This is a genomic window from Flavobacterium crassostreae, from assembly GCF_001831475.1.
Taxonomy (GTDB): Bacteria; Bacteroidota; Bacteroidia; order Flavobacteriales; family Flavobacteriaceae; genus Flavobacterium; species Flavobacterium crassostreae.
Map to the genome: position 1 here is coordinate 2,537,541 of NZ_CP017688.1, position 115,343 is coordinate 2,652,883.

Genomic DNA, 115,343 nt, shown 5'->3' on the forward strand with positions numbered 1-115,343 from the left:
TTCAATTGATAATGCCATGTCTTGGTGGTGGTGGTGGCTGTTTTAGCAAGAGTAGCTACTTCTTCTGGAGTACGTATTACTACTGTTGCATCACTTTGTTTGGCTTTGGCTAGTCTACTTTGTTCAAGGGTGCTATATACTGTCTTTGGGTTCAATAGTTCTCCAGCACAGACTACCATGTGGTTTGCTGGGGCCGTAATCTGGATGTCAAAATCACCATATTCTAAATAAAACTCTCCCGCTCCTAAATAAGGATTTGTATTCCATCCGCGCACATCATCATACACACACATGCGTGGATACCATTGTGCTATGGTAAAAATTTTTCCGTTTTGTGTCTCTAACACTCCCGTACGGTCGGAACCTTCTTGGGGTGAAAGGTACGAAAAGTCTATTTTAAGCTTCACAACGCCTCCTTTTGCCTTTAATTCTTCGGGCAGAAAAACCTGCATTCTGGTATCGGTTATTACAAATTTTGCTTCTTTTTCAATTGTTTTTCCTTGGATTGTTTTAAGCACTTTTACCGATTTGATTTTGTGACCTCCGTCAAAAACTTCGCCTTGAGCGCCATTACGGCTCCCGGTCAAGGGCACTACTGCAGCACCCCTAGAATCTGGTTTAAACAAATTTTGATCCAAATGCATCCAAACAAAACCCATGGCATCGGGACTATTGTTGGTATAAGTAATGAGATCGGTCCCAATTATTTCGTTATTAGATTCTTTTAAGGTAGCGGTAAGCGTATAATCTGCTCTATTTTGCCAATATTCTGCTCCTGGTTGCCCACTTGCAGAACGTGTGCTACTGCCATTTTTGGTATAAAAAAAGGGGCCAAAAGCATCTTGGTAGTTGTATTTTGAAACCGTTACTTCGGCTTTTTTTTCTGTGACTTGTTGTGCCCAGAGTGACGAAAATCCGAATACTAAAGCCAATTGTAATACGGCTTTAAACCTAATATTTTTCATGTTTTCTTATTTTTACAACCAAATTAATAAAAAAAAACTTAGTGTTAACAAATTGATACGTTTTAACTATAATTTTAGCATAAATTTATTACATTGATTTTTAAAAGTCTTTTTTTAAGCTAGAAATTGAATATATTTACCTCTAGTAATTCTTTACTTAAATTTTTTTTATTTTGAAAACCACCATATCAAACGCCTTTTTATCCGCTGAGATAAAGCATGCTGGAGCAGAAGTATTCTCCCTAAAAAATGTCCACACCAACCAAGAATATCTCTGGGATGCAAACCCAGAATTTTGGGGCAAGCATGCTCCAGTATTGTTCCCTATTGTGGGCACTCTAAAAAACAACCAATACCGCTATAAGCAACAAAACTATAGTTTGTCCAGACACGGATTTGCTAGAGATATGGTTTTTGAATTAATAGAAAAAAAAGACGATCGCGCTACCTTTGTTCTAAAAAATTCTGCCGATACGCTCCAAGTATATCCTTTTGAGTTTGAGTTGCAAATCTGCTACACTTTAGTACAAAATAGTCTTGTTGTTGGCTATAAAGTACAAAATTTAAACTCCACCGAAATGCCTTTTTGTATTGGTGCTCACCCTGCTTTTGCGTTAGCGGGACAATTTGAGGACTACGCCCTTGAATTTAAAAATAAGGTACCACTAAGGTATACTCTACTGGAAAACAATTTAATTTCCAATCAAAAAGCCACACTAAGTACTACCGATACTACGCTATCCTTAGAGTATGCATTATTTAAAAACAATGCTTTAATTTTTAGATCCATACCCTCTAAAACAGTAACTATTTTAGCTCAAAAAAAACCTTTACTACAGATCGAATTCGAAGATTTTCCGGATTTAGGTCTTTGGACGTTGCCAAATGCTCCTTTTATTTGTATTGAGCCTTGGTTTGGTTATTCGGATACGGTAACTAGTTCTGGAAATATTATGGAAAAAGAAGGAATTGAAATCTTGCAACCTAAGGCTACTTTTAGATCCCAATATACCATTACTGTATTTTAATTAAAAACGATCCAAAATGCTACAAATTAACTTTGCTCCTTTTCCAGATTTAGAAACCCAACGTTTGTCATTGCGCAGAATTACTCCAGAAGACGCCAACGAAGTATTTGCCTTACGCTCTAACAAAGATACCATGAAATACATCCCTAGACCCATTGCCAAAACCCTTGCAGATGCTTTAGAGCATATTGCTACAATGGATGCTACAATAGACAAAAACGAAGGTATTAATTGGGCAATAACCTTAAAAGACAGTACTACTTTGATTGGAATGATAGGGCATTACCGAATACAACCACAGAACTACCGTGCCGAGGTAGGATATATCTTGCACCCTGACCACCATAACAGAGGGTACATCTCCGAGGCTTTAAAAAAAGTAATTGCCTATGGTTTTGGCCCAATGAAACTGCATTCTATTGAAGCCGTGATTGATCCCAACAACACCATTTCTGAAAAAGTATTGCTAAAAAATGGTTTTATAAAAGAGGCTCATTTTATAGAAAATCATTTTTATAACGACCATTTTTTGGACACCGCAATTTACTCTTTGTTAAATAAATCGTAACAAAAAAGAGTCTGGGTTGTGCCAGTAATAAAATCTTTACCTTTGCGTTACCTATTTTGTAACTAAATGACACTTAAAAACCAATATCCGTAACTGCATTTGGTTGCCCCTTTCTGATTATGAAAAAAAAATTTTTTTGGATACTACTCCTTTTTGTAACTACATCCCAAAGTCAAACGTATCTAAAAGTAAATGCTTTTACGACTTTACTTACAGTACCTAATATAGCCATGGAAACCAGTATTGGCAATAAAACAACTTTCAATTTGGATATAATGGCTTCTTTCTGGAAGTCGGTTAATAACAAACCCAGAGAGTTTTATAGCCTTACACCCGAGTTTCGATACCATTTTAAGGCTAAAGATAATGGATTTTATCTAGGCGCCCATTTTGGGGGGAGCATATATAATTTTCAAAAATGGAATTATCTAAACACAGATTATTACGAAAAAGGTGTTGGTTATTTTGCAGGAGCTACAATAGGCTATAAAGCAAAAATTAACGAGCGCTTTTTATTGGACTGTTTTTTGGGTGGTGGTTGGCACCATGGTTTTTATAAAGGATACCGTATAAGTGATGGTAGCCGCTATGAACACGTTAAAAACTACAACAAAAGCGGCGAATGGCTGCCCTACCGAGGCGGCGTAATGGTATCGTATCGGTTACATTAAGATGGTGTACTAAAATTTTTGTAATTTTTTACATATAAGGCTTCTACTTTTTTTCTGGCCCAATCTGTTTTTCTTAAAAACGTAAGACTAGATGGTATGCTTGGATTTTCATTAAAACATTTGATTGGAATACGCTCCCCAAGAGCCGCAAAACCATAGTGCGCAACCAATTGTTCTAAAACTGCCTTGAGTGTGATCCCGTGTAAGGGATCTTTTGATTGTTGTTTTTCCATATTGCAAATTTATGCCAATTTTATAAAAAAAATTGCTGATTGATACATTTGTTGTTACATTTGTCCTACTATGCTAAAAACAGTCAACATACTTAATAAAAGAGCTCGCTTTGATTATGAAATAATTGAAAAATTTACTGCTGGAATTGTTTTGGCAGGAACCGAGATCAAATCCATTCGTTTAGGCAAGGCCAATATTACCGAAAGCTTTTGCGAGTTTAGTAACAACGAGCTATTTGCCATCAATACCTATATTGAAGAATATACCTTTGGAAACCAATTTAACCATAAAGCACGTAGCGAAAGAAAACTCCTTTTAAACAAAAGAGAATTAAAAAGTTTAGAACGTAGCGTGCAAGCCAAAGGACTTACCATTGTTCCGCTAAAGCTTTTTACCAACGAAAAAGGAATGGCTAAACTCGAAATCGGACTATGTAGAGGTAAAAAAACCTACGATAAGAGAGAGTCTTTAAAAGAACAAGACACCAAACGAGATTTAGACCGGATCAAAAAAATTTATAATTAATTATATAAACCTAAGAAAACGACAGCTGTTCTTCTTAGGTTTTTTTTGTAGTAAGGTTTGAAGTTTACATAGTATTATAAAATCAGTCAATATATTACATACCTGGCGTTAGTTTTTATCCTCTAACAAGGGCACAAATCGAAACTCTCCTAATTCATGTTTTTCAAATTGGGTTTCGTTTTTTCGAATAAGTAAAGTCATTACCTGTACCGTATCGCCTAACGGAATAACCAACCTACCTCCTATTTTGAGCTGTGCCATCAAGGCTTGCGGAATAAAAGGCGCACCTGCAGTGACAATAATACTATCAAAGGGAGCAAAACCAGGTAGCCCTTTGTAGCCATCTCCAAAGGTAAGATGCTTGGGGCGGATACCCAATTTAGGCAATAATACAGAGGTGCGTTTAAACAATTCATTTTGCCTTTCAATACTATATACCTTAGCGCCTAACAGACACAACACAGCGGTTTGGTAACCCGATCCGGTACCAATTTCTAATACTTTATGGTCTTTTTTAATTTCTAATAATTGAGACTGAAAGGCTACAGTGTAGGGTTGGGATATGGTTTGCCCGGCATCAATAGGAAAAGCCTTGTCTTGATAAGCATAATTCTCAAAGCTAGAATCCAAAAACAAATGCCTCGGAATCTTTTTGATTGCATCCAAAACATTTTTGTCGGTAATTCCTTTTTCTATCAAAACGCTTACTAATTGATTTCTAAGCCCTTGGTGTTTTCCAGTATCTTTCAATGGTGGTAAATTATTTTTATGCAAAATTAGTCAAAGAATCGTCATTTGCAACTTAAACTACCAAGGCAATTGAGAAACTTTATAGGCCGTCCTAAACTAAAATAACCCAAAATAACATTACAAATACTAGTTTACAAAATCACTAAAAGTGGGTATTGCAAATACCGTTTTAATGTAGTCTCTTTGGCCTACATTAAATTTAAGACATTTTTTGCAGAAAGGCTTATTCTTACAACCACTAACATACATTAAAACTAAGATTGTCTAATTGCTGTTAACAAACAACACAATTTTGCAATCAAAAAACCCCTATTTACCAGAAAAATAGGGGTTTTATAGTGTAATAACCTTAGTAACTAATACGGTTTTCTGAGGCAATTACTTTAAAATTTTAAAATTTCGATTTTATGCTTCTTCTTCCTCTGTTAAATGGGATTTAGAATAGCCTCTCCATTTTTCGATACAATCCTGAAAATCTTGTGGCAGATCGGTATCAAAACGCATCATTTCGGACGTGGTTGGATGTACAAAACCTAATGTTTTGGCATGTAAGGCTTGTCTTGGCAATACTTTAAAACAATTGTCTATAAATTGCTTGTATTTTGTAAAGGTAGTCCCTTTTAGGATCAAATGTCCTCCGTAGCGTTCGTCATTAAATAAAGGATGCCCAATATGTTTTAAATGTGCTCGTATTTGGTGTGTTCTACCGGTTTCTAATTGGCAGGAGATTAAAGTTACGTAACCAAAACGTTCTAAAACTTTGTAATGGGTAATGGCGGGTTTGCCAATTTCGGGGTCTGCAAAAACAGCCATCTGCATCCGATCCTTTAGATGGCGTGCTAAATTGCCCTCAATGGTTCCTGCATCTTGTGCTACATTTCCCCACACCAAGGCGACATACTCTCTCTCGGATGTTTTGGCTTCAAACTGTTTGGCCAAATGCGTCATGGCAGCCTCTGTTTTGGCAATTACTAACAATCCAGAGGTGTCTTTATCAATTCGGTGTACCAAACCTGGGCGCTCGCTACTGTTCATTGGCAAATTATCAAAATGATACGCCAAGGCATGGACCAAGGTTCCGGTATAATTTCCGTGTCCGGGATGAACCACCATACCAGGCTCTTTATTAATCAATAGCAAAGTATCGTCTTCATAAACAATATTCAATGCTATATTTTCGGCAACAATATGATTTTCATATGGCGGATGGGTTAACATAACCTGAACCACATCTAGAGCCTTTACTTTATAATTTGATTTTACGGCAACTTCATTTACAAAAACGGCGCCCTCACTAGCAGCGGTTTGTATTTTATTACGGGTGGCATTTTGGATCAAGCCCATTAAGTATTTATCAATTCTTAAGGGCGCTTGTCCTTTGGGAACTTCAAATTTAAAATGCTCATACAACTCTTGATCTAGATCTTCTGTAACTATATTATTGTTCATTGGGTGCTTCTTCAATTGGTTCTGTAACAGAATCCGTTATTACCTCTTCTTCATAACTCGCTTTTCCATCTCCCAGAACCAAATCAATTTTAGACGATTTTAAAACCTTATCTCCTGGCTGGATACTTCTTCCTTTGTAGCGCATCTCTAACACCATGTCTTTTCCTAGATTAGGAATATACGTAATGGTTCCTTCCTCTAATCCCAAGGCTTTTAAGGTAGGCACGGCTTCTCGGTAGGTTTTTTCAATTAAATCCGGAATTTTGACCGACGAAAAACCCGAGGAGTTAATTTTAATGTATATTTTTCTTCCTTCTTTTACCTTAGCTCCCGGCAAAGGATTTTGTTGTACCACACCATATTTTGGGTAGTCACTCCTATAATCCATACTGTCTAGCAATACATAAGCAAGATCAAGGCCATCTAATTTTTCTTCCACTTGCTCCTCAGTAAGCCTACTTAAATTGGGCACTACAATCTCATTACCATGATTTGTGGTAAAAGTTAACCAATGTATAAACAAATAGCCCAAAACAGCAATAACCAAAACTGCTAGAAATAATTGCAAAACAAATACTCGGCTAGTAAGATAGTTACGTAAACTCATAAATTTATTTTTATTTCTCGCAAAGATAAAGCTATTTCGTTCCAAAAAAAATGATAATTTTGTTTAATGGTAGTTCCTGCTTTTTTATTATTGCTATAAAAGCTAGATTTCTATAGGGTATACCCCTACAAAAAATGAAAAAAACCTACTATTTGAGCCCACAAGTTTCTAAATAATATACCAAAAAGAGTTCTAGTAATTAGTCTAGAACTTCTATTTTAAAACCTTAAACAAAAGCAACCAATGAAAAATATTGCCATAATTATGGGCGGTTATTCTAGTGAATACCAAATTTCACTAATAAGCGGAAAAGTAGTTCACCGCTATCTAGACCAATCCAAATACACCGGTTTTTGTATTCATATTTTTAAAGAAAAATGGGTTTATGTAGATGCGGATCAAAAAGAATTTCCGATCGATAAAAACGATTTTTCGGTTACTGTAAACCAAACCAAAATAACGTTTGATTGCGTATTTAATGCCATACACGGCACCCCGGGCGAAGATGGTTTGATGCAGGCTTATTTTGAATTATTGCAAATCCCACAAACCTCGTGTGATTATTACCAGGCCGCACTTACTTTTAACAAAAGAGATTTTTTATCGGTTTTAAAACCCTACGGAATAAAAAGTGCTACATCCTACTATTTAAATAAAGGAGACACCATCCAAACCAATCAAATAGTTACCAAAGTAGGCTTACCGTGTTTTGTAAAACCAAACAAAGCTGGTTCTAGTTTTGGAATTTCGAAAGTCAAAACCGAAGCAGAACTCCCAATTGCCATTGAAGTTGCCTACCAAGAAGATGACGAAATTATTATTGAAAGTTTCTTGGACGGCACCGAGGTAAGCGTTGGAGTTATCAATTATAAAGGCGAAATTATTGTATTGCCAATCACCGAAATTGTTTCGGAAAATGATTTTTTTGATTATGAAGCCAAATACCAAGGAAAATCACAAGAAATAACGCCGGCTAGAATTTCGGACGAAATGACCCAAAAGGTAGGTGCCATTGCAAAACGTGCCTATGAATTATTAAAAATGAGCGGTTTCTCTAGAACCGAATTTATAATTGTCAATGAAGAACCCTTCATGCTGGAGATGAACACCATTCCGGGATTGACTCCAGAGAGTTTAATTCCGCAACAAGCAACAGCAGCCGGTATTTCGTTGACGGATTTATTTACCAACGCTATTGAATTGGCTTTATAAAAAACCCTTTGTTGTTGTAACTTAAGACCTAAAAAATGAAAAAAGCCATATTTCCTGGATCCTTTGACCCAATTACCTTAGGTCACGAAGATATTATTAAAAGAGCCCTGCCTTTATTTGATGCCATTGTGATTGCAATAGGAATAAATGCAGACAAAAAATACATGTTTACCATCGAAGAAAGAAAACGGTTTATTGAAGAAACTTTCCGGAACGAACCTAAAATTTCAGTAATAACCTACCAAGGGCTAACTATCGATTTGTGCCATAAACTTCAAGCCGATTTTATACTGCGTGGTTTGCGCAATCCCGCTGATTTTGAATTTGAAAAAGCCATTGCGCATACCAACCGCTACCTCTCCAAAATAGAAACCGTATTTTTGCTTACTGCCGCCAAAACATCGTATATAAGCTCCAGTATTGTTAGAGATGTACTTAGAAATGGAGGCGAATATCAAAAACTGGTTCCCAAAGCCGTTCGAGTAAAATAGCAGACCAAAGCATTTTAATTAAATCCATGTAGGACCAACACAAAGCCAATAATTAGGTCTCAAAGGCAATAAACCGTACTTTCGTAAAAAAAAACAACCACCCAAATAATGAGTATAGAAAGAGAATTAAACAAGCGCAGCGCAGCCAAATGCGAACTTTGTGGCAACACCGAAAATTTAAAAGTGTATACGGTATTACCAACCATAAAAGGCGGCCTAGACGAAGCCTTAATGGCTTGTGCAACTTGTATTGACCAGATAGAAACCCCCGGAAATGAAGATCTAAACCACTGGAGGTGTTTAAACGACAGCATGTGGAGTGAGCACCTTGCTGTTCAGGTAGTTTCTTGGAGAATGCTAAGCCGTTTGCGCGCAGCAGGATGGCCGCAAGAACTAATAGATCAAATGTATTTTGACCAAGACACCCTGGCATGGGCACAAGCTACTGGTGAGGGTGAAGAAGACGAAAACAAAATTATCCATAGAGATAGTAACGGAGTAATACTAGAAACCGGAGATTCTGTAGTACTTATAAAAGATCTAAAAGTTAAAGGATCTAGCATGGTAGCCAAACAAGGAACCGCAGTGCGAAACATCCGGTTGGATCACGAAAACGCCGAATATATTGAAGGCAAAGTAGACGGGCAAACAATTGTGATAATTACACAATATGTCAAGAAAACGTAATCCTGCCACACGTTTGGTTTTAGCAACATCAACAAAAAAAACAAGTCCAGATTATATAATCTGGACTCGTTTTTTTTTTAAATATTCCGAGGTATAAAAATTGCAAATTTAGATCCTATGTTTGGCTCTGAATTTACTTGTATAAAACCGTCGTGATTCTCTACAATCCTTTTGCATATTGCCAGTCCCAAACCAGTTCCAGAATATTTTACGTCTTTGTCCAATCTATAAAATAAATGAAATATTTTATTGGCATATTCTTGCGGAAAACCAATCCCGTTATCCGAAACTACAATTTTACAATATTCTTCATTGGTAATAATTTTGTTTTCGTAGATTTCGTTAGCAAAAATCTCTTCCTCAAAAATACTAATTTCCGGAACAATGTTCTCTTTACTATATTTTAGAGCATTTGAAATCAAATTAATGAACAATTGTTCTACCTGAAAAGGAATTACTTTTATAGCAGGTAAATTCTCTAGGGTAACTACGGCTTCTTTGTCGGCTATATTTAAAGATAAGTCCTCTAGAACTTGGCTTAAAAGTATATTCAAATCTGTTTTTACAAAAACTTTATCTCCCTTTAGAGCACGAGAATAATTTACTAAATCAATTAGTAAGGTTTGCATTTTATTGGCCGAAAATTTAATTTTTGAAAAATACACTTTCCCTTGATCGGATATCAAATCCATCTCTTTGGCTTCTATCCTAGAGATAAACATCTGTATTTTGTGCAAGGGTTCTTGCAAATCATGGCTTACGATGTTGTTGAACGATTCTAACTCTTGATTGATACTCTGTAATTTTTTATTATTCTCTTCTAACTCCAGTGTTTTTTTGTATAAATTACTAACATCATAGTTTACACCTGTTTTGATCAAGTCGCCGCTAGTGTTTTGTGTAAAACTTCCAACAGACCAAATGTATCGGATGCTACCATCTGGTAGTATGTACCGAAACATAACCGAGGTATCGTTGTGGTTCTTTAAAGAATCTCTATGAGCTTTTATAACAAAGTCGACGTCTTCGGGATGAATAAATTTTGAGAAGTTCTCAATATTGGGTTCAAAATCATTGGGTTGCACCCCTAAAAGGCGAAAAAAATTATCGGAAAAAAAATACTTTTTGGTTTTTAAATTAATTTTCCAATGCCCAAATCCTGCAATTTTTTCGGCATTATTAAAGGAGTGGTTTAAATATTGGAGTTCATCATTTGCTTTCTGTAGTGCTGAAATATCTACATTCATTTTATTGAAAGAAAGCAACAAAATAAGTAACGAGAGCAGTACCAACAAAAACGCACTAATTATAGAATCCTGAAGTTCAAATTGATGGTTATCATTATGTGTTTTTATTTTATCTGACTCGGTATCAATAGTTTGGTACACATAGTTTTTCATCCCTTCGGTAAAGTCACTACTTTCTTTGAGCTTAGCGATCAACGGACTCTTGTCTGGGTTTTTACTTTTGGCCAAGAGTAGCGTTTCTTTAAAGAGAGCAAACCGAAAATCAATCATTTTTTTTAGCTGGTCTACATCCTTGGTTCTGGAGGGATTATGGACTACTAATTTTTTAATACGGTCAAAATTAAGCTCTATTTCGCCTTTTCTTAAAAAACGGTGTTCTAGATACGTGCTGTCATTTGTGATTATAAAACTCCTGAGATTGGTTTCGTAAATACTTATTGTAGAGAGTACGCGCTCTAACTCAAGCTGTGTTTCGGTGGCGTTGGCTATTACATTAACCGAGGATTCTAAATTTTGCATCTGTTTGTAAAAAACAGATGCAAAATATACAATTACTAAAATTGCTATACCTAGAGCAATTTTAAATATTTGAGAATTTCCGTATAAAATTTTTAACTTCATTTATAAGAAAATTTAGATGCTAAAGAAAAAAGTTTCTTTATTTAACCCTGAAGAATGAAATTGCCAATTCATATTAAGCACTTCTTTTATTACTTTTTTAAGTTTATTAAAATCATTTGGCTTTTTTATATAAATATTTGCTCCTTCAATAAAGGTTTCCTCAATATCCTTCTCCGATGAAGAGGTGGAATAAATAGCAATCGATACTTCTTTAAAACGGGCATCCAATCGTATCTCTTTTAAACATTCAAACCCAGATTTGTACGGCATATTTAAATCCAAAAACAAGATATGTGGCATCACAATATCAGTCCGTGATAGGTATTTCATCAAATCTTTACCATCATTAAAGAGAGTTAGCTTATTATTCATTTTAAGCTCCATCATGGCATCACTAAAAAATGCGCGATCATCTTCGTCATCATCTGCAATCAAAATATGTATGGAATCCTTGTGTGTAATCATAACAGTATGTGTTTAATTTGATAAACTCCTCCTTTTATCTACTATTCGTTTAAAAGCAGAAGGAGTTAATCCTGTAACTTTTTTAAATTGACTAGACAAGTAAGCTACACTACTGTAGTTTAATTTATAAGAAACCTCGGTCAAAGTCAATTCATCTTCAATAATTAATTTTTTGGCCCTTTCTATTTTTTGGATTATTATAAAATTTTCAATGGATGTATAGGTGTACTCCGAAAAAATATTTGTAATATACCCATAACTAAAATTTAATTTATCAGATAAATATTGCGAAATAGTAACCGATGGTAGTTTATCTTTCTCGTAGACCATCTCTACAATAGCATCTTTTATTTTTTGGATTAGTTGGCTTTTTTCGTTACTAACTATAAATATTGCATATTTATTTAATGCTTCTTGGAGTTGGGCTAAACGCTCTTTGGTGACCGAGTTGGATATTTCAATCTCTCCCAATTCTAAAAGTTTATAATCTATCTCTAGTAGCTCCAATTGTTCTTGCAAAATAACTCTACAGGCTACAATTCCATCATATTTTATATACAATCTCATTTAATACTACGGTATTTATTAGACGCATTTTTTTGCTTTGATACTCCAAAATCACTACACAAAAAAAGCTTTTTAAATTTACAAAAGAGCCTCTTTTTTAAAATTTATAATTCTGTTAACGTTTGCCGCTATCCATGTATGGTTTGTTGGTTGCCATAGTTTGCAATTATAGATGCTTCGTAGGCTAGCCATTCTCTCCAGCGCTGCTCTACATCAATTCCTGTACCATATTTGCGTGCATAGGTAATAAAAGTGGTGTAATGTCCGGCCTCACTTTCCATTAATTCTCTATAAAAAACAGCAAGCTCCTCATCTTTAATGTTTTCGGACAAAATTTTAAATCGCTCGCAACTTCTTGCTTCAATCATTGCCGAAAATAACAATCGTTCTACCAAACTAGACACCCTACTGCCGTTGCTGCTTTTTTTCATATACAAATACAAATCATTCACATAGGGATCTTTGCGCTCTCTGCCTAGTTTTAGCCCTCGTTTTATAATTATAGCATGTACTTGTTCAAAATGCTCTATCTCCTCTTTGGCCAAGGCTAATAAATCTTGAACCAAGTCTTGATGTTCGGAGTTATTAGTAATTATGGTTATGGCGTTGGTTGCGGCTTTTTGTTCGCACCAAGCGTGATCGGTCAGGATTTCTTCAATATTTTTTTCGACAATAGTAACCCATCTTGGATCGGTCGGTAGTTCTAATCGTAATACTCCCATTTGTTTTGGTATAAAGAGTTAGCAAATTGTTCTATTATTAAAAATCGAAAGCCAAAAACCCAATAGACATGCCATTGCAAGGATTTTGACTTTCGATTTCAAAATAGTAGTATAAAAACTAAATTAGTTGTTCTTTTAGAATACAAAAATAGCTCTTTCGCTCATCATTTCATTTACTTCGGTAGCTACCTCTTCGAGGATATCTTCATTGGTGTGGTTGGTCAATACTTTATCTATCATAGCAACAATAGTTTCCATATCTTCCTCTACCAATCCACGGGTAGTGATTGCTGGAGTACCAATACGAATTCCAGAGGTAACAAACGGCGATTTATCATCAAAGGGAACCATGTTTTTGTTTACCGTAATTTCGGCTTTTACCAAAGCATTTTCTGCCTCTTTACCCGAAATTCCTTTGTTTCTTAAATCAATTAACATCATGTGGTTATCCGTACCACCAGAGATAATGTGGTATCCTCTTTTTACAAAAGCATCTGCCATAGCATTTGCGTTTTTTTGCAATTGTACTGCATAGGTAAAAAACTCGTCTTTTAAAGCCTCTCCAAATGCTACTGCTTTTGCAGCAATAATATGCATTAACGGTCCTCCTTGGTTACCCGGAAAAACAGCTAAATCCAATAACGAAGACATCATTCTAATATCTCCTTTTGGTGTTTTTAAACCCATTGGATTTTCAAAATCTTTACCCATCAGGATCAGTCCTCCTCTAGGACCACGTAAGGTTTTGTGAGTAGTTGTAGCTACAATATGACAATGAGGCACAGGGTCGTTCATCAATCCTTTAGCAATAAGACCTGCTGGGTGAGAAATATCTGCAAACAAAATAGCACCTACGCTATCTGCAATTACTCTAAAACGCTCAAAATCCATATCTCTAGAATATGCCGAAGCGCCAGCTATGATTAATTTGGGTTGTTCTTTTAGAGCTATTTCTTGAATTTTATCATAATCCAAACGTCCGGTTTCAGGATCCACACCATAAAAAACAGGAGTGTATAAACGTCCCGAAAAATTCACTGGAGACCCATGTGTTAAATGTCCTCCATGAGACAAATCAAAACCTAATATTTTGTCTCCTGGTTTCAAACAAGCATGGTATACTGCTGTATTTGCTTGCGATCCAGAATGTGGTTGTACGTTGGCATAAGCTGCCCCAAATAATTCTTTGGCTCTATCAATAGCAATTTGTTCTATAACATCTACTACTTCACAACCACCATAATATCTTTTTCCAGGATATCCCTCGGCATATTTATTGGTTAAAACAGAACCAGCAGCTTCCATAACTTGGTCACTTACAAAGTTTTCCGAAGCAATTAATTCTAATCCGTGTATTTGTCTATCTTGTTCTTCTAGAATAAGGTCAAAAATTTGTTCGTCGCGTTGCATTTTTTTGATTTTAGTTAATTTGTAGCAAAAATACAAAAAAACGCTTGCAAAACTCACAGATTATAATATATTTGAACTATAATTTTCAACAAAAAAATTAACCTATTATGCCAATATCCGCCAACGATACTAACCGAAAATCATGGTTAGAAGTGTCCGAAAATAGCGACTTTCCAATTCAGAACATTCCTTTTGGAGTTTTTCTTACCAAAGAAAACATAGTAACAGTAGGAACCCGAATTGGGGATTATGCAATTGATCTAGGTGCTTTGCAACAATTAAATTATTTTGAAGGTATTGAACTAACCGATGACATGTTCATGCAAGATACCTTAAATGACTTCATCTCGGATGGCAAAAAAACATGGCGATTGGTCCGTAATCGTATTGCAGATATTTTTGACAAAAACAATCCCCAATTACAAAACCAACCTAAACATCGGGACATTGTTATATTTAACATCCAAGATGTAGAGATGCAATTGCCTGTGCTCATAGGCGATTATACCGATTTTTATTCTAGCAAAGAGCACGCTACCAATGTAGGCAAAATGTTTCGTGATCCCGAAAACGCCTTACTACCCAATTGGCTCCACCTTCCTGTAGGCTACCATGGCCGAAGCTCCACCATTATTCCTTCCGGAATTCCGGTACATAGACCCATAGGGCAAACCTTACCTTCAGGCGAAAATACACCCGTTTTTGGTGCCTCTCGCTCCATAGACTTTGAGCTCGAAACAGCTTTTATTACCACCGATGCCAATGTTATGGGCGAAATGATCCCTATCAACGAAGCCGAAGATTATATCTTTGGAATGGTTTTACTAAATGATTGGAGTGCGCGCGACATCCAAAAATGGGAATACGTACCCTTAGGACCATTTTTAGCCAAAAGCTTTGCAACATCCATTTCGCCTTGGATCGTCACCATGGATGCCCTGGAACCCTTTAGAGTGCCCGGCCCAAAACAAAACCCAAGCCCACTACCCTACTTGCAACAAAAAGGCAAACACTCCTTTGATATCCATTTAGAAGTAGCCATACAGCCCGAAAACGCGAGCCCAACAATAGTGAGCACCTCCAATTTTAAATACATGTACTGGACCATGAACCAGCAACTAACCCACCACACCTCCAACGGTTGCCGAGTTAATTCTGGTGACATGATGGGATCCGGAACCATATCCGGCCCAACACCAAGCAGCTACGGCTCCATGATGGAACTTACCTGGGGTGGCAAAAACCCAATAGTATTAAACGATGGTAGCCAACGTAAATTTATCAATGATAACGATACCGTAATCCTAAAAGGCTTTTGCAAAAACGGACAAGTACGCATTGGTTTTGGAGAAGTATCCTCCAAACTACTACCGCCATTTGTGCGCAAATAAAAACCCATTAACCACAAAAAAAAGTGCCATTTTGTATCAAAATGGCACTTTTAGTATCGTATAATTAGGCTCAAAAACCCCACAATAACTTCATATTTTTATTTATTACCTTTTTCAAAATCTGCCACAAACTGTGCCAAACCAATATCCGTCAAAGGGTGTTTCAATAAACCATAAATTGCCGAAAGAGGCCCAGTCATAACATCTGCACCAATTTTTGCACAATTAACAATATGCATCGTGTGGCGAACAGATGCTGCCAAAATTTGCGTTTCGTAACCATAATTATCATAAATATCTCTAATCTCCTCAATCAAGGCCAATCCATCGGTAGATACATCATCCAAACGACCAATAAACGGAGATACATACGTCGCCCCTGCTTTGGCAGCCAACAAAGCCTGTCCAGCCGAGAACACCAAAGTTACATTGGTTTTAACCCCTCTGTCCGAAAAATACTTAGCAGCCATAATCCCCTCCTTGGTCATTGGCAACTTCACCACAATTTGCTCGTGCAGTTCCGCCAATTCTTCTCCCTCTTTAACCATACCTTCAAAATCCAACGCATTCACCTCAGCACTTACATCACCCTCTACCAGGTTGCAAATAGCCACATAATGCTTCAATATATTGTTTTTTCCGGTAATACCTTCTTTAGCCATCAAAGACGGATTTGTAGTAACGCCATCCAAAACTCCTAAGGCCTGTGCTTCTTTAATTTGAGCTAAATTAGCCGTGTCAATAAAAAATTTCATAATATTTCTGATTAAAATTGTGTGTTCTATTTTTGGGCGTGCCCACAAGGGTCAGGCTCTACGCTGCAATCTCCCGAAAAAAACGGGAGGATTTCCGCTGCGATCCTTCACGCAAACCCGTACAAATTTAAAGTTTATAATGCTTCATTAGCATTTTTTCATAGACTTTATCCGGAAGAATTCTTTTTAAAACAATCGAAAACTTTTGCATAAAAGCCCCCACTTTATAATGCACCCTAGGCTCCTTAGTTTGTATAATTTTATAAACAGCCAAAGCCATCTCATTGGGATCACTACCACCATCCACATGCGCATCCATAGTTCGCAAAGACTCCCCATAAGAAACCTCATAAGCAGACCCCTCAATAACCGGTGCATGATAACGGCCAGAGGCAATATTGGTAGCAAAATCTCCAGGAGCCACATTAGTAATAGCCACACCAAAAGATTTTACCTCCATACGCAAAGCCTCCGTAACCAATTCCAAAGCCCCCTTGGAGGCAGAATACATAGACCGGTACGGCAAACCCATATACCCCGCAATAGACGTAATATTAATAACCAAACCCGATTGTTGGCTCCGCATTTGTGGCAACACCGCTTGGATAACCGCAATGGGACCAAAAAAATTAGTATCAAAATGTTTTTTCATCTCCAAAACAGGAATTTCTTCCAACGGCCCCGTAATACCCACACCCGCATTATTGATTACAATATCCAGCCTACCACAAGCAGCCACCACCTCGGCAACAGCCCGAGCAACCGAATCTGCATCCCGAACATCTAAAGCCACCAGCGGAAAAACCGAATCTAAAACCCGTTCTGGATTTCTACTAGTTCCATATACCACAAAACCTTTTTGATGCAAAAATTCTCCAATAGACTTTCCAATCCCCGAAGAACCTCCCGTAATCAATACTACTTTACTCATTAATTTCTTTTTTTAAAAATGTAAAAAAACGCCATTTGTAAACTACAAACCAACAAACGTTTTGAAACCCCTTTTTTTGTACCGTCCAAAAATAAAAAAATCCTCCATAAGGAAGACCAGTATTGTTTTTATTTTATGAAATTTTAAAATTTAGGCAAAAAAAAACCTGAAACAAGTTCAGATTAAAAAATGGCAAGCGACCTACATCGCACCGCTCAACCACGTACCCTTGCTATGTTCCCATCCTGGGGGAGTCTGCAGGAGCTGGTCGTGTAGGACTTGCCGGTGCAAATATACAACCTTTTTATATTTTTGCAAGCCCTTTGTGCTCTTAAAATAACATTGTATATTGTGGTATCTAAAAAAATACGCCATGAAAAAACATAATGCCCTATATATCATTTTATTAAGCAGCATCCTTAGTAGTTGCGGCGACACAAAAAAAACAGAAAATTCTTTATTTAGCTTTGATACTTCCCAATTTAAGACACACTACCTCTCTCAAGATACGCTTAATTTGAGTATTTTGAACCCCAGTTCCAAACCCATTGATAGCGTGTGTTACTACATCAATGATCAAAGAGCAGGAACCAATAAAACAACCGCTCCATTTACGTTTTCTCTAAAAGATCAAAAATTAGGATACCAAAACCTAAAAGCATTGGTTTATTACGGAGGTAAAAATGCCCAGGCAACTGCAAGAGTTGAGTTGGTCTCTGCGGTGCAGACTAGTTTATTACAATACAAAATTGTTGCTACCCATCCGCATGACAGCCTATCCTTTACGGAAGGATTGGAGTTTTACAAAGATACCCTGTATGAAAGCACTGGACAAAAAGGCAACTCTTACTTCCGTAAATACGATTACAAAACGGGCAGGATTTTTAAACAAGTAGATCTGGAATCCAACTATTTTGGAGAAGGAATTACCTTTATAAACAATAAATTATACCAATTGACTTGGCAAGAAAAAACAGGATTTATATACCATGCAAATACCCTAAAACTAGAAAAAACTTTTGCCTACACCAAAGAAATTGAAGGATGGGGAATGACCAATGACGGCAAAAACATCTACCAATCGGATGGCACCGAAAAAATATGGACCGTAAACCCCGATAACCAACAAATGTTAGACTATATTAATGTTTATTCTGGAAACACCAAAATAAAAGCAATTAATGAGTTAGAATACATTGATGGCAAAATTTACGCCAATGTTTGGCAAAAAGACGCCATTGCGGTTATCAATCCCAAAAACGGAACCGTTGAAAGCATTATTGACTTATCTGGCTTACGGAAATTAGTCACCAACAGTGCTGCCGAGGTTCTAAACGGAATTGCCTACAATCCAAAAACAAAAACCATTTTTGTAACCGGCAAAAATTGGAATAAAATGTTTGAAATAACCGTTTCAGAAAAATAAAATGACAAAATGACAACCCTAATTATAAACATCAAAGAATTATTGCAAGTACGCGAATCCAACATTTTAAAGGTGTCTGGTCCCGAAATGGCACTACTTCCAACCATCAAAAATGCCTATTTAGTAATCAAAGACACTTTGATTGCTGAATTTGGACCAATGAAAAATGTGCCTCAAAAAACTTTTGACAAAACTATTGATGCAACAGGAAAAATAATTTTACCTACTTGGTGCGATAGCCATACACATATAGTCTACGCTGGCAATAGAGAGCAAGAATTTGTAGACAGAATAAACGGATTGAGTTATGAAGAAATTGCCAACCGTGGAGGAGGAATATTAAATTCCGCCCAAAAATTAAACCAAACTACCGAAGACGAACTTTATGACCAATCTAAAGAACGCTTAGAAGAAGTGATGCGTTTAGGAACTGGAGCAGTCGAAATTAAATCTGGTTACGGGCTAACCCTTGATGGCGAGCTGAAAATGCTTCGTGTTATAAAAAAATTAGCACAGCAATATCCCATTGCCATTAAAGCAACCTTTTTAGGAGCTCACGCTTTCCCTTTGGCCTATAAGGAGAATCGCCAAGGATACCTTGCGCTTTTAATCCACGATATACTACCCCAAATTGCCAAAGAAGATTTAGCACAATACGTTGATGTGTTTTGTGAGACTGGATATTTTACTGTAGCCGAAACAGAACAAATTATGGAAGCAGGTATTCGTTTTGGCCTAAAGCCAAAGATACATGTGAACCAATTTAATTCTATTGGCGGAATCCAATCTGGTATAAAATACGATGCCTTATCTGTGGACCATCTTGAAGTAATGACCACCGAAGATATTGAAGCCTTAAAAAACACCAATACAATGCCCGTAGCTCTACCCTCTTGTTCGTATTTTTTGAGCATTCCGTATACTCCTGCCCGCCAAATGATTGCTGCAGGATTGCCATTGGCTTTAGCAACCGATTTTAATCCTGGATCCACACCATCTGGAAACATGAATTTTGTTGTTGCAACTGCCTGCATAAAAATGAAAATGACTCCAGAGGAAGCTATAAATGCTGCTACTATTAATGGCGCTTATGCCATGAACTTATCTGATTCGCACGGGAGTATTACGATTGGCAAAAAGGCCAACCTAATACTTACTAAGCCTTTAAGCTCCTATTACCAAATACCATACGCTTTTGGCAGTAATTTAATTGATTGCGTTTTTATAGAAGGCAAAAAAATACCTATTCAAAAAGAGGCGCTAAATTAGCGCCTCTTTTTGAATAGGTAGTACTACTATTTTTATCTTATTTTAAAGTAAAACTTGTTTTTGAAACTAATTCACTTTTGTCAAAAACATTTACAAAATAACTTCCTTTAGCAAATTCTTTACCCGGTAAATCTTCGCTAACCTGTACGGTTTTGTTTTCGTATTTCACATTAGTAGTAAAACTATATACTAACGAAGTGTCTCCAAAATCTTCTGTTTTTTTGTTTCCTAAAACATTATTTTTAGCATCAATAACCTGTATGTAGTAGGTTTTATCTCCTGATCTTGCAACTTGATTCTCGGCTATTGTAAAACTTATTTTTAAAACATCGGCTCTACTTGCTTTGTCGGTTTCAATTTGTTTTCCAGAGCTTCTCATTTTATAAGCTGCCGTTTTCATGTTTAGAATGGTCAATTTAGAAGCTTTTTCAACAGTTCTAGATAACTCTTCGTTTTGTCCTACTAATACTTCATTGTATTTTTTAGACTCTCCCAAAACAACTACGGTACTATCGCGTTGCGAGGTTACAAGGGCATTTTCTTTTTTCAAGCCTTCATTTTCGACCATTAAAACTTTCATTTTGTTTTGTAAGGCAAAAAATTGCTTTTTGTATTTAGATAGTGAGGCAACATCTCCTTTAGATTTGTTTAAATCCGCAATCAAATTAACTACTTTGTCTCTTTCTTTAATTAACTCTTCAGACATAGAGGTGTTTTCAGTAATTGCAGCATCATAAGTTGCTTTCAATTCCTGCAAATCTTTCATTACCGTTTCTTTTTCGGTCAATGTAGTGGTTAGTTCTGTTTTAACAGAATCCGCATCGGAGGTAATTTTAAAGATATAAACTAAGCTACCTACTAATAAAACTGCCAATACAGCAATAACTGCTTTTAGACTTGAATTGTTTTGTTGATTTTCCATTTTTTTAAATTATTTTTTTTTTCAAATTTAATACTATATATTCAATTTATAACGTAACATACTACAATTATATTACTTTTTAAACAAAAAGGAAGTAAATAAAACATCTTATTGGATTAAAAACTACCTTCTTAAATAAAAGTTACCTTAAAATAAAGCTAGAGTCTAAAACCAGTTCTCTAGCGTCAAAAACAGCTATTTTATAATCTCCTTTTATAAAATGCATACTTGGCAACTCTTCGTGCACCTGAATGGTTTGGTTAGCATATCTCACTTTAGTAACTAAACTATACTCTAAACTAGCGGTACCAAAATTGGCTGTTTTTTTGTTTCCAACTATGTTGTTCTCGCTGTCTACCACTTGTATATAATAGGTTTTCTCTGTCGCTTTTGCTATTTGATTCTCCGCAATTGTAAAACTAATTTTCAAAATATCGGTTCTATTTGCCTTATCCGTTGGGATTTGTTTGCCGGAACTCTTTACTTTAAATGCCGCTACTTTTAGATTCAAAAGCAGTATTTTAGATCCTTTTTCAACGGTGTTAATAAGGGCTTTATTATGAGAGCTTAGTAGCTTGTTGGTTATTTTAGATTCTTCTAAGACCACCGTAGTACTATCGCGTTGTGATGTCACAAGAGCATTTTCATTTTTTAGTCGTTCTTTTTCGGCTATCAAAACCTTCATTTTATTTTGCAAAACATAGAATTGCTTTTTGTATTTTAACATCGAGCCAACATCGCCACCTTCACACGTACTCAAGGCTGCTAGCAAGCTAACCACTTTATCTCGCTCCTGCATTAACTCTTCAGACAATGATGTATTTTCGGCAATTGCAACATCATAAGTAGCCTTTAATTCTAACAATTCTTTCAGAGCCAATTCTTTTTTTGTAGCTTCGGCTTTTAAGGCTGTTTTTACAACATTCAGGTCTGCATTCGCTTTATAGGCATAAGCCAAACCTGCTACAAACAAAATAGCAATAACTGCTTTTAAAATGGAGTTGTTTTGTAAATTTTTCATTTCTTAAAATTCTTTTTTTTTTAAAAGTTTACTATTTATTTTGACTTACTACGTAAGTTGATACAATTATATTATTTTTGAACATTATATATATGTTATGGAAAAATTAGTCCTTTTTACACCCAATGATCTTGCAAAGATAACAAATCATAGAAGCGGAGAAATAAAATTTGGTGAGAAAATGCTTACGGTACAAAAAGGAATTGACCCTATTTCTTTTCTAACTAACTGTGCAGCACAATATGTTTTGTTCGGAATCCCAGAAGACATTGGGGTTCGGGCCAATTTTGGCAGACCCGGAACAGCATCTGCCTGGCAAAATGCCATAAAAAATATTGCCAACATACAACACAATCGTTTCAATAAAGGTAACGATATCTTAATATTGGGACATTTAGATGTTCTGGAACAAATGAAAGAAGTAGCCTCTCTTGATTTTAACGATATTGATGATCGATCTAAATTAAGTCAATTAGTACAACAAATAGATAAAGAGGTTGCGCATATTGTATTTCATATTGTCAAATCTGGCAAAACACCGATTATTATTGGTGGGGGGCACAATAATTCTTACGGAAATATTAAAGGGACTGCCTTAGCCAAAGGCAAACCAATTAATGCCATTAACTTTGATGCTCATTCGGATTTTAGAATTCTAGAAGGCCGCCACAGTGGCAATGGATTCTCTTATGCCTACGAAGAGGGGTTTTTAAACCACTATTTTATTTTTGGGCTACACGAAAACTACACCTCCAAGAGCGTTTTGGATCTTATCAAAAAAACCGAAAACCGAGTACGATACACCACCTATGACAGCATCAATGTAAGAAAAGAAAAAGCCTTTGTACCCGAGATGGAAAATGCTCTAGATTTTATACAAACTGCTTTTTTTGGCCTCGAAATTGACTTAGATGCAATACCAAATATTGCTAGTAGCGCCATGACTCCAAGCGGTTTTTCAGTAGAAGAACTTCGCCAATTTGTTTCTTTTTTTGGAAAAAATAAAAACGCCTCCTATTTGCATATCTGTGAAGGAGCCCCAGATTTAGGAGAAGAAAAAAACAACCATTTAATAGGCAAACTCATTGCATATTTGGTTACTGATTTTATAAAATCCAACCAATAAACACTCCTTAATGGAGCCAAAAATTAACAAATGGATAAATAACACTACCTTTGTATCCTATCCTTGTACTTATTACAGGATATTTAATTATTATAAATATGTTATTCGAAGATTTATCCCTTTCAAAAAGTATTCAAAAAGCCGTATACGAACTAGGCTATACTAACCCTACTCCTATTCAAGAACAAGCAATCCCTTTAGTATTGGCAGGAAAAGATGTAATAGGTTGTGCACAAACAGGTACCGGAAAAACAGCTGCATTTGCTATACCAATTTTACACCAATTACACCGAATTGTAGGCTCTTCAAAAAAAGCCAAACAAATCCGAGCGCTAGTAGTGACTCCAACTAGAGAGTTGGCAGTACAAATTGGCCAGAGTTTTGATACGTATGCAAAATATACCAACTTAACGCAACTAACCATTTTTGGTGGTGTATCCCAAAATCCACAAGTAGATACTCTAAAAAAAGGAGTCGATATTCTAATTGCTACCCCAGGAAGACTACTAGATTTACACAAACAAGGTTTTATTGATTTTGACCATTTGCATACCTTAGTATTGGATGAGGCAGACCAAATGCTGGATATGGGCTTTGTTAATGATGTCAAAAAAATTGTTAAACTTACGCCTCAGAATAGACAAACTTTATTCTTCTCTGCAACCATGCCTATAGCAATTAGAGAACTTGCAGAGATGTTTTTGACCAAGCCCGAAACAGTAACAGTTTCTCCAGTATCCTCTACGGCGGAGAATGTCGAACAACGGGTATATTTTGTAGAAAAAACCGAAAAAAGAAATCTGTTATATCATTTGATCCAAAATGACAATTTATCCAACGTGTTGATTTTTTCTAGAACCAAACACGGTGCAGATAATGTAGTAAAAGCGTTGCGCAAAAACAACATTGCTGCTGAGGCAATTCATGGAGACAAATCACAAAATGCCAGACAAAGAGTCTTAGAGGCTTTTAAAAATAAAGAAGTAGGAGTGCTTGTAGCAACAGATATAGCTGCACGAGGGATTGATATTGATCAACTACCGTTTGTTATTAATTTTGACTTACCAAATATTCCCGAAACGTATGTGCATCGGATTGGAAGAACTGGGCGGGCTGGTAACGGCGGTATTGCTATTTCCTTTTGCAGCAAAGACGAACATGGCTACTGGAAAGATATTCAAAAATTAATAAAAGTAGATGTAGATATTGTTAAAGAACATCCTTATCCTTGGCAATCCGGAAGTCCCGAAACTGCTCCTGGAACTGCTACAAAACCAAAGAACTCTAACCGAAGTGGTGCTGCGCATAAATCAAGAAAATCTACTACATCTAAACAAAACAAAAAAAGATGGTATTAAATTTTAGTAGGTTTTATTACAAAGAGCCTAGTGGGTTTTAACACCATTGCAAACATAAAAGCCTTAAACAAATATATTGTTTAAGGCTTTTTTTACATCTAATTTGTACTGTTTAGTCTTTAGAAAAATGTAATTTATCCACCGATTTCGCTACAATAGTTGCAATAGTAGCGTCACTGGTTACATTTACCACCGTTCTACACATATCCAAAGGCCTATCAATGGCAAAAATAAGCGCTAGTCCTGCCTCTGGAATTCCGGCTTGTCCTAAAACAATTACCAACATAACGATACCTGCACTAGGCACTGCAGCAGAACCTATAGAAGCCAAAGTTGCCGTAACTACAATCATTAATTGTGTATGAAAATCTAAAGGATACGGAAGCATTGCTTGAGCAATAAAGAGCGCTGCAACTGCTTGGTACAAACTGGTACCATCCATATTAACGGTAGCGCCTAAAGGCAACACAAAACTGGACACCTCATCATCCACACCTAAATCCGTAACACACTCCATAGTAACAGGCAGTGTAGCGGCACTAGAGCTAGTAGAAAAGGCTAGCAACTGTGCTGGAGCAATTGCTTTAAAAAATTTTAAAGGACTCACTCTTGCAAAAACCATCAATAATAGAGGGTAAAAAATAAAAGTCATAAACGCCAAGCCTAATAATACGGTTAATCCATAAATACCTAACGCACCCAAGGTACTAAAATCAGGAATTTCGACCATGAGAGCAGCCATGAGAGCAAATACGCCATACGGTGAAAAAAGCATGATGAGATCAATTATTTTCATAATAACCGCATTTAGTCCTTTAAAAAAATCAATCACTGGTTTTGCTTTTTCTTCTTCAATTAAAATAAGTCCTATTCCAATTAAAATAACAAACAAAATGACTTTAAGCATGCTTCCGTTATCTGATAATGCTGCAAAAAAATTATCCGGCACACTGTCTATTAAAGGTTGTAATGGCCCATTTGTTTTTGCAGAACTTGCCATGGCTATTTTTTGGTTTGCATCTGTAGAATAATGTGCCAACAAAGAAAGTCGGGACTCGTTATTAATATAGCTTCCGGGTTGAATACTATTTGCCAGCCCTAAACCTATTATTACCGCCACCATAGTAGAACACAAATAAAACAACACGGTTCTTCCTCCAAGCTTAGAAATTTTAGAAATATCTTTTAAATCAGACAACCCAACAATCAAAGAGACTACAATTAAAGGGACTGCGATCATTTTTAATAAGTTGATAAAAATAGTACCAAATGGCTTGATCCAATCTATAACAACCGCAGTAAGGCTTAGGTTTTTCATTAGTATTCCAAAGGCCAATCCTAAGGCCATGGCAATAAGGATCTTCCAGTGCAAAGCTATTTTTTTCATAGTAGTATTTTAATTAAATAATCCGTTATATTCAGACCTAAAAAACCCAAGGACAGAATATAACGGATTACAATCTAATAATAAAAAAAAAGAAACTATATACTAATGTGTTTTTTAACAGAAATAGGCACGGTATACTGCCTAAAATTCTTAAAAAAGGAGTTATTTTAAATGAAAAAATCCTCTATTTATCCCAAAATACTTTCTTCCTCATGCTTGCCTTCTTCCCATTTACCTACTACCGAAGTAGCTAAGGCATTTCCTAAAACATTGGTAGCACTTCTAAACATATCACAAAAATGATCAATAGGCAGTATCAAAGCAATCCCTTCTACCGGAATATCAAACATACCACATGTAGCAGCAACTACAACTAGACTGGCTCTAGGCACACCGGCAATTCCTTTGCTGGTTAGCATCAGTACCAAAAGCATGGTCATTTGAGTTCCTAAATCCAAGTCTATACCATAGGCTTGGGCAATAAAAATACTTGCAAAGGTCATGTACATCATGCTTCCATCAAGGTTAAAAGAGTACCCTAAAGGCAGCATAAAAGAGACAATTTTGTCTTTGATCCCAAAACGCTCTAACTCTTCGGTCAGTTTTGGAAAAACAGCTTCGCTGCTAGTGGTACCAAAAGCAATAATTAGAGGACTTACAATTCGTTTTAAAAGAATGGTCATCCTGCTTTTTAAAAACAAATATCCTACTGCTATTAATAAAACCCAAAGAGAAGATATCCCAATTAAAAAAGAGCCAAAAAATTTAAAATACGTAAGTGCCAGTTCTTGAAAATCTCGCACCGCAAAAACGCCTGCAATGGCACCAAAAACACCTATAGGGGCAAAGTTCATCACATAGTTAACCATCTTTAAGATGATGTGCGAAGTCTTGTCTAGTGCCGAAACTACTGGTTTTGCGTAATCTCCTATGGAAGCCGCTGCTAATCCAAAGAATATAGAAAACACCACAATTTGCAAAATTTCATTGGTTGCCATTGCTTCAAAAATACTTTTAGGAACAATGTGTTCTATAAAATTTTCAAAAGAAATACTCTTGGTTTTATCGGCAACCTCAGATGCAGTACTCAAGTCTATGTGAGCCAAGTGTAAACCGGTTCCGGGTTTCAAAATATTGACAAAAAACATTCCTAATAACAACGAAATAAACGAAGCGGTAAAAAACCATCCTAAGGCCTTACCTCCTATTCTACCTACAGCACTAACGTTTCCTAATTTTGCAATACCTACCACTAGTGTGGTAAATACTAAAGGTGAAATTATCATTTGTACCAATCGGATAAAAACAGTGGCTAGTATTTTTATTCGGTTGCTAAAAACTAGCGCGTCGGCATCCGAGATGGTATTGTGAATAATAATTCCTAAAACGCCTCCTAATAGCATTGCAATTAGAATTTGTGTTGTTAGGTTGGATAAAAAAGACGGCTTTTTGGGTGGTGTGTTATGCATTGGATGTTTAGAGTGTTGCTTATTTAGAAGTACACCCTGTTTTAGACTTTTATTTTAAGTAAATAAAAGTACAAAACAGGGTGTTGTTTTTTTTAAAGATTAGAAGTCGTGCTGTAGGTTTTATTTATTAGATAAAAATCTGCCAAAACAATGGCAGCCATAGCCTCTACTATTGGCACTGCACGAGGCACTACACATGGGTCATGACGGCCTTTTCCTGTCATGTCGGTAATAGTTCCTTTAGTATCTAATGATGCTTGTTTTTGCATAATGGTGGCTACAGGCTTAAAGGCAACTCTAAAATAGATATCCATACCGTTGCTAATACCGCCTTGAATACCACCAGAGAGATTGGTTTGCGTAGTACCATCAGTGTTGTATAAATCATTATGTTCGCTCCCTTTCATCTTAGCACCACAAAAACCGCTACCATACTCAAAGCCTTTTACCGCATTAATGGATAGCATTGCTTTGCCTAATTCTGCATGGAGTTTGTCAAAAACAGGCTCTCCAAGACCTATAGGCACGTTTTGAATTACACAAGTTACGGTTCCTCCTACGGTATCTCCTTGTTTTCTAATATCTCGTATATAGTCTTCCATAACTACTGCTGCCTCTTCGTCAGGACAACGCACGGGGTTGTTTTCGATTTTAGAAAAATCCAATTCTTGGTATGGTTTTTCTAAAAAAATAGGCCCTACAGAAGACACATAGGCATGAATTTTTATACCCGACAACATTTGTTTTGCAACTGCACCAGCTACCACTCTACTAGCGGTTTCGCGAGCAGAACTTCTACCGCCACCGCGATAATCTCTTACGCCATATTTTTTGTCATAGACATAATCGGCATGACTGGGTCTATAATTATCTTTTATGTGAGAATAATCATCCGATTTTTGATTGGTATTTGGTATAACAAAACCAATAGGTGTACCGGTTGTTTTGCCTTCAAAAATTCCGGATAAAAACTGCACGTCATCTGGCTCTTTGCGCTGTGTAACAATTGCAGATTGTCCGGGTTTTCTTCTAGACATATCTAACTGAATTGCCTGCAAGTCTAATGTAATTCCTGGTGGGCAACCATCTATAATTCCTCCTAGAGCCTCACCGTGTGATTCACCAAAAGTGGTGATTTTAAATAGTGTTCCGTAGCTATTTCCTGCCATTCTTTTTAGTTTTGAACAAATGTAATATTTTAGTTCAAAGTTAGAAAGCTTAAACTTTAAACTTTTTTGTTAAAAACGGTATTATTTAGCATTTTCTTAATATTAATAGCAAAACAATAACCTTAAGCTTAAGTTAATCTGTTTCAAATTGGATTAATTTGCTAAAATCAAATTAAAATCCATTGAAAAAAAGAAAAGTTGAATTGGTTGTAATTTCTGACTTACACTTAGGTACTTATGGTTGCCATGCATTAGAACTTAACAAATACCTATCCTCCATTAGACCTAAAACTTTAGTGCTAAATGGAGACATTATTGACATCTGGCAATTCAGAAAGTCTTATTTTCCAAAAACGCATTTAAAAGTTATTCAAAAAATAATAAGTTTTGCCTCCAAAGGGACCAAAGTATATTATATAACCGGAAACCACGATGAAATGCTCCGGAAGTTTAGTGATATGAATATGGGTAATATATCCTTAGTAGATAAATTAGTCCTAGAATTGGATGGAAAGAAAGCATGGATTTTTCATGGCGATATTTTTGATGCTTCTGTAAATCATGCCAAATGGATTGCCAAACTAGGCGGTATTGGATACGATTATCTTATTTTGTCCAACCGATTTATCAACTGGTGCTTACAAAAGATAGGAAAAGAACCCTACTCTTTTTCTAAAAAAATAAAAGCTAGCGTTAAGAAAGCAGTAAAGCATATTTCGGATTTTGAAGAAACAGCAACCGAATTAGCCATTGAGAATGCCTACGATTATGTTTTGTGTGGTCATATACACGAACCTAAAATTTTAAAGAAAGAAAATAAAAACGGCAGTACTTTGTACTTAAATTCTGGGGATTGGGTCGAAAACTTAACTGCTTTAGAATACAACAATAAACGCTGGAAAATGTACCGTTATGAAGCTTCTAATTTTACAGAGGAAGAAGACGAAGAAAATTTGCTAGAAATGGAAGATCTATTAAGTGGTCAGGCATTAAGTTCTTTTATTTTAGAAAACAAAAAAAAACATTTGCCCTTGCTATAAACTACGTGTGGTATAGTTACAAATTTTATAACTTTTTATAATTAAAACATAATCCTAAAGCACAACTTTATAGTACTTTTGGAAACAAACAAAAGTATATTATGAAAAAACGTATTATATCAGCATGTATGCTCGGATTTGCGGTATTCTCTGTTCAGGCGCAAGATATTTCTAAAAACGCATTAGGTCTTCGTTTAGGAAGTAATGACGGTTTTGGCGGTGAAGTTTCTTACCAAAGAGGCTTGTCTGGCAACAACAGATTAGAATTGGATTTGGGTTGGCGAAACAGCGAGCATACAGATGCCATAAAATTGGCCGGAATTTACCAATGGGTTTGGAATATTGATCAAGGCTTTAATTGGTATGCAGGTGTAGGAGGTGGATTAGCCAATGCTAGTAACCAATACAGATATAAAAACAAAGAAAATTTTGGCAAAACATACAAAGAGAGCTATACGTATTTATTTGCAGCGGGAGATATCGGGATTGAATACAACTTTGATATTCCGCTATTGCTTTCTTTAGATTTTAGACCCGAGATTTATTTTAATGACAAAGTGGCTAATAGTTTTGGTCCGGATATCGCTCTTGGTGTACGGTACCAATTTTAAAACTACTTTGTTATCTAACAAAATGTAGACTATAAATGCCTCAAATAGATGCGATCTATCTGAGGCATTTTTTATTTAATAATAATTTCTTTCTTTGAATTTATTTTCACCACACAAAAAGGATACACCCTGCTTTGCATAAGCTGTGCTGCCGATTCTGGTATGGTTTCTTTAACTGTTACAATAATATTTTTATCGGTTTGGGTTACATTTTCTACTCCAATTGCATATCCTGAGGTATTTTTTTCTCCCATATTTAGAATCAAAAAATTAGAAACAATAAGATCCGATGCTTTTATTTTGTTTTTTAAGAGAGGATCCTTTTGCAACATTTTAATTTCATTTGGTTCTGAAAGGATTTCATAAAACCGAATACTAGCGCCTCCATTTTCTTGTTGGGTCAAAACTTGGTACAAACCCAAAGAATGGTCTGTAGGTTTTGGAACTCCCGTACAAGAAAACTGTAGACAGAATAAAAAGAATAGTAGAAATTTTTTCATGGTTGTGTTTAAAAAATAATACCTCTTCCAAATTAATAGCACGTGCTGTGTGGTTATTTTAAGAGTGTTTTTTTATTGCTTTTTGGTATAAAGCGACATATAGAGGCAAAATGTTTTTAATATCAAATCTTTTGGCTACTTGGAGTGCATTTTTTTTAAATTCAGAAAGTATGGTTTCGTCTTTTAAAATTTTTATAGCATTTTGAGCCATTTCATCTACCGCTCCTACTGCGCTCAAATAGCCCGAAAGGCCTTCAAAATTAACTTCAGGCAAACCACCCGAATTGCTAGAAATAACCGGAACTCCCCAAGCCATTGCTTCTAAGGCTGCCAAACCAAAGCTCTCTGTTTCTGATGGCAATAAAAACAAATCGGTATAACTGAGTATTTTATCTATTTCGTTACTGTTTCCAAAAAAGATAACTTTGTCTTGAATACCAAGTTCTTGACATAAATTTTCGGCTTTCTCTTTCTCAGGACCATCGCCAACCATCATTAATTTAGAGGGTATTTCTTGCTGGATTTTATAAAAAATCCTGATAATATCCGGGATGCGCTTTACTTTTCTAAAATTACTAATATGCGTAATTATGCGCTCTTCGGACTTAGCCATTGCAGATCGGTGGCAGGGAATGTTGGGGTCGTTGGTGTTTTTGTCTAATTCTATAAAATTAGGAATAACATGGATTTCTTTTTTTATATTAAAAAGTTTGTAGGTATCGTCTTTCAAGCTTTGGGACACAGAGGTAACCACATCGGATTTATTGATACTAAAACTTACTGCAGGTTTGTAATGCGGATGGTTTCCTACTAGGGTTATATCGGTTCCGTGTAGTGTGGTCACCATTGGAATGCGTATGCCTTCACTTTTTAGCATTTGCTTGGCCATGTATCCTGCATAGGCATGCGGAATGGCATAATGCACATGCATGATTTCTATTTTGTGTAACTTAACCATATCTACTAGTTTACTCGAAAGAGCAAGTTCATAAGGCTGGTAATGAAACAACGGATATTCTGGCACATTTACCTCATGGTAGTGCACATTTGCATTTAATAAGGCTAAACGCACGGGTTGTCTATAGGTAATAAAATGAATTTCGTGCCCTTGGCGTGCTAATTCAAGCCCTAATTCTGTGGCAACTACGCCACTCCCACCAAAGGTTGGGTAACAAACTATTGCAATTTTCATGTATGTATTTTAGTAAAACGAAATTAAGAAAAACCAAGCGGTCTACCTCTTGTTTTTTATTATTTATATTTATAACTCCAAAATAACAAAGAGTCTAGCATCATGGCAATTAAATAAAAGGGTGTTAGTAGCCTACATTACACCCATAAAAACCAAAAAGAATGCTCCAAAAAAAAAAGACATCTAGAAATAACTCTCTAATGTCTTTTGGTATACAGGGATTGGATCTTCTAAAAAAAACGGCTATGCCAACTATCCATAGCTGGAACCTCCCATGATTCCTTAAATTCTTGTACGTTATTTATTAAATTATTAAAAACAATCGTATTTGCAGTCACGGCTTTGTCTTTGACCATTTTTTTAAAATCAATCAAGGTTTTGTGAGCAATGTGTTCTCCTAATTTAAATGTAACGTTCATTTTGTCTAACAGGTCCACATTATATTTCTTTTCGAGTGTCTGAATAAACTCTACAGAGGCATCTATAGAACAACCTGTTGCAGCTTGTACATCTTGATTAACGGCAATAATTAGAAACCGGTTGTATTTTAGCTGGAAAGAAGATTCTAAACTAGTACCATGGGCAGCCCATTGTTCTAAAAATGTTTTTAGATCTAGTTCTATTTCCGAAAATTCAGCATCCGAAAATTTTCTGTTGGATTGGTAGATCCAAATTCTGGACTCTTCTGGCAAATCTTCAAATGGTACGTACATAGTGTTTTATTTTATTTTGGTTTCCTGACTAGGAATTGCCTTTTTATTAGGACTATTTGTTATAAATCTTGTGCGTTTGCAATTAGTTCTGCAATATCCATTACTTTCACACTTGCTTCTTTTTCTTTATTTTTAACGCCATCTGTCATCATGGTATTGCAAAATGGACATCCGGCAGCAATGATATCGGGTTGTACTTCAAGAGCATCTTCTGTGCGCAACACATTGACTTCTTTATTACCAGGCTCTGCATCTTTAAACATTTGCGCTCCTCCAGCTCCACAACAAAGGCCATTGGCTTTAGAGCGTTTCATTTCTACCAATTCTACCTCTAACTTTTGAATTAAATCTCTTGGGGCTTCGTATATTTTGTTGGCCCGACCCAAATAGCAAGGATCATGAAACGTAATTCGTTTTCCCTTAAATTGTCCCCCTTCAATGGTTAATCTTCCGGCATCTAACAGCGATTTTAAAAAGGCTGTATGGTGGACTACTTCGTAGTGGCCTCCCAGTTCTGGGTATTCGTTTTTTAAGGTATTAAAACAATGAGGGCATGCGGTAACAATTTTTTTGGCCTCATAAGCATTCAGAACTTCAATGTTCATCATGGCTTGCATCTGAAATAAAAATTCATTTCCTGCTCTTTTGGCTGGATCTCCAGTACAACTTTCTTCGGTACCTAAAACCGCAAAAGAAACGTTTGCTCTGTTTAATATACGAACAAATGCTTTTGTAATTTTTTTGGCTCTATCGTCAAAACTTCCTGCACACCCAACCCAAAATAAAACCTCTGGTTGTTTTCCTTGGGCTAGCATTTCTGCCATTGTTGGTACTATTAAATTTTCTGACATTTGGTTGTTTTTTATTTGGTTGTTTTTCTAACCGTTATAATAAATAGTAAAGAAACGTGTTTTTGGAATTAGTTCTCGTTTTTCCAATTCAAACGATCTTGTTGGTTGTACTGCCATGGTGCACCGTTATTTTCAATATTGGTCATCATGGCGTTCAAAGGTTGTGGCGCAGCACTTTGCTCCATCACTAAGTAACGACGCATATCCATGATTATAGACAATGGACTAATATTCACTGGACACTCTTCTACACATGCATTGCAGGAGGTACAGGCCCACAATTCTTCTGCGGTAATATAATCATTCAACAATGTTTTGTTGTCTGGCACAAAAATCCCTTTATTGGCATCTATATTTTTACCCACTTCTTCTAATCGGTCACGGGTATCCATCATTATTTTGCGGGGAGATAATTTTTTTCCGGTTTGATTTGCCGGACACGAAGACGTGCAACGTCCGCATTCTGTACACGTATAGGCATTTAATAATTGTACCCAATTTAAATCCTGAACATCACTTGCTCCAAACTTACTTGGCACATCTGCCGGTGCTGGCGCTGCTGCAAAAGGATCTACGTTAGGATCCATCATCATTTTTACTTCTTTAGTCACTGCTTCGAGGTTATCCAATTGCCCCAAAGGATTTAAATCTGCAAAATAGGTATTCGGAAAAGCCAATAGTATGTGTAAGTGTTTTGAAAAATAAAGGTAATTCATAAATACCAGAATTCCTGTTATGTGCAGCCACCAGAATGTTTCGGTTAAAATAAGTACGGTTTGGTTAGGCATTCCGTTAAATAAGGGCTCTATAAACTGACTCACCGGAAACCAACCTGCTTTTATAAAATGAGAAAAGCCATTGGGTACATTTTGCAAATGCAAATCCGATGCGTTCATTAATAAAAACAAAGACATTAGTACCACTTCAAAATACAGAATGTAATTAGCATCCTTTTTGGGATATCCTTTCATTTCTGGGTTCCAGAATCTTTTAAGACGAATCCCATTTCTTCTAATCCAAAAAATAACCACTGCAAGTATTACTAGTACGGCTAAAATTTCAAAGGATGCAATCAATACGTTGTAGGTAGTGCCCAAAAATGCAAAAATCCTATGGGTGCCAAACAAACCATCAATTATGATTTCTAGCAATTCTATATTGATAATTACAAATCCTAAATACACTATAATATGTAGGATTCCGGCAACGGGTCTACGAACCATTTTAGACTGTCCTAGAGCAATTTTGGCCATGTTTTTCCAGCGGGCGCTGGGGTTATCTTTTCTGTCTACATCAATCCCCAGATGGATATTCCGATAGATTTTTTGGATGTTGTTAAAAAAATAACCAAAACCAATTACCAATAAAATAGCAAATAATATATTGTCTAAATAGCTCATAAATAGTGTTTTATTTAATTATATTGTCCGCTGGAACACCTTTGTAGGGTTTGTTCTTTTTTCCAAAAACAGAAACATTAATGTATCTTGTAGGGTGTAGTCTTACATCTTGTAGCAGCAGCTCTAACTCTTTTGTAGATTTAGATAAATTAGTATAAAGTGCCTCATCTTTTAGTAATTTGCCCATAGTGCCGTTACCAGATTCTAAGTTTTTCATTATTGCGTCTACTTTAACCAACGTTTGGTTTAAATTTTTGACGGTTTTGCCTAGATCTGCTTTATTTAAGGAGTCTGAAATACTTGCAAAATCCTGGCTTATTTTGCCAAAATTAGAAACAACATCTTTTACTTGGGTTTTGTTTTCGTCCAGAATACTGTTCATACTAAGGGTAGCCTTATGAAACTGCACCATGGTCAAACTTAATTCGGCTAGACTTTTTCTTAAATCTTCTTGTGCCTTTTGGTCTAAAACATTATTAACATTAGTGAACAATTGATCGGCATTGCGCATCAGTTTTTCTAATTTTTGCTGGATTGGCACCAACTTTTCGCCAACTAAATCGGTCACTCCTTTTTTTACTTCGCCAGATAAATAACTCCCATCCACAGCAATGGTCTTGTCTTTTAGGTTGGGGTTTATTGCTATTTGTTTGCCGCCTATAAAGCTTGGTTCATAAATAGTGGCTGTGCTCGAGGGCGAAATAGGAAAATCAGACTTAATTTGTAATTCTACTACTAATTTTCCGGTATTTTCGTTTATAGTAATTGCGTTTATTTTTCCAATTATCAAACCATTGATGGTAACCGGAGCTGAGCTCGTTAAGCCTTCTACAGAATCGTATTGTACGTATAGTTTTTTATAACTACTAAAAAGGTCCCGTCCTTTTAAAAAGCTATATCCCCAAATAAATAATACTATAGATGCAATTACTAATATTGCAGTCTTAATCTCTCTTGTTAGTTTCAAAATCTAAGTGTTTTTTCACAAATTTAATACAAAATATTGAACTTGCTAGTAATTAATTGCTTCTTGAATGCTGATTTTTTTGCCGTCTTTAAAGGCTATTAAAAAAGCCGATGTGTAGCCTTTGGTTTTGGCTTGTTCCAAAAGTGCTCTAGATTGGTTATAATCGGTAGTTTCGCCATACATATATTTATAGATCGTTCCGGATTTTTCCATTGTAATAGGGCTTAATCCTTTAAAATTTTTGGCCTCTAGAGCTACTTTTTTACCGGTTGCGGCTATTTGTATTTTAAATACAACAGCATTAGTGGTTGCTTCTGGGCTGGGTTTAGCAACTGTTGTTACTGGATTATTTTTAGTAATTACAGGTTCTACATTAGGTTTTTCTGGAGTTTGGACTCTTGTTCTTGTTTCGTAAGTCTCTATGGTGCCGTCTCCATAATATTCGTTTTTGTAACTGATTATAGCGGCATGTATAGCATTGGCAATTTCGTTTTGTCCTTCTTCTGTATCTAACAAATTACCTTCGGTGTAGTTGGATATAAATCCCATCTCGATCAACACACGTGGCATATAGGCTTTATGTAAAACCATAAATGGCGCTTGTTTTACGCCTCCACCGCGTATTTTTTTGCCTAATTTTTCAAATTCATTTTCTACTTTGCTTGCCAAAGAAATACTGTTTCCTAAGTATTCTTCTTGCATTAAAGTCATTCCGATCATGGTTTCTGGAGAGTCTGGATCAAATCCTTCGTATTTGCGTTTGTAATCTTTCTCTAGGGTAATAACGGAATTCTCTTTTTTGGCAGCTTCGAGATTGGAAGCAATTTTATTCATACCCATTACATAGGTTTCGGTCCCATACGCTGCAGTGTTTTTGCTAGCGTTACAATGTATAGAAACAAAAATATTGGCGTTGGCTTTGTTGGCAATATTGGCTCTTTCTACTAAATCAATAAAAACATCTGTTTTTCTGGTATAGGTGACATCTACTTTTGGGTTTTCCTCTAACATCTTGCCGACTTTTAAGACAACTGCTAAGGCAATGTTTTTTTCGACATGGCCATTATAAGTAGCTCCAAAATCATGAGCACCATGGCCTGCATCCAAAGTAACTTTGAAATTTTTAATTTGACTATGGGAGCAAAAAGACGTTATCATTAGCCCCAAAAAGAGTGCAATTTTTATTTTATGAAATACAGGCATAAATCTTATATTAATTTTATTGAAACAGTACGGGTTAATTTTTTTATTTGATTATTTTTGACAAAAAATAATCTGTAAGTTTGACACTTCAAAAAACAAGCCATAATTTTACAAAAATAGCATTTATACCTTTGCAGACAAACTTATTTAATATCGTTTTAATATCCTTTTTTCTGACTTTTGGATTTAGCAATCTATATGGTCAAGAAATTTTACAAAAAAGAACACCCTTAGCTGTTCTAAAACAAACAGATACCACTACCAAACCTCCAACAAGTAAAGCAAAACCATTAGTAGCTGCACCCTTACAGGATAGTGCAACAATTAAAGTTGATACCGTTGTATCTAAAAAAGCTTTTTTGGACGGCATTCTGAAATACAAAGCCAAGCAATATGCACGTATTGACCAAAAGAAAAAGCAAATTACGCTATACGATACTGCCGAGCTCTATTATCAAGATATTGAGCTAACATCAGGAATTATTATTTTGGATTACCAAAAAAACGAAGTCTATGCCGGACGCATCAAAGATTCTACCGGAAAGATGACTCAATATCCTAATTTTAAACAAGGCAGCAATGCGGTGCAACCAGACTCTATCCGTTTTAATTTTAAAACTAAAAAAGCACTCATCTGGAATTCTAGGTCGGATCAGGGTGAGTTTAGGATTAAAGCCGATGTAACTAAAAAAGAAAATGATTCGGTTTATTTTTTGAAAGGGGCACGTTTTACTACTTCTAAAAACATAGACCATCCAGAATATTATTTTAAAACCAATAAGGTTAAATTTGTACCCGGAAAAAAAGTAGTCACTGGCTTAACCAATATGGTAATTGCAGATGTACCGACCCCAATTGCACTTCCGTTTGCTTATTTTCCTATGAGTAAAGAAACAAGTATCTCTGGGGTGATTCTTCCTAGTTATAATGATTCTAATAGCCGGGGCTTTTCGTTACAAAACGGAGGCTATTATTTTGCGTTAAGCGATAACTACAACCTTACTGTTTTGGGAGATTATTATACCAATGGGAGTTATGGTTTGAGCATGGAGTCTTCGTATGCCAAAAGGTACCGATACAGAGGGAATGTAAATTTTAGGTACGAAAACTTAATCACTAGCGAGAGAGGGTATCCGGACTATTCTAAACAAAAAATCTATAATTTGCAATGGTCTCACTCCAGAGATGCTAAATCCAACCCCAACTCTAGCTTTACGGCTTCGGTAAATCTTGGAAGTAGTAAATATTTTCAGCAATCGATCAATCAGGCCAATGTTGGTTCTAATTTAAATAATACCTTAAATTCATCGGTTTCGTATTCTAAAACATTTAATTCAGTACCGCAAGTGCGACTGTCTGTATCTGCTACGCATGCCCAGAATACCCAAACGCAAATCATCAACATGACCTTGCCAACTTTGCAGTTGAGCGTAGATCGCATCTATCCATTTGTAGGCGAAAATGGTGTCAAAAAAGGTTTCTTAAAGAATATAAACCTACAATACAACCTCAGCGGTCGTAACAATATTGTGACTACGGACTCTTTGTTTTTTAAACCCCAAATGTTTAGAGACGCCAAAATAGGCATGCAACACAGCATCCCTTTAAGTACTAATTTTAAACTATTTAAATACTTTAGTGCCTCTACTAGTTTAAATTATGAAGAGGTTTGGTATGCCAAAACCATTAACAGGAGTTTTGACCCAAACCAAAGCGCCGTAGTAGATAAGGTAGTAAATGGTTTTGATGCCTTTAGAACTTACTCTTTTTCTTCTAGTTTAGGGACCACTATTTACGGAACTTTTAATTTCGGCCAAGACAAAAAAATACAATCCATTAGACATGTACTCCGTCCGGCTGTATCTTATGGATACACACCTAGTTTTGAAAAATATTATGACACCTATGCCACAGACGCTAGTGGCACCATGAACAAACAATATAGCCGTTTTGAAGGTGGTATTTTTGGTGCACCCGGATTAAATAACTCCAATATAATGAACTTTAATTTGAGTAATACCTTTGAGGCCAAAGTAACCGATAGAGATAGCACCAAAGTTGCCGCCAAAAAAATCATGCTCTTAAACAACTTTAACCTTTCTACCAGTTACAACCTAGATGCAAACGGAACCACAGCTCTAAAATGGTCTCCGGTGAGAGTCAGTGGAGGCACACAATTATTTAAAGATAAAATGAATGTGAATTTTGGAGCCACCTTAGATCCGTATGCATTAAATAATTCTGGACAAAGAATCAATACCTATAATGTAGACAATGGTGGTAGTCTTTTTAGAATGACAAGTGCCAACATGACCTTAAACTACTCCATTTCGAGCACTCAGAAAGACAACTCGAAAAAGAAAGACCAAGTAGAAAGAAATGGTGGCCGTGAAGACGATCTTTTTGGAAGAAACACCGTTCAAAATAACCGCAACATTAGTCAATTTGATACAGAAGATACCGAAAAAGAAGATAGCGTTTCTGATTTCTTTACTGCCAAGTTACCTTGGAACATGACTTTTGCCTATTCCTTAACATACAGCAACAACAACCGCGAAAAGAAAATTACCAGTAACTCCATTATGATATCTGCAAATACCGATTTAACGCCAAAATGGAAAGCAGGAATATCCACTGGTTATGATCTAGTTCAAAACGGAGTTACCTATACCCAGTTGCGTTTTGAGAGAGACTTACTGAGTTGGAGAATGGATTTTAACTGGATGCCCTTGGGAACTAATGCAAATTGGGGCTTTTTTATAGGAATAAAATCTGGTGTATTGAGCGATATAAAATGGGATAAAAGAAGCACTCCAAACCGCTAAATTATAGCAAACCTTATAACATAAATAAATATTTAATACGCCTAGATTATGAAAAAAATTATTTTTACAGACAAAGCACCTGCTCCAATAGGGCCGTATAGTCAAGCTGTTTTAAAAGGAAACACCCTATATACTTCGGGGCAAATAGCGCTAATTCCCGAAACAGGATTGTTAGAAACCAGCTCTATTGAAGCTGAGACAAAACAAGTGATGGAAAACATGAAGGCCGTTTTGGAAGCAGCCGGAATGACATTTGAAAATGTCGTAAAAACTACTATTTATATCATGGACATGAATGATTTTGCCAAAATAAACACAATTTACGGCGCTTATTTTGACGAAAAAACCGCTCCAGCTCGCGAAACAGTTCAAGTGGCTTGTTTGCCAAAAAATGTAAATGTTGAAATTTCAGTAATAGCTATATTGTAGTTGTAAAAACATCCTGAAAATTGCTTTGTTTATTAGTTGCTTTACTCCTTTGGGAGTTTAAAACCAATTAAAAAACAAAGCATTTTTTTATTCCATGGTAATGTGATAGGCTATTAAGCCGTCAATGGGTCTTCGTAGTACGTTGCCTAACTGCAATTGGTAGCTGTCAAAAATTTCTTGTAATTCTTCTTTTAAATAATAAGCAATAGAACCCACAAAGTGTATCGGAACTTCTTTATAATTCTCGTATTGTTGGATATAGTTATTTATAAAGGATTTCATTCCTTTTTGGATAATTTTTCTGCAAAACTCATGGTCTTTGTTCTGGATCAAAAATTTTGCAAAAGTGGCTAAATAAGCATTGGGATTGGCTTCTTTATACAACTTCGTTTTAATAAAATCGGGGTCTAAATTGTATTGTTTTTCAAAAATTAGAGCCAATTCTTTGGGCATTTTATTGAAGTAGTATTTCCGTATTAATTCTTTTCCAAAAACATTTCCACTTCCGTCATCCATTAGTATATATCCTAAAGATTGTACTTTTTGATGCAATTCTTTTCCGTCAAAATAAGAGCAATTAGAGCCGGTTCCCAAAATAGAAACAATGGCTTTTTGGGCTGGAGCAACTGTTGCATAAACTGCAGCATAAGTATCTTCTTTTACGGATATAATTGCTTTTGTAAAATATTCCTGAAAGGCTTCTGAAAGGGCTTCTTTCATCTTTGTGGTTCCACAACCGGCACCGTAAAAAAACAAATGGCTAACGTTGTCTTTGTTTTGTAAAATATCAAAACGGTCGTTTAGTCTGCCTATAATTTCGGTAGTTTCTAGAATCTCGGGATTTAAACCAAGAGTTTGGGTAGTAAAGAGTATTTTTCCGTGGTCATCTATTGCAATCCAATCTGCTTTTGTAGATCCGCTATCAACTATTAATTTCATTTGTATTGGTTTAAATTTGGGGTTGCTTCTTTGTTTTTTTTTATATAATAAAATTGCTTTTGGTGCTTTTAAAATAAATACAAAATCCCGTTAGTGGTTCTCTAACGAGATTATAAAATAGCAGGCTGCTATTGTAATTGCGATATATATAAGGCTAGATCAATGAGTTTGCTAGAATACCCATATTCATTATCATACCAAGATACTAATTTATAAAAAGTACTGTTTAAGCCCATTCCGGCATTGGCATCTACAATAGAAGTTCTTGGATCCGAAACAAAATCTTGGGATACGACTAAGTCTTCTGTATATCCCAAAATGCCTTTCATTGTAGTTTGGGATGCCGTTTTTAAAACAGCCATTATTTCTGCATAAGAGGTTTCTTTGGCTAATTTTACCGTCAAATCTACTACAGATACATCTACGGTAGGAACCCGGATAGCCATACCGGTGAGTTTTCCTTCTAACTCTGGGATTACTTTTCCTACTGCCTTGGCGGCACCAGTACTTGCCGGAATCATGTTGACTAATGCGGATCTACCAGCACGGAAATCTTTTTTAGAAGGGCCGTCATTAGTCATCTGGCTGGATGTAGTGGCGTGTATGGTGGTCATTAACCCTTCTACAATTCCAAAATTGTCTTGCAAAACTTTGGCCAAAGGAGCCAAACAATTTGTAGTGCAAGAGGCATTAGAAACAATGGTATCTGAGGCTAAGGCTTTTTCATGATTTACTCCCATTACAAACATAGGTACATCAGAGGACGGGGCAGAAATTACTACTTTTTTGGCTCCTGCCTTTAGGTGTTCTGCTGCTGTTGCGCGGGTTTTAAATAATCCGGTACATTCTGCCACTACATCTACCCCTAGCTCTCCCCACTTTAATTTTGCTGGCTCTCTCTCTGCAGTGGTAGGAATATACCTATCGTTTACAAAAAGTTTTCCGTCTTGAACCCTAACATCTGCTTTAATTTTTCCGTGAACGGAGTCGTATTGTAATAAATAGGCTAAATGATCTACATCCAACAAATCATTGATTGCAACTACCTCTACGTTATCTCTGTTTAAGGCTTCTCTAAATACAATTCTTCCTATTCTTCCAAAACCATTTATTCCTAATTTTACTTTTGACATTTGCTTTTGTTTTTATTTGTTTTAGTTCTTAATTAATTTTGGTAGCGCTGTTTTTTTTCTTGTATTTATAACAACTGCAACTACTTTTAGGTAGACATAATATCCGACACACGTAATAACTCACTATCGATTTCGGATTTGCCCTTAATTGCTTGTTCTAATGGAGTTAGGTTTACTTTATCATTTTGTAGGCCTACCATATAGTTTGTTTTTCCTTCCAATAAAGATTCTACCGCTTTTACGCCTAATCTGCTAGCCAAAACTCGGTCAAAACATGATGGAGCACCGCCTCGTTGCATGTGACCTAAAACAGATACTCTTACGTCATATTCTGGCATATTGGCCTCTACGTAGTCTTTTAATTCAAATACGTTTTTGCCAATTTTATCTCCTTCGGCAATAACTACAATACTGGATGATTTTCCGGATGCTTTGCTTTTTTGTAAGGATTCTAATAAACGGTCTAATCCTAAGTTTTCTTCGGGTATTAAGATTTCTTCGGCTCCTGCTCCAATCCCGGCATTTAATGCAATATGCCCTGCATCTCTACCCATTACTTCCACAAAAAACAATCGGTTGTGCGAACTTGCTGTATCTCTAATTTTATCGATTACTTCCACAACAGTATTTAATGCGGTGTCATATCCTATGGTGTGGCTGGTTCCAAAAATATCGTTGTCTATGGTTCCAGGTATGCCAATAATTGGAAAATTAAACTCGGTGTTAAACAACAAACCTCCTGTAAAGGTACCATCGCCACCAATTACAACTAATGCATCTACCTCAGATTGAACCAAATTAGTGTGCGCTTTTTGACGTCCTTCTGTTGTTTTAAATTCTAAAGAACGTGCCGATTTTAATATGGTTCCTCCTTTGTTTATAATATTGTTTACCCCACGTGGGCCCATTTCTTTAAAATCTGCTTCGATTAAGCCTTGATAGCCTCTATAGACTCCCAGACATTCTATTTTATAATATGCACAAGTCCTAACTACAGACCGAATGGCTGCGTTCATTCCTGGAGAATCTCCCCCAGAGGTTAGTACGGCTATTTTTTTTATGGTGGTTGGCATCGTTCTCTTGTTTTAATTGTAAATTTAACAAACATAATGCAGTAACTACGTTATGGATTTAATAATATTTGTGTCTTTTTTTAATTCAAACGTTTTCGTTAATAAGTTGCTTTATACTACCTAAAAAACATTGGTTTTAGCAATACGTTGTTTTTTTAAACTAAAGTATTATCAAGGTAATCCCTTTTTAGCTGGACTAAATTTGTGCCAAATGCCCAAAACAGATTAATTTAAAGTTAAGCACTCTTCACAAAAAAACCATCTATTTCAGAAATGAAAGGAGATGGTTTTTAAAATTAGTATAACTCTTTGGTTAGTATTCTTCCGGCAGAAGTGCTTCTTTGTTTTTTTGGGGCACGTCTTTTTTGGGTTGTTTGGGTTTCGTAAAATTAATATACTCCGGAGATAAAGCCGAATCTTGGTAGAAATCGGTATTAGAGGGTTGGCTGCCTAGTACTTTGTTTTTAAATATTTTGTTTACCAGTTCTTTAAAAGTATCAAAGTCTACTTCATAGGATATTCCCATTCCTTGTGTGTAACCAATTCCTTCTCCTATATAATTGATATCATTTTCTCTGTTAAATAAACGAAGGTTGAGGGTTCCATCTTCGTTAACTCGATATTGTATTTCGAGATCGCCCACTATTGCAGACTCATTGACTCCTCCAAGAGGCACCCCTACTTTACCATTAATGGTAGTTCTTTCGTTTACCTTAGACGAAATGGTGGCAATAACTCTCCCATCGGTTTCTTTGCCTAACCTTCTGTCTGCTGGTGTATAATTTAAACCTACTTTGAATTTTTCGGTATCGGACTGAATAATTCCTCCCAATAATCCCGAGGCAGTTTCGAACAAACTTCCTGAAAAATCGGACTGACTAACCCCTTCAGTGCTTAAAAACCCTCCCGATGAGAGCAAGTATAAGGCTTGTGTTTGTCGGACGTCTTTATCGTTTAATTTGTATTGAATCTCGGATTTTAACACATTGCTAACCGTTGGAAATTCAATATTAAAGTCTGGATCTGGACTTGCTAAATCGCCTCTAATACCGATAATTACTTCAACGGGAACCTTGCGATTAAAGGAGGCGTTTTCTAACAAAACAGCTGGACTAGCAATGGTTTTATAAACTGCTTCTAAATTTAATTGGGCTCGCATGGGGTTGCCTTCCCACGAAATGGAACCGCCTTTTTTGACATTAAACTTTTTATCTATTAGGCCTCCGTATTTAAAATTATAAGAACCTTCATAGGGCTGAAAATCTCCCCACATATTGAATTTTCCGAGGGTATTTATTTTAAACAATAAGGTTCCGTAGCCTTTTCCTTTCATACCGTGACCAGAGTTTCTGTCCAAGATAACTTCTACCTCTGCATTTGGTGTAATGTCTAAATCAAATTCTAGTTCTAGTCCTCCATATTTTTTGGTGTTTTCAGTAATACCCAATTTAATATTGCGCTTTTCGTTTGGGGTCAAAAAGTGTATAAAAGCATTATCACTAACACTCTCGGCATCATTTATAGGGATTTTGACGGTAGTTCCTTTTTCGGATCGTGCGGCTACTTTTATAAATAAATTATCTGTAGGGCCCTTTATGGTGGCTGTTCCATCAATAAAGGCTGTTCCATAATAGGCAGCATCGTCTTTATCTTTGGTATCTAAAACTAGCAACCTGTTGGTGTTGATGGCTAAATCCAATTTCCAATCTGCAAAGTTATTGTGTTCTATACTTCCATTTAAGAGCCCATTGGTAGCAAATTTAGTATCGGTAAGAGTGTTGTTTCTGAGCAAAAACTTTTCATCGGCTAAATCCACTATAGATCTATCGCTGAGTTGGTAGTCTATGTTTAAATACGGTATGGTTAATCCTGCTTTGTCTACATAAAGACGGCCGTTTATTTTAGGCTTATTGGTGTTTCCTGCAATACTAGCATTACCAGTTACTAGCCCTCTAATGTTAGAAAGCACCTCACCTCCTAAAGAACTTAAAACCCCTAAATTAAAATTTGCAAGCTGCACTTTTAGATCCAGAAGGGTTTCTTTGCCTATAATTTCAAAATTCCCGTTGGCACTTAAGGATTCTAAATTTTCATTTTTGACATACGAATTGATTGTAAATTTTTGAAGATTTTTATCTCCTTCAATATTAAAATGCAAATCTCCTAAATCCGTTTGGTTAATATTTAAATGATCCAAAACCAAGGAAGCTGTAGGTTTATAAATGGCATCATTTTGTTTAAAACTTATGTCTCCATTAATGGTACCATTAAAAATAAATTTTTTGTTTGCCGGTGTAATTTTAAATAAATCCACATCCTTAAAACTAAGATTTAAATCCTTATTTACCGCATCTTTTATCTTCCCTTTTAGGGTAATTTCTTGATTTTGATGGGACAGTACTATTGCATCAAAATTGAAATTTCGAAAAGATTTATCAAAAATAATTTGATTGTTTGGATTATCTTGCTCATTAAGATACCATAAATAGTCCTTAAACTTCAATTCTGACTTGCTTATTCCAACTACATTATTGTTGTCTTTGGTAATTGTGTGGTATAAATTTAGATTGAAATAATCTTCGCCCTTACTGCCTCCTTTAAATTCGGATCTAAAGAACAAGGTGTCTTTCATGGTCACATTAATCAGATTAAAATCTCTAACTTTGTAGTACTTTGTTTTAATACTATCCAACTCCACATACGCATTATATAATGGATTTTTGTTGTCTATAGTAATGCGGATGTTATCAAAGGTGTTGTCTGCAACTACTATTTGTGGCGAATTAAAATTTAATTTAAACTCTTGGCTATCTGATTTTATGTTACCTCTAACCTTTGTATTGGCAGCAATTGCCATTTGTGGATAAAAAATCTCCATGATTTTATTATAAATAGTAAAATCAAATTTCAAAAATTGTCCTTTGCTTACTCTATTGGGTTTAAAGTTGGTATACAGACTCCCTAAAGAATTTTTAATTAAATTGCCCAATTGATCAAACCGAAATTTTCCTACAATTTCGCCTTGCACCATATCCGAAGAATTTACCGTTATGGTACGTACCTTGTCTTTATCAAAGTTTGAAAAAACGGTAACGTCATCAAAAAAATAGGTATCCTTAGGGTTTTGATACACGGTTTTTTGGATATAAACCGCTCCTTGCAAATTTTCAATAGTATTGCCCGACACTTGAACCACAACATCGCCTTTAAAGAGTGCAGTGGGGTCTTTGACTAATTTTAATTTATGCAAATCGGAATTGGCAACCGTTATATGAAAATCGTATTTATTTTCTTTATTGCTTAAATCCAATAAGCCATCAAAATGCATGTTTAAATTAGGATCCTTTATTGTAATTTGTCCCGTGTAATTCGGTATTTTAAAATTTCCGTTGACCGTAACATTGGTATAGGTATAGTCTTTAAAATCTATCTTAGTTATTACTCCGTTTAAAGCAGTATTAAGGTATTTTTCTGTAAATCCAATACCATCTACCGCTATATTCATACTGGTTTTGCCTAAATCTTTTTGATCCAGCAAGCTGCCTAAATCAAAATTATCTAAAGTAACAGTACCAACATACGATGCTTTGTCTATAAAATCGATATTTTTTAATGCCAATACAGACTGTACTTTTCCTAATTGGCTAGTGATATCCACATCAGCATTTAAAAAGGTTTTGCTCACTTGAGTGCTACCTACTATCGTGAAATAATCTAGTTTTTGTAGTTCTGTGGGTAGTTTTTTGCCCAAAATAGTAGGCAAAATTGCTACCAAATTAGCATAACTACTATAAAACTTTTTTAAATCCGCCTCCATATAAAAGGGTTGGTTTTGTTTACCAAAAATATTCTGGAACCTAAACTTTCCTTGTATGCTAGTGTTTCTAGAATCTAACAATTTTAAATTAGTTAGATTTAAATCATTTAACGATCCTTTGATTCTGGTGCTTAGATCAAAAAATTGATTTTTACCTATTTCTTTATAAAAATTCCGAAGATCATTAGAGGCCAAACGTGCCGATTTAATTTTAAAATCAAATTGAACTCGGTTATTAAAATCTGCAAAATCTGTGATTTTATAACGCAAAATCAATTCTCCTTTCAGGCTTGACTCTTTAGTCAATAAAACTAAATTTTGCAATTTAATATTTGATTTGGTATACCTAAAATCCGTATGTAAATCGGCCACATATATGCCGCTGTGGTCTAAAAACGACATCTTGGCAATGGTGGTGCTTACATTGGGTCCGTAAATCTGGAAATTTTTTAATTGTATATTTAACCGTTTAAATTCGGCCTCCTTGGACCTTGGTTTGTTAGCGTCTTGTAACACAAAATAACCATCTGATATTGTAGCCGTTTTGGCCTGTAATATAAATTTTTTGGTTGCTGGTTTGCCGCTATCAAAGGCTTTTATAAATACATCTAGATTGCTCTCTTTTTCGTTTTTATAGGTTTTTAGATTAAAAATTAATCCATCTAGGTGTATGTCTCCAAATAACAAGTCTCCATCCAATAATTTTTTGCCATCTAAAATATTGGTATGGATAATTTTGGTAAAAATTAACGTATCCTGATGGTGGTCTTTAATCAGTACATTTTTTAATTTTACGCCTCCAAAAACAGACAATCGCACCCCATCCATACTTATATTTGTTCCAAAGTCTTTGTTAATGGTTTGGGTAAAATATTGTGCTATTTTGGTTTGAACATACGGCACTGATAATGCTATTGCAGACAAAAGCAACAGCAAGAGTAGCCCTAGCAAAAAGCGAAAAACTATTTTAATAGATTTTTTGATACGTAATATGGTTTAAAATATTCTAAAAAATTGGTACATTGCCTCTATAAAGAGTGTCTGTTTTGATAAAAATTCTTTAATTTTGGCTGCACCCTAAAACCGAGTTTTGGGTTCCTCAAATATAAATCAAAATTTGTGCCTTTTTATGCAAAATCCTAAGGTTTTTATCCTAGCTATTGAAAGTTCGTGTGATGACACCGCAGCTGCTGTTTTATGCAATGACCAAGTGCTATCCAATGTGGTTGCAAATCAACTAGTTCATACACAATACGGAGGCGTAGTTCCCGAATTAGCCTCACGTGCTCACCAACTAAATATTGTGCCAGTGGTAGATGCCGCTCTCCAAAAAGCAGGTATACATAAAGAGCAACTCTCCGCAATAGCCTTTACGCAAGGCCCTGGTTTGATGGGATCGTTATTAGTTGGCAGTTCTTTTGCTAAATCTTTGGCTCTAGCCTTACAAATTCCGTTGCTAGCCGTCAACCACATGCATGCACATATTTTGGCTCATTTTATTGCCGAAGAAGGTTTTAAAAAACCCACTTTTCCGTTCTTGGCACTTACCATCAGCGGAGGGCATACACAAATAGTTCGTGTAGATTCGTATTTTGACCTGACCATACTGGGGCAAACTACAGATGATGCCGTAGGAGAAGCTTTTGACAAAAGTGCAAAAATACTAGGGCTGCCCTATCCTGGAGGTCCATTGGTGGATAAATATGCCCAGTTAGGCAACCCGAAGGCGTATAAATTTACAAAACCCAAAGTTCCTGGATTGGATTTTAGTTTTTCTGGCTTAAAAACCGCTATATTGTATTTTATACAAAAACAAAAACTACTAGACCCCAATTTTGTTACCGAAAACCGAAACGACATATGTGCCTCCATACAGCACACCATTATTGCAATTTTGATGGACAAATTAAAATTAGCCGTTACAGAAACTGGTATAAAACAAATAGCCATTGGTGGTGGCGTATCTGCAAACTCTGGAATTAGAAAAGCCGTCAAAGAGGCCGAAATTAAATACGGATGGCAGACCTTTGTACCCAAATTTGAATACACCACAGATAATGCTGCAATGATAGGAATTGTAGGTTATCAAAAGTACTTATTAGAAAAATTTGAAACTGCATCGGTAGTTTCAAAAGCACGCATACAATTTTAAAAAACAATGCAACTATTTTACAATCAGGATATTGACTCTCAAACCAGCGAATTTACCTTTCCTAAAGAAGAAAGCAAACACATTATAAAAGTTTTACGAAAAAAAGACGGAGACATCCTCTTTGTGACTAATGGATTGGGGTATATATTTGAATCCCAAATTACCTTAGCCTCAGATAGTAAATGTACTGTAGCGGTTCTTTCTGTAGAAAAAAAACCTGCTTCGGAGTTTCAGCTACATCTTGCCGTTTCTCCAACCAAAATGAACGACCGTTTTGAATGGTTTTTAGAAAAAGCGACCGAAATTGGTATCCAAGAAATCACACCAATTATTTGTGATCATTCGGAGAGAAAAGTTATCAATAAAGAACGTTTTGATAAGATTATCTTAACCGCTTTAAAACAAGCAAACGAAGTGTATTTGCCTAAATTAAATCCTGCAATTACATTAAAAGAATTCTTAAAGAAAGAATATTCTGGCCAACTTTTTATTGCACATTGCGAACAAACAGACAAAAAAACACTCCAATCAGTGGCGCAGCCTAAACAAGACACTACCATATTGATAGGCCCCGAAGGCGATTTTTCTAAAAAGGAGATAGATCTAGCTATAGCAGCTAATTTTAAGGCTGTATCTCTAGGAAACACGCGTTTAAGAACCGAAACAGCAGCTCTTGTTGCTTGCCATAGTATGGTATTTCTTAACGAAATGTAGCGTTATTATTTAAATATCTTCTCTATGAAAAAACTGTGTTTTATTACTTTATTTTTTTCAATCTACAGCTTCTCCCAACAGATTGCGCTACTGAAATATAACGGTGGTGGCGATTGGTATGCGAACCCCACCTCCTTACCTAATTTAATAAAATATTGCAATGCTACCATAAACACCCATTTGGATCCAAAACCGGCTACCGTAACCCCTTCTAGCTCGGATTTATTCTCCTACCCATTGGTACACCTAACTGGGCATGGAAATATTGTATTTGACCCCGAAGAGACTACCAACCTCCAAAAATATTTAGAAGCAGGTGGTTTTTTGCATATCGATGATAATTATGGCCTAAACCAATATGTCTTGAAAGAGATTAAAAAACTATTTCCAAATGTTCCTTTGACAGAATTACCAGCCAATCATGTTCTTTTTCAAAAACCCTTTCTGTTCTCTAATGGATTGCCTAAAATTCATGAACATGACGGAAAAAGACCACAAGCATTTGGTGTTTTTGTAAAAAACAGACTGGTATTGCTCTACACCTACGAGTGTGATTTAGGAGATGGCTGGGAAGATCCTGAAGTAAACAACGATCCTCCAGAAATACGAGAAAAGGCATTAAAAATGGGAGCAAATATTATTTACTACGTCTTTAGTAACTAATCCAACCCAATATTGGCTATATTAGGGATAAACACAAATGCATTACTTATACTATACGCTAATTTTGCTTTTGCAAAAAAAAAGTTAAACACAAAAGGAGCTACTTTAATAGCGGTATATTTACTTTTTCAAAAAAATATTTTTATGATCTCTTCCAAAATTATATCCAATGGAATATTGCGAGCGCTATTTACACTAGTGAGTATAGCATTGCTACTATTTTTTTTATACCAAATAAAAGCCGTACTAATTTATCTAGTAGTATCGCTTTTGCTCACCTTAATAGGATATCCTATCGTTGCTTTTTTTACAAAACGTCTAAAATGCAATAACACTGTAGCAACCATAGCTACTATGGCTCTATTTTTAATAATAATTGGTGGATTTATAATGATGTTTATTCCCTTAATATTAGACCAAGGAGAAAACCTATCGTTGTTAAACACTAATGAAATAGAGCAAAACACACTAGAACTTATCAATCAAATTAGTGCCTTTTTAGAAAGCTACCATATTGATGCCTCAAAAATGTTTCAAGAAGCAGACCTTAGTTCTAAAATTAATTTCAATATTCTACCCGATTTTTTAAACACTATTTTGGCAACATTGAGTAGCATTGGGATGGGGTTGGCCTCAGTCCTATTTATCACCTTTTTTTTATTAAAAGATCGCAAATCTTTTTTAATAACTGCCAGAAAATTAATTCCAGACAGTCATGAAGACCAAATTTTAAATTCTATAGCAAAAATAAACCCCTTACTATCTCGTTATTTTATCGGGTTACTCTTACAGCTATTTATCGTATTTATACTCTATTTGATTGTATTACTTATATTTGGCATCCCAAACCCTATTGTTATTGCTTTTTTGTGTGCCGTATTAAATATCATTCCGTACATAGGGCCTCTAATCGCTTCTATATTAGCAGCCGCATTGACCATGTTGGCCAATTTAGGAACCGATTTTCAATCCGAAATTTTACCCACAACCATTTATGTATTACTTGGTTTTTGGATTATACAAATTATTGACAACAATCTATCACAACCTTTAATTTTTTCAAAAAGTGTAAGTTCACACCCATTAGAAATATTTTTAGTAATTCTTATGGCTGGATTTTTATTTGGTGTTTTAGGGATGATCCTAGCAGTTCCACTATTTACGATGCTAAAAGTTGTGGCCAAAGAATTTTTTCCTGAAAATAAAGTAATTCAGTTATTAACCAAAAACATGTAATTTTGGAATCTAAGTTATTAAGCAATGAAGTACAAAATTTCATTACCGAAAATATACCAACCTCAGTAGCAAAACTAGCCTTGCAAAAAAATCCATTCCCAGATATAGAATGGAGCACTATTCTAAAACAAATAGAAGCTAAAGCAAAAGCAAAACAAAAGTTGCCTAGCTGGTTTGCTACAGACAAAATTATATATCCCAGTAAAATATCTATAGAACAAACCTCCTCCGAATCTACTGCTAAATACAAAAGCAGCCTTATTTCGGGCAAAAATTTAATTGACCTAACGGGTGGTTTTGGAGTTGATGATTACTATTTTTCTAAAAAAATGAACACAATAGCACATTGTGAAATTAATCCAGAATTAGCCGCTATCGTAAAACACAATTTTACCAAACTCCAAGCCAATAACATTATTTGTTATACCGGAGATAGCGCAACAACACTTAGTAGCTTAAATACCAAATGGGACTGGATATATATTGATCCTTCTAGACGTAATGATGCCAAGGGAAAAGTCTTTATGCTGCAAGACTGTTTACCAAACGTTCCTGAAAACCTAAATTTCTACTTTAAATACAGCACCTCAATATTAGTCAAAACAGCACCACTTCTGGATATAACAGCTGGATTAACAGAGCTAAATAATGTAAAAACAATACACATTATTGCTTTAGATAACGAAGTAAAAGAACTGCTGTGGGAGCTGCATAAAGATTATTCTGGAAATACCACCATTGCAACAGTAAATTTGACTAAAGATAAATTAGAACACTTTAGTTTTATAATGCAAGCTCCAATTGGAAATGCAAAATACAGTTTACCTCAAAAATACCTTTATGAGCCCAACAGTGCAATTATGAAATCGGGAGGTTTTGATGCCGTAAGTCAATTTTATAACATCAAAAAACTACATAAACACTCCCATTTATATACTTCCGACAGCATACTAGACTTCCCTGGTAGGGTTTTTGATATACAAACTACATTTACTTATAGCAAAGCACCGATGCAAACGTATTTAAAAAATACCAAGTCTAACGTTACTACCAGAAATTTTCCAGAAACTGTAGAGAAAATTCGTAAAAAATGGGATATAAAAGATGGTGGTACACTTTATACTTTTTTTACCACCGATATAAACAACAATAAAATAGTATTAATTTGTAATAAAATAAAATGAAAATCCTGCATCTGCTGCTAATTCTTAGCCTCCATACTATATTTGCTCAAAAACCCTGTGCATACGTCCAAAATGGTACCGATTCTATAGGAACCTACAAAATGACTAAAGAATATCTAATTTCAGAAAAACATTTTGCAGATAACTCCAGCTATGTGTTCCTAAACTTAGCCATTACGGATAACATCCCTACCTTAAATATGCAAACAATTCAAAAAAGCAAGCATTTTATACCAGCCAATTGTTTAGACAAAAATTCAAAAGTATATCTACAACTACAAAATGGTGGAATAATTACATTACAACATCTCAATCAAGAAAACTGTAGCACGTTGATTCAAGATGATAAAGGGTATAACAACCGTGTTTTGAATGGAGTTTTTTTATTTACAAAAGAGAATATTCAAGATCTATTGGCCTCACCAGTGTCTTTCATTAGAATCCGATTTTTGACCGAAAGTAAGGACTACGTTATTCCAAAACAATTAACATCAGAACTAGACAATACCCTATATACACCCGAAACTTATTTTATAGACCATCTACATTGCATCAAATAAACTAATCGCAAGACCACTTGGCATTAGAAATTGGATCAGCTATTGCAGTTTTCAAGTCATAATGCCACCATTCTGAATTCAGTGACTTAAACCCATTAGCTACCATTATCCGCTTCAATAACCTTCTATTAAGAAGAATATTTTTTGGTAAATTTAAATATTTATGACTGGCTTCTTTCCCAAAAAAGTCAAAAACAGTACCCATATCTAATTCTTTACCATATTTATCTACTAAGGTTACATCCACAGCTCCACCTCTATTGTGTATCGATCCTTTATTGGGATCGGCAACATACCGAGGATCCGGAACAATTTTCCACATTTTTATTTGGACATCTAAGGGCCTATAACAATCCCATATTTTTATTTTAAACCCTCTTTTTTCAAAATCCTTATTGGCTTTAATTAGTGCTTTAACCGTTTTTAAACGCATATAACATGCAGGACAATCATACACTTTTGCATTTAAAAAAGTAGCATCTGTTGCATATTTGATGTCATAAACAAAATCTGAACTGTACTCTTTCAAATTAACAAAAACAGTATCTTGACCCTGGCTAATTTGTTGCTGAATAACCAATTTTGTATTAGATGACTGAGGTTTGCAAGAATAGAATCTAAGAACAAAAATTACTAAAAATATTATTTTGTAAAACCGCATATTTTTTTTAATAAAAATACAATATTAAATATATTATAGACAAAAACTTTATGCAAATGATGCAATAAAAGCATTTATTACGAATACTTCGAAAGAAACGAAATTCATAAGCTTCTTTAAAATTCATAATTAAAATAGGAATAATCTTTTAATACTAAAATTAAAGCGTTCAGAAGTCGGTTTGAAGGCGTTCTGAAAATTGATTTTTTCTTGTTTAGATTATCAAACCTTTTTGGATAACCCACAACATTTGCGCATGATTCAATATTTATGCCTAATTCTTGTCGCTCCACAGGTTTTGGGATTGATCCTTTTGGGATTGATCCAATGATCCATACAGTTGACCGAGAATTTAAATATAAGTAATAAAAAAAACTGTGAAAAATTAAAAAATAATTTTTCACAGTTTTAAAGTGTACTCAGAGCGGGACTTGAACCCGCACGAACATTGCTGTTCACTGGATTTTAAGTCCAGCGTGTCTACCAATTTCACCATCCGAGCAAAATAAGTGGTACCTCCAGGGATCGAACCAGGGACACATGGATTTTCAGTCCATTGCTCTACCATCTGAGCTAAGGTACCTAAAAGATAATTAAAACCCTTATCCGATTAGGATAAGGGTTTTTTAAAAAGAAAGGCGACGACATACTCTCCCACATAACTGCAGTACCATCTGCGCAGGCGGGCTTAACTTCTCTGTTCGGGATGGGAAGAGGTGAGCCCCGCCGCAATAACCACCTTAAGGTCGTTTTGCAATGGGTAAATTAGCATGGTGCTAATAAACATTACAGAATATCGTAACATACTGAGATAAAGAAAAAAATATAATTAGAAAGTTTCCCCAGCCTCTTACGAGGCTGGAAAGGGTGTACATAAGCTTACGGATTATTAGTACTACTCGACTATGACATTACTGCCTTTACATCTATAGCCTATCAACGTGGTCATCTCCCACGATCCTTAAAAGAAATCTCATCTTGTGGTGGGTTTCGCGCTTATATGCTTTCAGCGCTTATCCCTTCCAAACGTAGCTACTCTGCCATGCCACTGGCGTGACAACAGATACACTAGAGGTTTGTCCAATTCGGTCCTCTCGTACTAGAATCAGATCCACTCAAATTTCTTGCGCCCACAGTAGATAGAGACCGAACTGTCTCACGACGTTCTGAACCCAGCTCGCGTGCCACTTTAATGGGCGAACAGCCCAACCCTTGGGACCTTCTCCAGCCCCAGGATGTGACGAGCCGACATCGAGGTGCCAAACCCCCCCGTCGATATGAGCTCTTGGGGGAGATCAGCCTGTTATCCCCGGCGTACCTTTTATCCTTTGAGCGATGGCCCTTCCATGCGGAACCACCGGATCACTATGCTCTACTTTCGTACCTGATCGACCTGTATGTCTCTCAGTCAAGCTCCCTTATGCCATTGCACTCTACGCACGGTTACCAAGCGTACTGAGGGAACCTTTAGAAGCCTCCGTTACTCTTTTGGAGGCGACCACCCCAGTCAAACTACCCACCAAGCAATGTCCCCCGCAATGCGGGGTTAGGCCTCAGACAAACAAAGGGTTGTATTTCAACAATGACTCCACAACGCCTAGCGACGCCACTTCATAGTCTCCAACCTATCCTACACATCATTTGTCCAAGGTCAATACTAAGCTATAGTAAAGGTGCACAGGGTCTTTTCGTCCCACTGCGGGTAAGCGGCATCTTCACCGCTACTACAATTTCACCGAGCTCATGGCTGAGACAGTGTCCAGATCGTTACACCATTCGTGCAGGTCGGAACTTACCCGACAAGGAATTTCGCTACCTTAGGACCGTTATAGTTACGGCCGCCGTTTACTGGGGCTTCAATTCAATGCTTCTCCGAAGATAACATCTCCTCTTAACCTTCCAGCACCGGGCAGGTGTCAGGCCCTATACTTCATCTTACGATTTTGCAGAGCCCTGTGTTTTTGATAAACAGTCGCCTGGACCTCTTCACTGCGGCCAGCATTGCTGCTGGCGACCCTTCTCCCGAAGTTACGGGTCTATTTTGCCTAATTCCTTAGCCATGAATCTCTCGAGCACCTTAGAATTCTCATCTCGACTACCTGTGTCGGTTTGCGGTACGGGTACTATTAACCTGAAGTTTAGAGGTTTTTCTTGGAAGCGCTTAGGTGTACTATCTCTTTGTCCGAAGACGCCGAGTACTATCGTATTTCCCCAAGCCGCGTGGATTTGCCTGCGCAGCCTATAGGTACGTACTTCAACGAACTATTCCGTCAGTTCGCGACACTTTCATTACTCCGTCACCCCATCACAGTTAAAACTAGTACGGGAATATTAACCCGTTGTCCATCGACTGTCCCTTTCGGGTTCGCCTTAGGTCCCGACTAACCCACAGCTGATTAGCATAGCTGTGGAAACCTTAGTCTTTCGGTGTGCGGGTTTCTCGCCCGCATTATCGTTACTTATGCCTACATTTTCTTTTCTAATTAGTCCAGCAACCCTTACGAATCACCTTCAACCCCATTAGAATGCTCCCCTACCACTTACGTATTATCGTAAATCCATAGCTTCGGTAATATACTTATGCCCGATTATTATCCATGCTCGTCCGCTCGACTAGTGAGCTGTTACGCACTCTTTAAATGAATGGCTGCTTCCAAGCCAACATCCTAGCTGTCTAGGCAGACAAACCGCGTTCTTTCAACTTAGTATATATTTGGGGACCTTAGCTGATGGTCTGGGTTCTTTCCCTCTCGGACTTGGACCTTAGCACCCAAGCCCTCACTGTTATGAAACATTATATAGCATTCGGAGTTTGTCAGGAATTGGTAGGCGGTGAAGCCCCCGCATCCAATCAGTAGCTCTACCTCTATATAACTTATACATAACGCTGCACCTAAATGCATTTCGGGGAGTACGAGCTATTTCCGAGTTTGATTGGCCTTTCACCCCTACCCACAGATCATCCCAAGACTTTTCAACGTCAACGGGTTCGGTCCTCCACTTTGGGTTAACAAAGCTTCAACCTGTCCATGGGTAGATCACACGGTTTCGCGTCTAACACTACTGACTAAAGCGCCCTATTCAGACTCGCTTTCGCTACGGATCCGTGGCTTAACCACTTATCCTTGCCAGCAACGTTAACTCGTAGGCTCATTATGCAAAAGGCACGCCGTCACCCCACGAAAGGGCTCCGACCGCTTGTAAGCGTATGGTTTCAGGATCTATTTCACTCCGTTATTCACGGTTCTTTTCACCTTTCCCTCACGGTACTGGTTCACTATCGGTCTCTCAGGAGTATTTAGCCTTAGCGGATGGTCCCGCCAAATTCAGACAGGATTTCTCGTGTCCCGCCCTACTCAGGATACCACTATCCATTATAGCACTTACCTATACAGGACTATCACCCTCTTTGGTTCTACTTTCCAGTAGATTCTAGTTCGTTTTACATGGAATATCGTGGTCCTACAACCCCAAAATTGCCGTAACAACTTTGGTTTGGGCTAATCCGCGTTCGCTCGCCACTACTTACGGAATCACTTTTGTTTTCTTCTCCTCCGCCTACTTAGATGTTTCAGTTCAGCGGGTTTGCCCACCCGTAGGTGTACTATGTCTTCAACATAGTGGGTTGCCCCATTCGGGTATTTACGGATCAATCGATGTGTGCTCGTCCCCGTAACTTTTCGCAGCTTATCACGCCCTTCATCGCCTCTGAGAGCCAAGGCATCCCCCATACGCCCTTATTTTGCTTATTGTACCAATCTTAAAATTAATTAAGACCGTTTTTTTTGTCTTTTACTACTAATAGTAAAAAACGCTTTCTACTTGTAATATTTTCTTATCTCAATATGTCAATGAACTTTTTTCCTTTCGGAATTGTGGAGAATAACGGAGTCGAACCGTTGACCTCCTGCGTGCAAGGCAGGCGCTCTAGCCAGCTGAGCTAATCCCCCATTTCTAATCTTAAATTATGAATGTTGAATTTTGAATTAAGGTATTCATACTCATACTTCTAAAATTTCCTTATATATAACTAATCCTAAATTGTTGTCTCGGACAGACTCGAACTGTCGACCCCTACATTATCAGTGTAGTACTCTAACCAGCTGAGCTACGAGACACTCTTCATTCTTAAATTATTTGTTCTTTTTTTTAAATTAACAGCAAGAGTAATAAAACTTTAAGCATAATGACCAACTTCTCTTTTCGTCTCTTTCCCTAGCGTGCTTGCGCTAACACTAAGGCTCTAGAAAGGAGGTGTTCCAGCCGCACCTTCCGGTACGGCTACCTTGTTACGACTTAGCCCTAGTTACCAGTTTTACCCTAGGCAGCTCCTTGCGGTCACCGACTTCAGGCACCCCCAGCTTCCATGGCTTGACGGGCGGTGTGTACAAGGCCCGGGAACGTATTCACCGGATCATGGCTGATATCCGATTACTAGCGATTCCAGCTTCACGGAGTCGAGTTGCAGACTCCGATCCGAACTGAGAACGGTTTTGTAGATTCGCTCCTATTTGCATAGTGGCTGCTCTCTGTACCGTCCATTGTAGCACGTGTGTAGCCCAAGGCGTAAGGGCCGTGATGATTTGACGTCATCCCCACCTTCCTCACAGTTTACACTGGCAGTCTTGTTAGAGTTCCCGACTTGACTCGATGGCAACTAACAACAGGGGTTGCGCTCGTTATAGGACTTAACCTGACACCTCACGGCACGAGCTGACGACAACCATGCAGCACCTTGTAAATTGTCTTGCGAAAGGTCTGTTTCCAAACCGGTCAATCTACATTTAAGCCTTGGTAAGGTTCCTCGCGTATCATCGAATTAAACCACATGCTCCACCGCTTGTGCGGGCCCCCGTCAATTCCTTTGAGTTTCAAACTTGCGTTCGTACTCCCCAGGTGGGATACTTATCACTTTCGCTTAGCCACTGAACTTGCGCCCAACAGCTAGTATCCATCGTTTACGGCGTGGACTACCAGGGTATCTAATCCTGTTCGCTACCCACGCTTTCGTCCATCAGCGTCAATCAATTAGTAGTAACCTGCCTTCGCAATTGGTATTCCATGTAATCTCTAAGCATTTCACCGCTACACTACATATTCTAGTTACTTCCTAATAATTCAAGTCAGACAGTATCAATGGCCGTTCCACCGTTGAGCGATGGGCTTTCACCACTGACTTATCTGACCGCCTACGGACCCTTTAAACCCAATGATTCCGGATAACGCTTGGATCCTCCGTATTACCGCGGCTGCTGGCACGGAGTTAGCCGATCCTTATTCTTACAGTACCGTCAAGCTGGTTCTCGAACCAGGGTTTCTTCCTGTATAAAAGCAGTTTACAATCCATAGGACCGTCATCCTGCACGCGGCATGGCTGGATCAGGCTTGCGCCCATTGTCCAATATTCCTCACTGCTGCCTCCCGTAGGAGTCTGGTCCGTGTCTCAGTACCAGTGTGGGGGATCTCCCTCTCAGGACCCCTACCCATCGTAGCCTTGGTATGCCGTTACCATACCAACTAGCTAATGGGACGCATGCTCATCTTTCACCGATAAATCTTTAATAGTGGTCTCATGCGAGACTGCTATACTATGAGGTATTAATCCAAATTTCTCTGGGCTATCCCTCTGTGAAAGGTAGATTGCATACGCGTTACGCACCCGTGCGCCGGTCTCTAGTTCCGAAGAACTATACCCCTCGACTTGCATGTGTTAAGCCTGCCGCTAGCGTTCATCCTGAGCCAGGATCAAACTCTTCATCGTATATTGTTTGCTTATCTCTAAGCTATTTATTTTTGACTGAAGATCTATTGGTTCTTTTTTATTCTTGCATTTCTATTACTCTTATTCTTTGTCTTAAGATCTCTCTTAAAACGGCTGTCAATTCAATATGTCTAGGAACGTGTCTTATCTTGTTTCTCGTTTCGTCGGTCAATTTTCGTGACTCTCGAAGCGGGTGCAAAACTACGACTTGTTTTGGTAACTGGCAAGAAAATTTTGAGGTTTTTTTAAAAAATAATTTTTTAATTTTTTCTCTATTTCTCTTAGCAGTATGTCAAATAACGTCGCTTGTTTAGCGGGGTGCAAATGTAAACTTTTCCTTTAATTCTCACAAGCTTTTGAACTCTTTTTTGAAAAATAAATTTTCACCTTGATTTCGTCTGCTTGCCAGTATTTGAAAGAACTTGTTTCTTATTGCGGGTGCAAAACTACCGCCTTTTTTCGGTTAATCAATACTTTTTTTACCTTTTATTTACCTTTTCTTAATAAGAATCGCTAACTGCTTTGTTTTTAATTCTATACAAATGCTTCTTTTGTTGCTTTTATAGGTCTTTGCTGCTGTTTTTGTGGTTATACTGCCGGTTTTAGGGGTTTGGTGGTTGTTTTTTGCAGGTGTATCTGTTGTCTTTATATAATAGGTAGGCTTAACTTTGGAATGAGATTAGCTTTGGAACGCCTCGCTCCTAGCCCTGATAGTAGCGGAAATCCTGCCGAGACGGGGTTCGGCGAGGTAGATTGTAGCGGATAGCAGGAAATAGCTCCTTTGTTTTTTTATGGTAAGGACTTCTTTTTGCGTTTTATTTACTTTTTCTTAATAGATTGAATTGTCTATGTGAATGCGTTTTAAACAATTCTGCTTTATTTGTAATTCTGGAAATAAACCTTTTGGGTAACTAATGCGTTAACAAAGGATCCTATTTTTGCGGATTTGGTTATTTTGGTGCAAAAAAAAAGGAACAATTAAGTTCCTTTTTTTTTAATTACATAATACTAATATTACATTTTTGCTTCTAAAGCTTTTTTCTCAGCAGTCATCTCTAGCCCTGAGTACACTCCAAGGAGTGTTTTAGCTACATCGGTATTTTTTGGATCTAATTCTAAGGCTTTGGTTAAATAAGGTATTGCTGCTCGGAATAGATCTTGTCGTTGTCTTTTTAGAACTTCGTAACGCTTCATCTCTTTGTCTGAAGTGCCTAATTTATTCATTTCTTCAATTATAACACCTTCTTTTTCTAGTTTTAAAGCTGCCATGTTGATATATGCATTAAGATAGCTAGGGTTTATCTTGATTGCTTGGTTGTAATATTTTTCTGCATCTGCTAGATTTTTAGCATTGGCACTTATTACTCCTAAGTTGAATATTAAATCTGCATCATTAGGATTTTTTTCTAAAACTTGATTGACTAATTTTTTGTATGTTTCAAAATCCTTGGATTCTAGGTATAGATTTGCTTCGGTTAAGATCAAAGAGGTGTCTTCTGGATTGGTTCTTTTTGCATCTGCTATGGCCGCTTTAGCTTCGTCAATTTTTCCGTTTTCTACCAAGATCAAAACAATGTTTTTATTGATTTCTCCTCTTTTGGACGGAATTTCCTCTGTTGTTGGCTGTTGGTGGGTTCCCAACTTAACCATTCTATCTCTTTCTTGAGCATTTTTGAAAAGATCGTTTTGTTGTGTCAATTTATTAACAGCCAAATAGTTGGTTTCTTTTCCGGAATAGTTTATTTTTTTTAGGTCTTTATATAATTTTAATGCCTTGTCATACTCTTTTGCATTTATGTAGGTGGAAGCGGCGTAATAAAGATTTAACGTGTCTTTTTGATCTAATAAGTAAGCTTCGTGCAGTTTTTTTGCACTTATAGCAAATTTATCTTCTTTAGAGTCTGCAATTGCTCCATCAATCAATTTATTTTTGATTGTAAGTATCGATTGGGTTGCTTGTGTGGAATATTTTGATTTTCCGGAAGCGTTTTCGGCTTGTATTAGATCCAAATAAGCTGCTGCTGCTAAGGATCTGTTTTTGTCTTCCTCGACTTTTTTGTCTGCTAGTTCCAATAAGGCGTTTCCTTTTACAAAGAAAAACTGTGCTTTTTCAGATTCTGAAGCGTTGCCCATTAAAGGTTCTGCTCCTTTTAATAATTCTAGAGCCTCTTGCGCTTGTCCTTTTTTAAATGCTTTTTCAGCAGCTTTAAGTTCATCTTTTTGAGCAAAAGTGGCCATTGATACTAGTAAAGCAGAGGTAAGTAGTACATATTTACTTTTCATAACGTTCTTTTAATTTATTTTTTATTTGCTTTAATTATTCTTCTGTGTCGTCTGAATCATTTGAATCGTCTTCTGGATCGTCTTCTAAGTCGTCGTCGTCATCCTCGTTATCGTCTTCTAAAACATCTTCTTCAAGAACTTCCAAAACAGGTTTTACTCTTTCAATTGTTGTTCCTTCAATGATATTTCCTTCCTCGTCAACTACTACTTCTTCCGCATCATCTTTCATGACCTTGGTCACTGCAGCAATAGAGTCTTTTCCTTTAAGGTTGATTAATTTTACTCCTTGGGTGGCACGTCCCATTACGCGTAAATCTTCAATTGCCATTCTAATGGTTAAACCAGATTTATTGATTATCATTAAATCATCGGCATCTGTCACGGCATTGATTGAGATTAATTGGCCTGTTTTTTCTGTGATGTTAAGTGTTTTAACGCCTTTTCCGCCTCGGTTAGTTATACGGTAAACGTCTTCTCCGTCTTCGTCAACTAATTTGGTTCGTTTTCCGTATCCTTTTTCGGTAACTACTAAAACCTGAGAGTCATTGACAGCATCTTTATCTACAGTAACCATACCAATTACTTCGTCTTGGTCGTCTTTAAGGGATATACCACGCACCCCAGAAGCTGTTCTTCCCATTGGTCGTGTTTTTGTTTCTTCAAAACGGACTAATTTTCCGGACTTAACCGCTAGGATAATTTGACTTTCTCCATTGGTTAATTTGGCTTCTAACAACTCATCTCCTTCTTTGATGGTGATTGCAGCAACCCCATTAACTCTTGGTTTTGAATATTTCTCTAAAGAGGTCTTTTTGACTTGTCCTTTTTTGGTTACCATAACTAAATTATGGCTCTTAATATAGTCTTGGTCTTTTAGATCTTGGGTGCAAATAAAGGCTTTTACTTTATCATCACTTTCAATATTTATAAGGTTCTGAATTGCTCTTCCTTTGGCTGTTTTGTTTCCTTCTGGAATTTCGTAAACGCGCATCCAGAAGCACTTTCCTTTTTGCGTAAAAAACATCATGTATTGGTGGTTGGTAGCTACAAACATGTGCTCTAAGAAATCTTGATCTCTTGTTCCGGCACTTTTTTGACCTACTCCACCTCTGTTTTGAGTTTTGTATTCGGAGAGATTGGTACGTTTGATATACCCTGCGTGCGATATGGTTATTACTACCTTTTCATCTGCAATTAAATCTTCGATGCTAACGTCTCCGCCTGAATATTCAATTACAGAACGGCGTTCGTCTCCGTATTTATCTCTAATTTCTACTAATTCTTCTTTAATCAAAGCAATTCTTAAGTTAACATCTGCCAATAAAGCTCTTAAATGCTCTATTAATTTCATTATCTCTTCGTATTCTGCTCTTAATTTGTCTTGTTCTAGCCCTGTTAACTGACGCAAACGCATCTCTACAATTGCTCTAGCTTGTATATCCGATAATTGAAACCTTTCAATTAACTTTTCTCTTGCTTGTTCGGTGTTTTTGGATGCTTTTATTAGCGCAATTACTTCGTCAATATTATCCGAGGCTATTATTAAACCTTCTAATATATGTGCTCTTTCTTCGGCTTTGCGTAACTCAAACTGGGTTCTTCGTACTACTACATCATGGCGATGCTCTACAAAATAATGAATCATCTCTTTTAGATTCAGCATCTGAGGGCGTCCGTTCACCAATGCAATGTTGTTGACACTGAAAGAAGATTGTAATTGGGTATATTTATATAAGGTATTTAAAACCACATTAGGTGTTGCATCTCGTTTTAAAATATAAACAATACGCATCCCATTTCTGTCTGATTCATCACGGATGTTGGCTATACCGTCTATCTTTTTGTCATTAACTAAATCTGCAGTACGTTTGATCATATCTGCTTTGTTGACTTGATATGGTATTTCGGTAACAATAATACACTCTCTACCGTCTACCTCTTCAAAACCAACTTTGGCACGCATAACTACTCTACCTCTACCGGTTTTAAAAGCTTCGCGAACTCCTTCGTACCCATAAATAACTCCTCCTGTAGGAAAATCAGGGGCTTTAATATGTGTCATGAGCTCATCAATCTCAATAGCATTATTATCCATAAAGGCTAAGGTCCCGTTGATAACCTCTGTAAGATTATGCGGAGGCATATTGGTTGCCATACCTACTGCAATACCGGTTGCTCCATTGATTAGTAAGGTAGGAACACGTGTAGGCATTACTTTAGGCTCATATAACGTATCGTCAAAGTTTAACTGAAAATCTACCGTTTCTTTTTCGATATCTGCCATTATTTCTTCCGAAATTTTACGCATTCTAGCCTCCGTATAACGCATTGCTGCAGGACTATCTCCATCTACAGACCCAAAGTTACCTTGACCATCCACTAATAAATAACGTAAACTCCACTCCTGAGCCATACGAACCATAGCATCATACACCGATGTATCTCCGTGTGGGTGGTACTTTCCTAAAACTTCCCCGACAATTCTTGCCGATTTTTTATGGGCTTTATTTGAAAAAACTCCTAAATCATACATCCCATAAAGAACTCTTCGGTGTACCGGTTTTAAACCATCTCTAACATCCGGAAGCGCTCTAGACACAATTACTGACATGGAATAATCAATGTAAGCAGATTTCATTTCGTCTTCTATGTTAATAGGAATTATCTTTTCTCCTTCAGACATAAGTTGTTATATTAAAAAATTATATTAGTTTCAAAACGTGCCAATATACGCTTTTTTGAAATTTTTAAAAGCTTTTTTTGAGACTAATTTCAAGGATTTATTAACAATAAAAATCCCCGTATTGTTGGCTATTTTTTTTGTGTATTGAATGCCATTACATTTGTTTTATTGGTTAATTAGCTGCCAAACGATCTTAAGGAATGATTTTTGTTTTTAAAATACTAATTCACTAAATTTACATTTACTAAACATATATTATGGACGATAATTTTTCACCAAGAGTAAAAGACGTGATAACTTACAGTAAAGAAGAAGCTTTACGATTAGGGCATGATTTTATTGGTACCGAACATTTAATGCTAGGCATTCTAAGAGATGGCAATGGCAAGGCAATACAGATACTTAACAACCTAGATGTTAATCTAGAACACTTACGTAAAAAGGTAGAAATTCTGAGTCCAGCAATACCTGGTATCGAAATAAATGCAGAGAAAAAAAACCTCCATTTGACCCGTCAAGCAGAGCGTGCGCTCAAAACCACTTTTTTAGAAGCCAAAGTTTTTCAGAGCCCTTCTGTGAGTACTGCGCATTTGTTACTATGCATTTTAAGAAATGAAAACGACCCCACAACCAAGCTACTAAATAAACTTAAAATTGATTATGATGCAGCTAAAGAACAATATATAAATATGACACCAAACGAAGAAGAGTTTTTAGAAAACTTGCCAAGAGCAACCGAGTCCTTTAATGACGAACCAGGACAAGATGACAGCCTTAAAGAAGCTAGTTTTAACAATCCCGCTAATAAGTCACTCAAAAAATCCAAAACACCCGTATTGGATAACTTTGGTCGTGATTTAACCGAAATGGCCGAAGAAGGAAAACTAGACCCTGTAGTGGGCCGTGAGAAAGAAATTGAGCGTGTATCGCAAATTTTGAGCCGTCGCAAAAAAAACAACCCACTGCTTATAGGAGAGCCTGGTGTAGGTAAATCTGCCATAGCCGAAGGTTTGGCTTTGCGAATTATACAAAAAAAAGTTTCTAGAATACTATTTAACAAACGAGTAGTAACCCTAGATCTGGCCAGCCTTGTTGCAGGAACCAAATACCGAGGGCAGTTTGAAGAACGCATGAAGGCTGTAATGAATGAATTAGAAAAAAATGATGACATTATTCTTTTCATTGATGAAATCCACACCATTGTTGGTGCTGGTGGTGCCACAGGATCTTTGGATGCCTCCAACATGTTCAAACCTGCTTTAGCAAGAGGAGAAATTCAATGTATTGGAGCAACTACCCTGGATGAATACAGACAATATATTGAGAAAGATGGTGCTTTAGAGCGTCGTTTTCAAAAAATAATTGTGGAACCAACCTCTGTGGAAGAAACCATCACTATTTTAAACAACATAAAAAACAAATACGAAGACCACCATAATGTTTTTTACTCCAGCGAAGCAATCGAAGCCTGCGTAAAATTGACCGATAGATATATGTCTGAACGATTTTTGCCAGACAAAGCTATTGATGCCTTAGACGAAGCTGGTTCTAGAGTACATATCACCAATATTGAAGTTCCAAAAAAAATACTAGACCTAGAGCGCCAATTAGAGGAAGTACGGGAACTTAAAAATGCCGTAGTCAAAAAACAAAAATACGAAGAAGCCGCAAAACTTAGAGACGACGAAAAACGCATCGAAAAAGATTTAGCACTGGCACAAGAACAATGGGAAGAAGACGCCAAAAAGAACCGTATAGAAGTAACCGAAGACAATGTTGCTGATGTAGTCTCTATGATGACCGGAATTCCGGTTAACCGCATTGCGCAAACAGAAAGCAATAAATTAGCAAAATTACCGGAACTTATCGAAAGCAAAGTAATTGGTCAAAACGAAGCGGTAATTAAAATTGCACGTTCTATACAAAGAAATCGTGCTGGACTAAAAGATCCAAATCGCCCGATAGGCTCGTTTATATTTCTTGGTCAAACAGGTGTAGGAAAAACCCAATTAGCGAAGGTTTTGGCCAAAGAATTATTTGATTCTGAAGATGCCTTAATTAGAATTGATATGAGTGAATACATGGAAAAATTTGCTATCTCTAGATTAATCGGAGCGCCTCCAGGATATGTTGGCTATGAAGAAGGAGGGCAATTGACTGAAAAAGTAAGACGCAAACCCTACGCAGTGGTACTTCTAGACGAAATTGAAAAAGCACATCCAGATGTATTCAATATGTTATTACAAGTACTTGACGATGGCTATTTGACCGATAGTTTAGGTCGGAAAATTGACTTCAAAAATACCATAATCATTATGACTTCTAATGTTGGAGCCAGACAACTAAAAGATTTTGGACAAGGAGTTGGATTTGGAACTGCTGCCAAAGTAGCACAAGCAGATGATAATTCTAAAAGCATTATTGAAAATGCATTAAAGAAAACCTTTGCTCCAGAATTTTTAAACCGTATTGATGATGTAATTGTGTTCAATGCACTAGAAAAAGAACACATAGACTTAATTATTGAAATTGAGCTAAAAAAACTATATGCGCGTATCGTTGAATTAGGATACAACCTAAAACTATCCGATAAAGCAAAAGCGTTTATCGCCGAGAAAGGTTTTGACAAACAATTTGGAGCTAGACCTCTAAAAAGAGCCATCCAAAAATATGTTGAAGATGCTTTGGCAGAAGAAATTATCACCTCAAAAATAACCTCTGGTGACAAAATTTACATGGATATTGAAGAAGGAGCTCAAGAGCTTACGGTACGGGTTGAAAAAACAGAAGATACTACTAATGGGTAAACACTCTGTGGATATGGAGTAGCAATTCTTAATAAACCCGTTACGTTTTTATAAACTAACGGGTTTATTCTTTAAGTAAATTAGCACCATTTTTAAAAACAAATATATACATTTGATTTTTTATAAAACAGTCTTAATAAATAGCAGCATATGTCTGAAAATAAAGTTATTCTTGGTAGTGAAGAATGGTGTTCCTTCCCAGAATTAAATATTCCTACCATAAAAGCACGTGTAGATTCCGGCGCAAAAACCTCTGCGCTACACGCCATAAACATTGCACCTTTTATCAAAAACGAAACCAATTGGGTTCGTTTTGACATCAACCCAATCCAAAACAATCTAAAAACGGTGATCCACTGTGAAGCGCCTTTAGTAGACAAACGAATTGTTAAAAGCTCTAGTGGTTTTAGAGAACACCGTTATGTTATTCGAACCAATTTACAAATAGGAGACTCCAATTGGCCCATAGAAATGACGCTAACCAACAGAGACTCCATGGGGTACCGAATGCTTTTGGGCCGAGAAGCAATGAGCGGAAGAGTGCTTGTAGATCCTGAAAAACAATTCTTGTTAGGACAACCAACCACCGATAGCTTAAAAGAACTTTATAAAAATGCTGAAAAAGCCAGTACTGGACTGCGTATTGGTGTACTAGCAAGCAACCCCGAATTGTATAGCAACAAACGCATCATGGAAGCTGGAGAAATGCGTGGCCATGAAATGCATTTTTTAAATATTAAAGAATGTTACATGCGTCTAGACGCACAAACTCCGGAGATCCACTACAGAGGCGGAATAATTCTGGATCAGTTTGATGCCATAATTCCTAGAATTCGGCCTAGTATTACCTTTTATGGTTGCGCCTTGACACGACAGTTTGAAGCACTAAAAGTATTTAGTTTAAACTCTGCCAATGCAATTACCCAATCCAGAGATAAATTATTTTCGTTGCAATTATTATTAAATAGTGGTATTGGTATTCCGACTACCGGATTTGCAAACTCTCCGTTAGATACCAATGATCTAATCAAAATGGTAGGCGGTTGCCCTTTAATTGTAAAATTATTAGAAGGAACTCAAGGAAAGGGCGTTGTGCTTGCAGAAACCAAAAAAGCTGCCGAGAGTGTTATTAATGCCTTTAAAAGTGTTAATGCAAACATACTAGTGCAAGAATTTATTAAAGAAGCCAACGGTAAAGACATTCGTTGTTTTGTTATTGACGGAAAAGTAGTAGCCTCAATCCAAAGAGAAGCAATGCCTGGAGAATTTAGAGCCAACATCCATCTTGGTGGAACCGCGTCTATAATAAAAGTAACCCCCGAAGAGAAAAAAATTGCTATCAAAGCTGCCAAAGCAATGGATCTAAAAGTAGCTGGTGTAGATATAATACGATCCTCAAAAGGCCCCTTATTATTAGAGGTTAACTCCTCACCAGGATTAGAAGGAATTGAGGGTGCAACCAACAAAGATATTGCTGGAGAGATGATAAAAGCAATTGAAAAAAACTTTAAAATAAAATAATACAAATTATAAAGAAAAGCTACTGCAAACAGCAGCTATCTGTATCTTATGGATAGCATGCTATAAAATGTATCCCTATTAAATTGAGTAAAAAAAGTATTCGAGTTTGTGTTATAACTCGAATACTTTTTTTTTATAACAAACTCCATGGAACAACCCCTTTTTATTGTATAAAAAAAAACTTACCCAAAAAAAAAACAGTAGCAAGACAAGCTTACTACTGTTTTTAATTTATTATGTCTTGGATACTACTTTTTTATTTTCCAGAATCCTACAACAACAACTTATTTCTTCTTTTGTTGCGCTTTCATGGCTTCTTGTTGTTCCATTACTTCTTGTAATTTTCTCTGGAACTTGCCTTGTTTTTTGGGTTCTTTTAATTTATTTTCTTGAATTTGAGCATGAATTTTATCACTATCAATTATATAATTTTTGATAACCAACATGATACCAATTGTAATGGTATTGGATATAAAGTAATACAAACTCAGACCTGAAGCATAGCTATTAAAGAAAAACAACATCATTAATGGCGATACATAAATCATAATTTTCATCATTTTTGCCATATCTGGCATCCCTTCTTGCTGCGGTGCTGCCATTTGCTGATCTCCAGTTGTCATTTTCATATAAAAGAAAATAGCTATTGAGGCCAAAATAGGAAACAAACTAATGTGGTCTCCATAGGCAGGTATACTAAATGGCAACTTATATATGGAATCAAAGGAAGACAAATCATCTGCCCACAAGAATCCTTGTTGTCTTAAGCCTATTGCTGAAGGAAAAAACTGAAACAAGGCATAAAATACTGGCATTTGCAATAATCCAGGTACACAACCTGCCATGGGATTGACTCCAGCTTTATTATACAGCTTCATGGTTTCTTGCTGTTTTTTCATGGGATCTTTTTTGAATTTATCTCCCAATTCTGCAATTTCAGGTCGCAATACTTTCATTTTTGCTTGAGACAAAAAGGATTTGTACGTTATTGGAGACATCACTAATTTAACCAATATGGTAAATAAAACAATTGCCCAACCATGTGAAATAAACAAACTTAAAAATCCATACATAGGTATAAAAGCATGGCGGTTGATCCAACCAAAAATACCCCAACCTAAAGCCACAATGTCTTCTAGGTTTCTATCATACGATTTTAATAATTTATAATCTGTTGGCCCATAATACCAATTCATTTTTTGGTCAATCTCACCATTTTTAAATGCCAAAGGCACCATGGCTTTAAATTGTTTCGTAAAGGTAGTATCTACTTTATCGTCTTGGACTAAATTGGTGGAGTGTAATTCTGCTGTTTCAAATGGAGTGCTGGACAATAATATAGAAGAAAAAAAGTGCTGTTTGTAGGCAATATAAGATACGTCTTGCACCACATCATCTTCTTGGCTACCCAATCCTAAATAGTCACTTTTACCTTCTTTGTGTTCAAAATATAGTTCTGAATAACGGTTTTCATAACTTATACTTTTTTCATTGGTATAGGTTTTTAAGTCCCATTCTAGGTTTAAAGGCTTGGAAGTATTCAATATTTTATGCAATCCTTGGGATTGTATATCAAAATCCAACATATAATCGTCTGCCTTAAGTACGTATTTGTACTCTAAAAATTCATTTGCTCCAGCTTTTAATCGCATGGATAAAATTTGATCCGAACCATTCTGGGTTACAGTAGGCTCAAAATAAAGGTCTTTGGTATTTAAAGTATGGTTGTCACTGGTAAATAACTGGATGTTCAAATTGGCGTTATTATCCTTTATTAGTTTTACTAATTCTCCGGATCCTTTTTTAAATCTTTCAAAGTTTTTTAAAGTAGCCTCAACAATGTACCCACCTTTATTTGCAATTTTCAACTTTACCAACTTGTTTTCGAGAGTAGTAAAACTTTCTTTGGCAGATGGTAATGCTGCTGAATAAGCAAAACTACCTAAGGATTTTTGCAACTGAGCCAATTGTAAAGTATCGCTGCTAGTAGCAGAGATAGTATTTTGAACCGTTTTGGCATTATTGGATTTGGCTTGTGGCGTAACTACCAACTCTTTTTTGGCTTTTTCTGTTGCAAGTTCTGCATCAGTTGGTTGGTTTTTGTACATTATCCAAATTAATATACCAAAAATTAATACAAAACCAATTAAGGAATTAGGGTCAAACTTTTTTTGTTCCATTATATACAATTATTATTATTTGCCTGGCTTACAATAAGCGCAACTAGGCATTATTACATGCATGCGTATTTTTAAAAATCTTACTTTGCTTTTTTAGCTTTTACTGCTGCTGCTACAAGGCTTACAAAAATAGGATGTGGGTTTGCCACGGTACTTTTGTATTCTGGGTGGTATTGTACTCCTATAAAAAACGGATGCTCTTTAATTTCAACAATTTCAACTAAGCCTGTATCTGGATTAACTCCAGAGGGTATTAGTCCTGCTTTTTGTAATTCATTGGTGTAGGCGCTATTAAATTCATAACGATGGCGGTGACGCTCTGATATTGCTGTTTGTCCGTATATTTTGTAAGCAAGGGTGTCTGGCTCAATAGTGCACTTCCAAGCTCCTAAGCGCATGGTTCCTCCTTTGTGGGTTACATTTTTTTGTTCTTCCATTAAATTTACCACCGGATGCGTCGTGTTTTCGTTCATCTCCGTAGAGTTAGCATCTGCATAGCCTAATATGTTTCTTGCATATTCTATAACGGCCATTTGCATACCTAAGCAAATACCGAAGAAGGGTACTTTATTCTCGCGGGCAAAACGCACTGCTTCAATTTTTCCTTCTATTCCTCGTTCTCCAAAACCAGGAGCAACAAGGATTGCGTCTAAATCTTTAAACTTATCGGCTACATTTGTAGCATCAATATGCTCCGAATGGATAGATACTACATTTACTTTGGTTTCGTTTGCGGCACCTGCATGTATAAATGCTTCTAAAATGGACTTATAACAGTCTTGCATTTCTACATATTTACCAATCAAACCAATATTTACGGTATGTTTTGGATTTTTTAATCTTTTCAAAAAAGTGTTCCATGTTTTTAAATCCGGAGCGGCTTTCTTAGGCAAATCTAATTTTTTTAGGGTAACTAAATCCAACCCTTCTTGAAGCATTAAATTAGGTACTTCATAGATCGTATCTGCATCAATAGATTGAATAACTGCTTCTCTTTTTACATTACAAAACAAAGCTAATTTATGGCGTATTTCATCCGAAATTTCGTGCTCTGTTCTGCATACCAGAATATCTGCTTTGATACCACTTTCCATCAACGTTTTTACAGAATGTTGGGTTGGCTTGGTTTTTAGCTCTCCTGCTGCGGCCAAATACGGAACCAATGTTAGGTGTATTACAACGGCATTATTCTCTCCCAAATCCCAAACCAATTGACGAACAGACTCTATGTATGGCAAGGATTCTATATCTCCAACGGTACCGCCTATTTCTGTGATAACAATGTCATAATCCCCTGAATTACCAAGCAATTGCATTCTATCTTTAATTTCATTGGTAATATGAGGTACTACTTGTACGGTTTTACCTAAAAACTCTCCTCGTCGTTCTTTTTCAATAACAGAGCGGTAAATTCTTCCGGTGGTTACGTTGTTTGCTTGAGAAGTCGGCACGTTCAAAAAGCGTTCATAATGGCCTAAATCTAAATCTGTTTCAGCACCATCATCTGTTACATAACACTCTCCATGTTCGTATGGATTCAAAGTTCCGGGATCTACGTTCAGATACGGATCAAATTTTTGAATAGTTGTTCTATACCCTCTTGCCTGTAACAATTTTGCCAAAGATGCTGCTATAATTCCTTTTCCTAAAGATGAAGTCACACCACCGGTAACAAAAATATATTTTGTTTGATTCATTATGTTGTAGTTTGTATTGTAGTTGTGTAAAAAACTTGGCGAAAATACGATTATAAATTGAGATTATGCTAATTTAAAAATGAGATAATTTATAAAATAATCCATTATTAAGATGCCTATTTCAATATAAAAAAGCGTTTTCTGTTTTTATTTAAGTGGTTTTGGGTATTTTTTTCGGATATTTCTAATTAGATCCTCTAGTCCATTTAATTGCAACTCATAAATTAATTGCAATTGTTCTCCTAGGACACCTTTGGGAAATCCTTTGTTTTGATACCATACCACATAATATTCTGGCAAATCTATTAAATAGCGTCCTTCGTATTTGCCAAAGGGCATTTTGGTGTGGGCTAACTTAATTAATTGCTGTTGGTTTTGATTCATTTGTTTTGTTAAACAAAACAAGCTTTAAACACCAAGATCACTCCAGATTATTAAAACTTGTTTTGTGTTTATTTATTTTTTTTACAAAAAAGAAACTATATTTAGCACAAACCAGAGCACTACCCATGGTTTTGACAAAATGCGGCTTGACTTAGCATTATTGTACTTCTTTAATGGTTAAATCGGTATCATAATACATAATATGCACGCCTTTATTGGTATAACCACCATCGTCTTTTTTATAATATTCAAATTTATTTTCAACCCGATTGGTTGCCACGGCGTTTACCGTTTGTTCAAATTTTACGTTTTGAACCAATCGCATCATGGTGTCAAAAGTAACGTCAAACCCACGAGTTGCGTAATCACTTGGGTAAATTGCATTTATTTTTTTGTACTTTTTGTCAAATGCTGCTGCTTCTGGAGAAACATAATCCCGAGTTACGGAAGGATACATGAGTTGTAACTTAATTAAATTGGTGAATTTTATTTCTTCAAAATCTAAAGTTTCATTTGGTTCTAAAATCACTAATTGAACAGAATAGCTAGGCATTGCACTCAACATAGTAGCAATTGTGGTTTTTATCATCCAAGTATTAGCGGTTTCCATCACTACATAATTGGTCTTTCCTTTAACCAACATACTTTTTAGGCTTTCCGTCGAAAGACTTCCGTTTTCTTTAAAAGCTACCAATGGAATGTCATTTTGGTATTGTTGTAGGTATTTAAGTATTGATTCTTTTTTTCTATCCACCACAGCCATTATGTTGCCATTTTGGGTACGCATATAAGCAAACATCTTGTTTTTGACCTCTTCGCTAGTCGGAATCGTTTGGTATAAATTAGGATACGCATTACCTAAATCTTTAGAAAGCGGAGAAATAACCGGTACGTTAGTAAGCCGTACTGCTTGTGCAGCAACCTCTGCATTACTTTGGTAAAAAGGCCCCACAATGGCGTTGGCATTTTGTAGTTTGTTATCGCGTATAATTGCCGCTACATTAGAGCTGTTTTTGGTTTCTTGCGAGTCATAAATTTCTATATCAATAGGAAGCCCTAAGGTTTTTGCCGAGTCAATTGCTATTAAAGCTCCTGCGTAGAAATCCAAGGTCATGTTTAAAAACTTGTCTTTTTTTAATCTATTGTAGGCAGAATTAATAGTATCGCCTTCTATTTTTGAAACATTAAAAGGCAACAACAAAGCCATTCTTTTGCGTTTTCCTTCGGCTATATTTTTAGTCAAAGAAGCGTATACTTTTTTTTCTGCACTAGCTACCACCATTTTTGAAGGCACTTTTATAAGCATTCCAATGGCTACTGCTTGGTTTAATTCTGGATTGAGCTGTAGTAATTCTTCTTGACTAATAGCAAACATTTTTGAAAGACTATAAAGGGTTTCTTTAGGTTGTATTTCATAATCAACGTAAGTAATCAAGCTGTCTTTTACTGCCATTGCAGGAATCAAAGAATGGTTTTGTTCTTGCTCCGGACTCTTAATTACACTTGCTATCTTTGAAGGCGTCCCTCGGATTAACAATTGGTATCCTATTGGCAAATTATCTGCTACTTCTGGATTGCGTTTTTCTATTTCTTGAATGGTTGTACCGTACTGTCTTGCAATAGAATATTTAGTTTCCTTAGGCAACACTTCATGATAAAGAGCTTCTTCGGGAATTATTTTGCTAGTCTTAGCAACATTGGCAAAAGGGGTTTTGGTTGCATTTTTAGAAGGTATCGTCAAAACCATACCTATTTTTAAACCATCAATTGTAAGGTCTGGATTTGCTTTTTTTAAATCCGCATCTGTGACATCGTATTTTTTTTCGATCCCGTACAATGTTTCTTTGGCAACTACTAAATGGGTTGTAGGTGCTGAGGACAAAATTGACGGTGTCTTTTTACTTTCTGTTTTGGCTTTTTCTATCTTGGATACTTTGGCTTTTTCTGTTTTACCAGGTATAAGCAATACCGTATCTACCTGTAATCCTCTTTGTGCATCTGGATTTAATTGGTAAATATCAAATGGAGTAACTTGGTATTTGCGGGCTATTTGATGGATTGTTTCGCCCTTTTCTATCTTGTGGGTTATAATTTTATTTTGAGCAAAAGCAGTTTGGGCAAAAAACAAAAAGAAAGCAAATGTTGCAAAAAAATATTTCATTTTATTTATTTAAAAATTATTATGGCAAAGATAACAAAAACGGTACCCCAATTTATCAAAATTAGGATACCGTTTATAAAAGATACGGGGATTTGAATCCAAAAACCCTAAATTAAAACCTCCAACGTTTTATTCCCACTCAATGGTTGCTGGTGGCTTGGAACTAATGTCATATACTACTCTGTTAACTCCTTTTACTTTATTGATGATATCATTGGATATTTTCATCAAAAACTCATAAGGCAAATGTACCCAATCTGCAGTCATCCCATCAGTAGACTCCACTGCACGTAGGGCAACTACTTTTTCGTAGGTACGCTCATCGCCCATTACTCCTACGCTATTTACCGGAAGCAAAATAGCTCCTGCTTGCCAAACTTTGTCATACAATCCCCAAGATTTTAGTCCGTCTATAAAAACGGCGTCTACATCTTGCAAAATTTGTACTTTCTCTGGAGTAATATCTCCTAATATACGTATTGAAAGTCCTGGTCCCGGAAACGGATGTCTTCCTAATAATTCTGGATCAATACCTAACGAAGCTCCTACTCTACGCACTTCATCTTTAAAAAGCATGCGGAGCGGTTCTACAATTTTTAATTTCATATAATCTGGCAAACCACCTACGTTATGGTGTGATTTTATGGTTGCCGAGGGGCCTTTTACAGAAACCGATTCAATAACATCTGGGTATATCGTTCCTTGAGCCAACCATTTTACATCTTCGATAAGGTGGGATTCATCATCAAAAACTTCGATAAAAACTCTTCCGATAATTTTACGCTTGGTCTCTGGATCACTAACTCCTGCTAATTCGGACAAAAAACGATCTCCAGCATCAACTCCTTTAACGTTTAAGCCCATACCTTTATACTGATCTAGTACACTTTGGTATTCATTTTTGCGAAGCAATCCATTATTTACAAAAACACAATACAGGTTTTTTCCAATGGCTTGGTGTAACAAAACGGCAGCTACAGTAGAGTCTACTCCACCAGAAAGCCCTAAAACAACTTTGTCATTACCTACTTTTTGTTTTAATTCCGAAACCATTTCTTCTACAAAAGCATTAGGAGTAAAGGTTTGGGGAACTTCGGCAATTTTTACCAAAAAATTCTCTAGCATTTTAGAACCATCCGTAGAGTGAAAAACCTCTGGGTGGTACTGGATTGCATAGGTCGTTTCGCCTTCAATTTTATAGGCAGCAAATTCTACATCGTGGGTGCTTGCTAATTTTATTCCATTGGTAGGCAAGGCTTTGATGCTGTCACTATGACTCATCCAAACTTGACTATTTTGGGAAACATTTTCAAAAAATAATTCGTTCTCTTTTATAAAAGACAAATTAGCTCTACCGTATTCTCTAGTATTGGATGCCGCTACTTCACCGCCGCTAAAATGGGCTAGGTATTGTGCGCCATAACAAACCGCTAGTAAGGGTAATTTTCCTCTGATTTGTGACAAATCAGGATGGGGAGCGTCTTCTGCACGAACAGAAAATGGGCTTCCACCAAGAATTACGGCTTTATAACTGGATAAATCACTTGGTATGTGATTATAAGGGAAAATTTCGCAGAATATATTTAATTCGCGAACTCTACGCGCAATAAGCTGAGTGTATTGCGATCCGAAATCTAAAATAAGTACGTTGTGTTGCATGCGCAAAAATACTTTTTATATTTTGAATTGAAAAATTGATTTTTGAAAAATTTTATTTTTTTTTAGTTCTCGTTTTAGTCTAACGCAGTCTCTGCTTTAAACTTTGGGCATAATTGGCTGAAAGTCATCCTAAAATAAAAGCAATTTCTAAACAAGTATTGCGGCAGAGTATCTTTCTAAAAAAACTAAAATATTTCGGATTACGATTAAATCAGCTACTCTAGTTGGGTATATTCTGCTTTGCAAATTACTCTTTTATCAAAATAATGGTTGCCTTAAATCCAGTTCCAAGATTCCATTGGCTTGCGGATATTAAATTATTTTCGGCATCATACACCTTAAATTCTGCCGTATTTGGGCCTGAACTTCCTTGATTTAAAGCCTCAAAGTCAATTTTATTGAATCCTGGTTGCAATTCTATCTCAAAACCTTTAAAATCACTATTTAAATTTACTTGCTGTTGGATTACTACATCATTGAGATATACTCTAATCTGGTCTCCATCAACGTAAGCGGCATCCCGATACCATACTTTTGCGCTACGGGAACTGGTTTTAAAATCTCCTAAATTTTGGTTTTTTCTGTAAACAATTCCTTCTACAGGATCTTCTTTTTTATTCATCCGGTCCCTTACTTCATCTCCTGGATTGACAAAATCGGTTTTAGGTGTCATACTCATGGGATTTGGTTTTCCAATCTGAAAATTAGTACTCGGTGGTGCAAAGGGGTCTGATTTTTTAAATAAATTTGGCGCTACTATAATGGGATCCGTACGCAAGGGTGCTGCGGGTTTTTGGGCTTTATATCCCGTATCCACAGGCGGAATTGCTTTAAATTTAGAACGGAACTCGTTTTGAGAATAGCCTAGAGTTGTTGTAAGAACTAATGCTAGTATATATAAATAGGTTTTCATGCGGGTTGCTTTATGGACTGCTTGTTATTATTATTTTTTAAAAATAAAAAACCAAAAATAAAAAATTCGGAATCCAGATTTAATTTAACTTTCTATTATGCTACTGCTTTGCCACTTTGGGTATTTGATCCAAAAAAAAAACTGCAATCAGAGAGAGCATCCAAACATTGGCCTTAATAAATAATTGGTTTTGGTTTTTTTGCTTAAATTGCAAAAAATATGCCATTTTTTATACTAACTGTTTTACACTAAATGAATGCACTTAAACTAAAAGAAACTCTTTTACTGGTTTTTAAATGGGGTCTTATTTGTGCCTTACTGGGTTTTATGTCTGGATCTGCCTCGGCTTTTTTATTAGTTTCGTTAGAGTGGGCAGCAACTATCCGAGAAAACCACCTTTGGATTATAGCATTTCTGCCCCTGGGAGGCTTGTTCATTGGGTTAAGCTACCATTATTATGGCGCAGTTGCCGTAAAAGGAAATAATTTATTGCTACAAGAATACCAAACTCCTAGCACTAAAATTCCTTTAATAATGGCTCCGTTGGTGCTTTTGGGCACCATTATAACCCATCTCTTTGGTGGCTCTGCAGGGCGCGAAGGTACTGCGGTGCAAATGGGGGGCGCAATAGCAGACCAATTTACATCTTGGTTTAAATTAAATCAAACCGATAGAAAATCCATTATTATCTTGGGTATTAGCGCTGGATTTGCATCGGTGTTTGGAACCCCACTTGCTGGAGCTATTTTTGCTCTTGAGGTGGTTTATTTTAGTAAAATTAGTATCCAAAGTGCCATTTTAGCTTTGGTGGTTGCCTATTTCGCACACTTTACGGTTGCTTTCTGGCAGGTAGAACATACGCACTATGGTATTTCATCCGTACCGGATTGGAGTTTAAAAACCTTACTTTGCGTACTTATTGTCAGTATACTATTTGGTTTGGCTGCCATGCTTTTTGCCCGAAGCACGCATTACTGGGGCGCATTATTTGCCAAAAAAATCACCTATGCTCCTTTACGCCCAATGGTAGGAGGAATACTAATTGCAATCACTTTATACGGCATCGGAACCACAAAATACATCGGATTAGGGGTTCCAAGCATTGTAGATTCCTTTATAACACCCAGTAATTACTACGATTTTTTATTAAAAATTATATTTACCGGCTTTACATTAGGAGCTGGTTTCAAGGGTGGCGAAGTCACGCCTTTATTTTTTATAGGAGCTACTTTGGGCAGCAGTTTGTCCATAGTGTTTCCGTTGCCTATTGCCTTATTGGCAGGCATGGGATTTGTAGCTGTTTTTTCTGGAGCTACCCACACTCCTATTGCTTGTACCGTTATGGGAATCGAACTTTTTGGACTACAATCAGGATTATATATCGGTATTGCTTGTTTGGTAGCTTACTTAGCATCTGGATCTGTAGGAATTTATCAGGCACAAATTGTCAAAGGAGCTAAGTATCATTTATATAAAAAGATTAAAATACGAAAACCAAACTTGTTTTGAGTCTAAAAAATAGGTTTATTTACAAATGATTTCCAAGTTTACATTAAAAAAATGTAATTTCGCAAACTATGAAAATACAAGATATACAAGCTATAGCGTTGCTGTTGGCAACACCCAAAAAAATTGCAATAATTCCGCATAGAGGCCCTGATGGAGATGCCATGGGATCCACCCTAGGATTGTACCACTTTTTGTTAAAATACAAGCACGACGCAGTGGTGATTGCTCCCAATGAATTTCCGGATTTTTTGGCTTGGTTGCCAGGCTCCGAAACGGTCAAAATATTTGAAAAAGATAAAGAAAATTGTACCCAAATATTACAACAAGCAGACCTAATATTCACATTAGATTTTAATGCATTACACCGGGTAGGGCACGAAATGGAAAAAGTTTTGGCCAACTTACCAGCTACCTACATTATGATCGACCACCATCAAAAACCAGAGGACTATGCCGCGCATGTCTATTCGGATACTGCTTTTGGATCTACCTGTGAGATGCTCTATAACTTTATTGGCTTTTTGGACCAAAAACACGCCATAGATACCACAATAGGAACTTGCATTTATACCGGAATTCTCACCGATTCTGGTTCGTTTCGATTTCCGGGAACTACTGGCAACACCCACCGTATAGTAGCAGAATTAATAGATCTAGGGGTTGCAAACACCAAAATACCCAATTTGCTTTTTGAAAACAGCTCTTACAACCGATTACAATTATTAGGACGAGCCCTCCAAAACATGAAGGTGCTTTCCAATAAAAACACCTCCTACACTACCCTAACCCAACAAGAACTCCATACCTTTGAACATGTAAAAGGAGATACCGAAGGAATTGTAAATTATGGATTAAGCATTAAAGGAGTGCACTTTACAGCCATTTTTATAGAAAACACCGAAGAACAAATCATCAAGATATCTTTTCGCTCTCAAGGCGATTTTGACGTTAATCAATTTGCCAGAGATCATTTTAACGGAGGAGGCCATCGTAATGCTGCAGGCGGAAAATCAGAAACTACTTTGAAAGAAACAGTAGCAAAATTTGAAAATTTAGTAGCACAATTAACATTCTAATCATGAAGTTCCATCCATCCATAGCTCTTTTTGTTCTTTTATGCCTTGTTGTAAGCAGTTGCAAACAACACCAAGAAGCCAGACAACCCATCTCCCATAGTTCGGGTTCTTTTATGAAAAAATCGGTGGCAAGAAACAAAAAACTCGTTGCCTCCGAAGAAGATTTAATTAAAACACTCATAAAAAACAACCCAAAAACAGCGTATCTCTCTTCTTCAAAAGGATATTGGTATGCTTACCAAATAAAAAACACCACCGATACCCTGACTCCACAAAGAGGAGACATTGCCTATTATGATTACGATATTAAAGACTTAAAAGGCAGCCCAATATACACCAAGCTAGAACTCCAACCACAAACCTATTATGTGGACAAACAAGAAATAATGATGGGTTTACGAGACGGAATAAAAAAGATGCGAAAAGGAGAAAAAATATGTTTTTTATTTCCATCTCATATGGCCTTTGGCTATCATGGAGACAATCAAAAAATAGGAACCAACCAGCCTTTAATGGTAACGGTTACCCTAAATAATTTTGTCCCAGAACCAACCACGTCTAACACCAAGACCCAGTTACCAAAAACGACTACAACGGCCGTTATTGCAAAAAAAGAAACAACCACTCCAAAAAAATTAAATATAAACCCACCTAAAGACACTATTAAATAAGTTAAAATTTTTGACATGAAAAAAAGCATCCTACTTATACTACTAGCCATTGCCAGTTTATCTTCGTGCAAACAAGACCACAGCAACCTACCAGATGGCCTTTATGCCAAAATAGAAACCAATAAAGGTGCTATTATTGTTGCTTTAGAGTATCAAAAAGCACCCATCACAGTAGCTAATTTTGTAACCTTAGCCGAAGGAAAAAATGATTTTGTAACCAATAAAAACCTTAAAGGAAAGCCTTTTTTTGATGGATTAAAATTTCATCGGGTGATTAATGATTTTATGATTCAGACTGGCGATCCTCTAGGAACTGGATCTGGAGATGGTGGCTACAAATTTAAAGACGAAATTACGGAGCTACGTTTTGATAAAGGAGGCATTTTGGCGATGGCAAACAATGGTCCCGCAAGCAATAGCAGTCAGTTTTTTATTACCCATTTGGCAACACCATGGCTAGATGGCAAGCACACCATCTTTGGACATGTGGTAGAAAACGGAATGGATGTAGTGCTACAAGTACAACAAAACGATTACATAAATAAAGTAACCATTATCCGCAACGGAGAAGCTGCAAAAAAGTTTAATGCCGTTAAGACTTTTTACAATTATTTTTCTGTTGAATCTGAAAACCAAAGAAAAAAATTAGCTCTTGAAGAAGAAAACAAAAAAGCATATGATGAAAAATATAAAGATGTTCGCGAGGACAAAATTAAATTTTTTAATGCCTTAAAAAGCAAAGCAACCAAAACCTCCACCGGGCTTAAATACGTAATCACCAAGACTACCAAAAACAAAAAACCAGCCAAAAGATCCCAAATAAGCATCCATTATGCCGGTTTTCTTGAAGATGGCCAGCTTTTTGATACTAGTATTGAAAATGTAGCAAAAACGTTCGGAAAATTTGATCCCAATCGGGCTAGTCAAAATGGCTACCAACCCATTGCTTTTCAAGCTGGGCGCAAAGACGGAATGATTCCTGGTTTTATAGAAGGTTTAGAAAAATTAGCCTATGGCGAAAAAGCAACCTTATTTATCCCTTCGCATTTAGCCTATGGAGCAGGTGGTGCTGGAGAGGTTATCCCACCCAATGCAAATATTATTTTTGAAGTGGAATTAGTGGAAGAAGTAGCTCCAGAATAACGCATTTAGAAATATCCTTTTTTTTATTATTTAAATCCATAACAATGAAATTAAAATTATTAGGTCTTGTTTTTTTAGCCATAGCGAATATGCACGCACAAGACACCCCAAAAACATCCAAAAAAAATAACAATGCAGAAGGAATTTTTGCTACAATAAATACCAACAAAGGAGCTATTGTTTTGGCACTAGACTTCCAAAAATCACCGGTAACTGTGGCTAATTTTATCACCCTTGCAGAAGGAACAAACCAATTTGTTACCGATGAAAAACTAAAAGGAAAACCTTTTTATGATGGCCTAAAATTCCATCGGGTGATTAACGATTTTATGATCCAAACTGGAGATCCACTAGGTAACGGAACTGGGGGAGCTGGTTATTCTTTTAAGGATGAATTTTCGGATCTAAAATTTACCAAAGCCGGTCTTTTGGCTATGGCAAATTCTGGAGCCGCTACTAACTCTAGCCAATTTTTTATAACCCATAAAGACACTCCATGGTTAGACAACAAACACACCATATTTGGGGAAGTAACTAGCGGAATGCAAGTAGTCAATGCTATTTTGCAAGACGATATAATGACCTCTGTAAAGATTAGCCGTAAAGGAAGTCTTGCCAAAAAATTTGATGCAATCAAAGTCTTTGAAAATTATTACAACAACAAAGCCGAAGAGGCTAAAAAACAAGCGTTGATTGACCAACAAAGACAAAAAGAGCAGGCTGCTGTAGAGGCCGAAAAATTACGCGTGTATAAAGAGAAATACGCTCCAGTTATTGAACAAAAAGCTGCCTATATTAAAGCTATAAAAACCACTGCTACTACCACTGCTACTGGTCTGAAATATCAAATTATTCAAAAAGGAACTGGAGTAAAGCCTACAGAGGGAACTACACTTTATTTTCATTATGCAGGCTATTTTGAAGACGGAAACTTATTTGATAGCAGCTACGCAGAGGTAAACAAAACCTACGGAAAGTACGACCAAAAAAGAGCCGATTTGAAGGGTTACAATGCTTTTGCATTTGAGGCTGGACGCAAAGAAGGAATGATTCCTGGATTTTTGGAAGCGTTGAGCTTGATGCACTATGGTGAAAAAATGCTGGCTATTATTCCTGCAAATTTAGCTTATGGCGAAAGAGGTGCTGGTGGGGTTATTCCTCCAAACGCTTCGTTGGTTTTTGAATTGGAAATTTTTGAAAAACAACCCGAAACCAAATAACAACTACCCATAGTATGGTATTTAAAAACCCGATAGCTTTGCTATCGGGTTTTGTTTTTTTGGTCTTCTAGAAACAAAGAAGGCGGCTGTTTATTTTTTGCCAAACTTCCAGTCAAATTCGTCTTTATCGTTGATGATGGCACCAATTTCGAACTTGACAACCTCGTCAAATTCTGTTTGTAGGATTATCCAATTGTCTTCGTTGAAATAGTTTTCAAAGGTATCAAATTCTTCTTGGGTGAATTTTGCAATTCCTTTTCTGGATAGGTCTTTTTTTACTTCTTTTATTTTTTTGCCTATTATTTTGTTTTCAAACAATTCTAGATCTGGGCTTGAGGCTACTATATATCCTAGTTTTAAGGCTTCTTCTTTATAAAAAGTTAAACGGATTTTGTGGGTATTGTAGGCAAATATTACGTTGTCATCTTCGTCGGTATACTTGCGATCGGGTTTGCCGTATAAGGCGATTACGTCGTTTTGATTCATCCCGAACAGCAGGCTGTCTATGCCGTTTTTTAAATGTATTTTCATGGTTTGTTTTTTTGGGTGTTGTTTTTTTGGGTATTGGGCTATAAAAAAGACATTAAAAATAAAGTGATTTACTTTTAATGTCTTGGTGTATTTATGGTGTTGGTCTGCTATTCATACATTTCATCGTATCGTTCTGGAACTTGTGGATCGTATAACGGACATTGAAATTCTGCCATAATATCTACTAGTTTGTCCATGGTTTTGCCTTGGGTTCCGTAGCAATCTATTTGTATGCTCTGGGGGGTTGTCTTTACGTGAAAGGCTCCTACTCCAGTGGTGTTTTTCCAACTGTTGGCATCTACTTTTTCCCATTTGCTGAATACGGAACCTATTCTGTTGAGAATAACGGCTACGGGTAGCTCTTCTAGGCCTTCTGGCTGGGGTTGCTCTTCGAGGTTTTCGTATACTTCTTGGTGGTTGAGATACACGCCTTCTTGGTATTTCCAAAAAACTAATTCGTACATGGTTTTTGTTTTTTTTAGCCCCGATAGTAGCGGCATCCTTTGGGTTCTTTCTTTAAGAACCTAAAGATAGAGCGGATAGCGGGATTGGCTCCTGGGTGTATTTTTAATTGTATTCGAAGGTGCCGTATGGGCTGCTGATGGTTAGTTTTTTGGTTGGGGATGCGGTGACGCGGCCTACTATTTGTGCCTCTACATTAAAGGATTGTGAAATTGCTATGATGTCTTGGGCAACGGATTCGGGTACGTAGAGTTCCATGCGGTGGCCACAGTTGAAGACTTGGTACATTTCTTTCCAATCGGTTTGGGATTGTTCTTGTATTAGTTTAAATAGTGGTGGCACTGGAAATAAATTGTCTTTGTGGATGTGGAGGTGGTCTACAAAATGTAAAATTTTTGTTTGTGCGCCGCCACTACAATGTACCATTCCGTGAATAGCATCAGAGGAGTATTTGTCTAGAATTTTTTTGATGATTGGTGCGTAGGTTCTTGTAGGCGAAAGCACTAATTGGCCTGCATCTATAGGTGAATTTTGGACGGCATCGGTTAGTTTTACCTGACCGGAATAAATCAAATCTTCGGGAACCGCAGCATCAAAACTCTCTGGGTATTTGGTGGCTAAATATTTTTCGAAAACATCGTGACGTGCAGAGGTTAGGCCGTTGCTGCCCATGCCGCCGTTGTAGCTTTTTTCGTAGGTGGCTTGTCCAAAGGAGGCTAGACCTACTATGACGTCTCCGGCTTGTATGTTGGCGTTATCAATTACTTTGCTGCGCTCCATGCGTGCCGTTACGGTAGAGTCTACTATTATTGTGCGTACTATATCTCCTACATCTGCTGTTTCGCCTCCGGTGGAGTGGATGGTTACTCCAAAGGTTTTTAGTTCTTGAATTAGTTCTTCGGTTCCGTTGATGATTGCGGAGATTACTTCGGCCGGTATGAGGTTTTTGTTTCTACCGATGGTGGAGGATAATAAAATATTGTCTGTTGCTCCTACACATAATAAATCGTCTATGTTCATTATTAATGCGTCTTGGGCGATGCCTTTCCAGACGGATAGGTCTGCGGTTTCTTTCCAGTACATGTAGGCTAATGAGGATTTGGTTCCTGCGCCGTCTGCATGCATGATTAGGCAGTAGTTTGGGTCTTGGGTGAGATAATCTGGGACTATTTTACAAAAAGCTTGAGGAAACAATCCTTTATCTATGTTTTTTATGGCGTTGTGCACATCTTCTTTGGATGCGGATACACCTCTAAGCGCATATCGTTTGCTAGTATCTGAACTCATTTAATATTGTTGTGTATGTTGCTAATGGCAACTGGGTTGTTTGGCAAAGATAATTATTTTTTTTGGGTTTTTGGTAGTTCGTTTTTGTAAGTATTGGGTTTTTGTGGGATTGTGTAGTTGCTTTAAATGCAAAAACCGCCACGGTTTAGGTGGCGGTTTTTGGTATGGATTATGGGTTGCTTATTTTGTAAATAATAATTCTCTGTATTTGGTTAGAGTCCATAATTCGTTGTCTACTAATAGCTCTAATTTGTCGCAGTGCTCACGGATTATTTCAAAGTAAGGTTTTACGTTATCACAATAGGCTTCGGCCATTTCTTGTGCGCTGGTCAATACGTTGGCTTTTTTTCTTTCGTTGGTCATTTCTGCAACTTTAGAGTTGATGCCTTCGATGTGTCTAGAAATAGACTTGATTATTAGTATTTGCTCTTTGGCTATTTCTTTAAAGTCTTCTCCAAAAATATCTTTTAATCCTTTTACGTTTTCTATTAAGGTGTTTTGGTATTTTATAGCCGTTGGAATGACGTGGTTTTTAGAAATATCGCCCAATACGCGTCCTTCTATCTGAATTTTTTTGGTGTATTCTTCTAGTTCAATTTCATAACGAGCCTCTACCTCTACGTTGTTCATGATACCCATGCTAGAAAACAAATCTAAGGCTTGTTTGGATGCTCTTGCTTTTAAGGCTTGTGGCGTGGTTTTGAAGTTGCTTAAACCTCTTTTTGCGGCTTCTATTTCCCAAGCTTCGCTGTAACCATCTCCTTCAAAAAGGATTTTTTTAGAATGTTTGATGTACTCGCGTAACACGTTAAAGATTGCATCATCTTTTTTCATGTCTTTGGTTTCGATTAAAGCGTCTACTTCGGCTTTAAATTCTTTTAATTGCTTGGCTACAATAGTGTTTAAGGTAGTCATAGAGTTAGAACAGTTGGCGGTAGATCCTACGGCTCTAAATTCAAATTTATTTCCGGTGAAGGCAAACGGGGACGTTCGGTTTCTGTCTGTGTTGTCTAAGATAACTTCAGGGATTTTACCTACAACATTTAATTTTAAATCGGTTTTTTCTTCTGGAGATAATTTTCCAGTTGTTACTCCCTCTAGCTCTTCGAGCACTTTGGTTAATTGCTCTCCTATAAATACGGATATAATTGCAGGTGGCGCCTCATTGGCTCCTAGTCTGTGGTCGTTACTTGCCGTTGCAATGGCTGCTCTTAATAATGCCTCGTGGTCATTAACTGCTTTGATGGTATTGATAAAGAAGGTTAAAAACTGTAGGTTAGTCATCGGAGTTTTGCTTGGACTCAATAAGTTTACTCCTGTATCGGTGGCTAGAGACCAGTTGTTGTGTTTTCCGGAACCATTCACTCCTTTAAAAGGTTTTTCGTGTAGCAATACTTTTAGATCATGGCGTTCTGCTACTTTTTGCATCACATCCATCAACAAACAGTTGTGGTCTACTGCTAAATTGGTTTCTTCAAAAATAGGAGCAAATTCAAACTGATTGGGTGCTACTTCGTTATGACGGGTTTTTACCGGAATGCCTAAAAGCATGCATTCTTGCTCTAAATCTCTCATGTAGGTTAAGGCACGAGTAGGTATAGAACCAAAATAATGGTCGTCTAGTTGTTGTCCTTTGGCGGAGGTATGCCCAAGCAACGTTCTACCGGTCATCATTAAGTCTGGACGGGATTCTGCCAAGGATCTATCGATCAAAAAATATTCTTGCTCCCATCCTAGAGTTGCTGTTACTTTTTTGACGTTTTTGTCAAAATATTTACACACATCTGTAGCGGCTTCATCAATTGCAGACAAAGCTCTCAATAAAGGTATTTTATTATCTAATGCTTCTCCGGTGTACGAAATAAATACTGTTGGAATGCATAAAGTAGTCCCATATATAAAAGCTGGTGAGGTTGGATCCCAAGCAGTGTATCCTCTTGCCTCAAATGTATTTCGGATTCCTCCGTTAGGAAAACTAGAGGCATCTGGCTCTTGTTGTACCAATTGTGCTCCTCCAAATTTTTCGACAGGATCGCCGCCATCAGGAGAGGTTTCAAAAAAGGCATCGTGCTTTTCTGCGGTAGCTCCAGTTAATGGTTGGAACCAGTGTGTATAATGTGTCACTCCTTTGGATAGTGCCCACTCTTTCATGCCCATGGCAATATAATCTGCTAATTTTCTGTCAATTTTTATTCCGTGCTCAATAGCTCCTTGCACGCCTTTAAGAGCATCCGAAGTCAAATATTGCTTCATTGCTTTTTCATTAAAAACATTGGAACCAAAAATAGCCGATTTTCTGGCTGTTTCTTCAAATTGTACTGGCTTTCTGGTAGAAGCTTCTCTTAAAGCCTGGAATCGTATTGTAGACATAATTTTGTTTTGTTTTGTTTAAACCCCCTCTAATTTGCTGCAAATATAAAAAAAATATCACTTTATATAAAGTTTGCCTCTATTTTTTATGGGTGTAGACTCCAAATTATCTAATTGTTAAGAAATAGTACGGTAATTAGTGGGTGTTTTATTTTAACTTATTTTTTGCACTAAAACAGGGTATTTCCTAAAAGTAACTTAAAAATAGCCTCAGGAGATTAAGTTTGCTGCAATAAGTTTTAATCTTCTCTACCAAAAAGTATCTTTGTATTTTCAAATTATAAAACACATTGTATGATTGTCTGGAGTTGTTTTTTGATTGCTATATTTATATTTTTAGCATTAGATTTGGGTGTTTTTAACAAAACACCACACATTATTAGTACCAAAGAAGCTAGTAAATGGACTGGAATCTGGGTGACTATTTCGTTTCTTTTCTCTGGAGTAATCTATTGGTTGTATAGTAATAACTATGTAGCAAATCCTGATGGATTGAAACCCGCTGTGGCTACCATGAAATTTATAACCGGGTATTTGATTGAACTCTCTTTGAGTGTAGATAATATTTTTGTGATTGCTATTATTTTTGCTGCCTTTAAAATACCCAAAAAATACCAACACCGCGTTTTGTTTTGGGGGATTTTGGGTGCTATTGTTTTTAGAGGAATTATGATTTATTTTGGGGTATTGCTTATTCACAAATTTTCATGGACTACTTATATCTTTGGAGCATTTTTGTTTTATACCGCTATGAAAATGTTGTTTACCGATGAAGAGGAGCAATTTGATCCCAAAAAATCTTTTGTTTTTAAAATGATTAAAAAAATCATGCCCATCACTACTACTATAGATGGCGAGCACTTTTTTGTAAAAAGAAAACACATCAGAGCCGCAACACCTCTATTTGTTGCATTACTTGTTATCGAAGTTATGGATGTGATCTTTGCCTTGGATAGCGTTCCTGCCATTTTAGCCATCACCAGCGATCCTTTTTTGGTGTTCAGCTCTAATATTTTTGCTATTTTAGGGTTGCGTTCTATGTATTTTTTCTTGGCTAATATGCTGGAAAAATTCAGCTATTTAGAATACAGCTTAATTGCCATTTTGAGCTTTGTGGGGCTAAAAATGCTATTGCATGATTTTATAGAAATTCCAGAATGGGGTTCTTTGGCCTTTATTGCAGCTGCTTTATTGACTGGTATAGCGGTTTCATTAACAAAAAGTAAAAAACAATCCTAACCAATAAACGAATTTTATAGGTTTTTAAAGAGTCATAAAAAAAAGGAAATCCATGGATTTCCTTTTTTTTATGACTCGAGGATCTACAAAATTAAAATTCAACTTTGGTAATCTCTGAATCGGTTTTATTTAAAGCAGCCATAACAGCTAGGTAGTTGTTGGTGTTGACCGAAGCTGCAAAATAGGCAGGAACCATCACTACTCTAAAAGTTTGGTTTTGTGTCCAACCTGACGGAATTAAATTTAAATTAAAATTTGCACCCATAAAAATCGTTACTGCTTTTGTGGTAAAATCAAAATTATAATCTACCTCATCGCCATTATCTAAATAATAGGTTTGCGGAACAGGCCTCCATACATCCGTACCGTTGACTACTTTATATAAATGGTACACCAAAACTACATCCGAAGAATAAAGGGGCGAATCAAAAAAGAGTGATTTAGTATAATTATTGTTTCCGTTAAAAGACACTGTGGCTTCAAAAGCCTGACTTGTTAATCCGTTGGTTCCGTTTAGTCCATCAAAACCAGCTGGGCCTTGGGGTCCGGTACAACCCGATAACACCAGCAAACCGATAACAGACAAAAGAGTAATTATTTTTTTCATAATCTATTTTTTTATGGTTAGTATATCTTATTCATGAACTGTGCCAAATTTTAGCTTGCTTAGCTATTTTTATAAACTAATTTATCTCTATTGTATTGGTTTAAAACTATTTTAGTCCACGAGCTTGTATTTTAATTCTTAAAAAGACTCTCTGTTTTTAAACAATTAGTGCGTCCCATAAACCAAAATAATCTAAAATTTATTATTAATAAATCCGTTTGAAATTTAAAAGAATACTCCTAAATTATTATGGGAATGGAATAACCCAATAAAACCAAGGGTTTTTTTTCATTTTTTACGCGCATCTATTTTGTGTTTCTACATATTTCTTCTATACTAATTAACCCATATTTCATTGATTTAAAACAAATTTTAGTCAACCATTAGTCAACGAGGTGATTTTTTTATGGCGAAACTCTCTATTATGTTTACTTATACAATTAGAGTGACTGCCTTTTAAAGGCAATATTTTATGATTCAATACAATGGGTTTTAAAAAATATACTCATCAGCCAACTGATTTATTTCTTGTTTTGTTTTTACTCTTGTTGAAGTTATCCAATTTCTGATTTTTTAAAACACAATCGTTTTCCAACTTTAAAGTGTGGAATTTTACGCTTATGGGTTAAACCATAAACAGTCGCTTTAGATAATTCAACAAAACTAGCTACTTCATCTATATCCACAAAATCATCCTCACTTTTTGACGGTGCATTGAGTTTCTCAATAGTCTTCTCAATATTGTTTAATTTCTCTAAAATAATTTCAAAAGGATTTTCCGTTTTTTAGACAAAAATAATCAAGAATGATTATTAAGTTTAAAATTATATATCCAATAAAAGTAAAATTTCTTTTCCTATTTCTAAATTAAGATCCATTCCATTCATCACTTTTACAAAACCTAATTTACAAAAATTCTCAGCTACCCTTCCTTTATGGAATTTACCAAAAGAAGTTTCTTTACTATTAGTTGTTGGATATAATAACATACTTTTTTCGGACTTCCAATACATGTTGTAAACATACATTTGTTTTAAATCTTCATCATCAGGGTCGGCAAATTCCTTGATTTTCCATTTGGTATCTATTATAAAAGGTTTCTCTTTATTTTCACCATTAGTCAGGTATGTTTTTGAAATCACAATATCTGGCTTAATCAATTTATCATTCCAGAATTTATCTCGATTTTGAAAACTTACTTTTATAGTTGGATCATCCACTTTTAAAAGCATTCTATAAATATATTCTTCCCAGAGCTTATTCATATCAAATAACAAAGCCAACATGTTCTCATTCCCTCCTTTGATATCAGGAGAATAATTGAGTAAAATCATTTTGGCAATTTTTATCGCTTCGCTATATGGTGCAGTTTTTCTGTTAGAAGTTAATTTGTCAAAATGAGATTTGTTGATTTGGATTTCTTTTACTTCTGGAAAATTTAATAACAAACGATTTACACCATCAATTAGATAGGTGTTGTTCGTAATTGTTTTCAGGACTTGTAATGCCTTAAACAAAATTTGATTTATTAAATGATCATAATCATAAACCTGATGCGTAGTATAAAATCGCTCTTGGCGAATTAAGTTCTGCTGTATGTTTTTAGCAAAGTCTAACCGTCCTTTTAATGCCTTAACATTACCGCTATCTTTACTGTACTTCTTAATTAGCCCTTGTTGCAGTAACTGTCCTATTTCATTTAAAAATAACTCAAAATACAAATCTAGTAGCGAATTATGTCTTTTTCGTAAAGCTGCTTCTGATACCGCGTTTACTTTTATTTTCTTGCAATGGGCAAGCATACTCAGTAACACTTTATGCCAAACGTCTTTTTCATTTTCATTAGAAGTGTTGGCTTTATCAGCTTTAGGTAATATCTCGATTGTAGTACTCCCAATTTGAATAACCCCTACATAACTTTTGAACTTAACGCCATGTCTAATAGCCTCAAAATAGATGTTTTTGTTGGCATCATTGTATTGCCACAATTTATCAATGATTTTATCTCCCAAAGCTTCCCCTTTTACACAACGAGATTTGGAAGTTAATTTATCATGTTCAAAAACACGGATTAGTCTACTCATAATTTAGATTTCAGAAAATTTCCAATCCGTTTCTTTTCTAATTTTGAATACTGACTTTTGTTTTAGATCTTCCTGTATATCGGTATCGTATTCGTCAAATTTAGCAAAACTAAAAGTATGATTTATTTTTTCTACAAAGCTTGAACCTAATACCAATCCTATTTTTCCGAAATCGCCAAAGAAATATTCTTCCAATAAAGGTATAATTTCATTCTTGAATGAATGATGCAAAGAAGCCGAGTCATGAACTTTTAAAAAGTAAGAGTGACCTATTCTATGATCTTTATCGATTAGTTTTTCAATTCGGGTATTAATAGTATTTAATAGTTCCTCTAAGTCAATACCGTCTACAAGACCTTTCATTCGACCAGACTTACCGGTTGTCTTGATTAAATATGGTTTAGGTTCCATTTCTTCAAAACTAAAACGCCTTCTCAAAGCTGAATCTAATGACTCTACACTTCTATCTGCAGTATTCATTGTGCCAATAATATGCAAATTTGCTGGCACCCCAAATTTATCTTTGCTATAGGGTAATGTAACCTCTAATGCTTCATCTTTCCCTAATCGTTTATCTTCTTCAATCAATGTAATTAATTCACCAAAGATTTGAGAAACGTTACCGCGATTGATTTCGTCAATAATTAAAACAAATTTTTTATTTGAATTAGCAATATCTTCTACTTCAACAGGATAGTGCTTTTTGATGTATTCCCCGATTGATGTCGTATAAGGTTTCCAGTCTCTAATACTGCCATTAACAACATAATCTCTTGCCATTTCTTTGGTAACTCCCATATTTGTTCCCTTTTCTGTTTCGGGTATTGCTACAGCAGTTTCGTTACTATTAATAATAACCTTAAATTTCTTTTTGTGTGTTGGAGTTTCTAACAATAGAGAACCTTTGGTCATAACTTCTTCGATAAATCTTGAATAGGAGTCATCAAAGTTTTTAGATATTTTTTTGGCAGAAGCTTCTTTACATAGTTTTTTAAAAACCCCATCAATTATTTCATAAGTTACTTTTTCGTTTTTCGTCTCAGGTTTAATACCCTCAATAAAATCCTCATAACTCATACTTTGATGAAATGTAGTAAAGACGATTTGACCATTCTTAATGTAATCATCAAATCTTCTTTTTAAGTCAACTCTATTTTCAAGGTTGATTTCTAATTCACTTTTATGTTCAAGTATTGATAAGGATCGATTGATTGAATTATAGGTTTTTCCAGTTCCAGGAGGACCGTATAGGATTTGATTGAGTGGTTGGTTTTTTAATTCTAATGATGTAATATCAACAACTTCTTCAATTGTATCGTCGATTAAATCGAAAGTTACATCATGACTTTTATAATTTTTAAAACGTTCTCCCATCTTTTTAAACATTTTATTTTGCTCTTCTGTAGAAAATCGATGTGCTATAAATGTATTGTCTTTAACTTTTATATTTTGAATTTCAGTATCGACTATGGGGATAATTTTATCTAAATCATCTTCCAAATCAAACACCATACTTTCAAAATTAATATATTGTTTGTTTGACGATACTTGAGAAAACTCCATTTTATGAGCGTCTTCACTTCTAGAAAATCTATCACCAAAACTTTCAAGTTTTAATCTAATATTTTTGATTAAATCAAGTGCTAATTGATTTTGTTTGTTTTCTGGATTTTTAGTTTGATTAAATTGAATATTATAGCTAATTTCATTTTTGTTTATCTTGAAAACAAGATTGATCAAATCTGAAGATGAACCAGGATAAGCAACAGGTATAAACCAAAATGTTGTGGAAAAATAATTAGATTTCTCAGTACCTATAAAATAATTTAATTCAGCCCCTTTATTGGCTTTTTGTCTTACTGAAAAAGTAAATTTTTCATTCTTATTATGCTTGGACATTAACCAATCATATACTTGTTTTTCGTAGTCTTTATAGCTAATCATTTACTGGTGCTTTTTTCTGTTTGAATATAAATCTAATATAGAGCGTTAATATATAATTTTATCTTTTCAATTATTTACAACTATTATTGAATGTAAATATAAATTCTTTGTCAAATTAAACCATACCGTTTTATATAATTATCCAACAAAATATTGATTGTTAACTAATTTATTTACATTTGTGTACAATTTAGAATAAAAATGAAAGAATCTATAATAATCAAGAACTTAGGGCCGCTTAAAGATATTCATATTAAAGATATTAAGCCTTTCACGGTATTAATAGGGGAATCAGGAAGTGGTAAGAGTACATTGATGAAGTGCATCTCTCTTTTTAGATATGTGTTTAAAATGGAAAATATCAGGTCTTATTTAAAACACAGTAAAATTTCTAAAAGTCCATTCCGTTTTCACATAGATAAGCATATAAAAAACAGTGGTTTAGATGAATTTATTAAATCAAATACTGTAATAATTTATACTGTTACTTTTGATGATGGTGAAACTGTTGAGATTAAATACAATGATAAAAAATTAAACAAAACTAAATTTATTAGTCCTAACAATATTCATTTTACAAAAATTAGTTTTGTTACAGAAAATAGAAATATTATACCCTTATGGGCTAGCAATAGCGCATCATTAGCAGGGGCTTATTTAGGTTTTTATTTTCATGAAGTTTATAAGGATTTTGAACTTGCTACTGAGTCATTGAAATCAATAAATTTAGATCATGTTGGTCTTAAATTTGTGGTAAAAAGAACTAATAAAGGCAAAGAATATGTAGTTGAGTCAAAGGACAGCAAGGATTTTGAAATAAAATTCAAAAACAGTTCTTCAGGAACTCAAAGTTCAGCTCCCATTACTTTAATTTCAAAATATTTTACTTCAAAATTTGATTTCGAAGATGCGTTTAATAGATCTGTTTTAAGTTATTTGTCAGCGGTTGATAGTTTAACAGATTTTAGACCTGTTAAAAATTTAAGTGAGTTAAACAAAAAAATATTTATTCATATAGAAGAGCCTGAACTGAGTTTATATCCTGATGCTCAGTTTAAATTGATGGATGAATTGGTAAAAGATTGTTTTAATAAAAACGACAATGACACCAATTTATTTATCTCGACACACAGCCCTTATATTGTGAATCAACTTAATCTAATGATTAAAGCTTTTGACAACAATGTGGAAGGAATAGCAAAATATGATTTTGAAAAATTAGCAGTTTATCAAGTTGCCGATGGAGGATTGCAAAGTTTAATTGCTCAAAACGAAAGGTTAGTAAATACAAACCCTTTGTCTGAAACAATTAATGCTATTTATGATCAATATAACGCTATAGGTTAATATGGAAAGCTTACTTATTAATGATTTTATAAATCACCATTCATTGCCAGTTTGCACTACTAGCATTGCACAAAATGTAAGCCATCGCTATTTTGAAATAGATGATGTAGCCAGAAATTTAGTTGTGCATATGACTCCATCAAATGGCATGGTCAAATATGAAAATCCATACAACAAGGAAGTAGCCATTATAGATTATGATGGTTTCCTTACAAATACTCCTCATGTCTTTCAACAAGGCAAAGAAAGGTGTGATGTACTTGTTCATACCACAAATGAGTCTTCCTATTTTATTTTAAATGAGTTAAAGAACAGGATTCCTGCAACTAAAGTTTTGACTAAAGCTACAAGTCAAATGATTGCGACATTAAACGAATTAAATACTGTACCCACAATCGTTTCTTTTATAGCTAATTTTACTGTCAAAAAATGTTGCTACTGCAATACACAGTCAACAGCACCTAATCCTTTGTCTGCTACTGTAGCTTTTAATAGATTATCGACTATAAGTACCAACGGACTAAAACTATCCAATGCAGACATTGAAAATTTCGGATTTGAACTTTGGGAATACAGTGGCAATCAAACTATAAAATTAAATTAAAAGCTCGAAATTTCGAGCTTTTAAAATACACAAGGATTATTCTGGTAGATTAGATTATTTAAACGTCAATCCCGTAACTCCATAACAACCTCTTCAATCTCCCATTCGGCACCAATAACTCCATTCGCTACAGACTTCATTTTACAACCTAGACCATCAAAAAAATAATAAAACGCTACTTGACCATTTACTTTCAGCACACCATTTTGGGTGTCTTTTGTCTGTTTGAAACGCCATGTTCTGCGGAGTTCTCGGGAATGAAATACTAAAAACCGAGGTATGATTCCTGTTTCCCTAAATTCAATCATTCCTCCTGATTGGATGGTTAGTTTAAAGTCTTGATTTATAGTTTTACTTTCCATAACTAGCGCTATCCTCCGCAACCATCCCTAACTGCTCGGCAACATCCCTCACACTAACCTGACCATTCATCAACATAGGCAATAACCAATCCCGAATCGAGGCGAGTTCTTGGTTTTCTAACTCGATTTTGTTTTGTTTTTCAAAAGAAGGGAATACTAAATTTTGAAATGCTCGAACCGTTTTTGCATTTGGAATTACAACTGGTAAAGAAAATAAATCATCTTTTGTAATTGAACCGAAAGTAGTTCCACTAGCGTTTCTTCTATCAAAAGTTTGTTTCAGATTGACCATTACACCAAACAAATAAGTAATAGCGTCATTTTTACTATTCATACAAGCCAATCCACGACCAATGCAACAATCTTCTTTTGAAATATTTAAAGTACCAACAGGAGCTCTAACACTCAATAAAATATCGCCTTGTTTTGCAAATCTAGTTGGTGATGTTGTATATTTTCTAATAGTTGGAAAACGATTCCCAAAATCTGTACAACCTTGGTAAAAGATCATTCCATTTCCTTCTTCATTATAACTTTCGCCAGGAGGAGATTGTCCCATAGTAATATTTGCAATATCGCTCAAAACACCATCTTCCCAACCCTCAGGAATCTCTCTTTTCAACGCTGCATTCCAAACCATTTTTCCTCCCGAACTTTTATAGGGCGTACCATTTACGTCTGGAAAATCAAACTGTACAAACCAATAATCGTACAGCGTTTTTGCCATGGCTTCCAGCTCGCTATTGATGCGGTTATTGACTTCTGTTTTTGCATCTAAATCAGAAAGAACTTTGGCTATTTTTTGTTGGGTTAAAACATTTGCAAATGGAAATGAAATATTTTTTAAGCTTCCTATTGGTAATTGAGGTTGAGCACTTCCTGAACCTTGAGATAGAACTTGCTTTTTAAATATTTCTGACCTCAAAAACAAATATAAATAATATGGATTTATTTGATTTTCATCACATCTCATTATTATCATACCAGAATTTATTCTAATATGTTTATATTGTAATTTATCATTGTAATAGCCTACATTTCCAATAGTTCCTCTTGTAGTAAGAACGATGTCATTATACTTTAACTTCCCTTTTCTTAATAACAAATCTCTTTCTGCACTAATATATTCAATATTTGAAAAATCAAATCCATTTTTAGTAACATTACCTGTATTTAGGAATACACAATATCCATTATTTGTAAATTCAGATTTTGATGGATAATTTATACCTCTATCTCCATCAATTAACTGAATTGGTAAATTCTTTAGTTCAATTAATTTGACCTTACTCATATCTCAACCCCTTCAAATTATTCTGAATTTCCATTTCCAGAGTTTTGCTTTCGCTGAAAAGCGCACTTAAATTGCTTTCAAAAGATTTCATTTTGTCCTCAAATTCCTTAGGAGAAATATCCGTATATTCAATCTTTACTTCAAAATATTGTCCTGCACTCAAAGAGTAGTTTTTGGCTTTTATATCGTCATAAGAAACCACAACCGAGAAATCCTCTTTCGCTTCATGTTTATTAAACGTATCAATAATATAATCTTCTTCTTCGGGAGATAACAAGGTCTTTTGGTTTTTGCCTTCTTTTACTGTGGTTCCCAGTTTGGAGGCATCCATCAATACAATATCACCTTTGGTGTTTTCTTTGTCGAGAAACAAAATAGAAACGTTGGTTCCTGTAGTGGCAAAAATATTTGAGGGCATACTCACCACACCACGCAACATTTTGCGCTCTACCATTTGCTCGCGTATTTTGCGTTCAATGCCGCTTTGTGCGGTGATAAATCCTGTGGGAACTACAATAGCGGCTTTACCTTTGGCGGTAAGTGAGTACATAATGTGTTGTACAAACAAAGGATAAATGGCCATGCTGTCTTTCTTGGCTTTTGGCACATTGGGCATTCCTGCAAAAAAGCGTTCGTGGTTTTCTTTGCTGTCCAAATCAGTCACATAGTCCGAGAAATCCAACTTAAACGGAGGATTTGATACGATGTAGTCAAACTGCTGTAAACGTCCGTTTTTGTCTTTGTGGTACGGCTCTAGTATGGTGTTTCCTTTTACAATATTGGGTATCGAATGCACGAGATCGTTCAAGATTAAATTCAGTCGCAACAAGTTGGAGGATTTTTGCGAAATATCCTGAGAGTAGACGGTACATTTGGTTTCGCCAATTTGGTGGGCTAAGTTCATCAACAAGGTTCCAGATCCCGCACTCGGGTCATAACAAGTCACATTGCTCACTTCGCCAGCCACTAAACAACGTGCCATGATTTTGGCTACGGCATGCGGAGTGAAATATTCGGCATATTTTCCGCCGCTGTTCGTGTTGTAATCACTGATTAAATATTCGAAAATAGTAGCGTAAAAATCAAACTTTTCGTGAAAGATATTCTCAAAACTAAAGTTGATTAGCTTATTAATGATGGCTTTGCAAAAATCGTCTCTTTTGTCCGTCACATACTTACTGATGTTTTCGAACAAAACAATTTTCTCGCCACCTTCGGTCAATACCGAGAATAAATCGCTGTTTTCTTTGGCGATATCCAGTAAGGTATTATCAAATATATCCGAGAAGTTGGCTTCATTTTGTCTTTCGAACAAACTCGAAATAAAATGCTTGGGCTGTAAACGGGCGGTACTCTCGCTCATGGACATTAACAGCATCTCATAGTCATTCTCATTGTATTCTCTTAGAACCGCTTCCCAATTGTCGGCTTTGGCTATTTTGTCATCAAGTTGTTTTACTTCGTGAACAAATTTGTCGTTCAGGAATTTATATAAAAATACTTGGGTGATAATCTTGAATTCGTTTCCGTCATTTCCCAAACCATAATTGGCACAAACGCTTTTTAAATCGTCTATGAGGTTTTTGGTTTGCTTTTCAAACTGTGCTGTGGTAGTCATTTATTCGTCTTTCTTTTTGTCTTCTATTTGTTTCAAACTGTCTTTTGCATTCAATGCAGTCACTACTTTTTTCCCTGTTTTGGATTCTAATTCTTTCATAGCTACTTTGGCTACGTTACCGCCTTGTTCAGCCACCTTTTTATTTTCCTCAAAGCTTTCTGGATTGGTAGCTGTTGAAATATCTTTAGTTGAGGCTTCTGCCAACATGTTCAAGATTAACTCGGTGTTGGTCATATTATCCCTCAGATTTTCTTTTTTGAGTCCTTTCAATACTTTGTATTCTTTGGTAGTATTACCAGACCAAGCTTTAGAAATAATATCCGTAAGTGTGGCAAATTGAACGCCTTCTTTCAATCCTCTGCTTTTCCATTCATCAGTCAACGCTTTACGAATTTCGATACTTTTTAAGCGTTGGTTAATCCAATTTTCAGAATAACCCAAACTCATATATTGTTCCAATGCCCTGTCAATAGTCAATTCAGGATCTTGCATTTCGTCTAAACGTTCCGCTGCTATTTGCGCCAACCATAATTTAAAAGGTTCCGCTTTAGGCGAAGGGATCGATTGTATTAATCGAAATAACTGCTCGGTATCAGCAACATCCGTTTTGTAATATTTCCCATCAGCTGACTGCATTTTCAGTTGACTACAATTTGTAGTCAACTGACTTCCTTCTTTTTTTAATCGTGTTTTTAATACACTCCAATACTTTCTTGGATTAGGGCTATCAGTTAAAACACTCACGGTATCAACAATAGAAAAATACCATTTTTCCTCGTCTTGATTCCAAAGGGTTCTTACTTTTTTTTCTTCAAATAATTGAATGGCTTCTTGCTGTTTCATATTAGTAGGCTGTTCGTCCATAAAATTCATTCATATATTCTTTTACAATCAGACCGTTGATTCGCTTGGTTGTTGCGGCATCCAATGCAATATGTTGTTTGTTTTTGAATTGGTCAATTACCAGTCGCATTACCATTCGCTCTACAAAGCTTTCGTTTTCAAGCATTTTAGAATTTTGAATGATTTGTGCATCTACTGCTGTCTTCAATCCTTGTAACGCTTCAAATAATTTACTTTCGCTATCCGTCAAAGGGTCTTTTTCCATTAAACGTTTGTGAAGGCGAGCGTATTTTTCGTCATTATCATATTTGGCTCTCAGCAATTGGTTTTTGCGTTCCAATTCTTTGGCTTTGCTATAAATCTTTTCGAGTTCTCGGATGTTGCTTTCCATTTCGTCTTTGGTCACTTCATTCAAGTTTTTCTTTTTGAACAAGCGCTCCAGTTCTTCTTTCAACGAAATAAATTCTGGTGCTTTTTGGTCGAAATTACCGCCTAAGGTTTCTCTCGTTTTTTGGAGAATATTTTTGAGTTGGTCTGCCAATACCATTTCTTCCTCTTTCACTTTGACAAAAGCAAAAATAACGTCTTCTAGGGCAATGTTTAAAAGATTTGAGGTATCAATATTGCTTTCTAAGGCTTCTTTTGCATTAATCAATGCCAAACGATTATTAGCATCCCGAGATAAAACGGTTAGTTTATGAAAATCGAGTTGTTCTAATAATTCATAATTACCAGACAGTCGAATCAAGTTATACAAACTCTTAGCATTATTCAACACTCGAGTAATTCTCAGTATTTCAGAACGATCATTGATTTGGGAAATTTGCTGGGAGAAAATCTCCGCGTTCATCGTATCAAAATGAAACAATACTTCCTTTATTTCCTTGATCTCTGTATTTATTTCTTCTTGCGATTTGAAGATGTTGGAGTAATGTTCCATTTCATCCCCTAATTCTGATTGTAATTCGTTAAAATAATCCTGATTGGTTTTATCGAATTCCTTTTGAATATCGGCAAAATCAACCACGTAACCATATCTAAAATCTTTGTAGGTTCTATTAACTCGGGTTAAGGTTTGCAGTAAATTGTGTGCTTTAATCACACGACCTATGTATAATTTCTTCAATCGTGGGGCATCAAAACCAGTCAATAACATATTATAGACAAACAAAAAGTCAATATGACCGTCTTTGAAAGCTTCTACCTGATCTTTTCGGTCTTGTTTGGTTCCAATGTCATGCAGAATTACCGCAGCTGTGGTTACTTTGCTTTCGGCTTTCTTTTTGTCACCATAACTTTCAGATGGCTCGGCAGCTTGTAACAATCCACTATGAACTGTCGTATTTGTAGCGTATTTCGATTCAAATATTTCAAACAACATTTTAGCTTGATCAGAAGAGTCACAAACGACTAATCCACCAATGGAATTGTCATTCATGGAAATTCGAGCTTTCTCAAAATCCTGAACGATATAATCGAGCATTGGTTCTACAAACTTAGGGTGTGCATAGACAATTTTCTTGTCGGCATTTCCTTTTAGAATTTCAATTTCTTCTAATGCTTGTTTTAGGGTAAGCTTATAATTGGTTTCTATTTCTTCTCGAATTAAACGCAAGGTATAACCATCCGCAATAGAAGAATTGTAATAATATTTATGAATATATCCCCCAAATAAAGCTTTCGAATTGTAATCAGTTCCTAACAATGGTGTTCCTGTCAATCCAATCTTGATCGCATTGGGATCCGATTCGTTCAAGTTGGCTAAAAAGCTTCCTTTTGGATTATAGCTACGGTGTACCTCATCTAAAAAATAGACACGTTGAATATTGAGTTGGTAATCGGTATTACGAACTACATCTGGATCATCCTGAAACTTCTGAATATTAACTACCGTAATCTCCGCTTTACCCGAATTATTATGAATAACACTGGTTGATTTAATATCCTTTGCAAATTCTTCTCTTGAGTTCACATTATGAACGACTAAACCTCGGCTTTTAAACTCTTTTCCCGCTTGAATTAATAAATCCAAACGATCTACGATAAAATAGAATTTTGGGATGATCTTTTTACTTTGAAAATAATCAGTCAGGTATTTAACATTGTAATAGGCGAGTGCTGTTTTTCCGCTTCCTTGCGTATGCCAAATAATCCCTTTTTTAACCCCTTCTTCTAACTTGGCTTCAATGGCTTTGGTGGCAAAAAGTTGAGGGTAACGCATAATGTGTTTTTGCAATCCTTTGCTTCCTTTGACATAAGCAATGGAATATTGCAACATAAATTGCAAACGTTCCTTTTGAAATAAAGATGTACAAATGCTGTTGGTAGGTGAATTTGGATTTTTATTGGTTAGAAATTCAGGTGAATTTTTAATTCCCACTAAATTGTTGTCCTTTAAAATGAAATTTTCTTTTTCATCATCAAATGGAGCTAATACAGCATCCAAATCAAACTTATTTTCCTCTCTAAAATAATTAAATGATGGTTTCTGATAGGAAACCGTGGCATAAAAAGCCCCTTCAATGGGCATTGGCGAATTATCATCATATTTCATATTGTTGGAAAACACCATCAATTGGGTAATATTGACAAATTTTCTGAATTTCTTATTCTCAAAACGCGATTGAATACGCTTGTGTTCCGCTAAAATACCATCTTGGTTATTAGGCTTCTTTACTTCGATAAAAACCAATGGCATTCCATTAATCAATAAAGTTATATCTGGTCGAAACTCTTCATCATCTTTTTTGCAAGTCAACTCTGTAACAACATTGAAGGTATTATTTTCAAAGTTTTCAAAGTCAATTAATCGTATTCCAGATCGTTCTGTAATACGTTCATAAAAAGCCTTACCTAAATCTTCATTGTCTAATAATAATGAAACTTCGTCCAATAATCGTTTCGCATCAGACTGTTCAATTCCTGGGTTTATTTTAGAAATACTGTCTATAAAAACATCCGTAAATATATTTGTGCTTTCATCCCATAACGCATTTTTTAACGAAAGGTAAGTATATCCTAAACGGGTTAAATGGAGTAAGCTGGGTATTTTTACTCTGGAATCTTCGTTGAATGTCATTAAGAGATTGATTTTAATTTAAAATCTAATAATTCGATTGCTAAAGTATCGAATATTTAATTAAGATGGATGAGGGAAACCCTAAAGAATGCAATCGTTCTTGGTTGCTTCACTACTGTTTAAACTCGTTTTGATTGAATTTGTAAATAAACGACATTTTGTAGGATTTTACTATACCCACTTTTAGTGATATTATTTACTGGGATACTTAAAAAAACAGATGCTTTATATAAATCATATTAACGTGAAATATTTTTTACGTTAATGTGATTTAACTTAATTACCATATAATATTCCTACGTAAAACCTTGTTTTGACCTTGTAAACACAAATCACGCTAAAGAGGATTCTTCTATTGTTAATGCGATTATTTTAACCACAATACCCAGATATGTATTTTTTAAGCAGATTACGTTTCAAAATAATTTTGCAAAGCTTTTGCAACGGTATTACGAAAACATCCCTTAGATTTTATAGTTATAAATACGGTTTTTTGCGAGTATTAATGCTGCTCACAAAATTTTTGCAAAAATATAGCATTCCTTTGCAAAGCTTTTGTAAACTACTTTGCGGAGTAATCAACCTTTAGCGTGCCCTTTTGTTTCACAAAAAATGTTATAAAATGCACTTCTAATTTGTCTAAGAATAACAAATGCTGCTTGTAATAGCTTTGCAATGGTCTTTGATTTTTTTGCAAAAAATAATAGACTGTTTTGAGTAAACAAACATTAGCATTATTAATTGTAACTATAAATGATCCGTTATTCGTTGATTTATAAACTACAGGAACTAAAGTCTTTTGCAAAACCTTTGCAACGGTTCTTATATTGCATCGAATTTTATTACTTATTGACTATAACTAAAATAGTTATATAGACCACAACAACTTTTATAACAACACTTTTTATTTCTTTGCAAAATTTCGTGACGTTTTGCAAAAGTTAATTATCCAAAACAAATTTTAAGAATTGTCGTGTTTGAGAAATTAGTTTGTTTTTGCAAAAAACATTTAGATTACCCATTCTCCAAACTCAAATACAAGTCTGCCAAATCAAATCCTTTGGGATAATCCGTGTTTTCAAGAATATCACTAACGGAAATCTTAAACCCTTTTGAATTGAGTTCAGTCGCCTTACTTAACCAATCGTTATATTCTGACTTATCGGGAAATAAAACTATTATTCTCTTTTTGATTGGCTGCAACAATTCAAATTTTAAATTTCCCTTCCCTCCTGTTGCCAACCAAATGTATTCGGGAATAAAACGGCTCATTATGATTGCGGTTTTTTCACTCTCTGTGATTGCAATTATTTTTGAATAATCCTCAACAATTAAATGCAAACCAAATAAACAATGACTTAATTTAAAACTAGATTTTTCATAGTATTTATGTATCCAAGTAGTCTTATTGTGCGGTTCTTTAATTCGTTTGCCTCTATACCTATCGTATTGCATAATTTTACCACCACAAACAGTTTCATTGTTGTCAATACGCCAAAACACAGTAGAATTGTTCCAAGGAGTATTTGTAGCAGTAATCAAATAATCCTGCTTCATTTTAAAAACCTCTTCATTTGTGAATTTTGTTTTTAAGAACTCTGTTAAATTATCTGTATTTAAATCGTTACAATACAATTTATCTAATAATTCAAGACTATGATAATTAGGAACTACTTTGGGTATTTGTTCTTTCGGAATAAAGACATTTGCTATTCCACCTTTTTCAAAAAATTTACATTCATTGGTCAAATAAGAAAATTTACTGTTTTTTAAAAACCATCCCGCAATGAAACAACTATTTTCGTTTTGTTCCATTATTACAGTCTTTGGTACAATATGAATAGTGCCATTTTCAGCTGTCAATTTATAAGCTTTATCGGTTAAACTCATCAGTGACAAAAAAGGTATAGAATAGCCTATTATTCCAATTACTGGGCTTTTATGATAGGAACATTCACTTTCACGGTCACAACGCCCAAATTCATCTGCTGAATAACTGAGAGTTTCAACTTCAAGATATCGAACAAACGTTTTTTTATTACAATTTGGACAAACGAATTTTTTACTGCTAGGGTCTAATTTATTGGAGAATTTCATTTTTATGATATCAAAATCATTAAAATAAAATGTTTTGTTCTACGTACATATTCTGCATATTATACATTTCCGAGTACATTACCACTTTTACTATTTCCTACTATCAATGTAAAAAATGTAAAATGTGATACTAAAACAAAACATTTTGTTTTAACAAAAAGGGATTAGTGATTGGTTAAATAAACTACATTCCCAATAGTTATGCGGTTTACATGCATTTTAAAATGGTTCAGTCTTAAAATAAAATTCTTTTTACCCAGTGCTTTATATCCATCATCAACACAGAATGTTTTATACAATGGATATAGGTCTGAAATTAAAATCCTTTCCGTAGCAGATACTTTATAACCGTGTTCTTCTATGAACAAGAGAACACTGTCACTTTGTTTTTGGTAATTAATTCGAGTATTATCCACAGCATCACATTTACTAAATCCTTTGTTCGCTAAAACTCTATCCAAACCAGATAAAATCCAATTAAAAACACCTGCCAATTCATTTTCAACTATTTTATTTGGAAGCTGTCTATCTTGCCTTTCTTCGGGTATAGTTTGGTCAAATTCAATAATCATAAACCGACGGAAATAGGCGTTTGTATGTTCTACATCTTTGGGTAACTCATTACAATTAAAGATTAGTTTTGCATAATCGTTGAGTATAAAAGGTTCTCCATAAGGCAAACGAGCTTCGATAGGTTCTCCAGATGCCATTTGCTTAAAAATATCCGTTTCTAGTTTACCATTAATCTCACTTGCATAGTTTACTAGTTTGTTTCCTATTTTAGCTCTAGAATATCCTTTCTCATCAGTTAAACTTTGTAGCGAGTAATTACTAATATTTTCAGATCCCAACAAAGCATTTATAATTTCAAAAAAAACACTCTTTCCATTTGCCCCAGTACCGTAAAGGGTTAACATTTTTTCCAGTTTAAGAACACTAGAATTTATAAAAACATATCCGCAAAATTCTGCTAAAGCGCTTTGCTTTTCTTTAACAGGTAAAACCTCGTCTAAATATTTTCGAAACATTGGAGCAGTTGCTTTTGGGTTGAACTCAAATGGCAATTGATGTGTCAAAAAATCATTTGAATCAAAACTTCTTAACACTTGTTTGGTTGCGCTAATCTCAAAAGTACCGTTTTGAAGATTGATTAGAATACTGTCTTTTTTATTGTCTGGTTCTGGTAAATAAGCATCTGAAAGAAACTGCTTTAATAAATCTTCCTTGAACGTGTAAACCTTCCCTTTGAATTTTTCAACGTCCATTTTCATAGCAACATCACCAAGAAAAAATTGGAAGCGTTCCTTATCTATCTCTTCCCAATAACAGCCATTATATAAATAAATGTAGCCGTTCTTTTTGCATAATCCCCAATTATTTTCTTTTGCAATCTTCATTAACTGCTCAATGCAAATTATCAAATAATGGTTTTTTGTAAGTTTGTTTTTAGACAACTTACTTAACACTATTTTATGCTGTTTGAGTTCGTCCTTAAACTCAGATCTAGGATCTCCATTTTCGTCAAAGATTATAGATGCTAGTCTATCAGCCTCCTTTCTGTCTTTTTCAGCGTCGGGAAAAGCTAATAATTCAAAGTTGATTGGACTTATGCTTTTTAGTAATCCAGTTAAAATATCGCTCTTTGAGTTTTCAGAAGCTTCAAGTTCATTCGAACACTTTTCAATGTTTTCAATAAGCCTTTTTTTTACCTCACTTTGGCTATGAGGAAGATTGACAGCTGTAGTCATAGCTTTAATTTTTAGGGTTAATAGGAGTAATAGCATTCAGTACTTCAGAACGCTTATACAAAACCCTGTTGCCAATACCGTAAGAAGATAGCTTACCGCTTTTCGTATGTTTCCATAAACTAGTTAAATTTATGCCTAACATTATACACACCTCTTTACGACCGATCAGTTCACTCTGATGAGATTGTGCAGATTGGCTCGCTTGAATTAAAGGAGTAAGAGCTTCGGCTAACTGCTCTAAGGTAATGCCGTTTAAAAAAATTTGATTATTCATTGTACTTTTATTTTGATTAATAAGCACAAATTTGAATATATATGAACGCCCATTTAGGGTGCTTTATGCCCATTATGGGCGAATGCATTTTATTGAAGTTAATTTAATAAATCTTTGAATACTATATTGAAGTTGTTATTCCTTTGGGTACTGAAACTTTTTGTCAAAGATTTTAATTTGCCATTTACATAATACTCATTGTATTTCTTTTCGCTTATTAATTTTATCTCTTCAAAAACAATTTTCATAAAATCATTGTCTTTGTGATGATGGATTAATTTTTCAAATTCCATTCTTTTTTTAAGGTACGAAAAGTCAATATAAAAATCTATTATGTGTTTTTGATATTCTAAAAAACAATTGTAAACATCCAAATTGAGGAATAACAGAGGATACGGATTTTTGTTTTCTGAATTTATATGATCTTTCGAATCTCTCACTTCATTTAGATTAAAATTTACATCTTCTATAAAATTAGCAAATTGTTTAGGGTATAATTTGGTAGCTAATTTTCTATAAATAGGAAAATCTTCAATAGATAAATTCCCGTTACGTCTGATTTCAAACTCATCAAATTCGTTTAATTCATAAAACATTTTAAGAAGTTGTAAGTTATTTGAAAGCAGTCGTGAAATCTCTTTTTCAACTTCTAATAATGCAATTTCTTTAATTAACTTAGAGTAATTATAATCTATGGGAAGTTCCAAAACATCAATTTTGTCAAAACCTTTTTTTATTTGATCTTCCAAAATCCCTTCTATTGCGTTAATGGAATAGGCAAATCGTCGGTTACAAAAAATCTGATATAATTTTTCTAAATTTTCATTGTTGTGTAAGTGGTACTTATTTATAAAATCATTAACGAAATAATGATTTACTTTATTGATTGCTGTAAAAAAAGGCAAGTTTACACTTCGCTGTTTTATCAAATAGTTTTTTATTAAAATTTCAATTTTAGCATAATATTTCGCATAAAAACCCTCATATATTTCTTCGTAATCCATTGTGTTTTGGTATTTATCTATATTTTTTAAACTTTAAATATCGCTATTACTTTTTTCGATTATAGGCTTAAGTTTACTAAAATACTCTAGCATTTGATAAGCATTATCATAGGTTGTTTTGCCAATATAATTCAAAAAAACAGTTTCTGTACCGTGAGCAGTTATATTCATCAAAACAGATGTTGGAATTTTTCCATAAAAGTTAGTTGCAAAACTTCTACGACAAACATGGGAACTAATAACTTGCCATTTCTCGTAATAACCTGCGGTTAAAGTCCTTTTTTTATCAATACGCATTTTGCCTTTTATGATTGTATTAATTTTCGCTATTTTACAAATGTCTTTACTGTATTTATTAAAATGTTCTAAACTAATTTTATAAGGCAATCCGTTTTCAATAATTTTAAGCGCTTCAGGAAGTAATGGAATTGCAACTAACTTACCTGTTTTCTGTTGCTTCAGCTCAATTATTTTCATACCCTGTAAATCTCTTAAATTTTTATCTGTTATGTTTAATAAATCCCCTGCCCTTTGCCCAATTAAACAACCAAGTAAAAGCCACTTCCGAGCATTAATATGAGATTGAAGTATTATGTTAGCATTTTTGAGAAGCTCTTGTTCTTCTTCAGTGAGTATAATAATCTCATCAGGATTTTTATGCTCCTTAATCATTTTTATTTGATTAAACTGTGGGTGTATTGGAATACCATTTTGCGAAGCCTTTTTAACTACCGCCTTCAATAAAGACATGTAAGTCCCAATATAATTTACAGAACGACCTTTACTTACATGATATTTTTTAAAAGTATCAATAAAATTTAAATCAATATTTCTAATAAGTATCTGATTTCCTTTCAAAGCATCGGTTTCGTAGTTAACTATAAACTTTTTAAGATTCTCTAAGTTTTTTATGGAACCCTTTGTTAAATTATCGCCGTTATCAATATAAGCATCAATAGAATTGGTAAGTATATCAAAGTCAACAATCTTAATTTTATTATTGAATAAATCAATTTGAAATTGCAACCAATCACCATTAAATTGAGCCCCTTTGCTTACTGCATTATTAAAAGCTTCATTTAAAAAAATAGCTAATTTATCAAGCTTGAATTTGATCGCTTTTAGGTCATCTCTAGTTTGTTTCGGTTGTGCTTTGTCTACGCTCCAATCTTTAGGATTAATTGTGAAACCTGTTTTCCGTTTTAAATTAGTTTTTCGGTCAATCGAGTAACGAACATATATATTTGAATTTTCGTTCTTGCTTTGAATAATGTATTTTAATGTAGCCATAACTTTTGCTTAGAGACAAAACAAATGTATAAATAAAAAACGTATCTAGTCAACATTTAGTCAACCAAATACGTATTCATATAAATTTAATTAAATCCGAATAACCCTAAAAACCCTGTAAACATTGAATTTTAAGTTATTCAAATATTAACAAATAATCATTTCTACATATTTCTTCTATACTGCCCTCCTACTTCAAACAATGCGGCTGTGATTTGCCCTAAACTACACACTTTAGTGGCTTCCATTAAATACTCAAATAAATTTTCGTTTTTAATAGCTGCTTCTTGAATCTTGTCCAACTGTTTTTGTACTTCTTGGGCATTGGTTTTATGTAAATTTTTTAAGGTTTGGATCTGAAATTGCTTTTCTTCTTCGGTGGCCCGAATTACCTCCGTCGGAATGACTGTTGGAGACCCCTTGGAACTCAAAAACGTGTTGACGCCAACAATAGGAAATGCTCCAGTGTGTTTTAAGGTTTCGTAATATAGGCTTTCTTCCTGAATTTTGGAGCGTTGGTACATGGTTTCCATGGCACCCAATACGCCACCACGATCTGTAATACGGTCAAATTCTTGCAAAACAGCTGTTTCTACTAAATCGGTTAATTCTTCAATAATAAAGGAGCCTTGAATTGGATTTTCGTTTTTGGCTAGACCTAATTCTTTAGTTATAATTAACTGAATTGCCATCGCACGGCGTACCGACTCTTCGGTTGGGGTGGTGATTGCTTCATCATAAGCATTGGTATGCAAGGAGTTGCAATTGTCATAAATTGCATACAAGGCTTGTAGGGTGGTCCGGATATCGTTAAAATCGATCTCTTGAGCATGCAAAGAGCGTCCTGAGGTCTGAATATGGTATTTTAGCATTTGGGCTCTTTCATTTGCTCCGTATTTTATTTTCATGGCCTTGGCCCAAATCTTACGTGCCACACGCCCTATAACAGCATATTCCGGATCTACTCCGTTAGAGAAAAAGAACGACAAATTTGGTCCAAAATCATTAATATCCATGCCCCGACTCAGGTAGTACTCTACATAGGTAAACCCATTGGATAACGTAAATGCTAATTGCGTAATGGGGTTGGCACCTGCCTCGGCAATATGGTATCCTGAGATAGAAACAGAATAAAAGTTTCGGACTTTGTTGGCAATAAAATATTCTTGTACATCTCCCATCAAACGCAAAGCAAATTCTGTCGAGAAAATACAGGTATTTTGCGCTTGGTCTTCTTTTAAAATATCGGCTTGAACGGTACCTCTAACTTGAGAGAGTGTTTTTGCCTTAATCTCACGGTATACCTCCAAAGGCAAAACAACATCTCCGGTAACACCCAAAAGCAGCAATCCTAAACCATTGTTTCCTTCTGGCAAATCGCCGTTATAAACCGGTCGCGCAATTCCTTTGTCTTGATATATTTGGTCTATTTTAGTTGCAATTTCTTTTTCTAATCCATTTGCTTGGATGTATAACTCACATTGTTGGTCAATAGCGGCATTCATAAAAAAACCAAGCAACATTGGCGCCGGACCATTGATGGTCATGCTTACCGAGGTCATGGCATGTACCAAATCAAAACCAGAATAGAGTTTTTTGGCATCGTCTAGACAACAAATAGAAACGCCTGCATTACCTATTTTTCCGTAAATATCGGGGCGTATATCGGGATCATTTCCATACAGGGTGACGCTGTCAAATGCTGTAGACAAACGCTTGGCGGGCAATCCAGCACTTACGTAATGAAAACGCTTGTTGGTTCGTTCTGGCCCACCCTCACCAGCAAACATACGCGAGGGATCTTCGCCTTCTCTTTTAAAGGGGTATAATCCGGATGTAAAAGGAAATTCTCCCGGAACGTTTTCTTGCAAACACCATCTCAAAATATCTCCCCAAGCTTCGTACTTAGGCAAGGCTATTTTAGGAATTGGAGAATGCGATAGCGATTCGGAGTGCGTTTTGATTGCTATATTTTGGCCTCTTACTTTAAAGTTATAAATAGGTTTTTTATATTTATTTACTTTTTGATCCCATGTTAGTAGTATTTCCCAATTGTAGGGGTCTAAATCCATTTTTACTTTATCAAATTGATTCAGTAATAGATTAAGAAAAATAGTGTTTTCATCCTGTTCTTTGACGGCAGAAGGATAGACTGAACTATCATCAATTCCTGTTTTTGTGATCTCAGGAACTTTGCCAGAAACAGACTCGATGGTTTTAAAAATACCGTATAGTTTTTGGGCTACTTTTTGTTGGCTCCCAACTATTTGATCGTATTTTCTATTACTTTCGGCTATTTCGGATAAATAACGGGTTCTTTGTGGGGGTATTACAAAAATTTTCTGACTCCTTTCTGGACTTACCACAAAAGTAGATTTTAAATCCGAATGTGTTTTCTCTACAATTTTATTTAAAATAAATTGGTAAAGCGTATTCATTCCTGGGTCATTAAATTGTGAAGCAATGGTACCAAAAACTGGCATCGTGTCCGGATTTGCTTCCCAAAGATTGTGGTTGCGTTGGTATTGTTTTTTAACATCCCGAATAGCATCTAAAGCCCCACGTTTGTCAAATTTATTTAGAGCTACTACATCCGCAAAATCTAGCATGTCTATTTTTTCTAATTGTGTTGCGGCACCAAACTCTGGCGTCATTACATATAAGGAAACGTCAGAGTGGTCCATAATCTCGGTGTCTGATTGCCCAATTCCGGACGTTTCTAAAATAATAAGATCAAATGTAGCTGCTTTTAGTACCTGAATTGCACCCGCAACATACTTAGACAATGCCAAATTAGACTGTCGAGTGGCAAGAGAACGCATGTACACCCGCGGGCTGTTGATGGCATTCATACGGATTCTGTCTCCTAATAATGCGCCTCCTGTTTTGCGTTTGGATGGATCTACAGAGATTAAACCAATGGTTTTGTCCGGAAAATCAATCAAAAAACGACGTACAAACTCATCCACCAAAGAAGATTTACCAGCTCCACCGGTTCCGGTAATTCCAAGAACAGGAGTTTCGGCCGTCTTCAAAGCGGGAGCAACCAAAGACTCTGGAAATAGTTTATAAAATTCTGGTGGGTTATTTTCGGCCAAGGATATTAGCCTCGCTATAGTAGTAACTTGCTTATTCTGGAGTCTATTTACCATCTCTGGAGCTGTTCCTTCGGGAGTTGGCGGGCTAAAATCAGACCGCTCTACTAGATCATTAATCATTCCTTGCAAACCCATGGAACGGCCGTCATCTGGAGCGTAAATACGGGTAATTCCGTAGGCTTGCAATTCGGCAATTTCTGTAGGCAAAATCACCCCGCCTCCACCACCAAATAGCTTTATGTGTCCTGCTCCTTTTTGTTGCAACAAATCATACATGTATTTAAAATATTCGATATGCCCTCCTTGGTAAGAAGTCAAGGCAATAGCATTGGCATCTTCTTGGATGGCAGTATTGACTACTTCTTCAACACTCCGATCATGCCCAAGATGTATTACCTCAACACCGGTGGCTTGGATAATTCTTCTCATGATATTGATTGCAGCATCATGACCATCAAACAAAGAGGCTGCAGTTACAATACGTACTTTATGCTTAGGGAGGTAGGGTGTTTGTGTATTCATTTTGAGAATGATAAGAGTTTTAAGCAAGCAATTTACTACTTTAATAGCATATCTAGCGGTAATTTTAAAAGTTAAAAATGCGTTTTATCGTCAAAAGGTGTTTTTTATCTAATAAATAGATAAGAATGGTACAATAATTTGTTAAAATTTTATCAATACCCTACCTTGTGCTATAATAAAACTTAAAAAACTTAAAATGAAAAAAATTACCATGTTCCCTATTTTGGTGGCACTCCTATCTCTAGGATCGTATGCTCAAGAGCTTCCGCCAAGTCCAACCCCAGGAAAATGTTACATTAAATGTATCACAAAAGACGAATACAAAGATGTAACTGAAACCTTCGAGATTGCACCAGCGTACAAAAAACTAACCGTAGCACCTGCAACCTATAAAACCGTAGAAGAAACTGTTTTAATAAAAGAAGCTGGTAAAAAAACCACTATACTACCTGCAACCTACAAAACCGTAGAAGAAAAAATGCTGGTTAAAGAAGCTAGCAAAACACAATCTATGGTAGCGGCCACATTTAAAACCGTTGAAGAAAAAATGTTAGTTAAAGAAGCTTCGACAAAATTAGTGGTAATTCCTGCTACGTACAAAACCGTAGAAGAAAAAATCATTGCCAAAGAAGCCTACAAAAAAATGGTTTTTAAACCCGCTACCTACAAAAGTGAAGAAGAAAAAATTTTAGCCAAAGAGGCTGTTAAAAAACTAACTGCTTTGCCACAATCATACACTACAGTAGAGGTACCATATATAGCCAAAGAAGCCATTACGGGACTAGAAGTTGTTCCTGCCAAATTCTCTAAGGGTTCCCAAACCTTTGTGACTAAAGCCAAATCTGGAAAATGGGAATACACCATGTTAAAGGACTGCCCTTCTGCCAATAAAGAAGACTGTATGACCATGTGTTATGTAGAAACTCCCGAAGAAACCCAAACCGTAGCTACCACCAAATTGGCCACAGATGCTACTACAAAAAAAACTTCTTGTGCAGATGGTATTTCAAAAGAACTTTGCGAAACAAAGAATGCGTACCAAAAACAAGTAGTAAGCTCTACTGCAAAAGTAAACGAATCTGAAATTCCGGCAGAATACAGCATGCTTAAAAGACAAGTTATTGCAACTCCAGCAACCTACCAAGAAATTGAAGTGCCTGCGCAATACGCCATTGTAAAAAAACAAATGGTGAATACTCCTGCAAAAACACAAGAAATAAGTATTCCAGCCGAATATAGTGTGGTAAAAAGACTCGTTATTGCTACGCCAGCTAGAGTAGAAGAAGTTGCTATCCCAGCAGAATACAGTATTGTCAAAAAACAAGTTGTTGCTACTGCTGCTATTGCAAATACCATCGAAATTCCGGCAGAATATGCTACCATAAAAAGACAAGTACTAGACAGAGCAGCAGCTACAACAGAAGAACTAGTCCCTGCAGTTACCAAAACTATTACCAAAACAGAATTGGTTAAAAAAGGAGGAATTACCGTTTGGGAAGAAGTAGATTGTTCTATTGCCTCTGGAAACAATTTGTTAAACATTCTTTATGAATACAATAGCGCTAAGTTAACACCAACCTCTACCACAGACATTGACCGAAACTTATTGAAATTAATGCGCGAAAAACAAAATCTAAGGGTTGAGATTATGTCGCACACCGATGC

General features: G+C 35.8%; 89 protein-coding genes, 4 tRNA genes, 3 rRNA genes and 1 other RNA gene (2 of these 97 cut by a window edge). 33 read left to right on the top strand and 64 right to left on the bottom strand.

Going from position 1 to position 115,343, the window contains the following annotated elements; genetic code table 11:
- Window positions 1-965: the 5' portion of a M1 family metallopeptidase gene (locus LB076_RS11270; RefSeq protein ID WP_066335598.1), read on the bottom strand. 1,306 nt of this gene lie to the left of the window's left edge; only the first 965 of its 2,271 coding nucleotides appear in the window; the start codon lies at window positions 963-965; its stop codon lies beyond the left edge, outside the window.
- A 173-nt stretch (window positions 966-1,138) separates the two neighbouring features.
- On the opposite strand from LB076_RS11270, the gene LB076_RS11275 reads away from it, so the two are divergent.
- From LB076_RS11275 to LB076_RS11285, 3 genes are all read left to right on the top strand, one after another.
- On the top strand, window positions 1,139-1,993 hold the full coding sequence (locus LB076_RS11275; RefSeq protein ID WP_066335599.1) for an aldose 1-epimerase family protein: 855 nt from the start codon (window positions 1,139-1,141) through the stop codon (window positions 1,991-1,993).
- A gap of 16 nt (window positions 1,994-2,009) precedes the next feature.
- Window positions 2,010-2,561 (top strand): GNAT family N-acetyltransferase, encoded by a 552-nt coding sequence (locus LB076_RS11280; protein ID WP_066335602.1) that lies wholly within the window; start codon window positions 2,010-2,012, stop codon window positions 2,559-2,561.
- 119 nt (window positions 2,562-2,680) lie between these two features.
- The gene (locus LB076_RS11285) at window positions 2,681-3,232 is read left to right on the top strand and encodes a DUF3575 domain-containing protein (protein ID WP_066335604.1); all 552 of its coding nucleotides are present in this window, start codon (window positions 2,681-2,683) and stop codon (window positions 3,230-3,232) included.
- Here LB076_RS11285 and LB076_RS11290 read toward each other — a convergent pair.
- Window positions 3,229-3,465: a VF530 family protein gene (locus tag LB076_RS11290; RefSeq protein WP_066335607.1), complete on the bottom strand. Its 237-nt coding sequence runs from the start codon at window positions 3,463-3,465 to the stop codon at window positions 3,229-3,231. The genes LB076_RS11285 and LB076_RS11290 overlap by 4 nt on opposite strands.
- A gap of 70 nt (window positions 3,466-3,535) precedes the next feature.
- Here LB076_RS11290 and smpB point away from each other — a divergent pair, with 70 nt between their 5' ends.
- Window positions 3,536-3,991 carry an SsrA-binding protein SmpB gene (gene smpB / locus LB076_RS11295; protein WP_066335610.1) on the top strand — a complete coding sequence of 152 codons (456 nt, stop codon included), beginning with the start codon at window positions 3,536-3,538 and terminating at the stop codon, window positions 3,989-3,991.
- Between the two features lie 108 nt (window positions 3,992-4,099).
- Here the strand turns inward: smpB and LB076_RS11300 are convergent, their stop codons facing one another.
- The 3 genes from LB076_RS11300 to LB076_RS11310 form a co-directional block, all read right to left on the bottom strand.
- A complete protein-coding gene (locus LB076_RS11300; RefSeq protein WP_066335611.1) occupies window positions 4,100-4,741 on the bottom strand; it encodes a protein-L-isoaspartate(D-aspartate) O-methyltransferase in 642 nt (213 codons plus the stop codon).
- Window positions 4,742-5,146: 405 nt separating this feature from the next.
- A complete protein-coding gene (locus tag LB076_RS11305; protein ID WP_066335617.1) occupies window positions 5,147-6,190 on the bottom strand; it encodes an RluA family pseudouridine synthase in 1,044 nt (347 codons plus the stop codon).
- A complete protein-coding gene (locus LB076_RS11310; RefSeq protein ID WP_066335620.1) occupies window positions 6,180-6,797 on the bottom strand; it encodes a PASTA domain-containing protein in 618 nt (205 codons plus the stop codon). The genes LB076_RS11305 and LB076_RS11310 overlap by 11 nt, the downstream gene beginning before the upstream one ends.
- Before the next feature lie 243 nt (window positions 6,798-7,040).
- On the opposite strand from LB076_RS11310, the gene LB076_RS11315 reads away from it, so the two are divergent.
- The 3 genes from LB076_RS11315 to LB076_RS11325 all read left to right on the top strand — a co-directional run bounded on the left by LB076_RS11315 (window position 7,041) and on the right by LB076_RS11325 (window position 9,187).
- Complete coding sequence (locus tag LB076_RS11315) at window positions 7,041-8,009, top strand: D-alanine--D-alanine ligase (RefSeq protein ID WP_066335623.1); 969 nt, start codon at window positions 7,041-7,043, stop codon at window positions 8,007-8,009.
- A gap of 35 nt (window positions 8,010-8,044) precedes the next feature.
- Complete coding sequence (coaD, locus tag LB076_RS11320; protein WP_066335626.1) at window positions 8,045-8,500, top strand: pantetheine-phosphate adenylyltransferase; 456 nt, start codon at window positions 8,045-8,047, stop codon at window positions 8,498-8,500.
- A gap of 108 nt (window positions 8,501-8,608) precedes the next feature.
- A complete protein-coding gene (locus LB076_RS11325) occupies window positions 8,609-9,187 on the top strand; it encodes a PhnA domain-containing protein (protein ID WP_066335628.1) in 579 nt (192 codons plus the stop codon).
- Between the two features lie 77 nt (window positions 9,188-9,264).
- On the opposite strand, the gene LB076_RS11330 is transcribed toward LB076_RS11325, so the two are convergent.
- From LB076_RS11330 to glyA, 5 genes are all read right to left on the bottom strand, one after another.
- Window positions 9,265-11,055 (bottom strand): ATP-binding protein, encoded by a 1,791-nt coding sequence (locus tag LB076_RS11330; RefSeq protein WP_066335630.1) that lies wholly within the window; start codon window positions 11,053-11,055, stop codon window positions 9,265-9,267.
- Window positions 11,056-11,067: 12 nt separating this feature from the next.
- Window positions 11,068-11,520 (bottom strand): response regulator, encoded by a 453-nt coding sequence (locus LB076_RS11335; protein ID WP_066335632.1) that lies wholly within the window; start codon window positions 11,518-11,520, stop codon window positions 11,068-11,070.
- A gap of 12 nt (window positions 11,521-11,532) precedes the next feature.
- On the bottom strand, window positions 11,533-12,087 hold the full coding sequence (locus LB076_RS11340; RefSeq protein ID WP_066335633.1) for a helix-turn-helix domain-containing protein: 555 nt from the start codon (window positions 12,085-12,087) through the stop codon (window positions 11,533-11,535).
- A 128-nt stretch (window positions 12,088-12,215) separates the two neighbouring features.
- Complete coding sequence (locus tag LB076_RS11345) at window positions 12,216-12,809, bottom strand: MiaE family protein (protein WP_066335636.1); 594 nt, start codon at window positions 12,807-12,809, stop codon at window positions 12,216-12,218.
- Window positions 12,810-12,944: 135 nt separating this feature from the next.
- Window positions 12,945-14,219 carry a serine hydroxymethyltransferase gene (gene glyA / locus LB076_RS11350; RefSeq protein ID WP_066335747.1) on the bottom strand — a complete coding sequence of 425 codons (1,275 nt, stop codon included), beginning with the start codon at window positions 14,217-14,219 and terminating at the stop codon, window positions 12,945-12,947.
- A gap of 107 nt (window positions 14,220-14,326) precedes the next feature.
- Between glyA and fahA the strand changes: the two genes are divergently transcribed.
- A complete protein-coding gene (gene fahA, locus LB076_RS11355; protein WP_066335637.1) occupies window positions 14,327-15,610 on the top strand; it encodes a fumarylacetoacetase in 1,284 nt (427 codons plus the stop codon).
- 98 nt (window positions 15,611-15,708) lie between these two features.
- Here fahA and fsa read toward each other — a convergent pair whose 3' ends face one another.
- From fsa to ffs, 3 genes are all read right to left on the bottom strand, one after another.
- Window positions 15,709-16,365 (bottom strand): fructose-6-phosphate aldolase, encoded by a 657-nt coding sequence (fsa, locus tag LB076_RS11360; RefSeq protein ID WP_066335638.1) that lies wholly within the window; start codon window positions 16,363-16,365, stop codon window positions 15,709-15,711.
- Window positions 16,366-16,492: 127 nt separating this feature from the next.
- Complete coding sequence (locus tag LB076_RS11365) at window positions 16,493-17,296, bottom strand: SDR family oxidoreductase (protein WP_066335646.1); 804 nt, start codon at window positions 17,294-17,296, stop codon at window positions 16,493-16,495.
- Between the two features lie 187 nt (window positions 17,297-17,483).
- Window positions 17,484-17,581, bottom strand: an RNA gene (gene ffs / locus LB076_RS11370) — signal recognition particle sRNA small type.
- An 88-nt stretch (window positions 17,582-17,669) separates the two neighbouring features.
- Between ffs and LB076_RS11375 the strand changes: the two genes are divergently transcribed.
- Both LB076_RS11375 and hutI read left to right on the top strand, forming a co-directional pair.
- Window positions 17,670-18,722 carry a glutaminyl-peptide cyclotransferase gene (locus LB076_RS11375; RefSeq protein ID WP_066335751.1) on the top strand — a complete coding sequence of 351 codons (1,053 nt, stop codon included), beginning with the start codon at window positions 17,670-17,672 and terminating at the stop codon, window positions 18,720-18,722.
- Between the two features lie 9 nt (window positions 18,723-18,731).
- Window positions 18,732-19,991, top strand: a complete 1,260-nt coding sequence (gene hutI / locus LB076_RS11380; protein ID WP_066335650.1) for an imidazolonepropionase — start codon at window positions 18,732-18,734, stop codon at window positions 19,989-19,991.
- Between the two features lie 37 nt (window positions 19,992-20,028).
- Here hutI and LB076_RS11385 read toward each other — a convergent pair whose 3' ends face one another.
- Both LB076_RS11385 and LB076_RS11390 read right to left on the bottom strand, forming a co-directional pair.
- On the bottom strand, window positions 20,029-20,913 hold the full coding sequence (locus tag LB076_RS11385) for a hypothetical protein (RefSeq protein ID WP_066335652.1): 885 nt from the start codon (window positions 20,911-20,913) through the stop codon (window positions 20,029-20,031).
- Between the two features lie 142 nt (window positions 20,914-21,055).
- Window positions 21,056-21,934 carry a hypothetical protein gene (locus tag LB076_RS11390; protein WP_066335655.1) on the bottom strand — a complete coding sequence of 293 codons (879 nt, stop codon included), beginning with the start codon at window positions 21,932-21,934 and terminating at the stop codon, window positions 21,056-21,058.
- 97 nt (window positions 21,935-22,031) lie between these two features.
- On the opposite strand from LB076_RS11390, the gene LB076_RS11395 reads away from it, so the two are divergent.
- Window positions 22,032-23,060, top strand: coding sequence for a formimidoylglutamase (locus LB076_RS11395; protein ID WP_066335656.1), 1,029 nt, complete (start codon window positions 22,032-22,034; stop codon window positions 23,058-23,060).
- Window positions 23,061-23,158: 98 nt separating this feature from the next.
- The gene (locus LB076_RS11400; RefSeq protein ID WP_066335657.1) at window positions 23,159-24,418 is read left to right on the top strand and encodes a DEAD/DEAH box helicase; all 1,260 of its coding nucleotides are present in this window, start codon (window positions 23,159-23,161) and stop codon (window positions 24,416-24,418) included.
- 112 nt (window positions 24,419-24,530) lie between these two features.
- Here LB076_RS11400 and LB076_RS11405 read toward each other — a convergent pair whose 3' ends face one another.
- The 3 genes from LB076_RS11405 to aroC form a co-directional block, all read right to left on the bottom strand.
- Window positions 24,531-25,805, bottom strand: coding sequence for a dicarboxylate/amino acid:cation symporter (locus tag LB076_RS11405; protein WP_066335659.1), 1,275 nt, complete (start codon window positions 25,803-25,805; stop codon window positions 24,531-24,533).
- A 188-nt stretch (window positions 25,806-25,993) separates the two neighbouring features.
- Entirely contained in the window at window positions 25,994-27,274 is a 1,281-nt protein-coding gene (locus LB076_RS11410; protein ID WP_066335662.1) for a dicarboxylate/amino acid:cation symporter, read from the bottom strand.
- A 92-nt stretch (window positions 27,275-27,366) separates the two neighbouring features.
- Window positions 27,367-28,443, bottom strand: a complete 1,077-nt coding sequence (gene aroC, locus LB076_RS11415; RefSeq protein ID WP_066335663.1) for a chorismate synthase — start codon at window positions 28,441-28,443, stop codon at window positions 27,367-27,369.
- Between the two features lie 182 nt (window positions 28,444-28,625).
- Here aroC and LB076_RS11420 point away from each other — a divergent pair, with 182 nt between their 5' ends.
- On the top strand, window positions 28,626-29,483 hold the full coding sequence (locus tag LB076_RS11420) for a UDP-2,3-diacylglucosamine diphosphatase (RefSeq protein ID WP_066335666.1): 858 nt from the start codon (window positions 28,626-28,628) through the stop codon (window positions 29,481-29,483).
- Window positions 29,484-29,584: 101 nt separating this feature from the next.
- Complete coding sequence (locus LB076_RS11425; protein WP_066335669.1) at window positions 29,585-30,094, top strand: hypothetical protein; 510 nt, start codon at window positions 29,585-29,587, stop codon at window positions 30,092-30,094.
- A 71-nt stretch (window positions 30,095-30,165) separates the two neighbouring features.
- Here LB076_RS11425 and LB076_RS11430 read toward each other — a convergent pair whose 3' ends face one another.
- The 7 genes from LB076_RS11430 to LB076_RS11460 all read right to left on the bottom strand — a co-directional run bounded on the left by LB076_RS11430 (window position 30,166) and on the right by LB076_RS11460 (window position 36,920).
- Window positions 30,166-30,594 carry a protease complex subunit PrcB family protein gene (locus LB076_RS11430; RefSeq protein WP_066335671.1) on the bottom strand — a complete coding sequence of 143 codons (429 nt, stop codon included), beginning with the start codon at window positions 30,592-30,594 and terminating at the stop codon, window positions 30,166-30,168.
- Between the two features lie 58 nt (window positions 30,595-30,652).
- Complete coding sequence (bshA, locus tag LB076_RS11435) at window positions 30,653-31,786, bottom strand: N-acetyl-alpha-D-glucosaminyl L-malate synthase BshA (protein ID WP_066335673.1); 1,134 nt, start codon at window positions 31,784-31,786, stop codon at window positions 30,653-30,655.
- A 230-nt stretch (window positions 31,787-32,016) separates the two neighbouring features.
- Window positions 32,017-32,499 carry an ABC transporter ATPase gene (locus LB076_RS11440; RefSeq protein ID WP_066335676.1) on the bottom strand — a complete coding sequence of 161 codons (483 nt, stop codon included), beginning with the start codon at window positions 32,497-32,499 and terminating at the stop codon, window positions 32,017-32,019.
- Between the two features lie 59 nt (window positions 32,500-32,558).
- A complete protein-coding gene (locus LB076_RS11445) occupies window positions 32,559-33,350 on the bottom strand; it encodes a (Fe-S)-binding protein (protein ID WP_066335681.1) in 792 nt (263 codons plus the stop codon).
- Between the two features lie 68 nt (window positions 33,351-33,418).
- Window positions 33,419-34,750: a 4Fe-4S dicluster domain-containing protein gene (locus LB076_RS11450; RefSeq protein ID WP_066335684.1), complete on the bottom strand. Its 1,332-nt coding sequence runs from the start codon at window positions 34,748-34,750 to the stop codon at window positions 33,419-33,421.
- Window positions 34,751-34,760: 10 nt separating this feature from the next.
- Entirely contained in the window at window positions 34,761-35,717 is a 957-nt protein-coding gene (locus LB076_RS11455) for an MlaD family protein (RefSeq protein WP_066335687.1), read from the bottom strand.
- Window positions 35,718-35,762: 45 nt separating this feature from the next.
- Window positions 35,763-36,920: an N-acetylmuramoyl-L-alanine amidase family protein gene (locus tag LB076_RS11460; protein ID WP_066335692.1), complete on the bottom strand. Its 1,158-nt coding sequence runs from the start codon at window positions 36,918-36,920 to the stop codon at window positions 35,763-35,765.
- An 80-nt stretch (window positions 36,921-37,000) separates the two neighbouring features.
- Here LB076_RS11460 and LB076_RS11465 point away from each other — a divergent pair, with 80 nt between their 5' ends.
- Together LB076_RS11465 and LB076_RS11470 are read left to right on the top strand one after the other, a co-directional pair.
- Window positions 37,001-39,745 (top strand): putative LPS assembly protein LptD, encoded by a 2,745-nt coding sequence (locus tag LB076_RS11465; RefSeq protein WP_066335694.1) that lies wholly within the window; start codon window positions 37,001-37,003, stop codon window positions 39,743-39,745.
- A 48-nt stretch (window positions 39,746-39,793) separates the two neighbouring features.
- Complete coding sequence (locus tag LB076_RS11470; protein ID WP_066335695.1) at window positions 39,794-40,174, top strand: RidA family protein; 381 nt, start codon at window positions 39,794-39,796, stop codon at window positions 40,172-40,174.
- Window positions 40,175-40,261: 87 nt separating this feature from the next.
- Here LB076_RS11470 and LB076_RS11475 read toward each other — a convergent pair whose 3' ends face one another.
- From LB076_RS11475 to LB076_RS11490, 4 genes are all read right to left on the bottom strand, one after another.
- Window positions 40,262-41,113, bottom strand: coding sequence for an N-acetylglucosamine kinase (locus tag LB076_RS11475; protein WP_066335700.1), 852 nt, complete (start codon window positions 41,111-41,113; stop codon window positions 40,262-40,264).
- Between the two features lie 128 nt (window positions 41,114-41,241).
- Complete coding sequence (gene gap, locus LB076_RS11480; protein WP_066335703.1) at window positions 41,242-42,246, bottom strand: type I glyceraldehyde-3-phosphate dehydrogenase; 1,005 nt, start codon at window positions 42,244-42,246, stop codon at window positions 41,242-41,244.
- Between the two features lie 86 nt (window positions 42,247-42,332).
- The gene (gene pfkA / locus LB076_RS11485; protein ID WP_066335706.1) at window positions 42,333-43,319 is read right to left on the bottom strand and encodes a 6-phosphofructokinase; all 987 of its coding nucleotides are present in this window, start codon (window positions 43,317-43,319) and stop codon (window positions 42,333-42,335) included.
- Window positions 43,320-43,632: 313 nt separating this feature from the next.
- Window positions 43,633-48,087 (bottom strand): translocation/assembly module TamB domain-containing protein, encoded by a 4,455-nt coding sequence (locus LB076_RS11490; protein ID WP_232505653.1) that lies wholly within the window; start codon window positions 48,085-48,087, stop codon window positions 43,633-43,635.
- A gap of 178 nt (window positions 48,088-48,265) precedes the next feature.
- On the opposite strand from LB076_RS11490, the gene tsaD reads away from it, so the two are divergent.
- The 6 genes from tsaD (at window position 48,266) to LB076_RS11520 (ending at window position 53,645) form a co-directional block, all read left to right on the top strand.
- The gene (gene tsaD / locus LB076_RS11495) at window positions 48,266-49,288 is read left to right on the top strand and encodes a tRNA (adenosine(37)-N6)-threonylcarbamoyltransferase complex transferase subunit TsaD (protein ID WP_066335714.1); all 1,023 of its coding nucleotides are present in this window, start codon (window positions 48,266-48,268) and stop codon (window positions 49,286-49,288) included.
- Between the two features lie 6 nt (window positions 49,289-49,294).
- Window positions 49,295-50,002, top strand: a complete 708-nt coding sequence (locus tag LB076_RS11500) for a 16S rRNA (uracil(1498)-N(3))-methyltransferase (RefSeq protein ID WP_066335717.1) — start codon at window positions 49,295-49,297, stop codon at window positions 50,000-50,002.
- A gap of 24 nt (window positions 50,003-50,026) precedes the next feature.
- Window positions 50,027-50,665 (top strand): DUF4159 domain-containing protein, encoded by a 639-nt coding sequence (locus tag LB076_RS11505; RefSeq protein WP_066335724.1) that lies wholly within the window; start codon window positions 50,027-50,029, stop codon window positions 50,663-50,665.
- A gap of 144 nt (window positions 50,666-50,809) precedes the next feature.
- The gene (locus LB076_RS11510; RefSeq protein WP_066335759.1) at window positions 50,810-51,901 is read left to right on the top strand and encodes an AI-2E family transporter; all 1,092 of its coding nucleotides are present in this window, start codon (window positions 50,810-50,812) and stop codon (window positions 51,899-51,901) included.
- A 2-nt stretch (window positions 51,902-51,903) separates the two neighbouring features.
- Entirely contained in the window at window positions 51,904-53,085 is a 1,182-nt protein-coding gene (locus LB076_RS11515) for a class I SAM-dependent methyltransferase (protein ID WP_066335726.1), read from the top strand.
- Entirely contained in the window at window positions 53,082-53,645 is a 564-nt protein-coding gene (locus tag LB076_RS11520) for a hypothetical protein (RefSeq protein ID WP_066335731.1), read from the top strand. Before LB076_RS11515 ends, LB076_RS11520 begins: the two co-directional genes overlap by 4 nt.
- Before the next feature lies 1 nt (window position 53,646).
- Here LB076_RS11520 and LB076_RS11525 read toward each other — a convergent pair whose 3' ends face one another.
- From LB076_RS11525 to gyrA, 10 genes are all read right to left on the bottom strand, one after another.
- Window positions 53,647-54,174, bottom strand: coding sequence for a M15 family metallopeptidase (locus LB076_RS11525; RefSeq protein WP_335583358.1), 528 nt, complete (start codon window positions 54,172-54,174; stop codon window positions 53,647-53,649).
- Between the two features lie 548 nt (window positions 54,175-54,722).
- Window positions 54,723-54,808: transfer RNA gene (locus tag LB076_RS11530), tRNA-Leu, on the bottom strand.
- Between the two features lie 8 nt (window positions 54,809-54,816).
- Window positions 54,817-54,889 (bottom strand) — tRNA-Phe (locus LB076_RS11535).
- Window positions 54,890-54,939: 50 nt separating this feature from the next.
- Window positions 54,940-55,049, bottom strand: a 5S ribosomal RNA gene (rrf, locus tag LB076_RS11540).
- A 126-nt stretch (window positions 55,050-55,175) separates the two neighbouring features.
- Window positions 55,176-58,058 (bottom strand): 23S ribosomal RNA (locus LB076_RS11545).
- A gap of 124 nt (window positions 58,059-58,182) precedes the next feature.
- A tRNA-Ala gene (locus tag LB076_RS11550) sits at window positions 58,183-58,256 on the bottom strand.
- Window positions 58,257-58,350: 94 nt separating this feature from the next.
- A tRNA-Ile gene (locus tag LB076_RS11555) sits at window positions 58,351-58,424 on the bottom strand.
- Window positions 58,425-58,553: 129 nt separating this feature from the next.
- Window positions 58,554-60,067: ribosomal RNA gene (locus LB076_RS11560) — 16S ribosomal RNA — on the bottom strand.
- The 16S, 23S and 5S rRNA genes sit together here with 4 tRNA genes alongside, the layout of an rRNA operon.
- Before the next feature lie 1,014 nt (window positions 60,068-61,081).
- Complete coding sequence (locus LB076_RS11565) at window positions 61,082-62,350, bottom strand: tetratricopeptide repeat protein (RefSeq protein ID WP_066332112.1); 1,269 nt, start codon at window positions 62,348-62,350, stop codon at window positions 61,082-61,084.
- 34 nt (window positions 62,351-62,384) lie between these two features.
- On the bottom strand, window positions 62,385-65,033 hold the full coding sequence (gene gyrA / locus LB076_RS11570) for a DNA gyrase subunit A (protein ID WP_066332110.1): 2,649 nt from the start codon (window positions 65,031-65,033) through the stop codon (window positions 62,385-62,387).
- Window positions 65,034-65,290: 257 nt separating this feature from the next.
- On the opposite strand from gyrA, the gene LB076_RS11575 reads away from it, so the two are divergent.
- Together LB076_RS11575 and rimK are read left to right on the top strand one after the other, a co-directional pair.
- Complete coding sequence (locus LB076_RS11575; protein WP_066332108.1) at window positions 65,291-67,840, top strand: ATP-dependent Clp protease ATP-binding subunit; 2,550 nt, start codon at window positions 65,291-65,293, stop codon at window positions 67,838-67,840.
- A 150-nt stretch (window positions 67,841-67,990) separates the two neighbouring features.
- Window positions 67,991-69,361, top strand: coding sequence for a 30S ribosomal protein S6--L-glutamate ligase (gene rimK, locus LB076_RS11580; RefSeq protein ID WP_066332106.1), 1,371 nt, complete (start codon window positions 67,991-67,993; stop codon window positions 69,359-69,361).
- Window positions 69,362-69,645: 284 nt separating this feature from the next.
- On the opposite strand, the gene yidC is transcribed toward rimK, so the two are convergent.
- The 6 genes from yidC to LB076_RS11610 all read right to left on the bottom strand — a co-directional run bounded on the left by yidC (window position 69,646) and on the right by LB076_RS11610 (window position 78,355).
- Window positions 69,646-71,541, bottom strand: a complete 1,896-nt coding sequence (gene yidC / locus LB076_RS11585; RefSeq protein WP_066332105.1) for a membrane protein insertase YidC — start codon at window positions 71,539-71,541, stop codon at window positions 69,646-69,648.
- Window positions 71,542-71,621: 80 nt separating this feature from the next.
- Window positions 71,622-73,238: a CTP synthase gene (gene pyrG / locus LB076_RS11590; RefSeq protein WP_066332104.1), complete on the bottom strand. Its 1,617-nt coding sequence runs from the start codon at window positions 73,236-73,238 to the stop codon at window positions 71,622-71,624.
- A gap of 147 nt (window positions 73,239-73,385) precedes the next feature.
- Window positions 73,386-73,622, bottom strand: coding sequence for a DUF3820 family protein (locus LB076_RS11595; RefSeq protein WP_066332102.1), 237 nt, complete (start codon window positions 73,620-73,622; stop codon window positions 73,386-73,388).
- A 157-nt stretch (window positions 73,623-73,779) separates the two neighbouring features.
- The gene (locus LB076_RS11600; protein WP_066332101.1) at window positions 73,780-75,783 is read right to left on the bottom strand and encodes a muramidase family protein; all 2,004 of its coding nucleotides are present in this window, start codon (window positions 75,781-75,783) and stop codon (window positions 73,780-73,782) included.
- Between the two features lie 129 nt (window positions 75,784-75,912).
- Window positions 75,913-77,442, bottom strand: coding sequence for a glutamine-hydrolyzing GMP synthase (guaA, locus tag LB076_RS11605; RefSeq protein WP_066332100.1), 1,530 nt, complete (start codon window positions 77,440-77,442; stop codon window positions 75,913-75,915).
- 247 nt (window positions 77,443-77,689) lie between these two features.
- Complete coding sequence (locus tag LB076_RS11610) at window positions 77,690-78,355, bottom strand: hypothetical protein (protein ID WP_066332099.1); 666 nt, start codon at window positions 78,353-78,355, stop codon at window positions 77,690-77,692.
- A 252-nt stretch (window positions 78,356-78,607) separates the two neighbouring features.
- On the opposite strand from LB076_RS11610, the gene LB076_RS11615 reads away from it, so the two are divergent.
- The 5 genes from LB076_RS11615 to LB076_RS11635 all read left to right on the top strand — a co-directional run bounded on the left by LB076_RS11615 (window position 78,608) and on the right by LB076_RS11635 (window position 83,974).
- Window positions 78,608-79,864 (top strand): voltage-gated chloride channel family protein, encoded by a 1,257-nt coding sequence (locus LB076_RS11615; RefSeq protein WP_066332096.1) that lies wholly within the window; start codon window positions 78,608-78,610, stop codon window positions 79,862-79,864.
- Between the two features lie 68 nt (window positions 79,865-79,932).
- Window positions 79,933-80,940, top strand: a complete 1,008-nt coding sequence (locus LB076_RS11620) for a DHH family phosphoesterase (protein WP_066332094.1) — start codon at window positions 79,933-79,935, stop codon at window positions 80,938-80,940.
- 2 nt (window positions 80,941-80,942) lie between these two features.
- Window positions 80,943-81,611, top strand: a complete 669-nt coding sequence (gene gldI, locus LB076_RS11625) for a gliding motility-associated peptidyl-prolyl isomerase GldI (protein ID WP_066332092.1) — start codon at window positions 80,943-80,945, stop codon at window positions 81,609-81,611.
- Window positions 81,612-81,626: 15 nt separating this feature from the next.
- The gene (locus LB076_RS11630) at window positions 81,627-82,754 is read left to right on the top strand and encodes a peptidylprolyl isomerase (RefSeq protein WP_066332091.1); all 1,128 of its coding nucleotides are present in this window, start codon (window positions 81,627-81,629) and stop codon (window positions 82,752-82,754) included.
- Window positions 82,755-82,798: 44 nt separating this feature from the next.
- Entirely contained in the window at window positions 82,799-83,974 is a 1,176-nt protein-coding gene (locus LB076_RS11635; RefSeq protein WP_066332089.1) for a peptidylprolyl isomerase, read from the top strand.
- A gap of 90 nt (window positions 83,975-84,064) precedes the next feature.
- Here the strand turns inward: LB076_RS11635 and LB076_RS11640 are convergent, their stop codons facing one another.
- From LB076_RS11640 to LB076_RS11655, 4 genes are all read right to left on the bottom strand, one after another.
- Window positions 84,065-84,505, bottom strand: coding sequence for a hypothetical protein (locus tag LB076_RS11640; RefSeq protein WP_066332087.1), 441 nt, complete (start codon window positions 84,503-84,505; stop codon window positions 84,065-84,067).
- 107 nt (window positions 84,506-84,612) lie between these two features.
- Complete coding sequence (locus LB076_RS11645; protein ID WP_066332121.1) at window positions 84,613-84,969, bottom strand: hypothetical protein; 357 nt, start codon at window positions 84,967-84,969, stop codon at window positions 84,613-84,615.
- A gap of 103 nt (window positions 84,970-85,072) precedes the next feature.
- The gene (locus LB076_RS11650; protein WP_066332084.1) at window positions 85,073-86,254 is read right to left on the bottom strand and encodes an AIR synthase related protein; all 1,182 of its coding nucleotides are present in this window, start codon (window positions 86,252-86,254) and stop codon (window positions 85,073-85,075) included.
- 180 nt (window positions 86,255-86,434) lie between these two features.
- Window positions 86,435-88,624 (bottom strand): glutamine synthetase III family protein, encoded by a 2,190-nt coding sequence (locus LB076_RS11655; RefSeq protein WP_066332082.1) that lies wholly within the window; start codon window positions 88,622-88,624, stop codon window positions 86,435-86,437.
- Between the two features lie 294 nt (window positions 88,625-88,918).
- Between LB076_RS11655 and LB076_RS11660 the strand changes: the two genes are divergently transcribed.
- Window positions 88,919-89,863 carry a TerC family protein gene (locus LB076_RS11660; RefSeq protein WP_066332079.1) on the top strand — a complete coding sequence of 315 codons (945 nt, stop codon included), beginning with the start codon at window positions 88,919-88,921 and terminating at the stop codon, window positions 89,861-89,863.
- 91 nt (window positions 89,864-89,954) lie between these two features.
- On the opposite strand, the gene LB076_RS11665 is transcribed toward LB076_RS11660, so the two are convergent.
- The 4 genes from LB076_RS11665 to LB076_RS11675 all read right to left on the bottom strand — a co-directional run bounded on the left by LB076_RS11665 (window position 89,955) and on the right by LB076_RS11675 (window position 94,498).
- Complete coding sequence (locus LB076_RS11665; RefSeq protein ID WP_066332078.1) at window positions 89,955-90,470, bottom strand: hypothetical protein; 516 nt, start codon at window positions 90,468-90,470, stop codon at window positions 89,955-89,957.
- A gap of 554 nt (window positions 90,471-91,024) precedes the next feature.
- A complete protein-coding gene (locus LB076_RS13915; RefSeq protein WP_157776687.1) occupies window positions 91,025-91,156 on the bottom strand; it encodes a helix-turn-helix domain-containing protein in 132 nt (43 codons plus the stop codon).
- A gap of 138 nt (window positions 91,157-91,294) precedes the next feature.
- Entirely contained in the window at window positions 91,295-92,554 is a 1,260-nt protein-coding gene (locus LB076_RS11670; RefSeq protein WP_066332077.1) for an McrC family protein, read from the bottom strand.
- Between the two features lie 3 nt (window positions 92,555-92,557).
- Window positions 92,558-94,498: an McrB family protein gene (locus LB076_RS11675; RefSeq protein WP_078055242.1), complete on the bottom strand. Its 1,941-nt coding sequence runs from the start codon at window positions 94,496-94,498 to the stop codon at window positions 92,558-92,560.
- A 201-nt stretch (window positions 94,499-94,699) separates the two neighbouring features.
- Between LB076_RS11675 and LB076_RS11680 the strand changes: the two genes are divergently transcribed.
- Both LB076_RS11680 and LB076_RS11685 read left to right on the top strand, forming a co-directional pair.
- A complete protein-coding gene (locus tag LB076_RS11680; RefSeq protein WP_066332076.1) occupies window positions 94,700-95,845 on the top strand; it encodes an AAA family ATPase in 1,146 nt (381 codons plus the stop codon).
- A 1-nt stretch (window position 95,846) separates the two neighbouring features.
- The gene (locus LB076_RS11685) at window positions 95,847-96,449 is read left to right on the top strand and encodes a hypothetical protein (protein ID WP_066332075.1); all 603 of its coding nucleotides are present in this window, start codon (window positions 95,847-95,849) and stop codon (window positions 96,447-96,449) included.
- 65 nt (window positions 96,450-96,514) lie between these two features.
- On the opposite strand, the gene LB076_RS11690 is transcribed toward LB076_RS11685, so the two are convergent.
- The 11 genes from LB076_RS11690 to LB076_RS11740 form a co-directional block, all read right to left on the bottom strand.
- Window positions 96,515-96,811 carry a hypothetical protein gene (locus LB076_RS11690; RefSeq protein WP_066332073.1) on the bottom strand — a complete coding sequence of 99 codons (297 nt, stop codon included), beginning with the start codon at window positions 96,809-96,811 and terminating at the stop codon, window positions 96,515-96,517.
- On the bottom strand, window positions 96,801-98,105 hold the full coding sequence (locus LB076_RS11695) for a restriction endonuclease subunit S (RefSeq protein WP_066332071.1): 1,305 nt from the start codon (window positions 98,103-98,105) through the stop codon (window positions 96,801-96,803). Before LB076_RS11695 ends, LB076_RS11690 begins: the two co-directional genes overlap by 11 nt.
- Window positions 98,098-99,723: an HsdM family class I SAM-dependent methyltransferase gene (locus tag LB076_RS11700; protein WP_066332064.1), complete on the bottom strand. Its 1,626-nt coding sequence runs from the start codon at window positions 99,721-99,723 to the stop codon at window positions 98,098-98,100. Before LB076_RS11700 ends, LB076_RS11695 begins: the two co-directional genes overlap by 8 nt.
- Window positions 99,724-100,596, bottom strand: a complete 873-nt coding sequence (locus LB076_RS11705) for a BRO-N domain-containing protein (protein WP_232505654.1) — start codon at window positions 100,594-100,596, stop codon at window positions 99,724-99,726.
- On the bottom strand, window positions 100,568-103,645 hold the full coding sequence (locus tag LB076_RS11710) for a type I restriction endonuclease subunit R (protein WP_066332062.1): 3,078 nt from the start codon (window positions 103,643-103,645) through the stop codon (window positions 100,568-100,570). The genes LB076_RS11705 and LB076_RS11710 overlap by 29 nt, the downstream gene beginning before the upstream one ends.
- A gap of 1,014 nt (window positions 103,646-104,659) precedes the next feature.
- Window positions 104,660-105,742 carry a DUF6371 domain-containing protein gene (locus LB076_RS11715; RefSeq protein ID WP_066332059.1) on the bottom strand — a complete coding sequence of 361 codons (1,083 nt, stop codon included), beginning with the start codon at window positions 105,740-105,742 and terminating at the stop codon, window positions 104,660-104,662.
- 164 nt (window positions 105,743-105,906) lie between these two features.
- Window positions 105,907-107,490, bottom strand: a complete 1,584-nt coding sequence (locus LB076_RS11720) for a DNA primase family protein (RefSeq protein WP_078055245.1) — start codon at window positions 107,488-107,490, stop codon at window positions 105,907-105,909.
- A gap of 4 nt (window positions 107,491-107,494) precedes the next feature.
- On the bottom strand, window positions 107,495-107,764 hold the full coding sequence (locus LB076_RS11725; protein WP_066332057.1) for a helix-turn-helix domain-containing protein: 270 nt from the start codon (window positions 107,762-107,764) through the stop codon (window positions 107,495-107,497).
- Window positions 107,765-107,862: 98 nt separating this feature from the next.
- Window positions 107,863-108,768, bottom strand: a complete 906-nt coding sequence (locus LB076_RS11730; RefSeq protein WP_066332055.1) for a hypothetical protein — start codon at window positions 108,766-108,768, stop codon at window positions 107,863-107,865.
- Between the two features lie 33 nt (window positions 108,769-108,801).
- Window positions 108,802-110,058 (bottom strand): phage integrase SAM-like domain-containing protein, encoded by a 1,257-nt coding sequence (locus LB076_RS11735; RefSeq protein WP_066332054.1) that lies wholly within the window; start codon window positions 110,056-110,058, stop codon window positions 108,802-108,804.
- Window positions 110,059-110,222: 164 nt separating this feature from the next.
- Complete coding sequence (locus tag LB076_RS11740) at window positions 110,223-113,678, bottom strand: methylmalonyl-CoA mutase family protein (protein WP_066332051.1); 3,456 nt, start codon at window positions 113,676-113,678, stop codon at window positions 110,223-110,225.
- Window positions 113,679-113,874: 196 nt separating this feature from the next.
- On the opposite strand from LB076_RS11740, the gene LB076_RS14095 reads away from it, so the two are divergent.
- A protein-coding gene (locus LB076_RS14095; RefSeq protein WP_066332049.1) for an OmpA family protein crosses the window boundary here: on the top strand, window positions 113,875-115,343 show its 5' portion. It continues 211 nt past the right edge of the window; the window shows 1,469 of its 1,680 coding nt (coding positions 1-1,469); the start codon lies at window positions 113,875-113,877; its stop codon lies off the right edge, out of view.

Coding starts and splice junctions, on each gene's coding strand:
- LB076_RS11280 (WP_066335602.1), top strand. CDS start 2,010: ATGCTACAAATTAACTTTGCTCCTTTTCCAGATTTAGAAACCCAACGT.
- LB076_RS11285 (WP_066335604.1), top strand. CDS start 2,681: ATGAAAAAAAAATTTTTTTGGATACTACTCCTTTTTGTAACTACATCC.
- LB076_RS11290 (WP_066335607.1), bottom strand. CDS start 3,465: ATGGAAAAACAACAATCAAAAGATCCCTTACACGGGATCACACTCAAG.
- smpB (WP_066335610.1), top strand. CDS start 3,536: ATGCTAAAAACAGTCAACATACTTAATAAAAGAGCTCGCTTTGATTAT.
- LB076_RS11305 (WP_066335617.1), bottom strand. CDS start 6,190: ATGAACAATAATATAGTTACAGAAGATCTAGATCAAGAGTTGTATGAG.
- LB076_RS11310 (WP_066335620.1), bottom strand. CDS start 6,797: ATGAGTTTACGTAACTATCTTACTAGCCGAGTATTTGTTTTGCAATTA.
- LB076_RS11315 (WP_066335623.1), top strand. CDS start 7,041: ATGAAAAATATTGCCATAATTATGGGCGGTTATTCTAGTGAATACCAA.
- coaD (WP_066335626.1), top strand. CDS start 8,045: ATGAAAAAAGCCATATTTCCTGGATCCTTTGACCCAATTACCTTAGGT.
- LB076_RS11325 (WP_066335628.1), top strand. CDS start 8,609: ATGAGTATAGAAAGAGAATTAAACAAGCGCAGCGCAGCCAAATGCGAA.
- LB076_RS11330 (WP_066335630.1), bottom strand. CDS start 11,055: ATGAAGTTAAAAATTTTATACGGAAATTCTCAAATATTTAAAATTGCT.
- LB076_RS11335 (WP_066335632.1), bottom strand. CDS start 11,520: ATGATTACACACAAGGATTCCATACATATTTTGATTGCAGATGATGAC.
- LB076_RS11340 (WP_066335633.1), bottom strand. CDS start 12,087: ATGAGATTGTATATAAAATATGATGGAATTGTAGCCTGTAGAGTTATT.
- LB076_RS11345 (WP_066335636.1), bottom strand. CDS start 12,809: ATGGGAGTATTACGATTAGAACTACCGACCGATCCAAGATGGGTTACT.
- glyA (WP_066335747.1), bottom strand. CDS start 14,219: ATGCAACGCGACGAACAAATTTTTGACCTTATTCTAGAAGAACAAGAT.
- fahA (WP_066335637.1), top strand. CDS start 14,327: ATGCCAATATCCGCCAACGATACTAACCGAAAATCATGGTTAGAAGTG.
- fsa (WP_066335638.1), bottom strand. CDS start 16,365: ATGAAATTTTTTATTGACACGGCTAATTTAGCTCAAATTAAAGAAGCA.
- LB076_RS11365 (WP_066335646.1), bottom strand. CDS start 17,296: ATGAGTAAAGTAGTATTGATTACGGGAGGTTCTTCGGGGATTGGAAAG.
- LB076_RS11375 (WP_066335751.1), top strand. CDS start 17,670: ATGAAAAAACATAATGCCCTATATATCATTTTATTAAGCAGCATCCTT.
- hutI (WP_066335650.1), top strand. CDS start 18,732: ATGACAACCCTAATTATAAACATCAAAGAATTATTGCAAGTACGCGAA.
- LB076_RS11385 (WP_066335652.1), bottom strand. CDS start 20,913: ATGGAAAATCAACAAAACAATTCAAGTCTAAAAGCAGTTATTGCTGTA.
- LB076_RS11390 (WP_066335655.1), bottom strand. CDS start 21,934: ATGAAAAATTTACAAAACAACTCCATTTTAAAAGCAGTTATTGCTATT.
- LB076_RS11395 (WP_066335656.1), top strand. CDS start 22,032: ATGGAAAAATTAGTCCTTTTTACACCCAATGATCTTGCAAAGATAACA.
- LB076_RS11400 (WP_066335657.1), top strand. CDS start 23,159: ATGTTATTCGAAGATTTATCCCTTTCAAAAAGTATTCAAAAAGCCGTA.
- LB076_RS11405 (WP_066335659.1), bottom strand. CDS start 25,805: ATGAAAAAAATAGCTTTGCACTGGAAGATCCTTATTGCCATGGCCTTA.
- LB076_RS11410 (WP_066335662.1), bottom strand. CDS start 27,274: ATGCATAACACACCACCCAAAAAGCCGTCTTTTTTATCCAACCTAACA.
- aroC (WP_066335663.1), bottom strand. CDS start 28,443: ATGGCAGGAAATAGCTACGGAACACTATTTAAAATCACCACTTTTGGT.
- LB076_RS11425 (WP_066335669.1), top strand. CDS start 29,585: ATGAAAAAACGTATTATATCAGCATGTATGCTCGGATTTGCGGTATTC.
- LB076_RS11430 (WP_066335671.1), bottom strand. CDS start 30,594: ATGAAAAAATTTCTACTATTCTTTTTATTCTGTCTACAGTTTTCTTGT.
- bshA (WP_066335673.1), bottom strand. CDS start 31,786: ATGAAAATTGCAATAGTTTGTTACCCAACCTTTGGTGGGAGTGGCGTA.
- LB076_RS11440 (WP_066335676.1), bottom strand. CDS start 32,499: ATGTACGTACCATTTGAAGATTTGCCAGAAGAGTCCAGAATTTGGATC.
- LB076_RS11445 (WP_066335681.1), bottom strand. CDS start 33,350: ATGTCAGAAAATTTAATAGTACCAACAATGGCAGAAATGCTAGCCCAA.
- LB076_RS11450 (WP_066335684.1), bottom strand. CDS start 34,750: ATGAGCTATTTAGACAATATATTATTTGCTATTTTATTGGTAATTGGT.
- LB076_RS11460 (WP_066335692.1), bottom strand. CDS start 36,920: ATGCCTGTATTTCATAAAATAAAAATTGCACTCTTTTTGGGGCTAATG.
- LB076_RS11470 (WP_066335695.1), top strand. CDS start 39,794: ATGAAAAAAATTATTTTTACAGACAAAGCACCTGCTCCAATAGGGCCG.
- LB076_RS11475 (WP_066335700.1), bottom strand. CDS start 41,113: ATGAAATTAATAGTTGATAGCGGATCTACAAAAGCAGATTGGATTGCA.
- gap (WP_066335703.1), bottom strand. CDS start 42,246: ATGTCAAAAGTAAAATTAGGAATAAATGGTTTTGGAAGAATAGGAAGA.
- pfkA (WP_066335706.1), bottom strand. CDS start 43,319: ATGCCAACCACCATAAAAAAAATAGCCGTACTAACCTCTGGGGGAGAT.
- tsaD (WP_066335714.1), top strand. CDS start 48,266: ATGCAAAATCCTAAGGTTTTTATCCTAGCTATTGAAAGTTCGTGTGAT.
- LB076_RS11500 (WP_066335717.1), top strand. CDS start 49,295: ATGCAACTATTTTACAATCAGGATATTGACTCTCAAACCAGCGAATTT.
- LB076_RS11505 (WP_066335724.1), top strand. CDS start 50,027: ATGAAAAAACTGTGTTTTATTACTTTATTTTTTTCAATCTACAGCTTC.
- LB076_RS11510 (WP_066335759.1), top strand. CDS start 50,810: ATGATCTCTTCCAAAATTATATCCAATGGAATATTGCGAGCGCTATTT.
- LB076_RS11520 (WP_066335731.1), top strand. CDS start 53,082: ATGAAAATCCTGCATCTGCTGCTAATTCTTAGCCTCCATACTATATTT.
- LB076_RS11565 (WP_066332112.1), bottom strand. CDS start 62,350: ATGAAAAGTAAATATGTACTACTTACCTCTGCTTTACTAGTATCAATG.
- gyrA (WP_066332110.1), bottom strand. CDS start 65,033: ATGTCTGAAGGAGAAAAGATAATTCCTATTAACATAGAAGACGAAATG.
- LB076_RS11575 (WP_066332108.1), top strand. CDS start 65,291: ATGGACGATAATTTTTCACCAAGAGTAAAAGACGTGATAACTTACAGT.
- rimK (WP_066332106.1), top strand. CDS start 67,991: ATGTCTGAAAATAAAGTTATTCTTGGTAGTGAAGAATGGTGTTCCTTC.
- yidC (WP_066332105.1), bottom strand. CDS start 71,541: ATGGAACAAAAAAAGTTTGACCCTAATTCCTTAATTGGTTTTGTATTA.
- pyrG (WP_066332104.1), bottom strand. CDS start 73,238: ATGAATCAAACAAAATATATTTTTGTTACCGGTGGTGTGACTTCATCT.
- LB076_RS11595 (WP_066332102.1), bottom strand. CDS start 73,622: ATGAATCAAAACCAACAGCAATTAATTAAGTTAGCCCACACCAAAATG.
- LB076_RS11600 (WP_066332101.1), bottom strand. CDS start 75,783: ATGAAATATTTTTTTGCAACATTTGCTTTCTTTTTGTTTTTTGCCCAA.
- guaA (WP_066332100.1), bottom strand. CDS start 77,442: ATGCAACACAACGTACTTATTTTAGATTTCGGATCGCAATACACTCAG.
- LB076_RS11610 (WP_066332099.1), bottom strand. CDS start 78,355: ATGAAAACCTATTTATATATACTAGCATTAGTTCTTACAACAACTCTA.
- LB076_RS11615 (WP_066332096.1), top strand. CDS start 78,608: ATGAATGCACTTAAACTAAAAGAAACTCTTTTACTGGTTTTTAAATGG.
- LB076_RS11620 (WP_066332094.1), top strand. CDS start 79,933: ATGAAAATACAAGATATACAAGCTATAGCGTTGCTGTTGGCAACACCC.
- gldI (WP_066332092.1), top strand. CDS start 80,943: ATGAAGTTCCATCCATCCATAGCTCTTTTTGTTCTTTTATGCCTTGTT.
- LB076_RS11630 (WP_066332091.1), top strand. CDS start 81,627: ATGAAAAAAAGCATCCTACTTATACTACTAGCCATTGCCAGTTTATCT.
- LB076_RS11635 (WP_066332089.1), top strand. CDS start 82,799: ATGAAATTAAAATTATTAGGTCTTGTTTTTTTAGCCATAGCGAATATG.
- LB076_RS11640 (WP_066332087.1), bottom strand. CDS start 84,505: ATGAAAATACATTTAAAAAACGGCATAGACAGCCTGCTGTTCGGGATG.
- LB076_RS11645 (WP_066332121.1), bottom strand. CDS start 84,969: ATGTACGAATTAGTTTTTTGGAAATACCAAGAAGGCGTGTATCTCAAC.
- LB076_RS11650 (WP_066332084.1), bottom strand. CDS start 86,254: ATGAGTTCAGATACTAGCAAACGATATGCGCTTAGAGGTGTATCCGCA.
- LB076_RS11655 (WP_066332082.1), bottom strand. CDS start 88,624: ATGTCTACAATACGATTCCAGGCTTTAAGAGAAGCTTCTACCAGAAAG.
- LB076_RS11660 (WP_066332079.1), top strand. CDS start 88,919: ATGATTGTCTGGAGTTGTTTTTTGATTGCTATATTTATATTTTTAGCA.
- LB076_RS11665 (WP_066332078.1), bottom strand. CDS start 90,470: ATGAAAAAAATAATTACTCTTTTGTCTGTTATCGGTTTGCTGGTGTTA.
- LB076_RS11670 (WP_066332077.1), bottom strand. CDS start 92,554: ATGAGTAGACTAATCCGTGTTTTTGAACATGATAAATTAACTTCCAAA.
- LB076_RS11675 (WP_078055242.1), bottom strand. CDS start 94,498: ATGATTAGCTATAAAGACTACGAAAAACAAGTATATGATTGGTTAATG.
- LB076_RS11680 (WP_066332076.1), top strand. CDS start 94,700: ATGAAAGAATCTATAATAATCAAGAACTTAGGGCCGCTTAAAGATATT.
- LB076_RS11685 (WP_066332075.1), top strand. CDS start 95,847: ATGGAAAGCTTACTTATTAATGATTTTATAAATCACCATTCATTGCCA.
- LB076_RS11690 (WP_066332073.1), bottom strand. CDS start 96,811: ATGGAAAGTAAAACTATAAATCAAGACTTTAAACTAACCATCCAATCA.
- LB076_RS11695 (WP_066332071.1), bottom strand. CDS start 98,105: ATGAGTAAGGTCAAATTAATTGAACTAAAGAATTTACCAATTCAGTTA.
- LB076_RS11700 (WP_066332064.1), bottom strand. CDS start 99,723: ATGACTACCACAGCACAGTTTGAAAAGCAAACCAAAAACCTCATAGAC.
- LB076_RS11705 (WP_232505654.1), bottom strand. CDS start 100,596: ATGAATTTTATGGACGAACAGCCTACTAATATGAAACAGCAAGAAGCC.
- LB076_RS11710 (WP_066332062.1), bottom strand. CDS start 103,645: ATGACATTCAACGAAGATTCCAGAGTAAAAATACCCAGCTTACTCCAT.
- LB076_RS11715 (WP_066332059.1), bottom strand. CDS start 105,742: ATGAAATTCTCCAATAAATTAGACCCTAGCAGTAAAAAATTCGTTTGT.
- LB076_RS11720 (WP_078055245.1), bottom strand. CDS start 107,490: ATGACTACAGCTGTCAATCTTCCTCATAGCCAAAGTGAGGTAAAAAAA.
- LB076_RS11725 (WP_066332057.1), bottom strand. CDS start 107,764: ATGAATAATCAAATTTTTTTAAACGGCATTACCTTAGAGCAGTTAGCC.
- LB076_RS11730 (WP_066332055.1), bottom strand. CDS start 108,768: ATGGATTACGAAGAAATATATGAGGGTTTTTATGCGAAATATTATGCT.
- LB076_RS11735 (WP_066332054.1), bottom strand. CDS start 110,058: ATGGCTACATTAAAATACATTATTCAAAGCAAGAACGAAAATTCAAAT.
- LB076_RS11740 (WP_066332051.1), bottom strand. CDS start 113,678: ATGAATACACAAACACCCTACCTCCCTAAGCATAAAGTACGTATTGTA.